At 66.7% G+C, this 86278-nt stretch carries 74 protein-coding genes and 1 riboswitch; of the genes, 49 read left to right on the top strand and 25 right to left on the bottom strand.

Features of this window, described 5'->3' with window-relative positions:
- The 6 genes from VGQ44_16655 to VGQ44_16630 form a co-directional block, all read right to left on the bottom strand.
- The coding region (locus tag VGQ44_16655) for an aminotransferase class V-fold PLP-dependent enzyme (protein HEV8448463.1) at nt 1–983 on the bottom strand (983 nt) is incomplete at its 3' end.
- Between the two features lie 7 nt (nt 984–990).
- Entirely contained in the window at nt 991–1866 is an 876-nt protein-coding gene (locus VGQ44_16650; GenBank protein HEV8448462.1) for an ABC transporter permease, read from the bottom strand.
- Entirely contained in the window at nt 1863–2789 is a 927-nt protein-coding gene (locus VGQ44_16645) for a lysophospholipid acyltransferase family protein (protein ID HEV8448461.1), read from the bottom strand. The genes VGQ44_16650 and VGQ44_16645 overlap by 4 nt, the downstream gene beginning before the upstream one ends.
- Nucleotides 2790–2803: 14 nt before the next feature.
- Nucleotides 2804–3901, bottom strand: coding sequence for a glycosyltransferase family 4 protein (locus VGQ44_16640; GenBank protein HEV8448460.1), 1098 nt, complete (start codon nt 3899–3901; stop codon nt 2804–2806).
- Between the two features lie 2 nt (nt 3902–3903).
- Entirely contained in the window at nt 3904–5781 is a 1878-nt protein-coding gene (locus tag VGQ44_16635; GenBank protein HEV8448459.1) for an ABC transporter transmembrane domain-containing protein, read from the bottom strand.
- A complete protein-coding gene (locus VGQ44_16630; protein HEV8448458.1) occupies nt 5778–7340 on the bottom strand; it encodes a response regulator in 1563 nt (520 codons plus the stop codon). Before VGQ44_16630 ends, VGQ44_16635 begins: the two co-directional genes overlap by 4 nt.
- Nucleotides 7341–7410: 70 nt before the next feature.
- Here VGQ44_16630 and VGQ44_16625 point away from each other — a divergent pair, with 70 nt between their 5' ends.
- From VGQ44_16625 to VGQ44_16540, 18 genes are all read left to right on the top strand, one after another.
- Nucleotides 7411–7800 carry a hypothetical protein gene (locus tag VGQ44_16625; GenBank protein HEV8448457.1) on the top strand — a complete coding sequence of 130 codons (390 nt, stop codon included), beginning with the start codon at nt 7411–7413 and terminating at the stop codon, nt 7798–7800.
- A gap of 54 nt (nt 7801–7854) precedes the next feature.
- Nucleotides 7855–8706: a DnaB-like helicase C-terminal domain-containing protein gene (locus tag VGQ44_16620; GenBank protein HEV8448456.1), complete on the top strand. Its 852-nt coding sequence runs from the start codon at nt 7855–7857 to the stop codon at nt 8704–8706.
- 101 nt (nt 8707–8807) lie between these two features.
- Nucleotides 8808–9557: a YebC/PmpR family DNA-binding transcriptional regulator gene (locus VGQ44_16615; protein HEV8448455.1), complete on the top strand. Its 750-nt coding sequence runs from the start codon at nt 8808–8810 to the stop codon at nt 9555–9557.
- 16 nt (nt 9558–9573) lie between these two features.
- A complete protein-coding gene (ruvC, locus tag VGQ44_16610) occupies nt 9574–10131 on the top strand; it encodes a crossover junction endodeoxyribonuclease RuvC (protein HEV8448454.1) in 558 nt (185 codons plus the stop codon).
- Nucleotides 10128–10739, top strand: a complete 612-nt coding sequence (gene ruvA, locus VGQ44_16605) for a Holliday junction branch migration protein RuvA (protein HEV8448453.1) — start codon at nt 10128–10130, stop codon at nt 10737–10739. Before ruvC ends, ruvA begins: the two co-directional genes overlap by 4 nt.
- A 20-nt stretch (nt 10740–10759) precedes the next feature.
- Nucleotides 10760–11917, top strand: a complete 1158-nt coding sequence (locus tag VGQ44_16600; protein ID HEV8448452.1) for an aminotransferase class I/II-fold pyridoxal phosphate-dependent enzyme — start codon at nt 10760–10762, stop codon at nt 11915–11917.
- Between the two features lie 399 nt (nt 11918–12316).
- Complete coding sequence (gene ruvB / locus VGQ44_16595; protein HEV8448451.1) at nt 12317–13342, top strand: Holliday junction branch migration DNA helicase RuvB; 1026 nt, start codon at nt 12317–12319, stop codon at nt 13340–13342.
- 236 nt (nt 13343–13578) lie between these two features.
- Nucleotides 13579–14616, top strand: a complete 1038-nt coding sequence (queA, locus tag VGQ44_16590) for a tRNA preQ1(34) S-adenosylmethionine ribosyltransferase-isomerase QueA (GenBank protein HEV8448450.1) — start codon at nt 13579–13581, stop codon at nt 14614–14616.
- Nucleotides 14617–14648: 32 nt separating this feature from the next.
- A complete protein-coding gene (gene tgt, locus VGQ44_16585) occupies nt 14649–15794 on the top strand; it encodes a tRNA guanosine(34) transglycosylase Tgt (protein HEV8448449.1) in 1146 nt (381 codons plus the stop codon).
- A complete protein-coding gene (yajC, locus tag VGQ44_16580; GenBank protein ID HEV8448448.1) occupies nt 15791–16186 on the top strand; it encodes a preprotein translocase subunit YajC in 396 nt (131 codons plus the stop codon). Before tgt ends, yajC begins: the two co-directional genes overlap by 4 nt.
- Nucleotides 16183–16743: a peptide deformylase gene (gene def / locus VGQ44_16575; protein HEV8448447.1), complete on the top strand. Its 561-nt coding sequence runs from the start codon at nt 16183–16185 to the stop codon at nt 16741–16743. Before yajC ends, def begins: the two co-directional genes overlap by 4 nt.
- A complete protein-coding gene (gene fmt, locus VGQ44_16570; GenBank protein ID HEV8448446.1) occupies nt 16744–17712 on the top strand; it encodes a methionyl-tRNA formyltransferase in 969 nt (322 codons plus the stop codon).
- 5 nt (nt 17713–17717) lie between these two features.
- Nucleotides 17718–19199: a 16S rRNA (cytosine(967)-C(5))-methyltransferase RsmB gene (rsmB, locus tag VGQ44_16565; GenBank protein HEV8448445.1), complete on the top strand. Its 1482-nt coding sequence runs from the start codon at nt 17718–17720 to the stop codon at nt 19197–19199.
- On the top strand, nt 19196–19861 hold the full coding sequence (gene rpe / locus VGQ44_16560; protein ID HEV8448444.1) for a ribulose-phosphate 3-epimerase: 666 nt from the start codon (nt 19196–19198) through the stop codon (nt 19859–19861). The genes rsmB and rpe overlap by 4 nt, the downstream gene beginning before the upstream one ends.
- A complete protein-coding gene (locus VGQ44_16555) occupies nt 19858–20433 on the top strand; it encodes a TlpA disulfide reductase family protein (protein HEV8448443.1) in 576 nt (191 codons plus the stop codon). Before rpe ends, VGQ44_16555 begins: the two co-directional genes overlap by 4 nt.
- A gap of 18 nt (nt 20434–20451) precedes the next feature.
- Entirely contained in the window at nt 20452–21186 is a 735-nt protein-coding gene (locus VGQ44_16550) for a hypothetical protein (protein ID HEV8448442.1), read from the top strand.
- A complete protein-coding gene (gene tsaD / locus VGQ44_16545; GenBank protein ID HEV8448441.1) occupies nt 21186–22259 on the top strand; it encodes a tRNA (adenosine(37)-N6)-threonylcarbamoyltransferase complex transferase subunit TsaD in 1074 nt (357 codons plus the stop codon). The genes VGQ44_16550 and tsaD overlap by 1 nt, the downstream gene beginning before the upstream one ends.
- Nucleotides 22256–23140: a prolipoprotein diacylglyceryl transferase family protein gene (locus VGQ44_16540; GenBank protein ID HEV8448440.1), complete on the top strand. Its 885-nt coding sequence runs from the start codon at nt 22256–22258 to the stop codon at nt 23138–23140. The genes tsaD and VGQ44_16540 overlap by 4 nt, the downstream gene beginning before the upstream one ends.
- 286 nt (nt 23141–23426) lie before the next feature.
- On the opposite strand, the gene VGQ44_16535 is transcribed toward VGQ44_16540, so the two are convergent.
- From VGQ44_16535 to VGQ44_16515, 5 genes are all read right to left on the bottom strand, one after another.
- A complete protein-coding gene (locus VGQ44_16535; GenBank protein HEV8448439.1) occupies nt 23427–25661 on the bottom strand; it encodes a cytochrome c/FTR1 family iron permease in 2235 nt (744 codons plus the stop codon).
- A 104-nt stretch (nt 25662–25765) separates the two neighbouring features.
- Nucleotides 25766–26158, bottom strand: coding sequence for a holo-ACP synthase (acpS, locus tag VGQ44_16530; protein HEV8448438.1), 393 nt, complete (start codon nt 26156–26158; stop codon nt 25766–25768).
- A complete protein-coding gene (locus VGQ44_16525) occupies nt 26155–26934 on the bottom strand; it encodes a hypothetical protein (protein HEV8448437.1) in 780 nt (259 codons plus the stop codon). Before VGQ44_16525 ends, acpS begins: the two co-directional genes overlap by 4 nt.
- 30 nt (nt 26935–26964) lie before the next feature.
- Nucleotides 26965–27657 (bottom strand): HAD family hydrolase, encoded by a 693-nt coding sequence (locus VGQ44_16520; protein HEV8448436.1) that lies wholly within the window; start codon nt 27655–27657, stop codon nt 26965–26967.
- On the bottom strand, nt 27654–28604 hold the full coding sequence (locus VGQ44_16515; GenBank protein ID HEV8448435.1) for an EamA family transporter: 951 nt from the start codon (nt 28602–28604) through the stop codon (nt 27654–27656). Before VGQ44_16515 ends, VGQ44_16520 begins: the two co-directional genes overlap by 4 nt.
- A gap of 46 nt (nt 28605–28650) precedes the next feature.
- On the opposite strand from VGQ44_16515, the gene VGQ44_16510 reads away from it, so the two are divergent.
- A complete protein-coding gene (locus tag VGQ44_16510) occupies nt 28651–29070 on the top strand; it encodes a hypothetical protein (protein HEV8448434.1) in 420 nt (139 codons plus the stop codon).
- On the opposite strand, the gene VGQ44_16505 is transcribed toward VGQ44_16510, so the two are convergent.
- The 6 genes from VGQ44_16505 to VGQ44_16480 form a co-directional block, all read right to left on the bottom strand.
- The gene (locus VGQ44_16505; GenBank protein HEV8448433.1) at nt 29067–29861 is read right to left on the bottom strand and encodes an NlpC/P60 family protein; all 795 of its coding nucleotides are present in this window, start codon (nt 29859–29861) and stop codon (nt 29067–29069) included. The two genes, VGQ44_16510 and VGQ44_16505, sit on opposite strands and share 4 nt — an antisense overlap.
- On the bottom strand, nt 29854–30849 hold the full coding sequence (locus VGQ44_16500; protein HEV8448432.1) for a P1 family peptidase: 996 nt from the start codon (nt 30847–30849) through the stop codon (nt 29854–29856). The genes VGQ44_16505 and VGQ44_16500 overlap by 8 nt, the downstream gene beginning before the upstream one ends.
- Before the next feature lie 215 nt (nt 30850–31064).
- A complete protein-coding gene (locus VGQ44_16495; protein ID HEV8448431.1) occupies nt 31065–33905 on the bottom strand; it encodes a PAS domain S-box protein in 2841 nt (946 codons plus the stop codon).
- A 4-nt stretch (nt 33906–33909) separates the two neighbouring features.
- Nucleotides 33910–34785 carry a diacylglycerol kinase family protein gene (locus tag VGQ44_16490; protein ID HEV8448430.1) on the bottom strand — a complete coding sequence of 292 codons (876 nt, stop codon included), beginning with the start codon at nt 34783–34785 and terminating at the stop codon, nt 33910–33912.
- A gap of 17 nt (nt 34786–34802) precedes the next feature.
- Nucleotides 34803–39440 (bottom strand): translocation/assembly module TamB domain-containing protein, encoded by a 4638-nt coding sequence (locus VGQ44_16485; GenBank protein HEV8448429.1) that lies wholly within the window; start codon nt 39438–39440, stop codon nt 34803–34805.
- Between the two features lie 7 nt (nt 39441–39447).
- Nucleotides 39448–41811 (bottom strand): BamA/TamA family outer membrane protein, encoded by a 2364-nt coding sequence (locus VGQ44_16480; protein ID HEV8448428.1) that lies wholly within the window; start codon nt 41809–41811, stop codon nt 39448–39450.
- A 175-nt stretch (nt 41812–41986) separates the two neighbouring features.
- On the opposite strand from VGQ44_16480, the gene VGQ44_16475 reads away from it, so the two are divergent.
- The 3 genes from VGQ44_16475 (at nt 41987) to VGQ44_16465 (ending at nt 45545) form a co-directional block, all read left to right on the top strand.
- Nucleotides 41987–43588 (top strand): ABC transporter substrate-binding protein, encoded by a 1602-nt coding sequence (locus VGQ44_16475; protein HEV8448427.1) that lies wholly within the window; start codon nt 41987–41989, stop codon nt 43586–43588.
- Nucleotides 43585–44505, top strand: a complete 921-nt coding sequence (locus VGQ44_16470; protein ID HEV8448426.1) for an ABC transporter permease — start codon at nt 43585–43587, stop codon at nt 44503–44505. Before VGQ44_16475 ends, VGQ44_16470 begins: the two co-directional genes overlap by 4 nt.
- 713 nt (nt 44506–45218) lie before the next feature.
- Nucleotides 45219–45545, top strand: coding sequence for a nucleoside triphosphate pyrophosphohydrolase family protein (locus VGQ44_16465; GenBank protein HEV8448425.1), 327 nt, complete (start codon nt 45219–45221; stop codon nt 45543–45545).
- Between the two features lie 12 nt (nt 45546–45557).
- Here the strand turns inward: VGQ44_16465 and VGQ44_16460 are convergent, their stop codons facing one another.
- The gene (locus tag VGQ44_16460; protein ID HEV8448424.1) at nt 45558–46583 is read right to left on the bottom strand and encodes an NAD(P)/FAD-dependent oxidoreductase; all 1026 of its coding nucleotides are present in this window, start codon (nt 46581–46583) and stop codon (nt 45558–45560) included.
- A gap of 80 nt (nt 46584–46663) precedes the next feature.
- Between VGQ44_16460 and VGQ44_16455 the strand changes: the two genes are divergently transcribed.
- The 9 genes from VGQ44_16455 to VGQ44_16415 all read left to right on the top strand — a co-directional run bounded on the left by VGQ44_16455 (nt 46664) and on the right by VGQ44_16415 (nt 56121).
- Entirely contained in the window at nt 46664–47212 is a 549-nt protein-coding gene (locus VGQ44_16455) for a cob(I)yrinic acid a,c-diamide adenosyltransferase (GenBank protein ID HEV8448423.1), read from the top strand.
- Nucleotides 47209–48306, top strand: a complete 1098-nt coding sequence (gene aroB, locus VGQ44_16450; GenBank protein ID HEV8448422.1) for a 3-dehydroquinate synthase — start codon at nt 47209–47211, stop codon at nt 48304–48306. Before VGQ44_16455 ends, aroB begins: the two co-directional genes overlap by 4 nt.
- A gap of 53 nt (nt 48307–48359) precedes the next feature.
- Nucleotides 48360–48743: a hypothetical protein gene (locus VGQ44_16445; protein ID HEV8448421.1), complete on the top strand. Its 384-nt coding sequence runs from the start codon at nt 48360–48362 to the stop codon at nt 48741–48743.
- Between the two features lie 355 nt (nt 48744–49098).
- Nucleotides 49099–49983, top strand: coding sequence for an RNA polymerase sigma factor RpoD/SigA (locus VGQ44_16440; protein HEV8448420.1), 885 nt, complete (start codon nt 49099–49101; stop codon nt 49981–49983).
- A 65-nt stretch (nt 49984–50048) separates the two neighbouring features.
- Nucleotides 50049–51542 carry an FAD-linked oxidase C-terminal domain-containing protein gene (locus tag VGQ44_16435; protein HEV8448419.1) on the top strand — a complete coding sequence of 498 codons (1494 nt, stop codon included), beginning with the start codon at nt 50049–50051 and terminating at the stop codon, nt 51540–51542.
- Nucleotides 51539–52693 carry an FAD-binding protein gene (locus tag VGQ44_16430; protein HEV8448418.1) on the top strand — a complete coding sequence of 385 codons (1155 nt, stop codon included), beginning with the start codon at nt 51539–51541 and terminating at the stop codon, nt 52691–52693. Before VGQ44_16435 ends, VGQ44_16430 begins: the two co-directional genes overlap by 4 nt.
- The gene (locus tag VGQ44_16425; protein HEV8448417.1) at nt 52690–54024 is read left to right on the top strand and encodes a heterodisulfide reductase-related iron-sulfur binding cluster; all 1335 of its coding nucleotides are present in this window, start codon (nt 52690–52692) and stop codon (nt 54022–54024) included. Before VGQ44_16430 ends, VGQ44_16425 begins: the two co-directional genes overlap by 4 nt.
- Complete coding sequence (locus tag VGQ44_16420) at nt 54021–55115, top strand: glycine cleavage T C-terminal barrel domain-containing protein (protein ID HEV8448416.1); 1095 nt, start codon at nt 54021–54023, stop codon at nt 55113–55115. The genes VGQ44_16425 and VGQ44_16420 overlap by 4 nt, the downstream gene beginning before the upstream one ends.
- Nucleotides 55116–55122: 7 nt before the next feature.
- Nucleotides 55123–56121, top strand: coding sequence for an NAD-dependent epimerase/dehydratase family protein (locus tag VGQ44_16415; GenBank protein HEV8448415.1), 999 nt, complete (start codon nt 55123–55125; stop codon nt 56119–56121).
- Nucleotides 56122–56189: 68 nt separating this feature from the next.
- Here VGQ44_16415 and VGQ44_16410 read toward each other — a convergent pair whose 3' ends face one another.
- Nucleotides 56190–56390 (bottom strand): hypothetical protein, encoded by a 201-nt coding sequence (locus VGQ44_16410; protein HEV8448414.1) that lies wholly within the window; start codon nt 56388–56390, stop codon nt 56190–56192.
- Nucleotides 56391–56607: 217 nt separating this feature from the next.
- Here VGQ44_16410 and VGQ44_16405 point away from each other — a divergent pair, with 217 nt between their 5' ends.
- The 4 genes from VGQ44_16405 to VGQ44_16390 all read left to right on the top strand — a co-directional run bounded on the left by VGQ44_16405 (nt 56608) and on the right by VGQ44_16390 (nt 61483).
- The gene (locus VGQ44_16405) at nt 56608–58722 is read left to right on the top strand and encodes a molybdopterin oxidoreductase family protein (GenBank protein ID HEV8448413.1); all 2115 of its coding nucleotides are present in this window, start codon (nt 56608–56610) and stop codon (nt 58720–58722) included.
- A gap of 105 nt (nt 58723–58827) precedes the next feature.
- On the top strand, nt 58828–60303 hold the full coding sequence (locus tag VGQ44_16400; GenBank protein ID HEV8448412.1) for a magnesium chelatase: 1476 nt from the start codon (nt 58828–58830) through the stop codon (nt 60301–60303).
- 19 nt (nt 60304–60322) lie between these two features.
- A complete protein-coding gene (locus tag VGQ44_16395; GenBank protein HEV8448411.1) occupies nt 60323–60838 on the top strand; it encodes a GNAT family N-acetyltransferase in 516 nt (171 codons plus the stop codon).
- Entirely contained in the window at nt 60839–61483 is a 645-nt protein-coding gene (locus VGQ44_16390) for a cytidylate kinase-like family protein (protein HEV8448410.1), read from the top strand.
- 14 nt (nt 61484–61497) lie between these two features.
- Here the strand turns inward: VGQ44_16390 and VGQ44_16385 are convergent, their stop codons facing one another.
- Nucleotides 61498–62796, bottom strand: a complete 1299-nt coding sequence (locus VGQ44_16385; GenBank protein HEV8448409.1) for an MFS transporter — start codon at nt 62794–62796, stop codon at nt 61498–61500.
- A gap of 94 nt (nt 62797–62890) precedes the next feature.
- On the opposite strand from VGQ44_16385, the gene VGQ44_16380 reads away from it, so the two are divergent.
- From VGQ44_16380 to VGQ44_16370, 3 genes are all read left to right on the top strand, one after another.
- Nucleotides 62891–64735 carry a CocE/NonD family hydrolase gene (locus VGQ44_16380; protein HEV8448408.1) on the top strand — a complete coding sequence of 615 codons (1845 nt, stop codon included), beginning with the start codon at nt 62891–62893 and terminating at the stop codon, nt 64733–64735.
- Nucleotides 64736–64839: 104 nt separating this feature from the next.
- On the top strand, nt 64840–65184 hold the full coding sequence (locus VGQ44_16375; protein ID HEV8448407.1) for a PadR family transcriptional regulator: 345 nt from the start codon (nt 64840–64842) through the stop codon (nt 65182–65184).
- 16 nt (nt 65185–65200) lie between these two features.
- A complete protein-coding gene (locus tag VGQ44_16370; GenBank protein ID HEV8448406.1) occupies nt 65201–67900 on the top strand; it encodes an ADOP family duplicated permease in 2700 nt (899 codons plus the stop codon).
- Nucleotides 67901–67903: 3 nt separating this feature from the next.
- Here VGQ44_16370 and VGQ44_16365 read toward each other — a convergent pair whose 3' ends face one another.
- Nucleotides 67904–70624 carry an ADOP family duplicated permease gene (locus VGQ44_16365; GenBank protein HEV8448405.1) on the bottom strand — a complete coding sequence of 907 codons (2721 nt, stop codon included), beginning with the start codon at nt 70622–70624 and terminating at the stop codon, nt 67904–67906.
- Nucleotides 70621–70980 (bottom strand): PadR family transcriptional regulator, encoded by a 360-nt coding sequence (locus VGQ44_16360; protein HEV8448404.1) that lies wholly within the window; start codon nt 70978–70980, stop codon nt 70621–70623. The genes VGQ44_16365 and VGQ44_16360 overlap by 4 nt, the downstream gene beginning before the upstream one ends.
- 205 nt (nt 70981–71185) lie before the next feature.
- Here VGQ44_16360 and VGQ44_16355 point away from each other — a divergent pair, with 205 nt between their 5' ends.
- Nucleotides 71186–72466 carry a VWA domain-containing protein gene (locus VGQ44_16355; GenBank protein HEV8448403.1) on the top strand — a complete coding sequence of 427 codons (1281 nt, stop codon included), beginning with the start codon at nt 71186–71188 and terminating at the stop codon, nt 72464–72466.
- A gap of 7 nt (nt 72467–72473) precedes the next feature.
- Here the strand turns inward: VGQ44_16355 and VGQ44_16350 are convergent, their stop codons facing one another.
- Both VGQ44_16350 and VGQ44_16345 read right to left on the bottom strand, forming a co-directional pair.
- Nucleotides 72474–73475 (bottom strand): threonine/serine dehydratase, encoded by a 1002-nt coding sequence (locus VGQ44_16350; protein ID HEV8448402.1) that lies wholly within the window; start codon nt 73473–73475, stop codon nt 72474–72476.
- The gene (locus VGQ44_16345; protein HEV8448401.1) at nt 73472–74821 is read right to left on the bottom strand and encodes a copper resistance protein CopC; all 1350 of its coding nucleotides are present in this window, start codon (nt 74819–74821) and stop codon (nt 73472–73474) included. The genes VGQ44_16350 and VGQ44_16345 overlap by 4 nt, the downstream gene beginning before the upstream one ends.
- A gap of 138 nt (nt 74822–74959) precedes the next feature.
- On the opposite strand from VGQ44_16345, the gene VGQ44_16340 reads away from it, so the two are divergent.
- The 4 genes from VGQ44_16340 to VGQ44_16325 all read left to right on the top strand — a co-directional run bounded on the left by VGQ44_16340 (nt 74960) and on the right by VGQ44_16325 (nt 78115).
- Nucleotides 74960–75595, top strand: a complete 636-nt coding sequence (locus VGQ44_16340) for a hypothetical protein (GenBank protein ID HEV8448400.1) — start codon at nt 74960–74962, stop codon at nt 75593–75595.
- A 110-nt stretch (nt 75596–75705) separates the two neighbouring features.
- On the top strand, nt 75706–76326 hold the full coding sequence (locus VGQ44_16335) for a hypothetical protein (GenBank protein HEV8448399.1): 621 nt from the start codon (nt 75706–75708) through the stop codon (nt 76324–76326).
- Nucleotides 76323–76640: a hypothetical protein gene (locus VGQ44_16330; GenBank protein HEV8448398.1), complete on the top strand. Its 318-nt coding sequence runs from the start codon at nt 76323–76325 to the stop codon at nt 76638–76640. The genes VGQ44_16335 and VGQ44_16330 overlap by 4 nt, the downstream gene beginning before the upstream one ends.
- A gap of 74 nt (nt 76641–76714) precedes the next feature.
- Nucleotides 76715–78115 carry a citrate synthase gene (locus VGQ44_16325; protein HEV8448397.1) on the top strand — a complete coding sequence of 467 codons (1401 nt, stop codon included), beginning with the start codon at nt 76715–76717 and terminating at the stop codon, nt 78113–78115.
- Here VGQ44_16325 and VGQ44_16320 read toward each other — a convergent pair whose 3' ends face one another.
- The gene (locus VGQ44_16320) at nt 78116–78721 is read right to left on the bottom strand and encodes an EVE domain-containing protein (GenBank protein HEV8448396.1); all 606 of its coding nucleotides are present in this window, start codon (nt 78719–78721) and stop codon (nt 78116–78118) included.
- A gap of 539 nt (nt 78722–79260) precedes the next feature.
- Between VGQ44_16320 and VGQ44_16315 the strand changes: the two genes are divergently transcribed.
- The 6 genes from VGQ44_16315 to VGQ44_16290 all read left to right on the top strand — a co-directional run.
- Nucleotides 79261–79836, top strand: a complete 576-nt coding sequence (locus VGQ44_16315; protein HEV8448395.1) for a YggT family protein — start codon at nt 79261–79263, stop codon at nt 79834–79836.
- A complete protein-coding gene (locus VGQ44_16310; GenBank protein HEV8448394.1) occupies nt 79722–80135 on the top strand; it encodes a DUF167 domain-containing protein in 414 nt (137 codons plus the stop codon). The genes VGQ44_16315 and VGQ44_16310 overlap by 115 nt, the downstream gene beginning before the upstream one ends.
- Before the next feature lie 19 nt (nt 80136–80154).
- Nucleotides 80155–80568 (top strand): hypothetical protein, encoded by a 414-nt coding sequence (locus VGQ44_16305; GenBank protein HEV8448393.1) that lies wholly within the window; start codon nt 80155–80157, stop codon nt 80566–80568.
- A 22-nt stretch (nt 80569–80590) separates the two neighbouring features.
- Nucleotides 80591–82168, top strand: a complete 1578-nt coding sequence (locus VGQ44_16300; protein ID HEV8448392.1) for a 5'-nucleotidase C-terminal domain-containing protein — start codon at nt 80591–80593, stop codon at nt 82166–82168.
- A 33-nt stretch (nt 82169–82201) separates the two neighbouring features.
- Nucleotides 82202–82276: riboswitch (SAM riboswitch) on the top strand.
- A gap of 42 nt (nt 82277–82318) precedes the next feature.
- Complete coding sequence (gene metH / locus VGQ44_16295) at nt 82319–85885, top strand: methionine synthase (protein HEV8448391.1); 3567 nt, start codon at nt 82319–82321, stop codon at nt 85883–85885.
- On the top strand, nt 85882–86278 hold a 397-nt coding region (locus VGQ44_16290; protein ID HEV8448390.1), incomplete at its 3' end, for a homocysteine S-methyltransferase family protein. The genes metH and VGQ44_16290, both read left to right, overlap by 4 nt.

Raw genomic sequence — 86278 nt, 5'->3', positions numbered from 1 at the left:
AGCTCGACGTCGTCGCGCGACACGGCCCAGTTCACGATCCGCTCACCGAGCCGCTGCGCGCAACGCGCGACGTTCGCGAACCCGACCTCGTTGAAGAGGTCCAGGCTCGCGTTCATTCCGGCGTAGTCCTGGTACGGCAGCGTCACGAACTCGAAGCGGCGCGCGTCATGGCGCCATTTGAGATCGTAGTCGGTGAGCCGCGTGAAGTCGTCGGACCCCTCGACCGCCATCCAGCTCACGTCGTGCGGCTCGAGTTTCTCGATGAGCGCCTGGCGCACGTAGACGAATGCGGCGCCCCACGGAGAGAGCAGCCACTTCTGCGCGCCGCACGAGAGGATGTCGACGTGCGTCTTCGACATGTCGAGCGTCAGCGGCCCGAGCCCCTGAATGGCGTCGACGACGAAATACACGCCGCGCTCGCGGCAGAGCGCCCCCAGCGCGGCGAGGTCGACGCGCGCGCCAGACGCGAATTGCACCCACGACACGGTCACGACGCGGACGCGCTCGTCCTCCAGCTCGCGCTCGAGACGGTCGCGATGCAACACGCCGTCGTCACACTCGAGCTGGCGAAATTCGATCCCGTGCCGCTCGGCCAGCTGCATCCACGGATACACGTTCGCGGGGAACTCGAGATCCGGCGAGAGCACGACGTCGCCGCGCTTCAGCGGCAGCGAGAACGCGGCGAGGTTGATCCCGAACGTCGTGTTCGTCGACAGCGCGATCTCCGCCGGGGCGGCGTTGATCATCGACGCGATCATCGCGCGCGACTTCGTGAGCGTGCCGAACTGCAGCTCCTGCGACACGAGCGTCGGATTCGCGCGACGCCGGCTCCAGTCGTCGAGCGCCGTGATGGCCCGCGTCGGCAACGGTCCGGTCGACGCGTGGTTGAAGAAGATCGTGTCGCCGCGCGTGACCGCCGGGAATTCCTCGCGCCGCAACGCCTCGAGGTCGAACGACACGCTGTTCTCGATCACCGAGCTCACGATGTCCTCACGGCGTCGCGGGGTTGGTAAGAGCGCCGGGCATTCTGGTGCGGAGCGTGCGCGGGTCGAGCGCGTCTCGCAATGCGTCGCCGAGAAGATTGAATCCGAGCACGGCCGCGCCGATCGCCAGCCCCGGAAACACGGACGTCCACGGCGCGTGCCGCAGCTGGTACAGATCGCGCCCGTCGGCGATCATCGCTCCCCAGCTCGGCGTGGGCGGCTGCACGCCAAGCCCAAGGAACGACAGCGACGACTCGGCGATGATCGCGCCGGCCACGCCCAGCGTCGCCGCGATGACGACGGGTGCGATGACGCTCGGCAGCACGTGCAGGAGGATCACACGGGTGTCGCGCGCACCCAGCGCGCGCTCGGCCTGCACGAATTCCAACTCGCGCACGATGAGCACCTGTCCGCGGACGATGCGCGCCATTCCCGCCCACCCGACGACGCCGATCGTGACGAAAACGACCGTGAGACTCGGTTGCAAAGCGGCGACGAGCGCGATGAGCAGGAGCAGCGTCGGGAACGCGAGCGTGACGTCGGCGAGCCGCATCACCAGCTCGTCGACCCAGCGGCCGTAGTAGCCGGCGACGAGGCCGAGGATCACGCCGAGCGAGAGCGCGATTCCCTGCGAGACGATGCCCACGGTGAGCGAGATGCGCGCGCCGTAGACGAGGCGCGCCCAGACGTCGCGGCCTTGCACGTCGGTGCCGAACCAGTGCGCGCGCGACGGCGGGAGCAGCGAATTGATGAGATCGATGCCGAACGGGTCGTGGCGAGCGACGAGAGGCGCGGCCACAGCAAGCCCGACGAGAAGTAAGACGACGCCCGCGCCGAACCAGGCGCGCCGATCGCCGAACAGACGATCGGTTGCGCGGCTCACAGCGGGTCTCCGAGCTCCGGCGGCGTTCCGGGACGTTGGTGCTTCCAACGGCGATGGTGCCAGAAGTATTGCTCCGGCGCGCCACGCACGTGCCGCTCGAGCGCGAGCGTGTAATCGGCGACGATGCGATCGACATCCGCTTCGCGGTCCCCGGTTTCGACCGGATCGATCGCCTCGAACGTGAGGACGTAGCGCCCGGACGGCCGTCGCACCGCGACGCCGAATACGATCGGCGCGCCGAGCCGCAGCGCGAACACCGCGGGTCCACGCGGCGTTTTGGCGAGACGTCCGAAGAACGGCACCCACGTCGACGCGAGACCGACCGCGCCCTGGTCGACGAGAAATGCGACCGCCCGCCCGCCGCGCAGCGAGCGCGGTACGCGCTTCACGGCCTCCTCGTCGTGAATGATCGACATGCCGATCCGCTCGCGCGTCCTGGTCAGGTACCGATCGAAGAGCGGATTCGCCATGTGTCTCGCGACCGCGTCGATCGGCACGCCGCGCGCGGCGATGTACGCGCCGCCCAGCTCCCAGTTGCCGAGGTGCCCCGTGATGACGATCAGCCCTTTGCCGCGCGCCAATCGCTCTTCGACGATGCTCCAGCCGTGCACATCCTCGAACAGCTCGATGATTTGCTGGCGCGAGCGCGATGGAAGAATCGCCGTCTCGACGCTCGTTCGTCCCAGGCTTCCGTACGCCGCGCGCGCGATACGCTCGATCTCATCACGGTCGGTGAGCCCGAGCGCCGCTTCGACTTGGCGCTCGACGACGCGCCGTCGAATCCCGAACGGAGAAAAGCCCAACCGGCCGATCGCTTCGCCGATCGAGCCGGCGCGAGTGAAGCTGAGCGTCGCGGCGGCGGCCACGGCGCTGCGCAGCGCCGCGTATTCGGCGCGGTGGGCGAGCGACGGCGGGGGGCTCATTGCGTCGGTCGCGCTCAACTGGCCTGCCTCACGCGATCGCCGGCAGCGTTGATCGCGCGCTCGAAGCCTTCGATCATCGCGCTCTCCGAGAATTCGCGCTGCACCCGTGCGCGTCCGGCGTTCCCCATCGCGGCGCAACGCGCTCGGTCGGCGATGAACTCGGCGACTTCGGACGCGGTGTCGGGCGGATCGCCCTGCGCGAGCAGGAGGCCCGTGATCCCGTCGGCGACGTATTGCTGCGTGAGCATGTTTCGCTCGGCGATGACGGGAAGGCGGCACGCCATCGCGTCGAGACACGCGTACGCGCCGGCATCTCCCTCGGCGGCAACCCAACCGATGTTCGCCGCGCGCATCACCGATGGAGCGTCATCGACTTCGCCGAGGAAAGTGACCGACGCGCCGACGGCGAGCGCGGACGCGTGCATGCGGAGCGCTTCGTCCAGCGACCCGGGCCCGAACACCATGGCGTGGAGCTCCGGGTGCCGCGGCGTGAGCAGGGCGAGCGCGCGGAGCACAGTCGCGATTCGGGCGCGTCCCGACGGCTCGTACGAGCACGCGATGAGGAGCGCGTCGTTGGCCAGACCGACTTCGCCACGCGACATCGGCTCGGCGGAATCGAATCCCGACGGGTCGACCCCGAGCGGCGCGACGCACGGAGGAACCGCCCAGCCCTTGAGGCCCGTCGCTTCAGTCGCGTCCTTTTCGCTCGAGAAGATCAATCCCGATGCGGCGAGCTTGAGCGCGATCTTTCCGCCGCGCCCGGGCTGGATTCGCTCGAGCGGCCGGACGTGTCGCAGAATCGCTCCGCGATTTCCGAGCAATCGGGCGGAGGCGACGACGAGATGGTCTCGTTCGTTCGTGACGATCGCGACCTCGATCGAGCGATGTTCCATCGCGCGCTTGAGATCCCAGGCGTCGCCGGCGGCCGAGGCCGATTTTCCCATGGTGACCGCGTCGATGCGCGCGTCGGACGTGCGCGCGGCGAGCTGGCTTCCCTCGGCACAGGCGACGGCAACCTCGTGTCCTTTCGCGGCGAGTCCTTTGGCGGCCGTTATCGCGACGCGCGCCGCCGCGGACCAGACCCGACTGCTCACGTAGAAGAGGACTCGCATCGTCAGACGCCCGCCGCGACGTGCTCGTCGCGGAACTGCAGCGCATGCAGCCGATAGTACGCACCGCGCTCGGCGAGGAGACCGGCGTGCGTGCCTCGCTCGACGATCCGTCCGTGGTCGAGCACGAGGATCATGTTCGCGTGCGTGATCGTCGAGAGGCGGTGCGCGATGACGAACACCGTGCGGCCGGCCAGCAGGCGATCCACGGCTTCCTGCACGAGGCGCTCGGACTCGGTGTCGAGGGCCGACGTCGCTTCGTCGAGAATCAGGATGGGCGGGTCGACGAGCAGCGCGCGCGCGATCGCGAGACGCTGCCGCTGGCCGCCGGAGAGCCGTGTGCCGCGCTCGCCGAGGACGGTGTCGTACTGCTGCGGCAGCGCCATGATGAAGTCGTGCGCGTTTGCCGCCCGTGCCGCGCGCTCGATCTGCTCCTGCGAGAACTTTTCGGCCGACGCGTACGCGATGTTGTTACGCACGGTGTCGTTGAAGAGCACCGTGTCCTGGCTGACGATTCCCGTGAGCGAGCGGAGCGAGGCGAGCGTGATGTCGCGTGTGTCGACGCCGTCTATCCGAATCCGACCTTCGGTCGGATCATAAAAACGTGGAATGAGATCGACGAGCGTGCTCTTCCCCGCCCCGCTCGCGCCGACGAGCGCGATGACCGATCCTTTCGGTGCGTCGAAGGTGATGTCGCTCAACACCGGCTCGGTGTCGTAGGCGAACGACACGTCCTCGAACTCCACCGATCGCTCGAACGACTCGATGGTTTGCGTGCCACGGTCGAGCTCCATCTCGGTCGGCTCGTCGAGCACGTCGAACAAACGCTCAGCGGCGGCGAGCGACTGCTGCGCGGTGGTCGGTGCCTGCGAGAGCTGTTTGAGCGGCGGAAGCAGCGTCATGACGAGCGTCATGAACACGATCAGCGACGCCGCGTCCATGCCTCGGTTCGACAAGACGGCGAGCGCCCCGATCCAGAGGATCAAGACCGCGATCGACATTCCGATCACTTCGGTGAGCGGCTGCGACAGCGCGGAGACGCGGTTGATCTTGACCATTCCTTCCGAGTACCGATGGCTGGCGTCGCCGAACCGTTGGTCCTCGTAGCGCTCGCCGCCGAACGATTTCACGAGGCGCACGCCGGTCACGACTTCCTGCAACACGCTCGTCGCTTCGCCGAAGTCGGCGCGGCTGCGGCGATAACCACGGCGCAGGCGCTTGAGCAGCGGCTGGAGCGTGAGCGTGAGGATCGGCGCGATGACCAGCGACAACAGCGTGAGCTGCACGTTCATCGCGACGAGCACGGCGATCGTGGCGATGATGTTGGCCGCGTTCTGAACGGTGCGGGTCACCAGCTCGGTGACGAGCGCCTTCGTTTGGTCCGTGTCGGACAGGATCTTCGAGATGACCTGGCCGACCTTCGTCCGCTGGAAGTAGCGCAGCGGCAGGCGCTGCATGTGCGAGAAGACGGCGTCGCGCATGTCGCGCGTGACGTACTCCTGGAGCGACGCGCCGAATTGGCCGGCGAGCCAGACGAACACGTTCTTGATGGCGACGACGATCAGGATGACGAAAATCACGGCGGCCAACGACCCTCGCGGATCGTCCGGATGGACGAAGGCCCCGATCGTCCACCGCTGCGCGTGCTCCACCCACCCGGCCGCCTTGGGCAGCGGATTGGGTTGCTTGAACAAAGTGTTCAGGAACGGCACGAGCAGCGTGTACGAAAACGCGCCGAGCGCGGCGCCGATCACGTTGCTCACGACGTTGCCCGCCATGCGCCACCAGTGCGGCCGCAAAAAGACGAGTAGCCGCCGATACTCGGCGAACCGCGCCCGGCCGAGCGTAGAGGGAAGCGTCTCCGGACCCGTGGTGATGCTCACCGTCGGGGGGTGAGAAGGGCGACCGGCAGAATGCACTCCTCGGGCGTGACGCCGCCATGGAGGAACGAGCCGCGATACCGGCTCTGATATTCACGCAGCTTTGTCGGATAGACGAAGAACGAATCGCCCGTGGCGAGCAGCGAGTTGGCGCCGAGCCCGCGGCGAGGGAGGCGCAGCGAGTCTTCATTCGTGAAGAGGAGCGCCTGCTCCGGGTTCTCGGCGCGAAGATCCTCGCCGAACTTGTAGCGGAGATTCTGCGTCGCGTCGCGCTTGGCGAAGACCGTGGCCGGCGTTCGACAGTGAATCGAGCCGTGGTCGGTCGTGATCAGGACTCTGATCCGCTTGCGCGACGCTTCCTGGAGCAACGCGAAGAGCGCCGACCGCCGGAACCACTGCTGCGTGAGTTGGCGGAGCGCGATCTCGTCTCGCGCGACCTCATAGAGGATCGCCGACTCCGACCGGCCGTGCGTGAGCAGGTCCACGAAGTTGAACACGAACGCCGAGATGCCCTCGGGCGCGATGGCGCGGGAGAGACGGCGCTCGAGGTCGTCGCCTTCGGCAGCCGTGGAGATTTTTTCGTAGCGAACGGGCAGCTTGCGATTCAGCTCGACGAGCTGCGCCTCGAGAAGCTGCCGCTCGTGCGCGTTGAGGGTCTCGTCTTCGCGCTCGCCCCACCAGTCGGGGAAACGGGCCGCGATCTCGCCGGGGAAGAGACCGCTGAACAGGGCGTTGCGCGAGAACGGCGTCGCCGTGGGCAGGATGCTGTAGTAGTACGTCGTCTCGACGTCGAACAGCGGGGCGACGAAGGGCTCGAGCGTTCGCCATTGATCGAGACGCAAGCAATCTATTACGACGAAGAGCCCCTGTTTGGCCGAGTCGAACATCGGCAGGAGGAACTCGGGCACGATGTCGATCGACATCGGCGGGCGGTCGCCCTCGAGATTCTTGAGCCATTCCGGGTAGGCGCGCTTCATGTAGCCGGCAAACTCACGGCGCATGTCGGGATAGAGCCCTTGCAGCGACTCGTACAGTCCCGTCTCGTTCGCGGCGGTGAGCTCGAGATCCCAGCGAGTCAGTTCCGCGTAACGTTCGATCCACTGTCGCCAATTGAGGCCGCGGAACGATTCCGTCTGCATCTCGCGGAAGCGCTGAACGAACTCGCGCGCGACGGCTTGTTGTCGAATGCGCGCCCCCTCGAGCAGTCGAGTGACCGCCGCGTACACTTGCCGCGGCGTCACGGGCTTGACGAGATAGCCCTCGAGCGCGGCGCCGATCGCTTCGGTCATGGTCGAGTCTTCTTCGCTCTTCGTGACCATGACGATCGCCAGATTCGGATCGACCTCGCGCAGCTCGCGGAGCGCGTCGAGGCCGCGGCGGCCGGGCATCTGCTCGTCGAGCAGGACCAGGCTGAACGGACGGCGCCGCACGAGCTCCAGCGCGTCCTCGGCGTTGGTGACCGTTTCAACCTCGAACCCTTTGTCTCGCAAGAACATGCGATGAGGTTCGAGCATCTCCGCCTCGTCGTCGATCCAGAGGACGGATTTCGCCTGATGCGCCATGGCCCAAATATATCGGCCGCGTGAGCGGCCAAGCTATCGGACTGCGTTTGCAAAACGCACATTGTCCTCGATGCCGAATCCGCCGTACGCGGTCCCAGCCACCAGCTTCCGATTCGCGGCGCTCGCGACGCTCGCCGGCAAGGCGCCGCTTGGCGGACGCCGCGAGGTAGCGCTCGCCGTGTATCTCGCGGCGCGGCTGGCGGACGACACGTTGCCCGAGCACGGGGTTTCCGCAGAAGCACGGGCCGAACGCGCGACGCACGCCAAGAGCTGGCTGGCGTCGATGGCCCTCGCGGCGCCGATCCGGTCGGCGCTGGCTCGACTGATCGACTCCACGGCGACGGGGCGCAACGCGGCCGCGGCCGCATTGCCGGCGGTGATCGCGGCGACCGGGCCTCAGCTCGACGCGGGCGCACGCGCCGAGCTCGAACGGCTGACGGCGACGCTGGCCGGTTCGTAATTCTCCCGACAACGTCCTTGCCCTCCGCTGCGCAACCGTGAGTATTGGGACCTCATGACGCGCACGACAGACATCTCGCCTCTTTCAGTCCTGCTCTCGCGCGTCGACGCCGTTGCCGACGGCGCGCCGCCGCCGTCGACCGTTCCCACCGGATTCGCGAGCCTCGACAAGATGCTCGGCGGCGGGCTGCGTCGCGGCGATCTCGTCGTGATCGGCGGCGACACGGCGAGCGGAAAGTCGGCGCTCGCGCTGGCGTTCGCCATCCGCATGTCGCTCGCGTCGGCGCGCGTGCTCTTTCTCACGGGTGAGATGTCCGCCGAGCGCGTGCTCGAGCGCGTGATCGCGATCGAGGCGCGCACGAAAATCGACGATCTGCGTCAGGGCACTCTCGACGACATGGCGCGCGCCAACGCGGGGTCCGTCGCGCTTCGGCTGCGAGAGAATCTGCCCATCGTGGATCGTCCGCCGACGGGCGGCGTCGGGGCGATCGCCTCGATGCTCGACGGATTGCCGTTCACCGAAATCGTCTTCGTCGACAGCCTGAGCGCGACGGCCTCCGGCGACGAGTTGCTCGACGAGGAGCTCGCGCGTTCGGTGCGCGACCTCAAGACGCTTGCGCTCGAACGCGGCCTCGTCGTCGTCACCACGGCCACGGTGCGCGAGCTCGGCTCACGCGCCGACCGGCGCCCGCTGCTCGACGATTTCGGCGCGCGCGGCGCGATCAAGGAACACGCCGACGTCGTGATGACGCTCTTCCGAGAGCACATGTATCAGCCCGCGCGCGACGTCGAGGGAGCGACCGAACTGCTCATCCGCAAGAACCGCAACGGACCCACCGGCTACGTCGACCTCTATTTCTACGCCCAGTGGATGCGGTTCGAGGACATGCTGGATCCGGAAAGGTGAGGAGTGCGGAGGCCTCGTCCGAGGTCTCCGTACTCCGTCCTCGCACGCGTCGCCCCCCATCGCACCTATATTTCTTCCTGAACCTTTGCCCCATTCGCGCGATGGCCGGCCACAGTAAATGGAAGCAGATCAAGCACTACAAGGCGGCGGCCGACGCCAAGCGCGGCGCGCTGTTCACCAAGCTGATCCGCGAGATCACCATGGCCGCCAAAATCGGCGGCGGCGATCCCGGCGGTAATCCGCGGCTCCGTCTCGCGATCGACACCGCGCGATCGAACTCGATGCCGAAGGAAAACATCGAGCGCGCGGTCAAGAAGGGGACAGGCGAGCTGGAAGGCGTCGACTACCACGAAGTGACGTACGAGGGCTTCGGCCCGGGCGGGGTCGCGCTCCTCATCGACGCCGTGACCGACAACCCGACGCGCACGGTCGCCGAAGTTCGCAGCAAGATGACGCGACTCGGCGGCAACCTCGGCGCGCCGAACTCGGTGGCGTGGATGTTCGAGAAGAAGGGGCAGATCTACGTCGACGCGTCGACGATCGGCGAGGACGCGCTAATGGAAGCTGCTCTCGACGCCGGCGCCGAAGACGTCGCTCGCGAAGAGGAGCGATTCCTCGTCTCGACGACGCCGCACGACTTCCATTCGGTGCAGGACAAGCTCAAGACCGCCGGCGTCAAGATCGGCGAGGCCGAGTTGGCGATGGTTCCCAAGACGACCGTGACGATCGCCGGCAAGGACGGCGACGCGCTGCTCAAGCTGCTCGAGACGATCGAAGATCTCGACGACGTGCAGAAGGTCTGGGCGAACTTCGACATGGACGTGACCGAGATGGCGCGGAGTAACGAGTGAGGCTCGCGCGAGCCCGGTGATCGTTCTCGGCATCGATCCGGGCACCGCGAACACCGGCTACGGTGTCGTACAGGGAGGAGAAGACGTGCGGGCAGTTGGGCACGTCTCGCTCATAGAATGCGGCGTCATTCGCACCCGCCCGCGCGATCCTCTGGCGATGCGTCTCCGCGACATCTATGAAGGCGTCGTCGAGCTGATCGAGCGTCACAAGCCGCATGCGCTGTGCGTCGAGGACGTGTTCTACGCCAAGAATGTGCGGACGACGGTCGTACTGGGGCACGCTCGCGGCGTCGTGCTCCTCGCCGGCAGCCGAGCGAATCTCGACATTCGGGAGATTCCACCCGCCGAGATCAAGAAGGCCGTCGTGGGAACGGGCGCGGCGACCAAAGAACAAGTGCAGTTCATGATCACCCGCATGTTGCGATTGAAGACGGCGCCGCAGCCAAGTGACGCGGCCGACGGCGTCGCGGCGGCGATCGCCGGACTGGTCGCCGCACGCCTCCCCGTAGTCGGCGCAACGGGAGCGATCGTGCCCGCGCGCCGCGCTCCGACGCGCCCTGTTCAGCTTTCATGATTTCGCACGTCAGCGGGACGCTCGTTTCGAAGGAATTGGATCGCGTCGAGATCATGACCGCCGGCGGCGTGGCGTACGAGTTGGCGATCCCGCTCAACGTCTACGAATCGCTGCCGCGCGCGGGCGAACCGGCGTCGCTGCATACGTATTTGGTGGTGAAAGAGGACGGCTGGCAGCTCTACGGCTTCGCCACCGCGCACGAGCGCCGCGTCTTTCAGCGGGTGCTCGATGCCAAGGGCGTGGGCCCTTCTCTGGCCCTCGGCCTGCTGTCGACGCTGACCGCCGACCGCGTCGTTCGAGCGTTGCGGGACAAGGACTTGGCAACGCTTCAGAGTGTGCCGCGCGTAGGGAGAAAGAAGGCCGAACAGCTCATCCTGGATCTCGCCGACAAGCTCGACGACCTGCATGTTTCCGCTCCCGGTGGGGGGGGGCCGGGCCGCCCCGGCGGCGGAATTCCCGGCGCCGAGGATGCCGTTCGCGCGCTCGTGTCGCTGGGCTATTCGATGCCTGACGCTGAGCGCGCGGTCAAGGCGGCGTTGGACGATGGTGGGAAGCCCGGCGAGACGGCCGATCTCGTTCGCCGATCGCTTGGCAAGATTCGAGGCTAACCGCAGGACGGAGAAGACACGTGCTCGCAGCTCGACGAACCTCGACGTTCACCGAATCCGTGATCCGCGAGATGACGCGGATCGCCGCCATGCACAACGCCGTGAACCTGGCGCAGGGATTTCCCGATTTCGCGATGCCCGAGGCGATGAAAGCCGCGGCGTGTACCGCGATCAACGGCGACATCAACCAGTACGCGGTCACGTGGGGCGCGCCGGTTCTGCGACAAGCGATCGCCGAGAAGTATCGCCGGTTCTACGACATGGAAGTCGATCCCGACCGCGACGTGACGGTGACGTGCGGCGCGACGGAAGCGATGGCCTCGGTGTTCATGGCGCTCATGGATTCCGGCGACGAGGTGATCATTCCCGAGCCGTTCTACGAGAATTATGGGCCGGATGCCATACTCGCCGGAGCCAAGCCGGTGTTCGTGCCGATGGAACGGCCGGACTGGACGTTCGATCCGGATCGCCTGCGAAAGGCGTTCACCTCGCGCACGAAGGCGATCATCGTCAACACCCCGCACAACCCAACGGGCCGCGTGCTGACGCGCGACGAAATGTCGCTGATCGCGAACTTGTGCGTCGAGCACGACGCGTGGGCGATCACCGACGCGCCCTACGAGCACATGATCTACAAGGGCCATCACCACGAGATCGCGACCTGGCCCGGCATGCGCGAGCGCACGATCACGATCTCGTCGCTCTCGAAGACCTACAGCTGCACCGGCTGGCGCATCGGCTGGATCATCGCGCCTCCTGAACAGACTGGTCCCATCCGCAAGGTGCACGACTTCCTCACCGTCGGCGCGCCCGCTCCACTCCAAGCCGCCGCCGCCGTCGGATTCGCGTTCGGGCCCGACTACTACAACGAGTTCTCCGCGCACTACAAGCAGCGCCGCGATTTCTTGTGCGGCGTCCTCCGCGAGCAAGGCTTCGAGTTCGCGACCCCCGAAGGCGCCTATTTCGTCCTCGCCGATTTCTCGAAGATCAGCGACCTCGACGACGTGACGTTCGCCAAGTGGATGACGGCCGAAATCGGTGTCGCCACGGTGCCCGGCTCGAGCTTCTACTCGAACAAAGAAGACGGCCGCCCCTTCACCCGCTTCGCGTTCTGTAAGAAGCAGTCGACGCTGGACGATGCGGCCGAGCGGTTGTCGCGGTTGCGGGCCACGGTTTAGTGGCTGGGTAGCGCGAATTCAATACGGGCTGCAACTGCAACTGCGACTACAAGAGCAACGGCAACTACAAGAGCAACGGCAACTACTCACCGCAGAGACGCAGAGGACGCGGAGGAACGCAGAGAAATGCCGCGCACGCGGCGTCCTTCGTCCCACGAGCTTTCCTCTCTGGTAACCGCCGCTCGGGAAGGTACTCGGCCGAGGAGACACGCTTCCTAGGAGCTTCGCGAGCGGCTCTAACAAGAAGCGCCCGGCCGCGTGACGCGAACAGCCTTTTTTCACCGAGGCAGTCCTCTGCGCCCCTCCGCGTTCTCTGCGTCTCTGCGGTGAATCAGTTCAGCAGCTCGCCCGAGCGGGGCAGACCGGGATTTCGGCAACTCTTCGGGTATATTGAATCGCATGTCGCGCGCCGAGATCACCACGCCTGAGGTTCTCGTCGACGAATCCGTCGTCGAGCTGTCGCTGCGGCCGCAGCGGCTGTCGGAGTTCATCGGGCAGGACAAGGTGAAGGACGCGCTGCGGATTTACATCGACGCGGCGATGCAGAGGCGAGAGCCGCTCGATCACACGCTCTTTTTCGGCCCGCCCGGACTCGGCAAGACGACGCTCGCCGAGCTGATCGCGCGGGAGCTGGGCGTGAACATCCATACGAGCTCCGGACCGGCGCTCGAGAAGCCCGGCGATCTCGTGTCGACGCTGACGAATCTGCGGCGCGGCGACATCCTGTTCATCGACGAGATCCATCGGCTGCGTCCGATCATCGAGGAGTTTCTCTATCCGGCGATGGAGGACTACAAGATCGAGATTCGTTTGGGCGACGGACCGAAGGCGAACACGGTGACGATGGACATCGAGCAGTTCACGCTCGTCGGCGCGACGACGCGGCTCGGGATGCTCACGGCCCCGATGCGCGCGCGGTTCGGGATCGAGCAGCGGTTGAACTTCTACCCGTCCGAGGACCTCGAGTTGATCGTGCAGCGTACGGCCGACGTGCTGAAGGTCGACGTCGATCCGGCGGGTGCGGCCGAGATCGCGCGGCGGGCCCGCGGCACGCCACGCGTCGCCAACCGTTTGCTGCGACGAGTTCGAGATTTCGCGCAGGTCCGAGGCAACGGTGTGGTGAGCAAGCCGATCGCCGACCAGGCGCTCTCCATGCTCGACGTCGACGCGTTCGGGCTCGACGACATGGACACGCGAATCCTTCGCACGATCATCGAGAAGTTCGACGGCGGCCCGGTGGGGCTGAAGACGATCGCCGTCTCGATCGGCGAAGACGAGAACACGATCGAGGAAGTGTACGAGCCCTTTCTCGTGCAACACGGCTTTCTTCAACGGACGCCGCGCGGACGCACGGCGACGCGGGCGGCGTACGAACACTTCGGGATCGTGGCGCCCGGATCGAATGGGCAGCCGACACTCTTCTGAATCAAGACGGCGCGAACTGCCTCGGGCTGGACTCTCTCGGCTCGGCAGAATCGCGGAGCGGATGCGAGCCTAGCCTCGAGCATCAGCTGACAACAGGAGCCGCGAGCAACTGCCCGCCGTTCCGGCGTCGTTTGGGCTCACAGCTCATGCTGCACGCTCGCGCTCACGGCCAGGCTCGCGCCGCCTCTCGAGATTTCTCCCTTCGATCACCGCAACCGGAACGTCCCACCGCTCTGATGCCCGCAGGCGATCTCACCTCCGATTACGACTTCGAGCTTCCGCACGATCTCATCGCCCAGCGCCCGCTCGAGCGGCGCGATGCGAGTCGGTTGATGGTCGTCGATCGCGCGTCCGGCGACATCCAGCACAAGACGTTCGCCGACGTCGCCAGCCTCATCGCGCCGATCGACGTCGTGGTCGTGAACCGCTCGCGCGTGATTCGCGCGCGCTTGCTCGGGGCGCGCGCGTCGGGTGCTCCGGCGGAGATCCTCCTTCTCAAACCGCTCGGCGACGCGCGCTACGAGGCGATGGTTTCGCCCGGCGGAAAGCTCAAGCCGGGCCGCCGCGTGACGATCGCGCCGGGGTTCGAGGCGGAGATTCTCGAAGTGACGGAACGCCGCACGCGCATCGTCCGCCTCGAGAGCGACGAGCCGCTCGATGACGCGATCGAGCGCCACGGGCACGTGCCGCTTCCACCGTACATCGAGCGGCCCGACGCGGCCGAAGACGCGGAGCGCTACCAGACGGTGTTCGCGCGAGAGAAAGGCTCCGTCGCCGCGCCGACGGCGGGATTGCATTTCACTCCCGAGCTGCTGGCGTCGCTCGAGCGTCGCGGCGTCGCGACGGCGGAGATCCTCCTTCACGTCGGCGCCGGCACGTTCAAGCCCGTCGAGGTGGAGGATCCGGCCGCGCACGTCATGCACGAAGAGTGGTATCGCGTGACGGCGGACGCGGCTCGCGCGATCAACGAGCGCCGCGCGGCGGGCGGCCGCGCGTGGGCCGTCGGCACGACCACGGTGCGCACGCTCGAGACGGTCGCGGGGGACGACGACCGGATCCGCGACGGCGCGGGCGAGACGCGGATCTTCATTCGCCCCGGACATCGCTTTCGCGCCGTCGACCGAATGGTGACCAACTTTCACCTGCCCCGCTCGACGCTGATCATGCTCGTCGCCGCGTTCGCCGGCTACGAGCTGACGATGCGGGCGTACCGGGAAGCGGTCGCGGCGCGATACCGGTTCTATTCCTACGGCGACGCGATGGCGATCATCTAGCGTCGTCGCCCTCAACTCACGAACGAGCACACTTGTCCGGCTTCGGCTTCTCGATCGATCACGAGGACGGCGCGGCGCGCGTCGGCGTCTTCCGCACGCCTCACGGGCCCGTCGATACGCCCGCCTTCATGGCGGTCGGCACGCTCGCGACGGTCAAGGCGCTCGACCCCGACGATCTCCGCGCCATGGGCGCGCAGATGATCCTCGGCAACGCCTACCATCTACACCTGCGTCCCGGCGACGAGATCGTTCGCGAGATGGGCGGGTTGCACGCGTTCATGGGCTGGGACGGGCCCATTCTCACCGATTCCGGCGGCTTTCAAGTCTTCTCATTGGAGGGACTTCGCACGGTCTCGGAAGACGGCGTCGAGTTCCGCAGCCACATCGACGGATCGCTGCGCGCCTTCACGCCGGAATCCGTCATGCGGATCGAGCGCAACCTCGGCGCTGACGTGATCATGCAGTTCGACCACGTCATACCCGGCCAGAGCGACGAGTCCGCCGCGCGCGACGCCAGCGAGCGCAGCCTCCGCTGGCTCGCGCGATGCGCCGCCGCGGTCGCGAGCTGGCCGGGGGAGCCACCGCGAGACCAGGCGCTGTTTCCGATCGTCCAGGGCGGAATCCACGAGTCGCTGCGGCGAGCCGCCGCACGATCGATTCGCGATTCGGGCGACTGGGTCGGCTACGGCATCGGCGGACTCTCCGTCGGCGAGGCGAAGCCGGACATGTACCGCATCCTCGACGTCGTCGACGGCGAGCTGCCGCGTGAACGGCCGCGCTATTTGATGGGGGTCGGCTTTCCGGAGGACCTCGTGGAGGGAGTGCGGCGCGGCGTCGACCTCTTCGATTGCGTCGCGCCGACGAGGATGGGGCGGAACGGCGCGGCCTTCACACGCGACGGCCGGCTCAACATCAAGCGGGCCGAATTCCGCGTCGACAAACGACCGCTCGACGAGGAATGCGACTGCTCGGCGTGCCGACGATTCTCACGCGCGTACATCCGCCATCTGTTTACCGCGGACGAGATCCTCGGGCTTCGCCTGCTTTCCCTGCACAATGTACATTTCCTGGTTCGTCTCATGCGCGACGCGCGCGACGCGATCCGCGGGAAGACGCTCGGCGCGTGGAGCGAGGACTGGCTCGCGCGCTATCTCTCAAGACCGGTGACCTCGGAATGACCACGCTCGATCTGCCGATGGCGTTCGCCGCCGCCCTCCAGGCCGCGCCAAGCGGCGGCGGTGGATCCTACACGCCGTTCCTGTTCGAGATCGCGGCCTTCGCCGCGATCTTCTACTTCATCATCCTGCGGCCGCAGCAGAAGCAGCGGCGCGAGCACGAGACGTCGCTCAAGTCGCTCAAGAAGGGCGACGAGATCGTCACCGCGGGCGGCATCGTCGGCGAAGTGATTCACATCCGCGAGACGTCCAAGGACGGCGGCGCGAATCGTCTGGACGACCGCGTCACCATCAAGTCGGGCGAGTCCCGAATCGTCGTCGAGCGCGGACGGATCGCGCGCATCGTCGGTGCCTCCGCCGCCACCCCCTCGAGCACCCCCTCGCAGTCGTCGTGAGCATTCTCGACATTCGGGTCCTTGGCGACCCGGTGCTGCGCGAGGAAACGAAGCCCGTCGCCGTCGTCACCGATGAGCTGCGCGAGCTGGTCAAGAACATGTTCGAGACGATGGACGTCGCCAAAGGCATCGGACTCGCCGCGCCGCAGGTCGGGCGCACCGAGCGCGTGGCCGTCATCGGCGTGGACACGGACCGCTTCACGATCATCAACCCGGAGATCGTCGAATCCGACGCGAGAAGCGCGAAGGCGGAAGAAGGCTGCCTGTCGATCCCCGACGTCTACGGCGATGTCGAGCGGCCGGCGCGGGTCAAAGTGCGCGCGATGGGACTCGACGGACAGACGTTCGAAGTGGAAGCGGGCGAGCTCCTCGCGCGCTGCCTCCAACACGAGATCGATCACCTGCACGGCAAGTTGTTCGTCGACTATTTGAGCATTCTGAAGCGGCGGTCGGCGATGGCGCGTTGGGCGAAGGAAAAGGACAAGTACCCGGGATTCGTCAGAAAACTGGAAATCGACCCGTCGCGGAACCACGAGCACCCCGACGAGGAGCTGTGAGTGCGCGTGCTCTTCTGGGGCACGCCCGATTTTTCGCTGCCGCCGCTGCGCGCGCTGCTCGGCGAGGGATTCGAGGTCGTCGGCGTCGTCACCCAACCCGACCGTCCCGTCGGCCGGTCGCGGTCGATCCTCGAGCCGCCGCCGGTAAAGCGTGTCGCGGCCGCCGAAGCGATTCCCGTTTTCCAGCCGGAGCGGCCACGGGGCGATGAATTCCTCGCGCAGTTGCGCGAGCTCTCCCCGGACATCTCCGTCGTCGTCGCATACGGACACATCCTTTCGCAAACGATCATCGATCTGCCGACGCGCGGAACGATCAACATCCACGCGTCGCTGCTGCCACTCCTCAGGGGAGCGGCTCCCATCGAGGCGACGATTCGCGAAGGGCACGCCGAAACCGGCGTCACGATCATGCGAATGGTGAAGGCGCTCGACGCCGGGCCGTCGATCCTTCAAGTCCGCACGCCGGTCGCCGACGACGAGACGGCCGGCGAGTTGCGCCTGCGACTCGCCGAGCTCGGCGCGCTGGCCTTGATCGAGGCGCTCGCGCTCATCGAATTGGGCCGAGCCGCGGAGACACCGCAGGACGAAACCAAGGCCACCTACGCGCCCAAGATCGACCGCGCGATGGCGCGCATCGACTGGACCACCGACGCCGCGACGGTTGCACGACTGATACGCGCCTTGGACCCGCGCCCGGGTGCTTACGCGGTGCGCTCATCAGGCGAGGCCAACCGGGCGGGCGGCGGGGAGGTCAAGCTGTTCGGCGCCCGTGTCTCGCCTCGAACGTCGGACCGGCAGCCCGGCGAGGTCCTCGCCATCGACGACCAGGGACTCACCGTCGCCTGCGGCGACGGCCCGGGAGGGGGAAGCGTGCAGATTGCAAGCGTGCAGCCCGCCGGTAAGCGGCCGATGTCGCCTCGGGAGTGGGCGCGCGGCAGGGGCATCGCGGTCGGCGAGAGGCTATCTTAGACACCATGCCTGACGCAGATCAGGACCGGTCGTCCGCCGGCGGTATCGGAGGAGGCAGTGTTCTCGCAGTTCACGCGGACGAAGTCGGCGCGCACGCAATGTCGCACAACGCCCTACGCAAGCCTGCGTCGCCGAGCGTGACGGACGCGCGGCGCGCCGCGGCCGAGGTGTGTACGGATCTTCGAGCCGGCGAGTTGCTCGACCTCGCCTTCGACCGCCGCACGACGCGCCTCGACGGACGCGATCGGCGCTGGGCGCGCGAACTGCTCTACGGCATGCTGCGCCGGCGCGCGTGGATCGACGCGCACCTCGACGCGCGCGTGCGCGGCGGCATCGCGCGACTCGACGCGGATCTCCTCGATCTTCTTCGACTCGGCGCGGCGCAGCTACTGTACATGGAAAGCGTCCCCGCGTACGCGGCGATCGCGCAGACCGTCGAGCTGGCGAAGCAGCGCCACGGGATCGGCGCGAGCAAGCTCGCGAATGCCGTGCTTCGTCGTCTCGATCGCGAACACGAAGCGCTGTCGCTTCCCGTTTTGACGGAGATGCCAAGCGCGCTCGCGCTGTCCGGCTCGCACCCGCGGTGGCTCGTCGCGCGGTGGCTCGAGCGCTTCGGCGCCGACGAGACCCGCCGCTTGCTCGACGCGAACAACCGCGAGGCGCCGCTCATCGCGCGGCCGTACCACGTCGTGCGCGAGCAGCTGGAAGCCATGCTCGAGACGGCCGGAATCCGCGTCGACGACGCGCCGCTCGTTCGTGACAGCATTCTTCTGTCGAGCCCGGTTTCGTCACTCACTGAACTGGGCGCGTTTCGGCAGGGACTGTTTCACATCCAGGATCCGGCCTCAACGCTCGTCGCGCAGTACGCTTGCGCGCCGACCGGCGCCGTCGTCGCCGATCTCTGCGCCGCGCCGGGCGGTAAGTCGATCGAGATGTCGCGCGCTGCTTCACGGGTCTTCGCGAGCGACTTGTCGTTCGCGCGCCTGCAGCGCGTGCTCGACAACGCGCATCGCCTCGAGATTCCGACGCTTGGCGCGTACGTCGCCGACGCGCGGAACCCGGCGATCCGGCCGGTAGACTTGGTGCTCGTCGACGTGCCGTGCACGGGCACGGGGACGTTCCGCCGGCACCCCGACGCGCGCTGGCGGCTCAAGATCTCCGACATCGCGGTCATGGCATCACTGCAGCGCTCGATTCTCCGCTCGGCGGCATCCGTCGTTCGCCCCGGAGGACTGCTCGTCTACAGCACGTGCTCGCTCGAACCCGAAGAGAACGACGAGCAGATCGACCGCTTCCTGTCCGAGCACCCCGGCTGGCGACTCGACCCTCCGCCCGAGGGCGTCGTGCCCGCTTCCGTGCTCGATCGCGGACGTCTTCGCGTGCTGCCTCAGGTGCACGGCGCGGACGGCGCGTTTGCCGCGCGATTGCGGAACGTCGGCGGCAACATCGGTGTCGAAGCTGGAGCGGGGACGGGGCAAGCCGAGTGAGCGTTCGGATCGTCCCGTCCATCCTCAGCGCGGATTTCGCGCGTCTGGGGGAACAAATTGCGACAGTGGTTGCGGGCGGCGCCGACGGGATTCATATCGACGTCATGGACGGGCGCTTCGTCCCCAACATCACGTACGGCGCGAAGGTGATCGAGACGGTACGCAAACTCACGACGCTGCCCTTGGACGTGCATCTCATGGTCGTCGAACCGGAGAAGTTTTTCGACGACTTCGCGTCGGCCGGCGCGACCGGCATGACCGTGCACACCGAGGTTTCGCCGCATTTGCACCGGCAGCTCGATCGCATTCGCGAGCTCGGATGCCGAGCCGGCGCGGCGATCAATCCGTCGACGCCGCTCAGCGCCGTGAGTGAAGTGCTCCCCGAGCTCGACCTGCTGCTCGTCATGACGGTGAACCCCGGCTATGGCGCGCAGCGCTTCATTTCGTACTCGGTGGACAAGGTGCGCCGCGCGCGCGCGATGCTCGCCGAAGCGCGCAGCAAGGCCGCGCTCGAGGTAGACGGCGGCATCGGACGCGACACGATTCACGCCGTGTGGGAAGCGGGCGCAGACACGTTCGTCGCCGGCAACGCGGTCTTCTGCGCGCCCGATCCGAAGGCGGAGATCGCCAAGCTCCGGGCGCTCTGCGGAGTGACCGTATGACCGCGCGCAAGCAGTGGACGATCGTCGGCCTCGTCGTCGTGGTGCTCGCGGCGGGGCTGGCCGTCGCGTCCAATGTTTTGCGCGAGCAGCTCTTTCCGGTCACCGAAGGCTCCGACGCTCCGAACTTCCGCGCGAAGGTGCTGGGCGAAAATCGCTACAAGACGCTCGCCGACTACAAGGGACAGGTCGTTCTGCTCAACATCTGGGCGACGTGGTGCGGTCCGTGCCAGGTGGAAATCCCAAGCCTGCAGAAGCTTTATCAAGCATACGGCGACAAGGGACTCAAGCTCGTGGCTGTCAGCATCGACGACTACGTCGGCGAAGACTCGATTCGCGCTTTCGCCAAACATTTCGGCGTGACCTTCGAGGTTCTGCACGACTCGACGCACTCGATCGAGCGCGCCTATCAGGCCACGGGCTATCCGGAGACGTTCATCATTGGACGCGAGGGATCGATCCGCCGGAAGTGGATCGGACCGGACGACTGGAACTCGACCGGCAACCGCGCGCTGATCGCGCAGCTGCTCGGCTTGCAAGAACCCAAGACCGTCGCGAACGGCGGCGATCGCTGAACGGGAGGCGCGCGCTCGATGTCCGACGTCGCGCCAGGTAACTCATCGTCGCGGACGTCCGGCTCGCTGCAACGCCGCGTCACGGCCGCGTTCACGCAGCAGCTTGGCCTCAAGGGAATGGCGGTGCTCGTCTCCGTCGTCCTCTGGTTCGTCGTGAACGCGAAAGAACCGCAGATCGCGCTCGTGGCGGTGCGATTCTCACCGCAACTCGACAGCTCGCTCGTGCTGCGTGATCCCGTGCCCAATTTGCAAGCGCTCGTCGCCGGCTCGCCCAAGGAGCTCATCAAGCTCACGTCGAACCCGCCGGCCATTCGCCGGCCGATCGGCGCGGATTCGCCGGACACCGTCGTCGTCGACCTGCGTCCCGACGACGTGACGCTGCCCGACGGCGTGGACGCTGTCGTGCGCGACGTCGAGCCGCGCAGCATCACACTCCGCTTCGAGTCCACCGCGAGCCGCAGAGTGCCGATCGTCTCGGCGCTGTCGGTGAACGCGACCGGCGTCGTGGGCCCGATCGCGACGCGATTCGATCCGGAGAGCGTGCAGGTCTCGGGGCCGCGCCAGCGGGTCGCGCAGGTGCGCGCGGTGCAGACGATCAAGGCCGTCATCACTTTCCCGGACTCGGTGCCGCACTTGGTCGACGTCGACACGACCGGTTTCGGCACTCTGCGCGTGAAGCCGTCGCAGGTGAAGGTTCTGATCGTGGGCCCGATGCCCATACCGCCCGTCGTGCCGGCGACGCCGCACAAGTGATGCGAGTCCTCGGAATCGAAACGTCGTGCGACGAGACGTCGGCGGCGGTCCTCGAGGGCGCCGGCGACGACGCGCGCATCCGTTCCCTCGTGATCCTCTCGCAAGACGTGCATCGAATATTTGGCGGCGTCGTACCGGAGATCGCGTCACGCGCGCACCTCACGGCGATCGTGCCTGTCGTCGAGCAAGCCCTTGCCGACTCGGGCATGGGCTCGAACGACGTTGACGCCGTCGCGGTGACCAACGCACCAGGCCTCGTCGGTGCGCTCTTGGTCGGCGTGGCCTTCGGCAAGGCGTTCGCGTTCGCGCGGCGCGTTCCGGTGATCGGCGTGCACCACATGGAAGGACATCTCTTCGCGACGGCGCTCGAAAACGCCGCCGCGGTTCCACCGTTTACCGCGTTGCTCGTCTCCGGCGGACACACGCTGCTCATCGACGTCGAGGCGTGGGGCCGCTACCGATTGCTCGGCCGCACGCGCGACGACGCGGCCGGCGAAGCGTTCGACAAGGTTGCCAAGCTTCTCGGGCTCCCCTATCCTGGGGGACCTCACGTCGAGCGCATCGCGGCGCTCGCCACGACTTCACGCGCCAACGATGGTGGCGGGACGGGCGGCGCGTTACGGTTCGCGAGGCCGATGTTGCGTCGCGACCAACGTCCCGGGGACGCCGAGTATTATGACGTGTCGTTCAGCGGGCTCAAGACCGCCGTGCTCAACGCCGTGAAATCGTCGCCACCCGCGTCCGAGGCGGAGCGCGCGCCGATCGCGCGGGCGTTTCAGGATGCCGTCGTCGACACGCTCGTCCAGAAGACGGCGCGCGCGGCGACGGCCTATGGACGGCGCCGCGTGGTGCTCGGCGGCGGCGTGGCGTGCAACGGCGCGCTCGTCGCCGCGATGCGGGAACGTTTCGCCCGCGACGGTGTCGATGTGTTCGCCCCGACTCCGCGTCTCGCGACGGACAACGCCGCGATGATCGCGCGCGCGGGCCTCTTCCATCTCGAGCGCGGCGAACGCTCGGGACTCGACCTCAACGCGTTCGCCGCTTCGCCCATTCCCGGACTCGTCGCCGCATGATTTCGAACTTCATGATCCGCGCCGCCGGACCGTACATCCATCATCCGTTCACGTTCAGCGTGTTCGGATTTTCGTTCACCGGCTTCGGGATCGCGGTGCTGCTCGCGTTTCTCATCGCGCAGATGGTCTCCGAGCGCGAGCTGGCGCGCCGCGGGCGCGACAAGGAATCCGCGGCGGTGAGCGACGTTCTGTTCGCCGCGCTCCTCGGCACGCTGATCGGCGCGAAGCTCTACTACGTGGTCGTCGTCACGCACAACTGGCGCGACCTGCTCGGCCGCGGGGGATTCGTCTTCTGGGGCGGCTTCATCGGCGCCGTCGCGCTCTGCGCGGCGACGATCCGCTACAAAAAGCTGTCGTTTGTCCGCTTCGCCGACGTCGCGGGGATCGCGATCGCCGCGGGTTACGCCGTCGGACGCACGGGCTGTTGGGCCGTCGGCGACGACTACGGCCGGCCGTACACCGGCCCGCTCGCCGTCGCGTTCCCCGAAGGCACGCCGCCGTCGACGGCGTTCGAGATGCAGCGCGTATTCAACACGCCGATCCAGCCCGGCACCGACCCGTCGACAGTCTTGTCGGTCTATCCGACGCAACTTCTCGAGGTCGCGCTGGGCATGATCATGTTCGGCATCCTCTGGCGCCTACGCAATCACAAGCACGCCGAGGGCTGGCTCTTCGGCGTCTACTGCGTGCTGGCCGGCCTCGAGCGATTCGTCGTCGAGTTCCTGCGCGCCAAGGACGACCGCTTCTCGTGGGCATTCGGGTTGAGCATGGCTCAGCTGATCGCTCTAGCGATCACTCTGGTCGGGGTCCTGATCATGACCGCCCGCTCTCGGACCGGGGTCGGCCGGCCGGGCATCAGCGAGGTTCCGGTGCCTGCGTGAAGTGACGCGGCGTAGGTCTCTTTTGGAGTAAGCTCCGCGCGCCGCGTGGAGCTTACTGATTGGAACGGCAACAGCTTTCTTGAACTGCAACAGGATTTCGCGGATTACCGCGGATTTGCGCGGAAACGACAGCAGCAAGGCTCTTTTATACCGCAACAAGAGCGTTTGCTCTTGCCGCGAAGTCCGGGTTAATCCGCGAAATCTGCAGTTCAGAGCGACGTACAGGCAGGACTAGCCAAAATGAACGCCCCCGGAGCGCGCGAAACCGCGCCGGCAAAACGAACAACTACTCGCGCGGCACTCCGCTACGATCGCGCTCGAGGGATGCGACGCGGGAGGTGAGGCGCTCGACTTGGGCGGTGAGTGACGCGATGTCGGCGACGACTTCGCCGGCGGGCGCGGCCTCGCGCGGCACGGTGGGGAGCGCGACGGAGCGCTTCGGCCAGAACGTCTTGGCGACGGCGAAGACGAACAAACCGAGCAGCACGAGCTGCGCGAGCACCGTCTCCCAGGTCGGATAGAAGCCGAGCCACTCGATCGTCGGAAAGCCGCGCAGCACGTTGATCGGAATGACGCCGCCTTCCTGCAGCTCGTGCACGCCCTTCCCCACGAAGACGAACGCCATGTAGTAGAGCAGAACGCTCGTCACGCTGAAGAACGGGCGCAGCGGAATCTTGACGCCGAAGCGATAGAACAGCGTGAAGATGACGACGAGCGCCGCGGCGCCGGCGAGGAGTCCGAGGCCGATGGGCAGCGCGACGTTCGAGCCTTCATTGAACAGCGCCTGGTAGAACAGCGCCGTCTCGGCGCCCTCGCGATACACGGCGAGGAACGCGACGAACGCGAGCGCGCGCCCGCCGCCGTGCTCCAGGGCGCTCGTGACCTTCTCGCGGATGAACGCCTGCCACTTGGCCGCTTCGACGCGCGAGATCAGCCAATAGCTCACCGAGAACAACACGGCCACGGCAAGCAGCAGCGTGCCCCCTTCTATGATCTCCTGGGTCGCCGGCAGCGCGCGAAGCGTGGTGCGCAGTACGATCGCCGTCAGTCCGCTCGCCAGCAGGCCAAGCACGATCCCCCACCAGATCGACCGCAGCCGCTCGCGGTGCCCCGTCTTGAGCAGGAACGCCACGACCGCGCCGATCACGAGGATCGCCTCGAACCCTTCGCGGACGATGATGAGGAAGCTCTGAAGGAACGCCTCCGACCCGCTGCCGGGCGGTTGTGTGAGCTCGACGACGCGCTCCATGTTCACGTCGATCGCGTCGCGCGCGTGCTCGGCGCCCTCGATGTCGTTCGCCTGGATCGACGCCTTGAAGTCGCCGAACAGCTTCTCCATCGACGCGACGACGCCCGGATTGCGCGCCCGCGCCGGCGTTTCGATCGGTTCGAACGCGAGGTACGCGTCGAACGCGCGATCGCCCGCGTCCACCCACCGGCCGTTGCGCGCCGCGGTCAATGACTGGTCGAGCAGCGAGATGGAGACCTTCGACGCCGCGGCCGGGCTCGAAGCGCTCGCGGCCTGCCCGCTGTCGCTCTGCGCCGCCGCGGCGATGGTTCGCTGGCGGCTGGGCAGCGTCCGGATGTACGCGACGACGCTCTGCACCTGCTTGTCGGTGAACCCTGAAGCGGGGGGCATCGGCGTGCCTGGAAGTCCGGCGCGAACGGCGGCCGCCAACTGTGAGTCGCTGCGCTCGACCTGCCACGCGAACGATCCCAACTCGCTCGGCGCTTTGCTCAAGGTCCTCGCCATCGCGCCGTCGCCGAGCCCGGCGGAGCCGTGGCACTCGACGCACCCCTGCGCGTACAGACCCTCGCCTTCGGCCACCTGCTGCGGCGATGCGTGCAGCGATCCAATGTACGCGACGATGTTCCAGCGCTGTTCGGCGGTGAGCTGCGGCGAGAACGACGGCATCGCGGTGCCGGTCACACCCACGGAGATCTTGCGGAACATCATCGCCGGCGCGACGTCGGCAACCGTGGTCGCGTTGCCAATGGCCGGCGGCTTGGGATTGATCGTCGCCGCCGCGGGTCCGTCTCCCATCCCGCGCGGCCCGTGACACGACGCGCAATTCGCGGCGAAGAGTTTCTCGCCGGCTCCGATGTCGAGCGGGCGAGCCGGAAGTTCGAGCGCGGCTTCGCTGCCGAGCGAAGACGCGAAGCGGTTGGCCAGCGCGTTCAGCTCCGAAGGCGGACGCCTCGCCGTGACGGCGAGGATGATCGAATCGAGCAGCGGTGTCGCGGTGGCGAGTCGATCGCTTGGCAGACGCGACATGGCCGCTCGCGCATCGCGCAGAAATCCGACGGTTTCGTCGTATTCGTCGCGCGACGTCAGCCGCCCCTTCTGGTCAACGCCCTTGCCGTATTCCTCGACGGCCACGCTCACGATGTTCGCGACCCGCTGGGTCGGGCGCTCCTGCTGCGCGCCGAGGGCGCGTGCGCCGAGCGCGGCGGACATCGTAAGGGCCGCCCCGGTCAACAACCCCGACGCGGCCCGGCCAAAGTTGATTCCGAGCCTCATTGCCGACTGAATATATCGGGATTCCGGAAGGGCGTGTAGACCACGAAATACAAATCGTTTAGGTGGCTTTCCGCAGTCAGGGTTTTGCCGTCACCCCACCCCGTTCACCCGTCGGCGGAACGCTCCAAGATCACCACGGCGACTGCGGTGGCCGAGCTGTGGGTGAGCGACACATGGACCCGCTCGGCCCCAAGCTCGGCGAGGCGCTCCGCCGCGCGGCCGTAGAAGCGGAGCTCGGGCGATCCGTCGTCCCGGCTCACGACCTCGACGTCGCGCCAGCCGATGCCCCGCGCCAACTCGTTTCCTGAAAGCGCCTTGTAGGCCGCCTCCTTGGCCGCCAGACGCACCGCCATGTGCTGCGCGGGCTGCGGCTTCGTCGCGAGATAGGCGCGCTCGACGTCGCCGAACAATCGCTCGAGCATTCGCTCGGGCTTGTCGGCGAACATTCGCTCGGCGCGCGAGATGTCCACGGCGTCGATGCCGAGGCCGACGATCATGAACGAGCGCGCGGAGCAGGGGGAGAAGCAACGCGGCTCGCCGACGCGTGCGCCGCGTCGAGCGCTTCGTCGAGCGCGACCCACACGCGGTCGGCCGCTTCGAAGACGTTGCGGAGCGAGAGCGCCCACGTGCGCCAGATGCGGATTTCGTCGGCATGCGCTTGCGCCTCTGACGCGCGTTCGCCGAGCGCGCGAAGCGCGGCTTGGAGGGGCTCCGTCGAATCCACCAACTCAGCTTCCAGCGCTCGCCGCGCGGGTCCGTTCTGCGCGAAACGTTCGTTGGCGAATTTCCGCAGAGCCTCATCGACGGCGCGGGTCAGCGTCGCGGTCTCGAACGCGGCGATCGTCTCGACGGCCGACGAGGTCTTCGATGCCGCGCGGCGCGCGTCGACGAGCGGCGCGAAGAACTTTTGTTGATCGGCGGCCGCGTTCGGGCGCCGTCCCCGCTGGCCGCGGCGCGAGCCGAACGTCCGCAGCGTTCGCGTCAGTTCCGGAAGCACGAAGCATCGCGCCACGATCTCCTGGTGCAGCTTCGCGGCGTCTCCACTCGTCAGCGCGACCTGACGCCCGTCGCGCACCGACACGACCACCTCGTCGCCTTCGATCGCGAGACCGTCGATTGCCGAAATCGGTATGCGGAGCAAGCGCTCGGCGCCGCTCGGCCTCGCGATGACCGTGAGCACGTCGTCGTCGACCGTGGCGGTGGCCTCGCCCAGGTCGGCGCGACCCACGCGCGCGGCATTCACCGCGATCGTTCCCCTCGGCGTCTCGGCCATGTCGGAAAATGTACTTGCCGGGTGGGTCACTCAGCCGCCGACGATGGTCCGGACGACCGCGTTCGTGTCGGAGAGGTCTTCGAACGCTTCGTCCGCGCCGAAGCCGCGGAGCTCGTCCACCGAGTAGTAGCCTGTCGCGACGCCGATGGTGAGCGCGCCTACCGCCCGCCCGCACTCGACATCGGCCGGCGTGTCGCCGATGACCACGACGTCATTGCCTTCCATGGTGAACCCGAGCTCGTCGCGCGCCCGGCGTTGAGCGACTGCCGGGAGCTCGACGCGAAGCTCGTGGTCCGAGCCATAGGCACCCACGCGAAAACGGTCCGGATCGAGGCCGCCGGCGCGAAGCTTGGCCGCCGCGCCCGCCGCGAGATTTCCCGTGACGAGTCCGAGAACGATGTCCGCCCGCTCCTCGAGCGCGTCGAGCAGATCTGCCACGCCGGGCATCAGCCGGACGGCGGTCGACGGTTGATCGAGCTCTTCGTGCAGAAAATCGACGTAGCGGTCCAGCAAGAGAGCCATGCGCGCGTCGATGTGGTCGTCGGCGTGGCCTTCCATGCGCATCAGCTCGCGGACGATCTGCGGATCGGTCTTTCCGTCGAACCGGTGCTCGAGTCGTCCGGGCGCGCCGAATACTTCGGCGAGCGCGCGGTGCACGGCGCGCTTTCCAGCGCCGCTCGTGAGCAGGATCGTTCCGTCGATGTCGAAGAGAACGAGCTTCACGTATCGACTGGGACGCGCGTGAGGAGCAAACCGCCGACGATGCAACCGGTGCCGACCCCTTGCCACCACGTCGGTTGTTCGCCGAGCAGCCACCACGCCATGAGCACCGCGACGACCGGCTGCAAGTTGGAGTACATCGCCGTTCGCGTCGGTCCGATCACGCGCACTCCGCGGTACCAGAACAGGTAGGCGACGACGAGCGCGAAGATTCCGCTGTAGAGAATCGCCGACCATCCCTTCACGGGAAGTTGCGCCCAATTCGTCGCGGCGATCCGAGTGAACGCGAGCAGAAACAACGGAACCGCGCCGCCGACCATCGTGAAGGCGGCTACGTGCAGCCCGGAGAGATGCTCGGTGTACGGCTTGAGCAACACCGTGTAGAACGCCCAGCAGAGCGATCCAAGCAGCACGAGCAAATCGCCGATGATCGTCGCGTCGCCCGCGGTGCCGTTCGTCGTGCCGAGGACGACGAACGCGATGCCGCCGATCGACATGACGATGCCCATCACTCCGCGCCTGTTGATCCGCTCGACACCGAGCATGCGGCCGACGATCGCGATGAACGCCGGCGACGCGGCGATGACGAGCCCGGCGTCGCTGGCGCGCGTCCGCGCGACGCCTTCGACGAAGAAGACCTGGTACACGCCGTTCCCCAGCACGCCGAGCGCGAGCAGGATCGCGATCTCCCGGGCGGGCGGGAGCGGCGCTCGGCTCGCCATTGCGATCGCGAAAAGCAGCATGCCGGCGAGCAGAACGCGAACGCCGTTGTAGGCGAGCGGGTCGATGAGCGACGTCCCGAACTTCACGACCGAGAAGTTCACGCCCCAGATGATCGCGACGAGCACGAGCGATGCATCCGTGAGCCACACGCCGCCGCCCGGCCGCGCCGTGTCGGCGCGTCCGGGCAATATCGATTCTGTCGCGGCGTCGCCTGCGCTAGAGCCCATGTCAAGAAAACTAGGCGTGCGGGCTTTGGCCTGTCTATGTTGTTGAATGCGCGTTGCGTTCGCCCTATTCGCCGATGCGGCGAATCTCTCGCAAGAAGGAAAGCTCAACGTCCTGGGCGTGTTCGACGCGCTGCAGGTCGCGGCGCTGCCGGCCGTCCATCCGCGGGCGAATCTCGTCGTCCACATGAAGGGGAGCGGGGCCGACGTCGGCGCGCATACGGTCTCCTTCCGCTGGCTCAGCCCCAACGGAGCGGAGCTCTGGCGAAGCCAGGGCGACCTCAACGTCGGCCCGCCGCCGCCGGGCGTCCTCGAGATGGACTTGCCTCTCATCGCCCAATTCGACCTGCCGATGGACTCCCCGGGCGGCTATACGATGGCGATCGCGGTCGACGACCAACCGACGATCGACGTCGGCGTGCAGGTTCGCTCGTCGACTCCGCTCGTGGCGAACGGCTTGGTCAGTTAGACTACGCGTCGCGCGAACAGAAAGCGCTTTCGCATCAGCACGGCGTACGCGTCTTTCCGATCGGAGAGGCGCTCGATGGAATAACCGCCGCGCCCCAGTCCGAGATGGACCATCCGTTTTTCGCCTGCCGCGATGCCGACATGGGTGACGCGCTTGTCCTCGCGATCCGAGAAGAAAAGCAGATCGGCGGTCTCGAGGGCCGTGGGATCCGTGCCCGCGTCGTCTCCGATCTGCGCCTGTTGTGAGGCGTCGCGCGGGAGTTGCTTGCCGTGCAACGCGAACACGGTTTGCACGAAACCCGAACAGTCCGCGCCCCACGGGGTGACGCCGCCCCACAGATAGCTCGTACCGGCGAAGAACGTCTGCGCGCTGGCCGCGATCGCGCTTGGCTCGAGCGGGAATCGCGCCGCGCGCCGCGTCGATTCGATCACCTCGCCAGACGTCAGCGTCTCATCTGGAGCGAGAAACGCCCGGAGCGGAAGCACACGGCTCACCCCGGAAGCGGTTTTCGTCGAACAGCCGAGTGAAACGCGCGTGATTCGACGGCTCTGCCGCGTGGTGGTGGCCGGCGCTTTGGCGAGGAACCCGCTGTGGATCCAGCCCTCGTATCCGTCGGTGCCGCGGACGCGCGCCCAGTCGGCTTCCTCCGCAAGAGCGTCGACGCGGTGGCCGGCGAGCTGCTGCGAGACCATCGCGCTCGAGATGCGCGGCTCGGCGTGCATCGGCGCGACGGGCGCGCGAATGATCGCGCCGTAGAGAACCGCGTCGCGGCGGTTGGACGACTCAGGCATGCGCGTCGGCGAGACCGGGTATTCCCTCGCGTCCGCGCGCGCAACGCACCGCTCGCTCGATCGCGTGCTCCAACGCGGCGACGGCGAGCGATTCGATGACGAGCGCCTCGACCCGTGAGACCTCGTCCTCGAACGGCGAGAGCGCGAACACGATGTCGCCGTCGAACGACGACCCGCTCGGCGTGATCCGGCGGAACATCGCGGCGCTCGCCGCGCGCGCGAGCTGGGTGAGCGTGTTCGACGAAAGCGGAACGCTCGCCGCCACGACGGCCAGCGTGGTGTTCTGCGCGCCGAGGTCATCGAACTTGCTCAACGATCGAATGTCGCCCGACGCGAGGACGCGGGGCGTGTCGGCGAATCCACCGCTCGGCCGCCGGGCGCCGGCGATGATCTGCCCTCGCTCGTCTCGCACGTCGCCGAACGCGTTTACGACGACCATCGCGCCGACGGACAGATCGTTCGACGCCGTCGATTCGATCGCGCAGCCGAAACCGCCCTTCATACACCACGCGGGGCCGGCGACCTTGCCGACCGTCGTCCCCGTCCCCGCGCCGACCGATCCCTCGGACACTCCTTCGCTGCGCGCCGTGTCGGCCGCGGCGTAGGCCATGTCCGCGGTCGGGCGCGCGTCGAACCGCCCGAGTGGCGCGAGGTCGAACACCACCGCCGCCGGGACGATCGGAACGACACCAGGCCCGACGGGATGTCCGCGGCCGCGCTCTTCCATCCATCGCATCACGCCGGAGGCCGCATCGAGACCGTACGCGGATCCGCCCGTGAGCAAAACGGCATCGACGCGTCCGTCGACATGATGATCCGCCGACGCCGCCGCGATCTCTCGGCTACCCGTCGCTCGACCCACGACGCAGACACCGGCGCGCAGCGGTTTCTTCACGCCGCGAATGACGGTCAACCCCGTGGCGCCGCGCTCGTCGCTCGCATGACCAATCGCGATGCCGAGGCGGCCGAAATCGACTGACGCGCTCACTGCACTCGCTTGGGCTGTTCCCCGCCGGTGCCGCCGGCGTCTCGCTTGGCCTGACACGCTTTGCAGCGAGTCACGCCGCGCAAGTCACACAGGATGCACAGGAAAGTGCCGCAATCCACGCACGGATAACCTTCCGACGCGCGCTCTTCGTGGCCGCACGCCCGGCAGGTCATTGCGTCGCGCTCTTTGATGCTCATGCTTTCAAGATAGCGCTGTCAACTCGGCTCGGCGGCGAGGACGACGGCCGCCAGCTCATCGAACAGGAAGGGCTTGCCGACCACCTCGCACCCCGTCGACTCCAACACTGCGCGCGCGGCGTCGCTCTGCGTATCGCCGGTCACGAACACGACTTTCGCCGGCGCACGCCCCTCCTTGTCCAACTGGCGCAGAATCGCGTCGCCGGTCGCGTCCGGGAGGCGAAGATCGAGCAGCAGCACGTCGTACGTCGCGTTGCGGGCACGGCTCAACCCTTCGGCGCCGCTCGCCGCTACGTCGACGACATGCCCCAACGAGCGAAAGAAGATGGACACGGCATGTCGTATCGCCTGCTCGTCGTCCACGACGAGCAACCGCTTCATTCCCGGCACGACGGCGACCGGCTCGCTGCCGCCGGTCGGCGTGGACGTCGGCGGTGCCGCGTAAGGCAACTCGATCTCGAACGTCGCGCCGGACCCCGGGCGGGACTCGACGCGAATCTTTCCGCCGTGCTCGCGTACGATTCCATCGGAGATCGAGAGACCCAACCCCGTTCCTTCTCCAACAGGCTTGGTCGTAAAAAACGGATTGAAGATTCGCGACAGATTCTCCGGCGGAACGCCGGGGCCCGAATCGGTCACCGACACGACGAGCTGGTCTCCGCGGCGCGACGTGCTGACCGTGATGCGCTTTTCGCCCGACCAGCTCGAGAGCGCGTGTTCCGCGTTGGTCACGAGGTTCAGCACCACTTGCTGGAGCTGAAAAGCGTCGGCCCACGTGAGCGGCAAGTCCGGATCGAGGCGCGCTTCGATCTCGACTTGCGCGGTGCGCAGCGCGTAGCGCCGAAGCTCGAGCGTGTCGTGCACGACGCGGTTCAGGTCGGCGATCGTGCGCTCGGGTTGATGTTGGCGCGCGAACGTCAGGAGGTTCGCGACGATCTTGGCGGCGCGCTTCGACTCCTGGTTGATCGCGTCGATCGCTTCTCGATCGGGCGGCGCGTCCGGCGGCGCCGCGAGCAGCAGCTGCGCGAACGCCATCACGCTCGCCAGTGGGTTGTTCAGCTCGTGCGCGACGCCGCTCACCAGCTCGCCGACCGCCGCCAGTTTTTCCTGTTGCACCAACTGTTCGGTGAGGCGCCGCTCGTCGGTGACGTCGCGGACGATGCCGAGCATGCCCGTCACGACTCCGCCCTCAGTGAGCGGCGTAACGGTCAATGAGCAGTGCCGCACTTCGCCGGACGCGTTCGCGTAACGGAGCTGGCCGCGCGGGAACTCGCCGGCGAGCGCCGCGCCAAGTGCGACCTGCGCTTCCGTCTGATCCCGCGGGTCGATCAGCGACATCACCGGCAGCCCGACCAACTCGCCGCGCCCCTTCCCCGTCGCTTCTTCGAGCGAACGGTTGACCGCGGTCAGCCGTCCCGCGGCATCCGCCGTGAAGATCGCATCCGATGCCGACTCGACCAGCTGCGTGTATCGGATTTCCGATCTCTCGAGCGCGCGGTCGCGCTCGCGCTCGTCGGTGATGTCGCGCGCGACACCGAGGATGCCGATGACCTGCGATCCGTGCCGGATCGGAGAGTTCGTCACCGACGCCAGTCGAGTGGTGCCGTCCGGTCGGACGAACAAGCACTGGTAGCCGCGCGCTTGACCGAGGAGCGCGGCCTTGAATTGCTCCTTCACCATCCCCGTGTCCGCGGACGAGACGAAAGGAAGCGGGCTGCGCGCCAACAGGTCGGCGCGGTCGCGGCCGAGAAGCTCGCACGTCGCGCCGTTCACCGACGTGAAGGCGCCGTGCGGATCGAGCGTGTAGATCGCGTCTGTCGCCGTCTCGAACAGGTTTCTGTATCGCGCCTCGGACTGCGCGACCGCTTCGCGCGCACGACGCTCGTCTTCGACCGCCTGACGGTACCGGTCGGCGGCGCCCTGAGCGTCCTCGTAGAGTCGCGCGTTCGTCACCGCGAGCGCGACCTGATCGGCGAGCCGCTCGAGAACGACGGCGTCGTCCTGAGAGAATGGACGCTCCCGGTTGATCACCGACAGAGCGCCGATTCCGCCGCTGCTCGAAAAGAGCGGAGCGATCAGGGCCCGCTCCACGTTCGCCGCGATGCGCGTCGGCGTGTACACGTCGGGAACGTCGGTACTGTTGTAGATGAGCGGCCGCCGCTCGATGATGGCTCGGCCCGTCAGGCTCGAACCGAGCGGCAGCGGCGCGCCGACGAGACACTCGCCAGCGCCGAGTCCGGCGACGACGACAAGCTGCTGGTCGCGTACGAGGCTGATCGTCGCGCCCTCGGCGTGGAGGAGCGCCATCGAATGGCGCAGCCCGAGCGTCAGCACGTCGTCCAGGCGAAGCGAGCCGCTCACCGCGCGTGCAATGTCGGAAAACGCCTCGCCGCGCACGCGCTGCCGCTCGCTTTCCGCGTAGAGCCGCGCGTTCTCGATGATCGACGCCACCTGCTGCGCGAATAGCTCGACGGTGCGGACGCGGTCCGCGGTCGGCGCGGCGCCGTCGAGCGGCTCGCCCAGTACCAGCGTACCCAGAGCCGCGCCGCCCGCGGCGCGCAACGGCACGAGAAGATCGTTCGACGCGAGGATGATCGAGTGGCTGATCCGACGGGCCACCTGATCGGCCGGCGGCATCACGAAGTCGTAGTGCGTCTCGACGCGGCCGTAGCCGATTCGCTTGATGGCGCTCTCGAGAATCGTGATGCGGTGCTCGAGCGAGCGAGCCCGTTCGACCTCGACGAGAGCTTCGTGGAGAAGAAAGAGCTGGTTGCGCTCGCGGAGCAGTCGCGCGACCGTCGCGAGCGGCGCTTGCTCCACCGCCCTCAGGCGGTGCGCGGGAGTGGGTAGGGGAGCCACCGCGTCAGCGCGGAACGAGCAGGCGAACCGCCAGCGGCTCGATGGTGGCATCGAACGGAGTCGTGCCCATCACGTCTCCGTCCGCCTGCCAAAGCCGCGGCGGATCCGTCTCGACTCGAATGTGTCTGCCCGCGACGTACAGCATGCACGGATCGTCCGCGAAGTCGCGGAAAACCATGCGGCGCACGATGCGCAGCGCGTCGCGCATCGAGTTCGGTGAAAAGAGGCAGGCGTCGAGCATCCCATCATCGGGGCGGATCTCCGGACCGAGCACCAGGCGCTCGCCGAGCACCGCGCCGACGTTGGCGATCATCACCATCGCGACGCGCCTCTCGTGAACCACACCATCGACCGTGATTCGGGCGGTAAAGAAGTCACCCCGACCCACGGTACGCAGCGCGGCGCGCGCGCCCATGATCGTATAGGCGAGTACACCCAATCGACGCTTGAGCCAGCCCGGCGTTTCAGCGATCATGGCCGCGTCGATCCCGACCCCCGCGGCCACTGAAAAGCCGCCGCCGGAGCTCAGCCGGCCGAGATCGACCCGCCGCTCCGTTCCGTCGAGGAGCGCGGGGACCGCCCGCGATACCGAAAGCGGTATTCCAAAGGCGCGCGCCACGAGATTCCCCGTGCCTCCCGCCAGCACGCCGACCGGGGTGTCGCTGGTGTGGGACGCGAGCGCGGCGGCGACTTCCATGACTGTCCCGTCTCCACCGACCACGAAAACGGCGTCATAGGCGTGGGCGTGGCTCGCCGCGAGCTCCGCCGCATGGCCCGGCCGTTCGGTGAAGACGAGGTCGCAGTCGATCGAACGTTGGATCAGCTCGCGCTGGGCGTGGCCGGCGAGCCGTCTTCCGCGTCGCGACGCCGGATTCGCGATGACAATCGCGCTCTTGATCAGAAGCGGAAGGTGTGGTGCAACGAGAAGCTGAAGTTCTGCGGCTGGGGCACGATGCCGATGATGCTCTGCCCGCCCGAGCAGGTTCGCGCGGTCGTCGACGGATCGACCGCGATCTGGGTCGAGAATTCCGGCTTGAAGCGGTACTCGACCTTGGCGCCGACGCCCGACAGCAGGTTCGATTGGGTGAACTGCGGATCGAACTGGCAGAGACCCGTGTTCAGGCTGAGGAACATCTTGTCGGCGAACTGCTTCTCGACGCCGACCGTGGCGCCGTAGAGGTACTGCTGGAAGCTGCTCGACGTCTGCCCCTGCAGTTGCTGCGTTCCGCTGCCGAGCTCGAATCGGAAGTCGACCCACGGCCCGACGAGCTGTCGCAGGTTGTTGGCCGCGTAAGCGCTGAGCGTAGGCCCGAAGAACTGCGCGAGGGCCTCGCTCTTTTGCGCGTTGAGCTCGAAGCCCGGTTGGCCGGTCACGAGGTAGCTCACGAGGTCCGATTGCGAGATCGCGTAGTCGGCGTTGCTGGTGAAGGTGATCTCCGGATACGGGATCAACGGTCCGCGTAAATGGACGATCACGCCGAGGTCTCGATCGCGATACTGCTTCACGTTGTACTGGCCGGCGATGTCCAGCGTCGGATTCTCCGCGTCACCCGTGAAGTTCACGGTGCCGTCGGACAGAACGTCGAATTGACGCTGGGCCAGACCGAGGTCGAGCGTGTAGCTGCCGCCGATCGTTCGCAGCGTGCCCTCGAGTCCGAACTTCGGAATCAGCTGATTGGTCGAAGCGAGCATCCGGCTCGCGCGCGCCGTCGATTTCACGACATTCAACGATCCGGCCAGACGGACGTCCGCTTCTTTCGATTTGAGGCGGACGTCGCTGCCGAGTGCAACCGTTAAGTTGGGGTCCAGATTCTGGGCCAGTATCGATAGCCCGGCGCGTCCGCCGACCACGGTTTCGGGATTGAAGTCCGTGATCAGCTCCTCGTTAGTCTGGACCTTGCGCGCGAGGTCCCGGTCGGCGAGGAAGATCGCGCTCCGGTCGACCTGAAGCGCCCCAGTGAGCCTGGCCGAATTCAAACTCCCGGCGATTCGAATCGAGTCGAGGCCCAGACCAGTGTCAGTGAGGTACACGTCGGCGACGCTGCGCTTGTTGAATGCATGGAACTGCTTCAATCCGACCGCGATCCGGAACGACGGCGACGGGGCCGGCTTGAGCGGATCGGGCTTCGTGAGAAGGAAACGCGCGACGTTTTTGGCCCAGCCGTCCACCACGATCTGGCCACGCTCCATTCCCCGTTGCACCGCCGGAGAGAAGGCGCTGCACTTGGAAAGCGACAGACTGTCCCCTGCCGTGAGGTCGCCCGCGCCCGACAACGAGCACTGTATGTCCGTGAGTTGAACGCCGAGCTGCTGTAGCGTCGCGGATCCGTTTTGGATGGCCACGCCTCTCACGCAACCCAAGACGGCGGACCCGCACATGACGGTGTCTCTGAAAACCGGCACGCTCGGCGTTCCGCCGATGATGATCGCTCCGCGCAACGTCCCGGTGACCTGATTGAACGACCGTGACGCGAGCTGCACGATCGACAGATCCGTCGCCGGAACCTGGATCAGGCCGCTCATCGGAGCGTTTCGCATCTTGAGGCTGAACAGCTTGAAGTCGATCGGCAGCTTGAGGCCTAGCGTCAGCGTCGTTGCGCCCTTGCTCACGACCGCGAGGCTCACGTCTGCGTCTTGGTCGTGCAGTTGGCTGTTCAGCGTCAGTCGGTCCAGCGTCACACCGTTATGCCGCAAGCCGCTGATTTGCGCTTCGCCCGTGAGAGTCGGATGCTCGCGCGTCCCGCCCAGCGTCGCGTCCACCCGGCCCAGGCCGCCGACACTGTCCGCGAACTGTTCGATGACGCCAATGTCGTCCAGCGGAAGATTCACCGCACGCACGCGTCCGTTGACGTTCCCCGCGTTCGGCACGTCGCCGCTCAGTGCGACCGACGCGGTGTCCCGATTGCGCAGGATCAGTGAGTCTAACCGCGTGCCGACGCTATCACGTTGCAGCAGAGCGGGACCGGCGAGTCGCCACTCGTCCTTGCCGACAACCATGTCCAGCGAAGTGAGTCCCAGCGACCACGCGTTCTTGAGCAACGTCCAGGTTCCGCCCGCCACGCCGAGCGGCCCGTTGTGGCTCTGCGCGCCGACCGTGAAGCGCGCGTGCGAGGCATCTTCGGCGATCAGAGTTCCGCCGAGCGTGTCGAGCGCGACGCCGGCGAGCGTGAGCGAATCCGCGCTCAGCGTCAGCCGGCCGGAGGGCGCGTCTGGAAGGTTCGCGAGGTCGAAGCCCAACGTGACCGAACGGCTCCGGTCCTTGTTTCGGTACAACTGATTTCCGGTCAACGTGCCGGCGAGGCGAAGCGAGTCCATGCGGCCCTGCAAGAAGCCTCGAACCCTCAGGTCACCGGACAACGAATCCGGTGGGGCGGTCGAATCGGCAATCGAGACGTAGCGCCGCAGCCCGCCGAGCGAGTCGGCAGTGAACTGGAACGCGAGCGAATCCGCGCGTCCCTTCGGCAGACCGATCGATCCGCTCGCTTCCAACGTCCCGGCGCTCGTTTCGACCAGCAGGCTGTCGATGCGCATGCGCCCGTCACCGAACGTTGCGCGCGCGCGGGACGGATAGATCGTGATGCTGTCGAACGTCGTGCGCTCGATCGCGAGCCCCGCCGTGCCGGTGAGCAGCGTCGCGTTCTTACCGTTCACGTCCACCTCGTAATGCCCGCTGAACGCCCCCTTCGGGCCCTCGGCTTTCGCCAGCAGCCTTGACGGATTCAACGCGCTGAACTGTCCGTGTCCGCGCGCGCCGAGGCCGCCCACGGAATCGAGGTCGACGCGACCGTCGTAGCTGAACGTGCCCGCGTCGCCGGCGAGCGTCGTCGCGAGCGCCAGGTCGGGAGATTGCCCCTGAGCCTTGATCGGTCCGCTCATCAATCCGCGCAGGGAGTTCGGATACGAGCGCGCGAGCATCGTCAGCGACAACGGCCGCGCGTCGAGCGTCACGTCGTACGTCATGAACGGATCGCCGTACGTGATGCGGCCGTTCCCGGTCAAATGCGACGGTTCACCCGGCCCGTCCTGATGGTAGACGTCGGCGCCGGAGAAGCGGACGTCGAGCCACGACGAGTCGAGCGTCGCCGTGCCGTTCACGGTGCCGCCGAGTCGCGGAAACGCTGGGTAGAGATATTCGATCGAGCGCAGGTCCACCGACGTTGCGTTCACGTCGAAGTGATGAAACGCGGTGAACGCCGGGAAGAGGATGTCGAGCTCGCCCTTGCCGGTCGCATGCGAAGTCGCGCCCGGAACGTGAGCGTCGTGGAAAGTGACGTCCGACTGGTCGACGACGAAATGCGTAAGCGGGCCGCCGCGCCCCTTCACCGTTCCATAGAGTTGGCCGCGCCAATCCACCGGGAACGGCTTCTGGTTGATGTAGCGCACGAAATCGAAGTCGACCGGATCGCCTTTCAGATCGACGTTCCGCACGAGCAGGACCGGTGCACCGATGCCGAACCACATCGAGCCCGTGACGTGCGACCCCGTCGTCTTGACGTCCATGTTGCTCAACCGGAAATCCAGAATCTGCATGTTCTGCGGATCGTTCCGGATCGCGAGGTCGACGGATCCGCCGCCCGTCGTCGGCAGCGGAGGATAGACCCAATTCACGTCCTCGAGCGCGACCTGATTGCCGTGGATGATGATGTCGTAGCGCACCGGCAGGTCGCTTCCCCACCACACTTTGCCCGCGCCGCGCCCGCTCGACGCCGGTAGCTCGAAGTGCGGCGACTGAAACCAGACGGAGTCGCCTTGCAGCCGTACGTCGCCGACGACGTTGCGGTATTTGAAGGTCGGCTCGAGCTCGTCGGCCGAGAGCGTCGCGATCTTGAACTCCCGCCCGTACTTCACGTCGCTGTCCGGATCGGAGAGGCGGGCGTGAGAGATGAGACCATTGATGTTGCGCCACTCGTACAGCCGCCCATAGCCGTCGTACGTCTGGGTCACGGCTCTCGCGGGATTGGCGAGTGTGACGCGGATCACGCTGTCGCGGCGCGCCCCCTTCAACGAATCGTCGGGCTGCCAACGCATCGTCAGCAGAAAGGTCGCGTCGCGGAGCCTCACCGAGTCGGCGACGATGTAGTTGCCCCAGCCGCGCGTGGTCTCGTCTTTCTTCGCCGGCGCCGGCGACGGGGCGCTGGCGAAGATCTTCTTGAAGTTCCAGCTGTAGTCGTTGTGCTGGACGATGTGGACGTACGGATGCTCGATCGTCGCGCGGCGAATGAGCGCCCGCGCGTCGAAGATGTCGCGCGGATTGTAGTCGAGCGTGATCCGACCGGTGCTGAGGAACAGCTCCCCGCGCTCGTCGCGGATCGCGACGCTGTCGATCGTCAGCTGGTTGAGGAAGCTGCCGCTGAGGTGTCCGAGATAGACCTTTCCGCCCTTGATCCCCCGCTCGATCAACGGCTGGGCGAACGACCGCACGTACTCGCGCCCGCGGTACGTGCGCGTGAAGAAGAGCACCCCGGACACCGCGAGGAGCCCGAGGAAGACCAGGACGCCAGCCGCCACGAGGGCGACGAGACTGCGGCGCTTCATGCCTGAGTCAGAAGCTCGTTACGATCGAGAAGGTTTTCGTCAGCCGTTGAAAGAAGCTTGCTGGACGCGGCGGCGCGAATATCCCAGGGCACTTCGCCTGAGTCGCCTCACTGCCGCTTATCGTCACTGGGACGGGTGGCGCCCCGGGTGGCGTCACACATATGAGCGGCGCCGCCCCTGTGAGGGGATCGACCGGCGATGCGAAGTACACAGGCCCCTGCTGATTCGGGTAGGGATTGTACCCCAGATTGATCTGAATGGGGCCGATCGGCGACGAGATCCGGAACCCCAGCCCAGGCGTCACGAAGATGGGGCGCGCCAGGTGAAAATTGTTGACGTTGGGCACCTCGGTCCACACTTGGCCGCCGTCCACGAACGGAACGTATTGGAGTAGATCCGGGAAGAATGGATCGCGTATCCGCATTTCGACGTTGAAGACAAACATCGCGTTGCCGCCCAGCGGCTGGGGGCGGCTGACGCTCGCATTGGGATTCTTGAGCACGTACGCCAGCGTCTTCGAAGACCGGTCTGGTGCAACCGCGATCGTATCGATGTTGAACTGGTCCGAACCCACCAGATAGACGACCGGACCGAGGAGGTTCTGCCCGAAGCCGCGCACGCTGTTCGGTCCGCCGGCGAACAGGCGCTCCTGATAGGGCGGTAGTTTCGAGCCCGTCGTATCGTTCGTCGCCGAGATCAGTCCGCCGCTGATTCGCCCCGCCAACACCACGCGCTTCGAGAGCGATTTGTAGGCGGACATGTCGAGAGTGCCCTTGGCGAACTGCTGCGACGGATCCGACCCGATCACCGGCGCCGCGCCGCGCAGCTCGCCTCCGATGATGTAGCCGCTCTTCGGTTCTACCCGGTCGTCGACCCGAGTTCGTTGCAGCGAGACGCTCGCGATCGCGAGCCGCAACGTTCGCTCGAACTGGTCCTGCTCCTCCGTCGTGCATGCGAAGAATTCAGCGCAGAGCACCGCCGGCTGCGCTTGCGTCTTTCCATACTCCAGCGTGTAGCCGACGCGCAGGGGCATCCCTTCGCCGATGAGGCGGGTTGCCGATACGGCGCCGCCGACGTAGGTCGTCCGGAGATAGGCGAGATACTCGCCTCGCCGTTCGGTATACGCCGTGTAGGACGGAACCCAGTGCGTACCAAACAGCGTCGGCTGACTGACCGTCGCGCCGAGATAGTAGTTGACCTTCTTGCTCGCGAGACTGTCCTGGTCGAGATAAGGGCGATAGCAGAGGTTGCGGGTCGCCGGCGAGGCGAGCGGGCTGCCGTAACCGATTTTCGAGAGGCGCCCCGAGAGCTCCAGACGCCGCGCATCGTCCAGAAAATTCTTGTTGGTGTACTGCGCGTTGAACCGGAAGCAATCCAGCGTCGCCCACGCCTCGTCCTGGTCGTACTGGCGCATCAAGTCCTCGCGCAGGTTGACCTGGACGTCGGTGAGGGTGTCCGAGAGGCTGTCCTTCGCGGTGCGAGCGGCGGCCGGCGCGCTGCCGTCCGCGACCGCGGCGGTTTGACTCGTCGTGTCGATGCCGACGTGCTTGAACGTGCCGAGGTTGTAGAGGTTGCGCTGCGCGTTCACGAGCGCATCGTCGCTGTACCGGTCGCCAGACGAGAAGCCGAGCAGGTGACGCACGACGGCCGTGTCGATCTCGGGCGGTCCGCCGGACTGCGACGTGCTCTCGATCCGAATGGTGCCGAAGCGAGTGCGCACACCGGGCGCGACCTCGAGTCGGACCTCGGCCCGATGATCGTCCAAATGCGTGGTGAACTGCGGAAAGACCTGCGCGTTCGGATAGCCGGAGTTGTGGAGTCGCGAAACGATCGTCGTCATGTCCGACACCATGTTCAGCCGTCCGACCCGTTCACCGACCTTGAGCTGAAGGTCTTTGGTGAGCTTCGACGAATCGGGAATCGCGGAAAGTCCGGCGATCTCGAGCGAGTCGAGCAGCAGGGGCCGACCCTCGTTGATCCGAAAGGTCACGTCGACGACGCCGCGTCCGACGATCGTGACCGCGGTATCGACCTTCGTGTCGTAGAAACCGTTCGCTTTGTAGAAAAGCTTGATGGCGTCGGTGTCCGGTCCCAGTCCGTTGACGGGGTAGCAGCGCGCCGTGCCGATGATTCGAAAATGGCGCTTGGCGAACGACGACGCGGTGGTCACGACATAGGCCGACAGCGCGTCGGCGCTAAATGTCTTATTGCCGACGAAGTGCAGCGACCGCACCTGACGGTCGCCCTCCTCGCACTCCTGCGCGCGGGCGCGAGTCGGCCAAAGCATCGCGAGGGACACGAGAGCGACGGCGACGCAAACGCGGGTCGCCGAAACGACTTTGGGATCGCCCTGTGTATGAATGCCGTTCACTGCCCCTCGTGAGGTCCGGCCGTGGCCGGCCGGGGAAGCGATCATCATGGACACCACCCGACGCTTCGGCGGTGCTGACGCACGACGCGCCCGCGCGGACTGCCTCCGGCGGGCGCACATGATTGACGCTTGACGGCGGGATGGCGTAAGTTCTCGCGCCTCTCAGCCAGTGTCAATGGAAGACGCACGACCGCGCGTTGCCGCGGCCGCCCTCGCGCTCCTCTCGGCGTTCGTGCTCGCGACATGCGGAGCGCCCGGAGCGCCGTCGCGAGACGAGATCGTCGACTCGCGCGACATCTACGACCCCAGATCACTCGACCCCGCACTCTCGACCGACGTTCCCACCGGACGCGCCGTCGGCTATCTGTTCGACGGCCTCACGCGCTTCACGCCGGACGCACGCGTCGAGCCGTCGCTCGCCACGCGTTGGGAGATTTCCCCCGACGGACGGCGTTACACCTTTCATCTCCGGACCGACGTTTCGTTCCACGACGGCGCTCACTTCACGGCGAAGAACGTTGTGGCCAGCTGGGAGCGTGCGCTCGCGCCGGCCACGAAGAGCGGTGCGGCCCAGTTCCTCTTCCCGATCGCCGGGGCGAAAGCCTTCAACGGCGGGACGGCCAAATCGATTGCCGGCCTCGCCGCGCCCAACGATTCCACTCTCATCGTCGCGCTCGACGAGCCGCTCGCGATTTTCACCAAGATGCTGGCGATGCCCGTGGCCTCGGTCGTCCCACTGAACACGCCGCCGAATTTCGGCGAGCACCCGATCGGCACGGGTCCGTGGAAGCTCGTCACCTGGAAGCACGACGACTTCCTCCTTTTCTCCAAGAATCCCGGATACTTCGGCGGCGCCCCGAAGACCGACACCCTCCGCGCCCGCATCATCGCGGAGCCGAGCACGGCGGTGGCCGAGTACGAAAGCGGTAACGTCGATGTCCTGCAGATCCCGGCCTCCGAAGCGAGCGAATGGGTGAACGACGAGAGCCGCTCGCCGATGCTGATGTCGACGCCCGCGCTCGAGCTCGTGTACATAGGTATCAACACGACACGCGGACCGTTGGCGGACCCGCGTGTCCGCCGGGCGATCAATTACGCCGTCGATGTAAACCGCATCATTGAGCGCCTGGTTGGGGGCCGCGGCATTCGGGCGAACGGCGTGATCCCCCCCACGCTTCCCGGACACGACAGCTCGCGAGCCCCCTACGCCTACGATCCGGCGAAGGCGCGCCAGCTGCTCGCCGCCTCGGGCCACGCCAACGGGATCGACGTCGAGCTCTGGGTCTCCACAAACCCCATCTACCAGCGAATCGCCGAAACGGTCCAGGCATACCTCAACGTCGTCGGCATCCGCACGAAGATCGTGCTCCGCGAGGCCGCCGCGTCGCGCGCGGCCGCCCGCAAAGGCGAGACGGACATGATCCTCAAGGACTGGTACGCCGACTATCCCGACGCCGAAGACTTCCTCTATCCGCTCCTCGGCACCGCGAATCGCGGCGCCGGAGGAAACGTCTCGTTCTACTCGAATGCGCGCTTCGATTCGCTGATGACCGTGGCCCGCCGCGAGGAAAACGAAGCCAGGCGAAACGCGCTCTATCGCCAAGCCGACTCCATCGCGTTTGCCGACGCGCCGATGGTCTTCCTCCATTTCTACGATGAGCTCTACGCGGTTCAACCGTGGATCAGGCATTTCGTGCCGCCGGTCATCTTCAACGGCCAGCGCTGGCTCGATGTGACGATCGACCGCTCGCCCCCTTCGCCGCGTCCGTCGAAATGAGCTCGTTCATCGCGCGGCGGCTCCTCCTCGCGATTCCGACGCTCTTCGGCGTCCTCGTCGTCGCGTTCCTGCTGCTCTACGTCGCGCCGGGTGATCCCGTCGAGGCGATGATCGGCGAACGCGCCGACAGCGCGACGATCGCGCGTCTCCGCGCCGAGCTCCACGTCGACGACCCGCTGCCGCAGCGATTCGCCCACTACGTGAGCCGCGTCGCCGTCGGAGACCTGGGCCGTTCGTACATCACCGACCGCCCGATCTCGCAGGACATTCGCGAGCGTTTTCCGAAGACGCTGCAACTCGCTTTCGCCGCGATGCTCCTCGCGGCGACGGTCGGAATCACGCTCGGCGTGCTCAGCGCGCGCAACCCCGGCGGGGTGATCGATCGGTTTGCGCTCGGCTTGGCCTACCTCGGAGTGTCGTTTCCAGTGTTTTGGGTCGGCCTGCTGTTGATCCTGTTGTTCGCCGTCACGCTCAAGTGGCTGCCGCCGTCGGGTTACGGCAGTCTGCGCTTTTTGATCCTGCCGGCTCTGACGCTCGGCATGCGGTCGATCGCGTTTCTCGCGCGCATGACGCGATCCGCGATGCTCGACTCGCTCAACGCCGATTTCGTCCGCACCGCGCGCGCGAAAGGACTCGGTGAGTGGGTCGTCACGACGCGCCACGCGCTGCGCAATGCGTTGATCCCGGTGATCACGGTGCTCGGCCTCGACTTCGGGGCCTACCTCACCGGAAGCATTCTCACCGAGACGATTTTCTCGTGGCCGGGCATCGGCCGTTACGTGGTCAACGCCATCTCACGCCGCGACCTGCCGGCGATCCAAGGCTCCGTCCTCTTTCTCAGCACCGTGTTCGTCGTCGTGAACCTGTTGACCGATCTCGCGTACGCCAAAGCCGACCCGCGTGTTCGATTCCAATAGAGGCCGCAACAGCCACGACAACGACAACGACAACGACCGGAACAACAATTTTCGCGGATGAACCACGGATTTCGCGGATTACTTCTAAGAAAAATCCTCTTAGAAGGGGTTTGACGTTCCCCGGGTTTTGTGGACACCTCAATCGCTTCGGTGGCGCTGCAGAAGCCAGGCCCTGGACGCGTGCTCTCGCTGGAAGAGCAAGTGCGGAGCTCAAGCGGGAGAATGAGCGGCTGCGTGAAGAGCGCGAAATCCTAAAAAAAGCGACGGCCTTCTTCGCCAAGGACAGGCGATGAGATTCGCCTTTGTCCAAGCGCATGCCCGCATCTGGCGCGTGACCACGATGTGCCGGGTGCTGGAGGTGTCGAGGGCCGGTTACTACGCCTGGCGTGCGCGGCCGTTGTGCGATCGCGTGAAAGCCGATCGCGTCCTGACCGAGAAGATCCGCGAGATTCAGCGGCAGGTGAAGCGGCGCTACGGCAGTCCGCGGGTCCGGATGGAGTTGCGCTCCCTCGGCTTCGCCTGTGGGAAGCATCGGATCGCGCGGTTGATGCGCGAGGCCGGCGTGCTGGCGAAGGCCCGGCCGCGCTATCGCGTCACGACCGAGTCGGGGCACGCGGAGCCCGATCGCCCGTTCATGGCAGTTGTTGTTGTAGTCTTTTTCTTGGGCGAGCAGCTCCCGTCCACCGTCCACCCGTCAACCCGTCCACGAGCCGATGAACCTCGACGATTATCAGCGCGCCGCGCTCCGCACGATCAATCCGGACCTGAGCGACCGCGATCGCCTGCTCGACGCGAGTGCGGGGCTGGCTGAGGAATCCGCGGAGCTGCTCGGCCTCATTCGAAAGCGAATCTTTCAGCGGCGCGAGGTGGACGAGGCACGCCTCGTCGAAGAGCTGGGCGACACGTTGTGGTGTCTCGCCGTGGCGGCGCACGCGCTCGGGATCTCGCTCTCCGACGTCGCGGCGGCCAACCTCTCGAAGCTCGCCGACCGTCACCCGGGCGGATTCGGTCCGGCCAAGCCGGGACCGCGACTCGTCTAAACGAAAGGACGCCTAGTCGTCCTTCTGGCCGAACAGCTCCATGTTCGACGAGTGTCCGGGCGCCACCTTCCGATCGGGATAGATCCAGTGCACGGCCTGGTTGACCGCTGTCGCCGCTTCGGCGAAGCCCGTCGCGATCAGCTTCAACTTGCCAGGATAGGTCGTCACGTCGCCGGCCGCGTAGATGCCCGGGCGCCCCGTTTCCATCATGCTGTTCACGACGATCTCGCGCTTTTTCTCGAGCGTGAGTCCCCACGACGCGAGCGCGCCGAGGTCGCTCACGAACCCGAGCATCGGGATGATCGCGTCCGCGTGCACCATCCGCGTCGCCTTCGACTTGACGTCGCGAATCTCCACGTGAGTGAAGACGTCGGCGATCTCGACGCACTTGATGTCGTGCAGCTCGTGGAACGTGAACAGATCCGCGCGGCCCGATTCGACCGCCGCCATGAATTGCGCGACCGTCGCGGCGTGCGCGCGGAACTGGTCGCTGCGATGCACGAGCGTCACACGGGTGGCGCGATCGAGGAGCTGCGTTGCCCAGTCGAACGCCGAGTCGCCGCCGCCGATGACCACGACACGCTTCCCGCGAAACGTCTCCGGATCCGTCACGACTTCATGAATCCCTCGGCCGTACCACGGCTTCGCGCATTCCTGCGGCAGCCGGCGCGGCGAGAACGCGCCGATCCCCGCGGCGACGACGATCGCGCGCGATGGGAAACGGGCCTTGTCGGTGACCAGCTCGAAGTGTCCGTTTACTTCCTCGAGACCGTCGACGCGGTGGCCCAGATGGACCGGTTCGTTGAACCGCGCCGCCTGCTCGGCCAGCGACTTCACGAGCTGCTTCGCCGGCACCACCGGGTAGCCGCCGACGTCGAAGATCAGCTTCTCCGGGTAGAGCGCGGTGAGCTGGCCGCCCAAATCCGGCAGCGCGTCGACGATCTGCGCCGACGCGCGCCGCATTCCGGCGTAAAACAGAGCGAACAGCCCTGTCGGGCCGCCGCCGATGATCGTGAGGTCGCGAATTTCGTGAACCATGCCGTTACAAAGGATAGCGGGCCTGGCATGCAGCGGGCGATCGTAGAGCGGGGGGGAAGGCGGCCATACATTAGAGCGCGATGAAGATCTACACGAAAACGGGTGACGCCGGCGACACGGGACTCTTTGGCGGAGGTCGAGTGCCAAAGAGTCATCCGCGCGTCGAGGCGTACGGCGACGTCGACGAGTTGAACGCGACGATTGGCGTCGCGCGCACCGCCGGTCCCGCCGACGCCCAGATCGACGCGCTGCTCGTTCGGGTGCAGCAGGACCTGTTCGCCATCGGCGCGCTCCTCGCGACGCCCGATCGCGAACGCATGCGCATGCACCTCGACAAAGCGAAGGTCGATCAGGAGCGCATCATCGAATTGGAGCGCGCCATCGATGCCACCGACGCCGAGCTCGAGCCCCTTCGCGCGTTCATTCTGCCTGGAGGCTCTCCGAAAGCCGCGGCCCTGCACGTCGCCCGCACGGTCTGCCGGCGCGCCGAGCGTCGCATCGTGGAAATCGCGGAAGAGATGGAGCTTCCCCCGCTCGTCATCGTCTATCTCAACCGGCTGTCCGATGTGCTCTTCACACTGGCGCGGCTCGCCAACAAGCGCGCCGCGACCGAGGAGACGACGTGGTGACGGCCGCAGCGAGCGGCACTCGCCGGATCACGCTGCCGACGTACGAGGTCACCGTCGGCGCCGGAATCCTCGAACGCCTCGGCGACGTCGTGCGCGAAGTCGCGCCGGCGCATCGCTACGCGATCGTCACTGATACGAACGTCGGTCCCACGTACGCGTCGCGGGTGCAGAGCGCGCTCGGCGCCGAACGCACCACCGTGTTCACGGTGCCCGCGGGCGAAGCGCACAAGAATCGCGAGAGCTGGTCGCGCATGACCGACGAGCTTTTTTCCGCGCGCTTCGGACGCGATTCCGCGATCGTCGCCCTGGGCGGCGGCGTGGTCGGCGATCTCGCCGGATTCGTGGCCGCGACGTTCATGCGAGGCGTTCCCTTCATCCAGGTGCCGACGACGCTGCTCTCGATGATCGACGCGTCCGTCGGAGGAAAGACGGGCGTGGACACGCCCGCCGGAAAGAACCTCGTCGGCGCGTTTCACCAGCCGGCCGCGGTCGTCGCCGACCTGCGAGCACTCGGCACGCTGCCGTTCGCGCAGCTCATCTCCGGGATGGCCGAAGCCATCAAGCACGGAGTGATCGCCGACGCATCGTATTTCGACAGCGTCGCCGCCGTCTCCGACCGGATCGACGAGATCGACGTGGCCGGCCCACAGATGCTCGACCTCGTCGCGCGAAGCATCGAGATCAAAGCCGACGTCGTCGCGCGCGACGAGCGCGAGACGGGCCTCCGCAAGATTCTCAACTTCGGCCATACGCTCGGCCACGCGATCGAGCACATGAGCGGCTACTCGATCCTGCACGGCGAGGCGGTCGCGGTCGGCATGGTGCTCGAAAGCCGAATCGCCGAGCGGCTCGGTGTCGCGGAGCCTGGTACCGCGTTGCGCGTGGAATCGGTCGTCCGTGCGTTCGGACTTCCGGCCTCCATTCCGGAACGAATGTCGCCGGACGACGTCATCGAAGCGACGCATGGCGACAAGAAAGCACGCGGCGGCAAGGCTCAGTACGCGCTTCCGGCCGCCGTCGGCATGATGGCCGCGGAAAACGACGGTTGGTCGGTTGCGGTTCCCGACGCGGCCGTTCGAGAAGCGCTCGCCTGAGCACGGCTCGCCGTTTGCTTTGTTAGTGATGTAGTCGCTCTTCCCAGTGCTCTATGTCACCGTTCGCGGGTTATCTCGTCGGGCTACTCATTCTCGTCGCGAGTTTGGCGGTCGCGGCGTATCTCCTCAACGTGCCGACGGCCGCGGTCATCGTCGCGGTCGTTGTCGCCTTCGGTTTGATTGGGGCGTGGGCGACGCGCCGGCCGCGCTCGCGACCCTCGAAGTTCACGGGCGCGACACCGAACGCGCCGTCGCTCGACCGAACGGTGCTCATGGAGCTCAAGACCACGCTGATGGAGAAGTCGGACGCCGAGAGGAATCAGCCGACGACGCGAATGCCGCGCGCGGACGATCCGAAATCGCCACCGACGACGCGAATGCAGCAGCCGACCGTCGTCTCGAAGCGTAAGCCAGGACCGCCGCCCGACGACGACTGAGGGTCGAGGCGCGGCGAGCGCGGGACGACTGGGCCCAATCGGTTGGCCTGGTCCCGTCTGCTAGGGACTGCGTACAATCGCGGCCCTCAGGCGCTCACCTTCGGTCACGCTGACCGAAGTAACGAGCTCATGTTGAGAGACCTGAGTAACCCCCAAATTCGTGACAGGCCAACGAGATACCATCGTTCGGCCGCATATGCCGCTCTAGGCCCGGAATATCTCTGTTGACGCCCCTATAACCCAACATTATCCTGCCGTCCCCTGCTACGGATCTCCAGGCTCTACATCGCGCGTACGCCGTCGTGCTCGCGATCCCCTCACCGGCGCCAATCGGGAAGGAGTGTGTATGGAGCAAGTGACCGAGACCAGATCGTCGAAGGGTTATTTCCGATCGTCTCCGTCTACCGCGTTCGATCAGTACCTCCAAGACATTCAAAAGCTCCCGTTGATCAGCGAGCCCGAGGAAGAGCGGCGATTGGCGCGCCGGGCGCAGAAAGGGGACGAGAAAGCCGCCGAGCGGCTCGTCACGGCGAATCTCCGGTTCGTCATCTCCTACGTCAAGAAATACCAGGGCCACGGCCTCGACCTCAGTGAGCTCGTCGCCATCGGCAATGAAGGTTTGCTAAAAGCGGTGCGGAAGTTCGACCCGGACCAGGGCGTCAAGTTCATCTCGTACGCCGTCTGGTGGGTCCGACAAGCGGTGCTGAAAGCGCTCGCCGAACAAACTCGCTCCGTCCGCATCCCGCTCAATCAGAATTCGCAGCTCATCCGTCTCGCCCGCGCCGAGACGATCCTCGCCCAAGTCCTCAAGCGCGACCCCACCGAAGGCGAAGTCAGCCAGCTGCTCGACGAGACGCCCGAGAACGTCCGCTCGGCCCGTCAGATGTCGGCGACCGAAGTCAGCCTCGACGCCCCCATCGACAGGTCGGATCGCGAAGCCTCCACGCTTGGCGAGCGCTTTGCCGGCGTCGACGGCACCGAGATCGAGGAAGTCACCGACTACAAGCTGATGCGCGAGTTCATCGATCGCGTATTCAAGAAGTATCTCACGCCGCGCGAGCGAAAGATCCTCTACTTGTACTACGGACTCGAGGAAGGCTCCGAGGCAATGACGCTCGAGAAGATCGGCGCCCTCATGGGCGTGACCCGCGAGCGCATCCGCCAGATCCGCGAGCGCGCGTTCGAGAAGCTCCGAGAGTCGCCCGACGGCCGGGCCCTCTCCGGTTTCTGGGCCGCGTAGCGTCCGCTCGTCGACGACGCCCCGGCGCGCTACTCCCGCGGCGCGCCGGGGCGTAGTTTTTTCGAGTGACCTCGTCCCGCGGCGCGCTCGCGCCGGCATCGCCTCCTCCCGCCATCGACCGCTCTCTCGCCGACCGCCTCGCCGCGATCGTCGGCGACAAGCGCGTGCTGTTCCGGCCGAGCGAGCTGCTGACCTACGCGTCCGACGCGCTGCCGTCGTACCACAAGCAACCGGGACTCGCCGTTTTCCCCGGCACACGCGACGAAGTCGTGGCCGTCGTCCGCGAGCTCGCGCGCTCGAACGTGCCGTTCGTGCCGCGCGGCGCCGGCACCGGCCTCTCCGGAGGCGCGCTCGCCGACGGCGCCGTGCTGGTTGGACTCAACCGATTGACGCGCGTCATCGCCGTCGATCCGGAGAACCTGACGGCGACCGTCGAGCCGGGCGTCGTGAACGCCGCGCTGAGCCGCGCCGTCGCGCCGCACGGCCTCCACTACGCGCCCGATCCGTCGAGCCAAGCCGCGTGCACGATCGGCGGCAACGTCGCCGAGAACGCGGGCGGCCCGCACTGCCTCAAGTACGGCGTCACGACGAACCACATCCTCGCCATCACCGCGCTCCTCCCCAACGGCGAGATCGTGTCGCTCGGCAGTGCTTCAGGCGAAACTGACGGCTACGACATGGTCGGTTGCTTCGTCGGATCCGAGGGCTGCTTCGGCATCGCGCTCGACATCACGGTTCGCCTCACGCGAAATCCCGAGGCGGTGCGGACGATCCTCGCCGATTTCCTGTCGCTCGACGCCGCCGCCCGCGCCGTCACCTCCATCGTCGCGACCGGAATCATTCCGGCCGCGCTCGAGATGATCGACCAAGCGACAATCCGGGCCGTTGAAGCGTCGATCTACGCCGCCGGATATCCGACTGACGCCGCCGCCGCGCTCCTCATTGAAGTGGACGGCGCCGACGCTGGACTCGAGCGCGACGTCGCCACGATCGAATCGATCTGCAACTCGAGCGGCGCGCGCACCGTGCGCGTCGCGCGCGACGAAGCCGAGCGGGCGCGCTTGTGGCAGGGACGCAAGAAGGCGTTCGGCGCGATGGGCCGGATCTCGTCGCACCTCGTGGTGCAGGACGCCGTCGTGCCGCGCACCAAGCTGCCCGAAGTGCTCGATAAGGTTCGCCGCATCGGCGAAGACCTCCGTCTGCGCGTCGCGAACGTCTTTCACGCCGGCGACGGAAACCTTCACCCGAACATCGCCTACGACGCCAACGACCCGGACGAGTCGGCGCGCGTGCAGACCGCGATGCACGCCATCATGCGAGCGTGCGTCGACGCCGGCGGCACCATCACCGGCGAGCACGGCATCGGCATCGACAAGCTGCAGTACATGGATTTGATCTTCTCCCCGGATTCGCTCGCCGCGATGTGCAGCCTCCGCGACGTGTTCGATCCCGATCGGCGCTCGAACCCGGGCAAGGTCGTTCCCATGCACTCGTGCCGCGAATGGCACGGCGCGCGCTCGGCGCGGCAGGACGCGGCGAAGGGACCACCTGTCGCATGACCACCGCGGTCTCGCTCTCAGCCGAGGCGATTGCCGATCGCGTGCGCGACGCCCAAACGCGCGGCGCGCGTCTGCGAATCGCCGGCGCGGGCACGTGGCTCGACGCCGGCCGGCCGGTCGGATCCTCGGAGGAACTTTCGCTCGCCGCGCACACCGGGATCACCGAGTACACGCCGGGCGATCTCACGCTGACGGCAAGAGCGGGTACGACGCTTCGCGAGATTCGGGACGCCGTTTCGCCGCACGGCCAGTGGCTCGCGCTCGACCCGTTCGGCTCCGACGAGGGAACGCTCGGCGCGACGATCGCGACCGCGTCCGCGGGCCCGCTCGCGACCCGTTTCGGCACGCCGCGCGATCTCGCGCTTGGACTCGAGTTCGTGAGCGGACGGGGCGCGACGGTGCGTGGCGGCGGGCGCGTGGTGAAAAACGTCGCGGGATTCGATCTCACGCGCTTGCTCACGGGGTCGTGGGGAACGCTCGGAGTCATCACCGAGGCGACGGTGCGCCTCCACGCGCGTCCCGAGGCGGATGTCACGTTGGCCGTATCGCCCAGCGACGACCGAATCGACGTCGGTGGAGTGCGCGCGGCGCTCAAGCGCTGGCCCTTCGTTCCGCTGGCGTGTGAAGTCGTGAACGACTCGCTCGGCCGTGAGCTCGGGCTGGGCGGCGAGGCGGTCGTCTTCCGGCTCGGCGGCAACAGCGAGTCGGTCGCCGAGCAACGGCGCGCGATCGCCGAATTGGCGGGAGGGCCCGCGCGCGAGGTCGACCCGAGCGTCTGGCGCTCGCTTCGCGCGGCGGACGACGACGCGACACTCGTGCTTCGCGTGTCGCGCGCTCCGGCCGAGGTGAGCGCTGCGTGGGCCGACGCGACGGCGCTCACCGCACCGTTCGCGAGCGCGCGCGTGAGCGCGTCACCGGCGCGCGGCATCGTGCGCTGCGCGACGCAGGCAGTCGGCGCGTCGATCGAACAATATGCGTCGACGCTCGCCGGCCTTCGCTCGCGTATCGTTGCCGAACGCGCCCCCGTGCATCTGTGGAATGCGCCGCCACTCGCGCGCGCGGCCGATCCGCTCCAGTCGCGCATTCGCGACGCGTTCGATCCGCAACGCATCTTGAACCCCGGCATCCTCGGGGAGAGGGCCGTGTCATGACGCGGTCCGTTTCTTCGGGCGTTGCCGAATGCGCCATTCCCGGGACGCCGCTCGCGGGACAGCGGGTCGGACTCGACGCGTGTGTGCACTGCGGCTTCTGTCTTCAGGCGTGCCCAACGTACGTCACGCTCGAGGACGAGAACGACAGTCCGCGCGGCAGAATCGTGTTGATGCGGTCCGTCTACGATGGAACGCTCGACACGTCCAACGAAAGCGTGCAAACGCACATCGATCGCTGCCTCGGCTGCCGCGCGTGCGAAACCGCGTGTCCGTCCGGCGTTCCGTACGGTTTTCTGCTCGAGGCGACGCGCGAGACCATCGGCGAGCATCGGCCGTTGCCGCGGGTCGCTCGCCTCATCTTGTCGACCTTCGAACAACCGGCGCTGCTCGGGCTCGCGATGTTCGGCGGGCGAGTTCTGCGAGCGACCGGAATCGCACGGCTGATGTCGCGGCTTCCGGGGCGAATCGGCTTCTCGATGGCGATGCTGAGCTCGACGAGCCGCCGCGTCGACCGCCGCCGGCGCGACCGCGACGGCGTGAACGGGCGAGCCGGTGATCGAGGCCGCGTCGCACCGCTCACCGGGTGCGTCATGGAAGGACTGTTCGCCGAGACGAATCGCGCGACGGAACGCGTTCTGGCGTCGAACGGGTACGCGGTCACGTCCGCGGCGGGACAGGGCTGTTGCGGGGCGCTGCACGCGCACGCCGGTGATGCCGAAGGCGCGCGCCGACTCGCTCGGCGCAACATCGCGGCCTTCGAGCGAGCGGCCGTGGACTTCGTGTGCGTCAATGCCGCCGGCTGCGGCGCCGCGATGAAGGAATACGCCCAGCTATTGGCCGACGACCCCGTGTGGCGCGAGCGAGCCGATCGGTTCGCGGCAAAGGTGAGAGACGTGTCCGAGCTGGTCGCCGTCGCGGGTCCGCGCCCTGGCGGCACCGTGCAAATGAAGGTCGCGTATGACGCGCCCTGCCACTTGCTCCACGCCCAGCGCGTCGCGAATCCGCCGCTCGCCGCACTTCGCGCCATACCGGGCCTTCAACTCGTGCCGTTGGTCGAGAGCGAGATGTGCTGTGGGAGCGCCGGGATTTACAATCTTGTCGAACCGGAAACGTCGGATCTGGTATTGCAACGCAAGCTGAAGAACATTGAAGCAGCCGGAGCGGACATCGTCGCGACCGGGAACCCTGGTTGCATGATGCAAATCGGCGCGGGGCTGTTGCGGGCCGGCTCGCGGGTGACAGTCGCGCACCCCATGGACTTGCTCGACGAGAGCTATGCGGCGGCGGCGACGGCGGCGGCGGAACGGAACGAGACGAGGGCGACGACATGAGCAGTCCGCACTTCAACCCTGAAGCGACTCCACGCGCCGCGGCGACTCTGCCGGCGACGATGGAGCTCGGCGGACACGAGGTGGTGGTCGCCTACTCCGATGTGGCCGTGGAGTTCGCCGCGCTTCGCACGGGAGCGATCGTCATCGATCGCAGCTTTCGCGGGCGGATGCGTTTTTTCGGCGAGAAGTCGGGCGAAGCGCTCACCGGGCTCGTCACGAGTGACGTCATCGGCACCCTTCCGGGACACGGCCATTACGCCGCCGCGCTTTCGGCGAAGGGACGCATCGTCGCGGATCTGCGGATCTTCGCGACACCCGTCGCCTCGTCGTACCTGGTGGATACTCCGCCTCGCGCATGGCCCGGCTTCCTGGCGATGGTGAAGAAGTACGTGAATCCGCGGGTCTCCGGATATCGCGACGATTCGCACGCGATCCGGGACATCGGGATCTTCGGCGCGGACGCGCGGCGCATCGTCTCGCGACTCACCGGCGTCGCGGCCGACACGCTGGGCGGGTTGGCGCCGTTCGACAACGTGACGGCGACGGTGCACGGAGCCGAAGTGCTGATCGCGCGCGTCCCCGATCTCGGCCTCGAGGGCTACGACCTGTTCGTGCCGTTCGAGATTTTCGATAGCGCGTGGCGCGATGCGGTCGCGGCGGGCGCGGTGCCGGCCGGACTCGCGGCGTGGGAGATCGCGCGTGTCGAAGCCGGTCGCCCCGAGTGGGGGATCGACATGGATGAGAGCACGATCCCGCAGGAGGCCAACTTCGACGAGCTCGACGCGATCTCGTACACGAAGGGCTGCTACATCGGGCAAGAGGTCGTGGCCCGTGTGCATTTCCGCGGCCACGTGAATCGCCATCTGCGCGGTTTGCGATCGGCCGGTTCGCCCCCGCCGACGGGCGCGCAACTGATCGACGACACCGGCAATCACGTGGGCGACGTGCGCAGCGCGGTGTCGTCGCCGCGGTTGGGCGGTATCGCGATCGGAATGGTTCGGCGGGAGGTGAGCCCGGGAGCGTCGTTGACAGCGCGCTCGGAGCATGGCGAGCAGCAAGTCGACGTAGCGGCGCTTCCCTTCTCGGCGTAACGCGAGCGTGCCGCGCGCGCTCGTGACGGGCGGCACGGGGTTGGTCGGGTCGCACGTCGTCGAACGTCTCGTGCGCGACGGATGGATCGTGCGCGTGCTCGTCCGATCGCACTCGCGCATGATCGAGACGCTCGGCGGCGAATGCGTGATCGGCGACGTCCTCGACGCCGACGGTTTTGCGCGAGGCGCCGCCGGCTGCGAGGCAATTTTTCATACGGCGGCGGCGATCACGCCGCGCGGCGGCTGGGAATCATTTCGGCGTGTCAATCTCGACGGCACTTCGCACGCGATCGGCGCAGCCAAGGCCGCCGGCGCGCGACTCGTTCACTTGAGCAGCGTCGCGGTGTACGGGCCCAGCGGGCGATATCGAAACGACGGTTCGAAGACCGACGAGACCACGCCGCTGGCGCCGTTGCCGGACGGAGCGCATTACGCGCGCTCCAAACGCGAGTCCGAGGAGCTCGTGATGCGAGCGCACTCGACGGGTGAGATCTGGGCGACCGCGCTCCGCCCGACGGTCATCTATGGAAAACGAGATCGTCAATTCGTGCCGCGCATGGGGCGGATGTTGTCGCGCGGCTTCGCGCCGCTCATCGGCGGAGGCGGCGCGATTTTCTCGCTGGTGCATGCGGAGAACGTCGCCGATGGCGTCGTGCGCGCCGCGACGAGCGAGGTGGCGGGCGGGCGCGCCTACAACCTCGCCAACGATTTCGAGGTCACGGTGCGGCGCTTCTACGAGCTGGCCGCCGAAGGACTCGGCAAGCGCGTTCGCTTGGTGAAGCTGCCGTTGCCGGTCGCGCGCGGCGCGCTGCGGGCCGTGAAGGCGGTCTCGCGCGCGCTGACCGGCGGCGCGTTGAGCATCGTCTCGAGCGCGTCGTTGTCGCTGCTCACGCGAGACAACCCGTTTACGTCGGAGCGCGCGCGCGACGATTTCGGTTGGGCGCCGACCGTACATCCCGAAGTCGGCGTGCCTGAGGCCTTTCGGTGGTGGCGCGAGCACCGCTGAACCGGCATTAGAAAAACAAAAGGCGCGACCGGTGGCGGTCGCGCCCATGTGACACCGAACGAGGAAGCTTACGGCTTCTTCTTCGTCGTGTCCTTCTTCGTCGTGTCCATGTTCATCTTGCTGCTGTCCATCTTCATGCCGGTATCGGCGGGCGCGGCCGACGGAGCGGGCGCCATCGCGGGCGGCGTCGTGTCTTTGGCGGCGCTTTCGGACTTCGAGCATGCGGCAACAATCGCGAGCACAGCGGCAACGACAGCCAGGCGCTTCATGACAATCTCCTGAAGAGTAGGACGAGAGTTCCGCGTGGTTCGTGCACGCGACGGGCTCGGGTTAGCGGCGTGAAACTTATGGGCCCCGGGGGGCGTGTCAAGAGTGGTTCGCCGTGAGTCAAGTTGGCTCAAATCAACGAGTTCCTCGCATCGACGCAGGGTCGTCTCGGCCCATTGGGGCTGGTTCGGTCTGCCGAGATCTCCTAGCTTGACGAACATGACTCCCACCGTCGCGTCGGCCGCGCTCGATCCGAACGCGTCTCAGATGCGCGTCGTGCGAGGCGCGTGCCCGCACGATTGCCCGGACACGTGCGCGATGCTCGTCACCGTGGAGGCCGGCCGCGCCGTTCGCGTCACCGGCGATCCGGAGCATCCGTTCACCCGCGGCTTCCTCTGCGCGAAGGTCAATCGATACATCGAGCGAACTTATCACGAGGACCGGCTGCTCCATCCGATGCGCCGGGTCGACCCCAAAGGTTCAGGAAAATTTGCGCGCATCTCGTGGGACGACGCCCTCGACGAGATCGCTGAGCGGCTGAACGCGATTCGGAATTCGCGCGATGGCCCGCAATCCATCCTGCCGTATTCGTACGCCGGCACGATGGGCGTCGTCCAAGGGCAATCGATCGACCGGCGCTTCTTCCATTTGATCGGCGCGTCGATGCTCGACCGCACGATCTGCTCGACGCCCGGCAAGATCGGAATGCAGATGACCGTCGGCGCGAACGTCGGCGCCGACCCGGAAGGAATTCCCCAGAGCGACATGGTGCTGCTCTGGGGAACGAATACGCTGACGTCGAATCCGCACATGTGGCCCTTCGTCCTCGAGGCGAAGGCGCGCGGCGCGCCGATCATCGCGATCGATCCGATCCGCACACGCACCGCTGCGCAGTGCGACGAATGGATCGGACTTCGTCCGGGAACCGACGCGGCGCTCGCGCTCGGGATGATGCACGTCGTGCTCGAGCGCGGGCTACAGGACGACGACTACATCGCGCGCTACACCACCGGCATCGACGCGCTGCGCGAGCGCGCTCGCGAGTACACGCCGGAGCACACCGCGCGAATCACCGGCGTCGCCCCCGAGGTGATCGTTTCGCTCGGCGAGCGATACGGACGCGCGAAGGCCGCGTTCATCCGCGTCAATTACGGGCTGCAGCGGCACGGCGGCGGCGGCATGGCCGTGCGCACCATCGCCTGTCTCCCCGCGCTGACCGGCCATTGGCGGCGGGCCGGCGGCGGCGTGCAACTGTCGTCGAGCCAGAACTACAAGTTCAACACCGCGCTCGTCGAGCGTCCCGATTTCTCGCCGCCGGTTCGCACGATCAACATGATCCGCCTCGGCGAGGCGCTCACGACCAAGGATGGCGGCGTCGGCGGACCGCCGGTGCGCGCGCTGATCGTCTACAACTCGAACCCGGCCGCCGTCGCGCCGGACCGTAACGCGGTGCTCGAAGGCATGCGACGGGAGGATCTGTTCACCGTCGTGCTCGAGCATTTTCAGACCGACACCGCCGACTACGCGGATATCGTTCTGCCGGCGACGACGCAGCTCGAGCACTGGGATTTGCACCTGTCGTACGGCCACCACTACGTCACGCTCAACCAACCCTCGATCGAGCCGCTCGGCGAGTCGCTCCCCAACAGCGAGATCTTCCGCCGCATCGCGGCCCGCATGGGGCTCGACCATCCGTCGCTGCGCGACGACGACCTGACCCTCATTCGGCAGGCGCTCGACTCGACGCACGAGAAGATGCAGGGCGTGTCGCTGGAGACCTTGATGGAGCGAGGGTGGACGCGCCTCAACGTGCCGACGCCGTACATGCCCTATGAGAAGGGCGGTTTCGCTACGCCCTCGGGCAAATGCGAGTTCCACTCGCCGCGCTTGGAGCAGATGGGAATCGATCCGGTGCCGACATTCACCGCGCCGTACGAGTTCCCCGAATCCGTGCCCGAGCTCGCCGAACGGTACCCGCTGACGCTGATCTCCTCGCCGGCCCACCAGTTCCTGAATTCCACCTTCGTGAACATCGGGGCGCTGCGTCGTGGCGCACGCGAGCCCGAGTGCCTGCTCCATCCCGTCGACGCCGAGGAGCGCGGCATCGGCGTCGGAGCCCGCGTGGTCGTGCACAACGACCGTGGCGCGTTCACCGCGGTGGCGCGCGTCGAGGACTCGATCCGCCCCGGCGTGGTATGGGCGCCGTCGATCTGGTGGGGCAAATTTGCCGCCGACGGCGCCAACGCGAACCAGACCACGTCGCAGCGCGAGACCGACCTCGGGCGCGGACCCGTGTTCTACGACAACCTCGTGGAAGTCGGGCTGGCCGACTAGAAGCCTCGGGTTTCTCTCGGTCTTGCGCCCGCAGAGGCTTGTCGCCTCATTGCACTGAGGGGCCGCGATGGTCGCGGTCCGTCTTGCTGCAAATCGGAGATTGTCGTGCAGGCGCACCCAGAGACCTTCGGCGCCCTCAAGCGCTCACCGTACGGCGTCCCGGATCGAGCGTTCCGTTCGGTCAAGGACGAAATGCGTTACAACCTGCTCGAGCGGCTCTGTCAGCGCGGCGCGGGCCCCTTGTTCGCCGGCGTGATCGGCTACGAGGACACCGTCATGCCGCAGCTCATCAACGCGGTGCTCTCGCGCCACAACTTCATCCTCCTCGGCCTGCGCGGCCAGGCGAAGTCGCGCATTCTGCGCGCGCTCGTCAGCCTGCTCGACGACGCAATGCCGATCGTGGCGGGCAGCGAAGTCAACGACAATCCGTTCGCGCCGATCTCGAAACACGCGCGAAACGTCCTCGCCGAGGCGGGCGACGACACCCCGATCGCATGGGTGGGGCGTGAGAACCGCTACGTCGAGAAGCTGGCGACGCCCGACGTCACGATCGCCGACCTGATCGGCGACCTCGATCCGATCCGCGCGGCGCGCGGCGGTCATCTGCTCTCGGACGAGTTGACCATCCACTACGGAATGCTGCCGCGCGCGAACCGCGGCATCTTCGCGCTCAACGAGCTGCCCGACCTCGCCGGCAAGGTGCAGGTCGGCCTCTTCAACGTGATGCAGGAAGGCGACGTCCAGATCAAAGGCTACCCAATCCGCCTTCCGCTCGACGTGCAACTTTGCTTTACCGCGAACCCCGAAGATTACACGGCTCGCGGCAAGATCATCACGCCGCTCAAGGATCGCATCGGCAGCGAGATCGTCACGCACTACCCGGCAACCGTCGAACTCGGGATGGACATCACGCGACAGGAGGCGTGGACCAAGCGCGACAGCCGCACCGTGCGAGTCCCGGACTTCATCGCCGAGCTGATCGAGCGTATCGCGTTCGAAGCGCGCAACGACCGTCGCATCGACAAGCGGTCGGGCGTGTCGCAACGCATGCCGATCACCGTCACCGAGAACGTGGTCTCCAACGCCGAGCGTCGCGCGATCGTGTCCGGCGACGCCGAGATCGTGCCGCGTGTGTCCGACATCTACGCCGCGCTTCCGGCGATCACCGGCAAGATCGAGCTGGAGTACGAAGGCGAGTTGGTCGGCGGTCCCACCATCGCGCGCGAGCTGATTCGCCGCGCCGCCGACGCGACGTTCCACGACCGCGCGGGCGGCGTCAACGTCGACGACATCATCATGTGGTTCGACGAAGGCGGCGCGCTTCAGGTCGCGGACGACGCACGCGCGGAAATCGCCCTCGGGGGATTCGAGATCGTCCCCGACCTCACCCGCATCGTGCGGCACGTCGGGCTTGCCGCGGACGACGACGCCGGCACCGCGGTCGCCGCGTGCGAGCTCGTGCTGGAAGCGCTCGTCGCGCGCAAGAAGATCTCGCGCAGCGACGGTGGGCAATACGGACGTGCCGCGCCGGAACCGCGACGGCGGCCGAACCAGGATCTCTTCGGTGGCGGCCCGACCTGAGTCACCGCGCCGTGTCACGGTGCGGCGCGCGCAACCGAGCGATCTGGGCACGGTCGTCTCGCTGCGGCTCGCGCTGCTCCGTGAGTACGGTGATCACCCGCTCTACGCCAACCTTCATCAGGACGTCGTCGACCGCGCATTCGACCTCTACCACGCGCAGATCGTCGCGAACGACGAGCGCCTGTTTCTCGCCGAACTCGGCGAAGAGGCCGTCGGCATCCTGCGAGCCGTGGACGTCCGCGGCTCGCCGCTCGTACTGCCGGAGCGCTACTGCTATGTGTCGTCCGTCTACGTCGTGCCGTCGGCGCGGCGCCGCGGCGTGATGCGAGCCCTCGTGCGCGCCGCCGAGGCGTGGTGCGAGGAGCGTGGCCTCGGCGAGATGCGCTTGCACAACGCCGCCTCGTCACGAGTCGCCGTCGACGCCTGGACCGCGCTCGGGTTCGAGGTGGTCGAGCAGGTGCGGCGGCGAACGGTCGAGGCGGACGCCCCGCATGACGAACGCGAGATCACTTCGCAGGCTGCCGCGGCGCGCTGAATGCCCGTCATCACGATCTCGCGGATGTACGGCTCCGGCGGATCGGAGGTGGCGCAACGAGTCGCCGCCGCGCTGGGCTGGTCGCTCCTCGACAACGACATCGTCGACGCGATCGCCGAACGCTCGGGCCTCACGCGGGCCGAAGTGACCGCGCAGGACGAGCGCGTTCCTTCGCTCGTCGAACGCCTGGCGTCGGCGCTGTCGCTCGGCTCTCCGGAGATGTTGCCGCCGGTGCCGACGGGCCCCGTGGAAACGACCGAGGAGCGCATCGTCGCCGTGACGCAGCGCGTCATCGAAGAGGCGGTGCAAGCGGGGCCCGCGGTGTTCGTCGGACGCGGCGCGCAGTGTCTGCTCGCCGAGCGAGAGGACGCGCTTCACGTCTTCTGCTACGCGCCGAAGGCCGCCCTGCGCCGGTACGCGATGGACACGTTTCGGGTCGGGCAGGACGAAGCCGACAAGATGGTCGCCGAGCAGAACAAGCAGCGCGAGCAGTACGTGCGCCGCCACTGGAGCCGCAACTGGCTCGCGCACGAGAACTATCATCTCTGCGTGAATACCGCGTGGCTGGGAATCGACGGCGCGGCGGGGCTCGTCGTGGACGCGGCGCGAAAACAGTTCGGCGAGTCGCCCGGCCCACGCGACTGAGGCGGACGCGCGGCTCAGGCCTCTCGCAACGCCGTGCCGCGCTCGAACGCGATATAGGTATAGAGCAGCAGGATCGCGGCGCCGCCGCCGATCGCCCACGGAGTACCGATGACGTGCGCGACGCTACCGGCGACGAACGAGCCGATGACCGACGACAATCCGACGACGACGAACGAGTAGGCGGCCATCAATCGTCCGCGCAGCTCATTCGGCACGACGTGTTGGAGCGTCGAATTGCAGACCGCGCTGGTCACGATCATCGTGAAGCCGACGCCGAGCAGAATCGGGTACGAGGCGGCCGCGGTGCGCACGAGCGCGAAAAGGATGAGGAGACCGGAGTAGACGTATGCCGTGACCGCCAACAGCCGCATCCGATTGAACCGGTCGCCGATCGCGGCGAGCCAGAGCGCGCCGGATACGCCGCCGACGCCGACGCACGCGAGCATCGCTCCGTACCCACCCGCGCCGAGCCCGAGATGGTCGCGGGCGACGACCGGCATGAGCGTGAGATACTGGACGCCGAGGATCGAGTAGACCGTCACGAACTTCATGAGCGCGGCGATCGACGGCGTGTCGCGCATGAACAAGACGCCTTCGCGAATCCCCTCGAACGGCGAGACGACGTGCTCGGGCGGCGCCCACGCTGGAAGGCGAATGAGCATCAGCCCGCCCATCACCGCGATGTAGCTCAAGGCGTTCACGCCGAAGCACCACGCCAAACCAAGGCTCGCGATGATCGCGCCGCCGATGCTCGGACCGACGACGCGCGCGATGTTGAATCCGCTCGAGTTGAGCGCGATCGCTCCCGGAAGATCCTCGCGTCCGACGAGCTCGACGACGAACGACTGCCGCGCCGGGATCTCGAACGCGTTGATCACTCCGTTGACCGTGGCGAGGATGAGCAGCCACGCGATCGTGATGTGGTGACTCCAGGTGAACCACCAGAGCGCGACCGCCTGAAGGCAGAAGGCGATCTGTCCGATCTTGACGAGGCGGAGCTTTTCCATCCGGTCGGCGAGGACGCCGGCGTGGAGCGACAGCACGAGCACGGGCAGGGACCCGGCCGACGCCACGAGCCCGACGAGGAAGGCGCTATTGGAGAGCTCTAACGCGAGCCATCCCTGCGCCATGGTCTGCATCCACGTGCCGATCAGCGAAACGGTCTGACCGATCCAGAAGAGACGGAAGTTTCGGTGACGCTGAAGCGTCTGGAACGGATTGAGCGACGAAACCACGGCACTCGCCGCCGGGGTGAGCACCGCGGCGGAGCGCGGTGCGGGGCGGCGGGGTGGAGCGGTCGTCGGTTCGGGCACGATTGAAAAATACAGCCGCCGGTCCGCAGATTGGCGTCATCTATCGGCCGGCGTTCACGAATGCCGCGTCGCCTACTTCGCAATGAGGTCGTCAATGACGAGTCGGAAGCACGTGGGCTTGTTCGTTTTCGCGTCCGTGGCCGCCGGCGCCGGTGCCGGCCCGATCGAAGTCGGCGCGCAGCCGGTGTCGCCGCCGAACTTCGCCTGCCACTTCGTGATGGTACCCGTGCGCGACGGCGTGCATCTCAACACGAGCATCTGCGAACCGCGCGGGTCGCACCCGGCGTTGCCGATCATGATGTCGCGCACGCCGTACGGCATCGCCGGCGACACCGTCGTGTCACCGTCGAGTCGGTTCCTCGCCGCCGACGGCTACATCTTCGTCACGCAGGACATCCGCGGGCGGTACAAGAGCGAAGGACAGTTCTTCATGAACCGACCGCTGCACGACCCGCGCGACGCGAAGGGCACCGACGAGAGCACGGACACGTACGACACGGTCGATTGGCTCATCAAGAACGTGCCCAACAACAACGGCCGCGTCGGCGTGTTCGGTGTGTCATACCCGGGATTCCTGGCGACCATGGCCGGCATCAATCCGCATCCCGCGGTCAAGGCCATATCTCCCCAAGCCCCGATGACGGATACATGGATGGGCGACGACTTCTTCCACCAGGGCGCGTTTCGATTGTCGTACGGGTTCGAGTACGCGAGCGATCTGGAGTTGAGCAAGAATCAGTCGATCCCGTCGCCGATCTCGCACTGGGACGCGTACGACTGGTACCTGGAGCTCGGACCGCTGGCGAACGCGGACGCGAAATACTTTCACGGCCGCGTCCCGACGTGGACGGCGTTCACGAAGCATCCGAGCTACGACGCCTACTGGCAGGCGCGCGCCGTCGAGCGAGATCTCACATCGCCTGCCGTGCCGACGCTCACGGTTGGCGGCTGGTGGGACCAGGAGGATCGCTGGGGCCCGCTCGCGACCTACAAGGCGCTCGAGCCGGGCGACACGAAGCATTGGAACTTCCTCGTCATGGGGCCGTGGAATCACGGCGGTTGGCGCAACCAGGCGCGGGCGATGCAGGTCGTCGACCCGGGAACGGCTGACGCGTTCCTGCGAGACGTCGAGGCGCCGTGGTTCGCGTACTGGCTGCGCGACAAAGGAAGAATGAGCGAGCCGACGGCCTACCTCTACGACGCCGGTGCCAAAAAATGGCGCTCGTTCGCCGCTTGGCCGCCAAAGACCGGAGCGTCGGAGCGCAAGGTCTATTTGCACTCGGGCGGGCTCCTGTCGTTCGACGCGCCGAAATCGGAACCGGCGCAGTACGACCAATTCGTCTCCGATCCGGCGCACCCCGTGCCGTACCGTCCGCGCCCCGTCGAGCAGACGTACGATCCGCGCGGATCGCGCTGGCGCACGTGGGAGACGCAGGACCAGCGCTTCGTGCAAGGGCGCCCTGACGTGCTCACCTGGGAGTCGACGCCGCTGCCGGCGGACGTGACGATCGCCGGTGACGTGATCGCGCACATCGTGGCGTCGACCACGGGTCAGGACGCGGACTGGGTCGTGAAATTGATCGACGTGTTCCCCGACAGCGTTCCGAGTCATTGGGACTGGGGCGGCTACCAGTTGATGGTCGCGCACGAAATCATGCGCGGGCGCTATCGCGCGGGATTCACGACGCCGAAGCCCATTCAGCCCAACACGCCCCTCCCCTTCACCGTCGACCTGCACCAGCAGACGTACACGTTCGAGAAGGGCCACCGGATGATGGTGCAGGTGCAGAGCACCTGGTTCCCGCTCTACGACCGGAATCCGCAGACGTGGGTGCCGAACATCTTCGAGGCGAAGGCGAGCGACTTCAGAGCCGAGACGCACCGTGTCTGGCATACGCCCGAGCAGGCGTCGTACGTCGCGGTGACCGTGTTGCGCTGAACCGGACGCCAATGGCGGAGGCCGCCGGACTCTTGACGGCGCGTCGGGACGGCCGTATGTGTAGACAGACTGCACGTGTGGCTCGTCCACCTATTTCGCCGCTCATGCCTCGACCTGACGTCGCCAGCCGCAGCGATCTGCCGCCCGGCACGCTCGAGATGTTGATTCTGAGAACGCTCACGCTCGGATCGCTGCACGGCTACGCCATCGCGCAGCACATCGCCAAGCTGTCCGACGGCGTGTTCAAGGTCGAGCAGGGATCCCTCTATCCGGCGCTCGAGCGGCTGCTCAATAAAGGGTGGGCGACGGTGCGTTGGGACGAGACGCCGACCAAGCGGCATGCGCGCTACTACTCGATCACGGCGTCGGGGCGAAAGCAGCTCAAGGAAAAACAGTCGCACTACCAGCGCGTCAGCGCCGCCATCGCGCGGGTGATGCGCGCGAGCTGAGGCAACGGAGAAGCCAATGTCACTTATCGACGGATTGCTTCACCGGCTGCGCGTGTTGCATCGTGGCGAGCGCTACTCCGAAGAAATCGCCAGCGAACTGCGATTCCACGCCGACCTCGAGGCTCTCGCGCAGCGTTCCGAGAACCGCGACCGGGTGGCCGCGGAGATCTCCGTGCGGCGCGCGGTCGGCAATGTTACGTACTACCGCGAGGAGGTTCGGCGCATGACACCGCTCGCCTGGTTCGACGGCCTTCGCCAGGACCTGAACTACGCCTGGCGCGGATCGGCTCGCGCCCCCGGCTTCACGGCAGCCGCCGTCATCACGCTCGGACTCGGCATCGGCGTGAACGCGTCGGTCTTCTCGTTCTTGGACCGCTTGTTCGTCCACGCGCCGGACGGGGTCGTCGCGCCGTCGGCCGTGCGGCGACTGTACATCGAGTACTCACGTCCGGAGGAACCAAGCGGACGCCTCGCGTTCGACTCGTTCTCCTATCCGTACATCAGAGCGCTGACGCTTGCCGAAGACTCGAGCGTCAAACTGGCCGCGTTCACGTCCGCCGACTCCACGGCGATCGTGGACGGCGAGGCGCGCGTTCCGGTTCGATTGAGCCGAGTCACGGGCGGCTATTTCTCGGTGCTTGGAGTAGTCGCGGAGCGCGGGCGCCTGTTCACCGGCGAAGAAACTCGAATCGAGTCTCCAACGCCGGTCGCGGTCATCAGCGACGCGCTGTGGCGCTCGTCGTTCGGCGCCGACGAACATATTCTCGGGCGGGCGATCGCGATCGGGACACGTCGCTTCACGGTCATCGGCATTGCCGCGCGGTCGTTCTCCGGAATCGATGTCGACGCGGTCGACGTGTGGGCGCCGGCCAACACATACGAGGGCTCCGGGTTCAACGGTCTCGCGTGGTACGACACGTTTCAAAGCGCATTTCGGTTGATCGCACGCGTCCCGCCCGCCTTGCCCGAGACGAAGGTTCTCACCGCGGCGACGGCGGCGATTCGCTCGGTTCATCTCACGGGATGGTTCTACGATTCGACGGCCGTCGCGCGAGCCGGTTCGATTCTGCGTGCGGCGGGGCCATCGAAGGCCGAGAAGGAAGTGTCGATCTCAACGCGGATCGCCGGCGTCGCCCTCATCGTATTTCTGATCGCGGTCGCGAACGTCACGAACCTGCTGCTCGTTCGGGCGGCACGACGTCGCCGCGAGATGGCGGTGCGACGAGCGCTGGGCGTCTCAGGAAAGCGCCTCTACCAACAACTGCTCACTGAGAGCGTATTCCTCGGCCTGTTGGGAGGCGCAGCCGCGGCGCTCTTCGCGGTCTGGGGTGCTACGGCGCTGCGGCGCTTGCTCCTGCCCGGAACTCACTGGGCGACGAGCGCTGTCGACGGCGCGACGCTCGTCTTCGTCGCACTCGCGGCACTCGCGGCCGGCGTGGTCGCCGGGCTGGCGCCCGGTTTTCAATCGACGCGGCCGGAGCTGGTGAATTCGTTGCGTGCGGGCGCGCGTGAGGGATCGTATCGCCACTCTCGATTACGGTCCACGCTGCTCGTGGTGCAGACCGCGCTGTCCCTTGTGCTGATGGTCGGAGCGGGGTTGTTCGTCAAAAGCCTCGATTTGGTGCGATCGATCGACACCGGATACGACGTCGAGCACTTGGCGTTCGTTGGCCCGCGGTTCCCCGGCGCGAGACCACCGGCGGGCGAGGTTGTCGCCAGGCTCGAGCTCGCCGTCTCGAGGTTGCGGGACGTGCCGGCAATCGAGGGCGTCGGAATGACGTCGATCGCACCGATGCGCGGTGCGTCTTACACGACGATCACCCTCCCCGACCGAGACTCGCTTCCCGAGTTCGAGGGCGAGCGCGGCGCGTCGGTTTCGGCCGTCTCGCCAGGCTATTTTGGCGCCGTGGGAATTCCGGTGCTCGCGGGGCGGGATTTTGGAGACGAAGATCGTCACGGCGGTCAGAACACCTTGATCGTGAGTCGAGCCATGGCTCGGACCTACTGGCCGGGAAAGACTGCGATTGGCCAGTGTCTAAAACTCGGCAAGCGTAGCTCCTCCGCCCCTTGCGCCACCGTCGTAGGAATCGTCGGCGACGTTCATCGCTACGACGTCGTAGAGAAACCGAGGCTGCAGTTCTACCTTCCCGCGACGCAGGCGGACACGTTTTTCACTCCGACCGTGCTGGTCATTCGCGCGCGCGGCGCAAACCTGATGGCCGCCGGAGCGATCGCCGCGGCTGAGTTGCGGCGTGCGTTTCCCACTTCCTCGCCGGCCGTGATCCGAACCATGGCGCAGTCGCTCGAGCCGCAGTTCAGGCCCTGGCGGCTCGGCGCCAGGCTCTTCTTGGCGCTCGGCATCCTCGCGCTAGTGGTCGCGGCGATCGGCGTCTACAGCGTGGTTGCGTACTCGGTCAGCCAGCGTACGCGCGAAATGGGGATTCGAATCGCGCTCGGCGCGCGGACGGCCGATGTTCTTTCCCTTGTCGTCGGTGAGGGCGCGCGGACCGTTGCGATCGGCGTACTCGTCGGTGTCCTGGTCTCGCTTGCGGCCGGCCGCCTCGTCGCGACGCTGCTTTACGGAATTACCGCGCACGATCCTGCGGTGCTTGCGGGCGCGGCTGTCGTGCTGATGCTCGTCGGCATGACGGCCAGCATGGTTCCGAGCGTTCGCGCCGCGAAAGTCGATCCCGTCGTCGCGCTCCGATCCGACTGAACGTCACTCGGAACGCAACGCGATGTTCGGATCGACGCCCGCGGCGCGCGCCGCGGGCACGACGCTCGCCACCAACGCCACGACGATCATGACGCCGGCGACGAGCGCATATGCCGCCGGGTCTGTGGCCGACTCGCCGTAGAGCAGCGGCTGCACCCAGCGTGAGGCGCCGAGGGCCACGAGCACGCCGAGACAGACGGCCACCGCGACGAACGCGAATCCCTGGCGAGCCACGATCGAAACGACGTCGCGCGCGCGTGCGCCGAGCGCGATGCGAACGCCGATCTCGTGGCGCCGTTGCGCGACGTCGTACGCGATGACGCCATAAAGACCGACCGCGGCGACGATTAGGGCGAGCAGCCCGAACGTCGTGAACAGCACCGCGCCCAGTTTCCACGAACGCCGCGAAATGTCCACCAACTCGGCGAGCGGACGCACGACGACAAAGCCCTCGCCGGGCATCGCCGCCTGCAGCCCGCGTCGAACGCGTTCGGGACCGTCGGTCACGGCCGGCGAGAGGCGCACGAGAATCGTGCTCGCCCACGCCGGATTCGCCTGTTCCACCGGGATGTAATACATGAAGCGCTGCTCGTCGGTCGCGGTCTGCATCGCCGCATCTTCGGCGACGCCGACGACCGTGCTGCATGGCGGCCGCGGATCCGGATGCAGCGCGTCCCACGCGACGTGGATGCACTGACCGATCGGATCCTTGTTTGGCCAGAGCGCTCGCCCCATCGCCTGGCTCACGACGGTCACGAGCGGCATGCCGGCGCGGTCCAGCGCGTCGAACGCGCGTCCGCGCACGATACGCGTCCGCATCACGTCGAAGTACTCGGGCGTCGTCATTTGGAAATTGAAGCGGCCCAGCCGCGCGACCGAGTCGATTCCCGGCACCGAGAGGTACGCGGTGTTGGTGCTGAACAGCAGGCTGTTTACGCGCGTCGCCGATTCCGCGCCTGGAATGGACTTCGCCGCGGCGAGCAGTCGCCGGCGCATGGCCACGGCGGCCGTGCTGTCCATTTGGTAGCCGCGAAAATCGAGAATCGCTTCGATCACGTTGGTCGCGTCGTATCCCAGCCGGATCGATACGACGTGTGTGAGGCTGCGAACGAAGAGCGCCGCGCCGATGAGGAGAACGACCGACAGCCCGCCCTGTGCGACGAGCAATGTCGACCGCAGGCGCGAGTGCTGCGTGACGCCGGCGCGCGCGCCCGGCTTGAGCGAGCCGGTCAGATCGGATCGCGTCGCGAGAACCGCGGGGCCGACGGCGACGAGAAGCGCTGAGGCAACCGCGCACGCGGCCGCCGCGCCGACCGTCCGCCAATCAGCGATCAATCCTCCTCCCGAAACGGCGACCTGCAGGAAGATCAATCGCTGAACGGCCGCGCCCGCCCACTCCGCGGCGACGAGTCCGGCCGCGCAGCCAAGGAAAGCGAGCAACAACCCCTCGACGACGAACTGCCCTATGAGGCGCCGGCGGCTCACGCCGAGCGCGAGTCGTACGGCGATTTCACGGCGCCGCCGAAGTACGCGAGCGAACATGAGGTTCGCGACGTTGGCGCAGGCGATCAACAACACGATGGCGGCGACGCCGGCGACCCAGAGCAGCACGCGCGCCTCGAGGCCCGCATCGGGAGCGGCCCACGATCGCAGCGACCCCTCGAGGGCGCGGGGTTTGGCGATCGAGTCCGGCGTCATGCCGGGATTGAGCGCGCGTTGCGCCGTCCGACTCTGAATGAACGCATTCGTGAGGTCCGCGTCCGACGCGGCGTCCGACACGCCGGCGCGCCGCCTGACGATGATCTCCGTCCAGTCCCACGAGTACGTCTTCAGGTATTTGCCGGCATCCCAATTCGGGCTGACGTTCGCCGGGATCGTCGTGATCGGAACGAAGAGATCGGGCTCGGCGCCGTTGTTCGCGGTGCCGACGAATCCCTCCGGCGCGACGCCGATGATCGTGTACTTCGCGAGCCCGACCGCCAGCTGCTGTCCGATGACATTTTGTCCGCCGAATTCCGACTGCCAGAACGCGTGCGTCAGCACCGCGACGCGCGTTCCGTTGGGCGCCGCGTCTTCGGCAGCGACGAAATACCGACCGCGAAGCGCCGGAGCGTCGAAGAGATCGAAGAAGGCTGCGCTCACCCCGTCGACGTGCTTGACGCGCGTCGCCTGTCCGGTGCCCACCGCCAGACGCCACTCCGAGACGGCGGCGATCTGCGAGTACGAGTGCGTCCCCTTCGCGATGTCGAGATACCGCGTGTAGGGCATCGTCGCGTACGTGAGCGTTCGCCCCCGCAACGTCGTACTGAGATAGACGCGGTGCACTTCGCCCGGCGCCCGCATGTACGGGTACGGCCTGAACATCAGCCGGTCGATGATGGCGAACATCGTCGTGTTGGCGCCGATGCCGAGCGCGAGCGTCACGATCACGGTCGCCGTGAAGCCGGGCGACCGTCGCAGTCCGCGAGCCGCGTAGCGCAGGTCGTGCAGGAATGCGTCGGCGGCGGGAAAACCCCACGCATCCCGACTGGCCTCTCGCGCGCGCAGTGAACTTCCCACTTGGCGTCCCGCCTGGGCTCGCGCGTCCGCGGGCGTCAGGCCTTCGCGCTCCAGATCGCGCGCGAGAAGCTCGACATGTTCGTCGATCTCGCCGCTCAACCGGCGCTCGAGCTCGCGCCGCCGGCCCCATGTCACGGCACGTCGCCAGAGTTCGCCGAGCGTCATGACTCCGCCCCGCGCAACACGCGCATCGTCGCCGCGACTGCGCGCTGGAATTCGCTCTCCTCCTCCCCGAGCTGCCGACGCCCCGCCGCCGTGAGGCGATAGTAGCGCGCGGTTCTCCCGGTCGGAGTCTTCTTCAATTCCGACGTGATCCACCCTTTCGCTTGCATCCGCTGAAGCGCCGGATAAAGCGATCCTTCCTCGACCCGCAGCGCATCGCGCGACAGCCGCTTGATGTGCTGCGCGAGCCCATAACCGTGGAACGGGCCCGCGGACAGTGTCTTCAGAATCAGCAAGTCGAGCGTTCCGGCGAGGATCTGCGAGCGGTCGTCCATAATGGTCAGGTCTATGGTTGTCACGTCTGGGTATACGTTGGACACCGCGATTGGAGCAATGGTTTGGTGGCCGAGTGGACGGGTGGACGGAAAGGCGCTCCGCAAAGCGCCGAAGACGAGTCCGGCACGATGTTCAGCCCCGTTCACCCGTCCACCTGTCCACCTGTCCACCTGTCCACCTGTCCACCATCAAGTGGCAACCCGGCGCTGCCTGGGGTATTGTCAAATCATGCGGTTCCACACGTACACGAAGTTCAGCCCCGAGCTGGCCGACGCGATCGATCTGCAGTCGCTGCTCGACAAGCTCGCCGACTTTCTGCTCCAGTCGGGGTTTGCGGGCGGCGACAATCAGTCGTACTACGGCTGGGATACGGGCGACGAGCAGAATCGATCGCTCGAAGCGCTCAAGCAGGCGATCCTCGATGCGCTCATGGAGAGCGGGCAGTTCACGCCCGAGATGCTCGAGGCGCTCCGCGGCGGCGAGGATTCCGAGGGTCAGGCCAAGCTCGCGCAACTTCTCGACCAACTGGTCCAGCGGCTGATCGACGAGGGCTACCTCAACATCGAGAATGCGCCGCAGATGCCCGCGGGACACCAGGCGGTCACCGGACCCGGCGGACTCGCCAAGGCCGCCGCCCGCGACGTGAACTTCAATCTCACCGACAAGGGCATCGACTTCCTGGGCTATAAGACTTTACGAAACCTGCTCGGCTCCCTCGGAAAGTCGAGCTTCGGCAGCCACGACACGGCATATCTGGCGACGGGCATCGAAGCCGACGGATGGAGCAAGCCGTATGAGTTCGGCGACGTGCTCAACCTCGACGTCAACGAGACGCTCAAGAATTCCCTGGCTCGCACGGGCAAGATCGAAGTGCCGATGGACCTCGACTACTCGGACCTCATGGTGCGGCAGGCCGAGTACCGATCGTCGTGCGCGACGGTGCTCATGCTCGACTGCTCGCACTCGATGATCCTCTACGGCGAAGATCGGTTCACGCCGGCGAAGAAGGTCGCGCTCGCGCTCACGCATCTCATTCGCACGCAGTTCCCCGGCGACACGCTCAAAGTCGTGCTCTTCCACGACTCGGCGGAGGAGATTCCGCTGGCGACGCTCGCCACGGCACAGGTGGGACCGTATCACACGAACACGGCGGAAGGGCTCAAGCTCGCGCGCCGTCTGCTGCTGGCCCAGAAGAAGGACATGCGGCAGATCATCATGATCACCGACGGCAAGCCGAGCGCGCTCACGCTGCCCAATGGGCAGATCTACAAGAACTCGTTCGGGCTCGACACGACCGTCATCGCGCAGACGATCCGCGAAGTGGCGAACTGCCGGCGCTCGGGGATCATGATCAACACGTTCATGCTCGCCCGCGACCGCATGCTGGTCGAGTTCGTGAAGCGCGTGTCCGAGATCAGCAAGGGCAAAGCCTACTTCACGTCGACGATGACGCTCGGGCAGTTCATTCTCATGGACTTCCTCAAGCGTAAGACGCGAAAAGTCAGCTAGGACGTCGTCAGATCTCGCGGGCGAGAACGCGGCGCAGCAACCCGACGTCGATGTTGCCGCCGCAGAAGACGATCCCCACGCGCTTTCCCGCGAGACGGTCGGCCAACTTCGGCACCGCGGCGAACCCCATCGCCGCCGCGCCCTCGACCAGGTTGTGCGTCTCGGCGACGATCGTGCGGAGCGCTTCGGCAATCTCGCCGTCGGTGACGGTCACGAACCCGGCGAGCCCCTCCTGCAGCGCGGGAAACGTGAGATCGTACGTCGTCCGCGTCGCCACGCCTTCGGCGAACGTGTCGGCGCGCGGCGTCGTGAGACGGGTGTGCGCGTGCCACGAATCATGGATCGCGCTTGCTCCGGCGGCCTGGACGCCGTAGACCTCGAGCGCGGGCGACAGCACGCGCGCGACCGTCATCGCGCCGACGGCCTGGGAGCCGCCTCCCGTCGCAATGACCAACGCATCGAGGTCGGGCTCCTGCGAGAGAATCTCGAGCGTCATCGTACCGGCGCCGGCGACGACGCGCGGGTCGTTGGTGGAGTGGGCGACGAGGCGTCCTTCCGTGGCGGCGATGCGCTGCATCACGCCGACCGCTTCATCGTAGTCGCGTCCTTCTTCGACGACGGTCGCGCCGAGCGCCCGCATCGCCGCGTTCTTGTCGGGGTTGTTCCCCGCCGGCACGCAAACGGTGACGCTCACGCCGGCCAACTGTCCGCCGAACGCAATTCCCTGTCCGTGGTTGCCCGTGGACGCGGCGACGACCCCGCGACGTCGCTCGTCGGCGTCGAGCGCGGTCATGAACGACAGCCCGTTGCGGATCTTGAACGAATTGGTCGGCTGATGGTTCTCGTGCTTCACGAACAACTCGATGTCGTTGCCGACGATTGCCGAGAGCCGCGGGTACGGGCGAAATGGCGTCGGAGACAGGTGGCGTGCGATGCGGTCGCGCGCGGCTTCGACGTCGTGAAAGGTGATCGGCCAGACGGCCTTCTCAGTGGATTGTATGGCAGTCATTGAGGAACCGATGTAGAAACCAACATTGAAGTGAGCGCGATGATCACGACGCCGACCGCGAGCTCGCCGAGAGCGCTGCGGCCAAAGCGTCGTCGCGTGTCGTCCGTCCATTCCGGAGTGACGACCCGGCGCCAGTGATAGGCGCCGAACGCGAGCGCGATCAGCACGAACACGAGTTTTCGGAACAGCCAGCTGCCGTAGTCCGTCGTCCAAAGCGCGTTGAAGGCCGGCAACCGAAGAAACGCGGCAATCACCCCGCTCAGGACAACCAGGACCACGCCGTCCACGGCGGCTGTATGGTAAGCGCGCGTCAACGACGACCCGGCGCGAGGTGCGTCCGCCGGACTCATTCGCCCGAGCGCCGGCAGTCCGATGCCTACCATGATGAAGAGGGCGCCGACCCAAGAGCCGGCGCCGAGCACGTGGGTCACGTCCGCCGCGATCGCGAGCGCAGTGTGTCGCATCGCGGCGGCGTGGCCGGTCAGCGCCTCGCTCACGCAGATGAGGACAGCACCAAGCGCAACGACGAACCATGGGCGCGTCGATTCCGACGCGGCGAGCAGGCCGACGAGCGTGATGATCACTCCGACCGCGCCAGTCAGCCAACCATGTCCCCAGCGTGTGTCGCTCACCACTGTCATCACGGCGGCGATGGGTGAGGCCGCACCGGAAACCAGCTGCGATTGCAGCGCGAGGCGCGCGATCGTCGTCACGGCGAACAACGCGACCGCCGCGAACCCCGCGCGTCTCGTTCGCGTGGCGATATCGCGCGCGGCTTCGTCGGGAAGCGCCGCCTCGTGGAGAACGGCGAGCCTGAAGACCGCGGCGCCGATCAAGAGCAGCAGCGCGAGGAGTTCCGCCCAGCGGATCGCCGGCGGCGTTGCGGTTTGAGAAGCGCCGGACGGCTTGGGTGGAACAACCGGCGCCACCGTCACGCCGGGAGTCTGCGCCTTCGCGGCGCCCGGAGCCGCTGCGACGCGGAACGAGAAGTTCCCATTCGTCGGGTGACCGTCGGACGCGGCCGTTCGCCATACTACGGAGTAGGGGCCGGCCGTCAGCGCTCGGGTGATCGCGAGCGACAGCCCGTTCGGTTCGATACCAGCCGGCGCGCCGAGCGGGACGGCCGCTCCAGTCGAATCGAGCAGTTGAATCGCGGTGAAGCGCGGCTCGGGTCGCTCGGAAAACCACAGCTTGAGGGTCGTCGGCGCCGTGTCCAACACTGCGTTGGCGGCCGGAGCGCTCTTGACCAGTCGGGCGTGGGCGAAGAGAATCGCCGGCGTCGCCAAAACAATGAACGCCGCGAGCGTGGCGGCGATGGGATGGCGAAGGGATCTCGGGAATCGCACGCCCAAAGATCGAGGCCGAGAGTGTCGGGCGCAAACGGGCGACACAGTCGCCCTTTCGCCAGGGCGAACGACGGTTCACGGCTTTCGCCGGGTGGACGTACATTTCGCGACCACCCGCCAGGCCCCACACGCCTCTCGATGCTCTCGCTCGCTTCGATCCTGCTGCTCGGATTCGTGCTCGGCATGCGTCACGCGACCGATCCGGATCATGTCGTCGCCGTCACGACGATCGTGAGCGACGAGCGTTCGCTGTGGCGCGCCAGCTCGATCGGCGCGGTTTGGGGCGTGGGGCACAGCATCACGATCCTCGCAGTCGGCGGAGCGATCGTGATTTTCCGGCTCGTCATTCCGCCCCGTCTGGGACTCGTGCTCGAGTTCTGCGTCGCCGTGATGCTGATCCTGCTCGGTATGTTGACGCTCAGCGGCCGTCGCGTCGGCTCGGCGAGCAACCTGGCGCGCCCGCTCGTCGTCGGGATCGTACACGGGCTGGCGGGGTCGGCGTTCGTGGCGCTGCTGGTGCTCGCGGCGGTGCCGGGAGCGATGCTCCAGTTGCTCTATCTGGCGCTCTTCGCGACCGGAACGATCGCCGGAATGGCCCTGATCACGATCGTGGTCGCGCTTCCATCGGCGGTCACGGCGCGGCGGTTCGTCAGCACGCAGCGCTACCTGCGGCTCGCGAGCGGTTTGGCGAGTCTCGTTTTCGGCGTCGTACTCGTCCAGCGGGGTGTATCGCAGGGACTGTTCGACGCGGTGCCGCACTGGACGCCGCAGTGACGGCTGGCGCGTCGGCGCGCCGCGAATTCAGCCGTCGCTTGCGACGGTGGTATGCTCGCAACGCACGTGATCTTCCGTGGCGGCGGACGCGCGACCCTTACGAAGTGCTCGTGTCCGAGCTGATGCTTCAGCAGACGCAGGTCTCCCGGGTCGTGACGCGGTACGGCGAATTCCTCGAGCGGTTTCCCACGCTCCACGACGTCGCGCGGGCGACTCCCGGCCGGGTGATGGAGGCGTGGGAGGGTCTCGGCTACTACGCGCGAGCGCGCAACCTGCACCGGCTGGCCCGCGAGGTAACCGATCGAGGCCGCGACGCCGATGCGCGTCTGCCGGCCGACGCGGCCGAACTGCGCGGGCTGCCGGGAATCGGCGCATATACGGCGGGGGCGGTGTCGTCGTTCGCCTACGAGCGCCGCGCTGCGCTGGTGGACACGAACGTGGCGCGGGTTCTCAAGCGCGCCTTCGCTCCGGCGATCGATCCGAAATCTTCGCGGGGCCAGCGGACGACGTGGACGATCGCCGAGTCGTTGTTGCCGCGCACCGGACGCGCCACGTGGACGCACAACCAGGCGCTGATGGAGCTGGGCGCCCTCGTCTGCACGGCGCGCGTTGCGCACTGCGGGCGGTGCCCCGTACGTTCGCTCTGCGCTTCGGCGGCGAAACCCGCACGGGTCCGCCGGCGTAATAAACTCATGGCGAAGTTGAATTCTTCCTTGGAGGCTGCCCCGTGAATCACGACGCCGAAGTTCTGACCGTGATTTTCATATTCGTGGGCAGCATTGTGAGCATCGGGTGCTTGACGGGGATCCTCACGACGTGGATCAAGTACCGGGCTAAGCGCGTGGTCAGCACGGACCTCACGGCCCGTCTGGGGGAGATCTCGGATCGCATGGCGAAGCTCGACAATGCCGTGGACGCGATGGCCGTCGAGGTCGAGCGAATCTCCGAGGGACAGCGCTTCGTGACGAAGGTGCTGGCCGAGCGCGGTTCGACGCCCGCCATTGGCGATCCCGCGCGCGCGGGCGGGTCCGCGCAGCGGCACTAGGCCCTAGATTTTAGCTCACGGATGACGGAGCCAGCGTGCTCCGTCGTGGGTCACTCTTGGAGATTCGTGAGCACATGAGCACCACATTGGCCGCCCCGGCGGGGGCCTCCGCTCAGGCCGGGGGCGAGTTGCGGGCGACGGGCACGCTCGACATCAAGGATTCGCGCACCAGCAAATCCTACTCCGTTCAAATTCTCGAAGGCGGCGTCGAAGGCGATACCGCCTCGCGCGCGATGGACCTGCGGCAGATCAAGACGTCGCCCGAAGAATTCGGGCTCATGACGTACGATCCCGCCTTCATGAACACCGCAGCGTGCAAGAGCGCGATCACGTTTATCGACGGCGACAAGGGGATTCTGCGCTACCGCGGCTATCCAATCGAACAGCTCGCCGAGAAATCGACCTTCCTCGAGGTCGCGTGGCTGCTGCGCAACGGCGAATTACCGACGCAGAGCGAGTACGACTCGTGGGTGCACGACATCACGTACCACACGTACGTGCACGAGAACATCAAGACGTTCCTGCAGGGCTTCCGCTACGACGCGCACCCGATGTCGATGCTCTGCTCGGCGGTGGCGGCGCTGTCGTCGTTCTACCCGGAAGCGAAGAACATCCACGACCCCACGCAGCGGAACATCTCGATCATCCGTCTGCTGGCGAAGCTTCCGACGCTCGCCGCCTTCTGCTACCGGCACATCAAGGGTCTGCCGTTCATTTATCCCGACAACGACCTCAGCTACGTCGAGAATTTCCTCTCGATGGTGGCCCGAATGTCGGAGCCGAAGTACGAGGCGAACCCGGCGTTCGTGAACGCGCTCGAGATTCTATTCATCCTCCACGCCGACCACGAGCAGAACTGCTCCACCAGCGCGGTTCGCGCCGTGGGTTCGTCGCACGTCGACCCCTTCTCGGCCATCACGGCCGGGGTGGCGGCGCTCTACGGCCCGTTGCACGGCGGCGCGAACGAGCAGGTGCTGAGGATGATCAATGAAATTGGCCATCCGAAGAACGTCCCCGCTTTTATCGACGAGGTAAAAGGCGGAAAAGGCAGTCGATTGATGGGCTTCGGGCACCGCGTCTACAAGAGCTACGATCCGCGGGCGAAGATCGTGAAGAAGCTCGCCGACGACGTGTTCAAGCAGGTCGGTGTGGACAAGGACCTCGAGATCGCGCTCAAGCTCGAGGAAGTCGCGCTGCACGATGACTACTTCGTGTCGCGCAAACTCTATCCGAACGTCGACTTCTACACGGGGCTGATCTATCGGTCGATGGCCTTCCCGACCGATTTCTTCACCGTGCTCTTTGCCGTCGCGCGCACCGCCGGCTGGCTCGCGCAGTGGGAAGAAATGCTGAACGACAAAGAGCAGAAGATCGCGCGTCCCCGGCAGATCTACACGGGCTACGGCGAGCGACCGTTCACGTCGCGGTTGTCGAACCGGTTCCCGCCGGCAAAGCAGGACGCGATGAAGAAGTGATCAAACCGGCTTGGCGCGCGCCAGCTTCAGGACGGTCTCCCATTCCTTTGGAGTGACCGGCTGAACCGAGAGTCGGCCAAGCCGGACGAGCGCCATCGACGCGAGGGCGTCGACCTTCTTGATCTCGTCCAGCGAGACGGGGCGCGGTAATCGCTCGATGCCGCGCACGTCGACCATGAACCAGGTGGGCGCCTCGGGGTTGCTCTTGGGATCGTAGTGCGGATCGTTCGCGTCGAACGCGGTGCTGTCCGGGTACGCCTCGCGCGCGACCTCCGCGATCCCGACGATCGCCGACGGGTTGGCGTTCGAATGATAGAAGAAGACCCGGTCGCCCTTCTTCATCGCCCGCATATGTCCGCGCGCCGCGAAGTTCCGGACGCCGTCCCAGAAGGTCGTCTGATCCGGACGTGCCATCAGGTCGTCGAACGAGAACGTTTCGGGCTCCGACTTCACGAGCCAATAGCTCGGCCCCTCAGCGCGCGGCGCCGCCCCGCCTGCGGCCGTCGGACTCTTCGCGGCCGCTCCGCGTGAGCGCGACTTGGCCGGCTTTTGCTTTTTCGCTGCAGGCTTGCGCGTCTTGGCTTTTTTCGCGGTCGCTTTTGGCATGGATGGGCGGTATGGGCGATTGGTCGCACTCAGTCTAAGAGCCTCCGGTTTCCGCCGACAATGCTTTACCGCACTCTCCGGGCGGAACTGCCATCCGTTAACGACGTTCGGGGTGGGACTGTTCTCCGCGGACCAGTGCAGTATTGCCGACACTGCCCGACACTGCCCGGCGATACTGCCTCGGCTCCGCTCCGAACAGTCCCACCCGTCACTCATCAATGATTGCGTCCTGATGGATCCGCCAAGCCAACTGGGCGCGCGCATGATCGATCGGCACCGAGTCGGCACAATCGCGAATGTGACCACGCCCCCGCGAGCGCGACCACACAGAGAGGCAGCGTCGAGACGTCCCGGGGTCTGGAGCGCGAGCCGAGGCAATGCTGCCGGGCAGTGTCGGCAGCATTGGACTGGTCGCGCGGAAGACCCCGGGCGGCTCGGCGCGTGACCGGTTCATGCGCAGTCCATCGGATGGAGCGCGCTGAGCGCGCGGGTTGCGGCTTGCTGCGCTCACCAGGGTCGTCCAGTTTTCGCGCGTGAACATGGCAGCCGGTTTCGACGCATTCGTCGTTGGCGTGAAAATGGTGTTGCTCGCCATCGGCGGCCTCGTCGCCGTCGCCTGCGTTCTCGACTGGGCGGTTCGGACCCGCCGGGTCAGTCCCTTCAGTCGGAGCGCGCGATTCGCGCGCGCCCGGATCGACCCGCTCATGTCGCCCGTCGAGCGGGTGATCCTTCGGGCCGGTGGCGTTCCGTCGGCGGCGCCGCTCTGGATGATCGTCGGCTACGCGGTGTTCGGCATTTTGCTCGTGAGCGCGTTGAATCTTTTCGGCGGTCTCCTCGCTCAGGTGGTTTATGTCGCCAGGGTTCCGCGCGCGCTGCCAATGCTGCTGGCCTCATGGGCGTTTTCGGTGCTCAAGGTCGCCCTTCTGGTACGAGTCATTTCGTCGTGGCTGCCGATTTCGCCATATTCGCGCTGGGTCCGCTGGTCGTACATCTTGACCGAATGGATGATCGCACCGCTGCGCAGGCTGATTCCGAGCCTCGGGCCAATCGACATCACGCCGATCATCGCATGGCTCTTGCTCAGTTTGTTGCAGAGCATCCTAGGCATTCCGTGAGTCCGTTGCGGGTGGACGTATCGAAGGGTCGAGCTCGGTTGGCGATTCACGTGCAGCCGCGCGCACCACGGAGCGAAATCGTCGGAGTTCACGGCGAAGCCTTGAAGGTGCGGCTTAGTGCGCCGCCGGTCGACGGCGCGGCGAACGAGGAGCTCGTGAAATTGCTTGCCCACACCTTCGCAGTCGCACGGCGCTCGATTAGAATTCTCGCGGGCGAACACTCGCGATCGAAGATCGTCGAGATCGAAGGAGTCACAGACGTCGCGATCCGCGCCGTCGTCGAAGGCGGGGCTCGATGACGGTCCTGCCGCCGGAACAATGACGCAAATTCTCTTGGTCGGTACAGAGACCCCGCTGCTGGAAGGTCTGGCGCAATCATTCGCGGCGCTTGGGCTCACGACATCGGTGGTGCACACGCTTCACGAGGCGCGCGAGATGGCGACGCAGCAGGCGCCCCTCATCGCGATCGTGAGTCATGGGCTGGCGTCGGAGTCGACCGGAGAGACGCTGAACGTTCCGTTGGCTCCGGGCGGCGCTCTCGTGCTGTATAGAGCCGGGACATCGGGGTCCGCGGCGCTGTCGCCGACGTTGCAGCGCGCGGTGCTCGCCGACCTCACACTCCCGCTCGAGCGAAATCGTCTCATCGCGCTCGTGCAGCACGTGGGCGAGCGCGCCAAGACGACCGGTCGCGGCTTCGACGATTCGAGCCGCGAGCGCCTTCCGCGCGCGTAGTCCCTTTTCCGAGCACCCACACATGCGCGACCTGGCGACGACGCTGCGGACGGGTTTGCTCGCGCTAGCGCTGGGTCCGCTCGGAGTGGCAGGGCGGCACGTTTCGTTACAGCGCCCCGCCCGCCCCGAGGCGCGCCTTCGAGTCATCGGAACGAACGACTTTCACGGTGCGCTCGAACCGCGTCGCGACACGCGCGGCGTGCTGCGCGGCGGCGCCGCCGCGCTGGCCGCGACGATCGAACGCGCCGAAGGCGAATGCGCGGCGCCCGACTGCCAGTGGGTCCTCGTGGACGGCGGCGACGAGTTCCAGGGAACGCTGGCGTCGAACCTCGCGTACGGCCGCCCCGTTTCGGGCATCTACAATCACCTGGGCTACACGGCGGCGGCGCTCGGGAACCACGAGTTCGACTGGGGAACGGATACGCTACGTGCGCGCATGCGCGACGAACACTACGACGTTCTCGCCGCAAACGTGCGCTTCACCGACGGTCGCGACGTGCCGTGGATCCGCGACGACACCATCGTCACGCGCGGTCCGTTCACGATCGGCATCATCGGCATCATCACGCGATCGACAGAGACCGCGGCGAAGGCCAGCAACATCGCGGGGCTGCGCTTCGACGATCCGGCGCCGATCGTCGACAGTCTCACGGCCGACCTTCGCCGACGCGGCGCGAACACCGTCATCGTCCTCGCGCACGCCGGCGGGTTCTGCGACGCCAACGGATCGGGCGCTTGCAACGGCGAGATCTTCGACATGGTGCGATCGCTCAAGCAACACGTCGACGCGGTCGTCGCCGGCCACTCGCATTCGCTCGTCAATACGGTGATCAACGGCGTGCCGATCGTGCAGGCGTACTCGCACGGCTCGGCGATCGACGTCGTCGACATTCCGCTCGACCGGTCGAACGCGACGCGCCACGAAGTCCGCAATGTCTTCCCCGACTCGATCCAGGCCGACGCCGCCGTCGCTGGTGACGTGAGCGCCGCGGTTTCCGCCGTCGCCGAGCGCGCCGGCGAGCGCGTCGCGACGATCGCCGAGGACATGCCGGGAACGGACGAATCGCCGTTGGGCGACCTCGTCGCCGACGCGATGCGCGCCGCCGGACACGCCGACTTCGCGATGATGAACCACGGCGGCGTTCGCGCGGCGCTCAAGAAAGGCCTCGCGAACTACTCGCACGTCTTCGAGGTGCAGCCGTTCGGCAACGTTCTTTACAAGCTCACGGCCAAAGGCGCCGACATGCGCCGCTACTTCGAGCGCTCGGTGAGCGGCAGAAAGCCCAGTGCATGGCTCGGCGGGGTGCATCTGATGTTCGATCCAGCCCGGCCGGCGGGGTCGCGAATCACGTCCCTCACGCTGGCCGACGGGAGCCCGTTCGACGACGCCGCCACGTACACGATCGTCATCAACGATTTCATGCTCACGGGCGGGAGTGGACTGGGATTCCCCGGCCAGCCGATTTCGTCGCAATCGGTGGACATCACCGATTTGGACGCGCTGATCGCGTATCTCCGCGCCGCGCCGCAACCTGTGCAGCCTCCCCGCGACGTTCGAATCCACGCCCTCGCGGCGAACGGCGCAACGAAATCGGGCTAGCCATCGTCCTTTCAAGGGCGTTAGACTACAAGGACAACTGTCCGTGGCGATTTTCGGCAACTTGCGGCCACGTTAAACATTCCGCTAAAGCGCCAGCCCGAGCGCTAGCGTTGCGGGCATTTTTCTTTGTTTCCCCAAAGGGCACTTCCGATGGCTGAGACGTCCTCCCGTACCGAGCAGCCGACCGCCGGCGTGACCCAGTCCGCGTATCTCGCGGCGGTCGCGCGCGGCGTGGTCGTGTTCGACGGCGCGATGGGGACCAACATCCAGCGCCATCACCCGACCGAACAAGACTTCGGCGGCAAGTCGCTCGAGGGGTGCAACGACCACCTGGTCCTCACCCGCCCGGACATCATCCAGTCGATTCATGAGTCGTTCCTCGAGGTCGGCTGCGACGTCGTCGAGACTTGCACGTTCCAATCGACGCCGCACCGGCTGCGCGAATGGGGGATCGAGGAAAAGACCCGCGAGCTGAACGTCACCGCCGCGAAGCTCGCGCGCGCCGCGTGCGACAAGTATGCGACTCCGGAACGCCCGCGCTTCGTCGCCGGTTCGATCGGGCCGACGGGGCTGCTCCTGTCGAGCAGCGACCCGGTTCTCTCCAACACGACATTCGCGGAGCTGGAAGAGAACTACTACGCGCAAGCGAAGTATCTCGTAGAAGGCGGCGTAGACGTCCTGCTGATCGAGACCGCGCAGGACATCCTCGAAGTAAAGGCGGCGATCGCCGGCTTTCAGCGGTTGTTCGACGAGATCGGACGCCGCGTGCCCGTTCAAGCGCAGGTGACGCTCGACACGAGCGGCCGCATGCTGCTCGGCACGGACATCGCCAGCGCCATGACGACCCTCGAAGCCCTGCCCATCGACATCATCGGGCTCAATTGTTCGACTGGCCCTGAGCACATGCGCGAGCCCATCCGCTATCTGGCGGGGAACGCGTCGCGCCCCGTCTCGTGCATTCCGAACGCCGGCCTGCCGCTCAACACCGGTACCGGCGACGCGATCTACCCGCTCGAGCCCGCGCCGATGGCCGACATGCTCGGCGAGTTCGTCGAGCAGTTCGGCGTGCGAATCGTCGGCGGCTGCTGCGGCACGAGGCCGGAGCATCTCGCGGCGATCGTCGATCGCGTGCGAGCGGCAACGCGCGCAAAGCCACCGGAGGCAAAGACTGCCCCGGCGACCGGCGGCGTCCGCGGCTCGCGGGTTCCGCGCGCGTCGTCGGCGATGCGCGCGATCGACTTCGACCAGAACCCGAAGCCGCTCCTCATCGGCGAGCGAGTGAACTCGCAGGGCTCGCGCAAGGTGAAACGACTCCTCCTCGCCGACGACTACGAGGGGATCGGCGACGTCGCGCGCGAGCAGGTCGAGTCCGGCGCGCACGTCCTCGACGTCTGCGTCGCCCTCACCGAGCGCGCCGACGAAGCCGAGCAGATGGCGAAGGTCGTGAAGCTGCTGTCGATGACCGTCGAGACGCCCATCATGGTCGACTCGACGGAAGCGTCAGTCGTGCAGCGAGCGCTCGAAGCGATTCCGGGCCGCGGCATCATCAACTCCATCAACATGGAGAACGGCCGCAAGCGCATCGATACGGTCGTTCCGCTCGCCAAGCGCTATGGCGCGGCACTCGTCGCCCTCACGATCGACGAGATCGGCATGGCCAAGACGCGCGAACGAAAGCTCGAGGTCGCGAAAAAGATTTACGACATCGTCGTCGGCGAGTACGGACTGGCCGCGCAGGACCTCATCTACGACGACCTCACGTTCACGCTCGCGACGGGCGACCAGGAGTGGGTCGAATCGGCCGTCGAGACGATCGAGGGCATTCGGCTCATCAAGCGCGAATTGCCCGGGGTCTTCACGAGCCTCGGCGTTTCGAACGTAAGCTTCGGCCTCACCCCCGAAGCACGCGCGGTGTTGAACTCCGTGTTCCTGCATCACTGTGTCGAGGCCGGGCTCGACATGGCGATCGTGAACCCGGCGCACGTCCAGCCATACGCCGAGATTCCAGCCGAGGAACGCTCGCTCGCCGACGATCTCGTGTTCAATCGGCGCCCGGACGCGCTCCAGCGCTTCATCGAGCACTTCGAATCGCGGACGGGCGGCGGCACCGCGCGCGCGGCCGAGGCCGAAGATCCGACCGCATCGATGTCGACGGATCAGCGCGTTCACTACATGGTCGTGCACCGCAAGAAGGACGGCATCGAGGCGGCTCTCGACGCGGCGGGCGTGCGCGAACAGCCGGTGCGCGTGCTCAACGACGTCCTGCTTCCCGCGATGAAGGAAGTCGGCGACAAGTTCGGCGCCGGCGAGCTGATTCTGCCGTTCGTGTTGCAGTCGGCCGAGGTGATGAAGAGAGCGGTGAAACACCTCGAGCAGTTCTTGGAGCGCGCCGAGGGCTACACCAAGGGCCGCGTGGTGCTGGCGACGGTCTATGGCGATGTGCACGACATCGGCAAGTCGCTCGTCAGCACGATTCTCTCCAACAACGGCTACACGGTCTTCGACCTCGGCAAGCAGGTGCCGGTCAACACGATCATCGAGAAGGCGCTCGAGGTAGACGCGGACGCGATCGGCCTCTCGGCGCTGCTGGTCTCGACGTCGAAGCAGATGCCGCTCTGCGTGCAGGAGCTCGACCGCCGCGGACTCAAGATTCCCGTGCTCATCGGCGGGGCGGCGATCAACCGGCGCTTCGGAAGGCGCGCGTTGTTCGTGGAGGGCGAGCGGGCGTACGATTCGGGCGTCTTCTATTGTAAGGACGCGTTCGAAGGGCTGGAGACGATGGACCGACTCCAGGACAGCGAAACGCGCACGCAGTTCCTGGCGCGCCTCCTCGACGACGCGCGCACCGACAAGTTTCTCTCGACGACAGTCGGCAAGGACGTCGCCGCCGGCTCGGCCGCCGGCCAACGGAGCGACGTCAACGCCGACAACCCGATTCCAACCGCGCCGTTCTACGGCGTGCGAACGATCGAAGACATTCCGCTCGACGAGGTCTTTTCGCTGCTCGATCTCGACGAGCTGTATCGCTTGCAGTGGGGGGCGCGCGGCTCCGGCGAAGCGTACGAAGCCGCGGTCCGCGAATTCGAGCCGACGCGCGCCCGTCTCCAGGAATCCGCGAAGTGCGACGGCTGGTTGCGGCCGCGGGCGGTCTACGGTCTCTTCCCGGCCCAATCGAGCGGCAATGACGTCATCATCTACGACCCGGACGCCTTTTCCCGAGACGGCACGACGCGCGAGATCGCGCGCTTCCACTTCCCCCGGCAGGAAGGGCGCGACCGTCTGTGCATCGCGGACTACTTTCGATCGGTCGACTCGAGCGACGTGGACGTCGTCGGATTTCAGGTGGTGACTGTCGGCGACGCGGCGACCGAGCGGTTCCAATCGCTTCAGACCTCCGGCGAATACACGGAAGCGTTCTACGGCCACGGCCTCGCCGTCGAAACGGCGGAGGCGGTCGCCGAGTGGATGCACCGGAAGCTTCGACACGATCTGGGCGTGCCCGGGGGCCAGGGAAAACGATACTCGTGGGGCTACGGCGCCTGTCCGGATCTCGAGGACCACGCGCAGCTCTTCAAGATTCTGCCCGCCGAGCAGTCGCTCGGCATGCAACTCACGAGCGCGTTTCAGCTGATCCCGGAACAGAGCACCGCGGCGATCATCGTCCATCACCCGCAAGCGAAGTACTACGCCGTCCGCGGTGAGGGAAGCGCCCGATGAACGCGACGATCGAACGGCTGCTCGACCCGGACTCCATCGTCGTGTTCGACGGCGCGATGGGCACGATGCTCTACAGCAAGGGCGTGTTCATCAACCAGTGCTACGACGAGCTGAACGTCAGGGCGCCCGACCTCGTGCGCGATATTCACGCGCAGTACGTGAAGGCGGGCGCCGACGTGATCGAGACGAACAGTTTCGGCGCGAATCGCGTGAAGCTCGTGCAGCACGGCTTGCAGGATCAGGTGAAAGAGTTGAATCGCGCCGCCGCGAAAGTCGCGCGCGACGCGGCCGACGGGCGCGCGCTCGTCGCTGGAGCCGTCGGACCATTGGGCATTCGCCTCGAGCCGTACGGTCCGACGAGCAAGGACGAAGCGCGCGCGATCTTCAAGGAGC

This window comes from Gemmatimonadaceae bacterium, assembly GCA_036003045.1.
Taxonomy (GTDB): domain Bacteria; phylum Gemmatimonadota; class Gemmatimonadetes; order Gemmatimonadales; family Gemmatimonadaceae; genus JAQBQB01.
The sequence above is the reverse complement of the archived record's forward strand: the minus strand, read 5'-3'. Positions and strand labels throughout refer to the sequence as shown.

What these genes read in the sequence shown, in the direction of transcription:
- VGQ44_16535 (HEV8448439.1), bottom strand. Translation starts at nt 25,661, where the DNA reads ATGAGGCTCGGAATCAACTTTGGCCGGGCCGCGTCGGGGTTGTTGACC.
- VGQ44_16410 (HEV8448414.1), bottom strand. Translation starts at nt 56,390, where the DNA reads ATGAAGCGCCTGGCTGTCGTTGCCGCTGTGCTCGCGATTGTTGCCGCA.
- yajC (HEV8448448.1), top strand. Translation starts at nt 15,791, where the DNA reads ATGACCACGCTCGATCTGCCGATGGCGTTCGCCGCCGCCCTCCAGGCC.
- VGQ44_16620 (HEV8448456.1), top strand. Translation starts at nt 7,855, where the DNA reads ATGACGCGCACGACAGACATCTCGCCTCTTTCAGTCCTGCTCTCGCGC.
- VGQ44_16320 (HEV8448396.1), bottom strand. Translation starts at nt 78,721, where the DNA reads ATGCCAAAAGCGACCGCGAAAAAAGCCAAGACGCGCAAGCCTGCAGCG.
- VGQ44_16365 (HEV8448405.1), bottom strand. Translation starts at nt 70,624, where the DNA reads ATGACGCTCGGCGAACTCTGGCGACGTGCCGTGACATGGGGCCGGCGG.
- VGQ44_16340 (HEV8448400.1), top strand. Translation starts at nt 74,960, where the DNA reads ATGCTCTCGCTCGCTTCGATCCTGCTGCTCGGATTCGTGCTCGGCATG.
- VGQ44_16425 (HEV8448417.1), top strand. Translation starts at nt 52,690, where the DNA reads ATGACGCGGTCCGTTTCTTCGGGCGTTGCCGAATGCGCCATTCCCGGG.
- VGQ44_16455 (HEV8448423.1), top strand. Translation starts at nt 46,664, where the DNA reads ATGAAGATCTACACGAAAACGGGTGACGCCGGCGACACGGGACTCTTT.
- ruvA (HEV8448453.1), top strand. Translation starts at nt 10,128, where the DNA reads ATGATTTCGCACGTCAGCGGGACGCTCGTTTCGAAGGAATTGGATCGC.
- VGQ44_16420 (HEV8448416.1), top strand. Translation starts at nt 54,021, where the DNA reads ATGAGCAGTCCGCACTTCAACCCTGAAGCGACTCCACGCGCCGCGGCG.
- VGQ44_16370 (HEV8448406.1), top strand. Translation starts at nt 65,201, where the DNA reads ATGTCACTTATCGACGGATTGCTTCACCGGCTGCGCGTGTTGCATCGT.
- VGQ44_16540 (HEV8448440.1), top strand. Translation starts at nt 22,256, where the DNA reads ATGATTTCGAACTTCATGATCCGCGCCGCCGGACCGTACATCCATCAT.
- VGQ44_16380 (HEV8448408.1), top strand. Translation starts at nt 62,891, where the DNA reads ATGACGAGTCGGAAGCACGTGGGCTTGTTCGTTTTCGCGTCCGTGGCC.
- VGQ44_16390 (HEV8448410.1), top strand. Translation starts at nt 60,839, where the DNA reads ATGCCCGTCATCACGATCTCGCGGATGTACGGCTCCGGCGGATCGGAG.
- VGQ44_16445 (HEV8448421.1), top strand. Translation starts at nt 48,360, where the DNA reads ATGTCACCGTTCGCGGGTTATCTCGTCGGGCTACTCATTCTCGTCGCG.
- VGQ44_16350 (HEV8448402.1), bottom strand. Translation starts at nt 73,475, where the DNA reads ATGACTGCCATACAATCCACTGAGAAGGCCGTCTGGCCGATCACCTTT.
- VGQ44_16550 (HEV8448442.1), top strand. Translation starts at nt 20,452, where the DNA reads ATGTCCGACGTCGCGCCAGGTAACTCATCGTCGCGGACGTCCGGCTCG.
- VGQ44_16645 (HEV8448461.1), bottom strand. Translation starts at nt 2,789, where the DNA reads ATGAGCCCCCCGCCGTCGCTCGCCCACCGCGCCGAATACGCGGCGCTG.
- VGQ44_16470 (HEV8448426.1), top strand. Translation starts at nt 43,585, where the DNA reads ATGAGCTCGTTCATCGCGCGGCGGCTCCTCCTCGCGATTCCGACGCTC.
- VGQ44_16505 (HEV8448433.1), bottom strand. Translation starts at nt 29,861, where the DNA reads ATGCCTGAGTCGTCCAACCGCCGCGACGCGGTTCTCTACGGCGCGATC.
- acpS (HEV8448438.1), bottom strand. Translation starts at nt 26,158, where the DNA reads ATGATCGTCGGCCTCGGCATCGACGCCGTGGACATCTCGCGCGCCGAG.
- VGQ44_16315 (HEV8448395.1), top strand. Translation starts at nt 79,261, where the DNA reads ATGGCAGCCGGTTTCGACGCATTCGTCGTTGGCGTGAAAATGGTGTTG.
- tsaD (HEV8448441.1), top strand. Translation starts at nt 21,186, where the DNA reads ATGCGAGTCCTCGGAATCGAAACGTCGTGCGACGAGACGTCGGCGGCG.
- VGQ44_16555 (HEV8448443.1), top strand. Translation starts at nt 19,858, where the DNA reads ATGACCGCGCGCAAGCAGTGGACGATCGTCGGCCTCGTCGTCGTGGTG.
- VGQ44_16515 (HEV8448435.1), bottom strand. Translation starts at nt 28,604, where the DNA reads ATGGGCTCTAGCGCAGGCGACGCCGCGACAGAATCGATATTGCCCGGA.
- ruvB (HEV8448451.1), top strand. Translation starts at nt 12,317, where the DNA reads ATGTCGCGCGCCGAGATCACCACGCCTGAGGTTCTCGTCGACGAATCC.
- VGQ44_16355 (HEV8448403.1), top strand. Translation starts at nt 71,186, where the DNA reads ATGCGGTTCCACACGTACACGAAGTTCAGCCCCGAGCTGGCCGACGCG.
- queA (HEV8448450.1), top strand. Translation starts at nt 13,579, where the DNA reads ATGCCCGCAGGCGATCTCACCTCCGATTACGACTTCGAGCTTCCGCAC.
- VGQ44_16430 (HEV8448418.1), top strand. Translation starts at nt 51,539, where the DNA reads ATGACCACCGCGGTCTCGCTCTCAGCCGAGGCGATTGCCGATCGCGTG.
- VGQ44_16640 (HEV8448460.1), bottom strand. Translation starts at nt 3,901, where the DNA reads ATGCGAGTCCTCTTCTACGTGAGCAGTCGGGTCTGGTCCGCGGCGGCG.
- VGQ44_16510 (HEV8448434.1), top strand. Translation starts at nt 28,651, where the DNA reads ATGCGCGTTGCGTTCGCCCTATTCGCCGATGCGGCGAATCTCTCGCAA.
- VGQ44_16465 (HEV8448425.1), top strand. Translation starts at nt 45,219, where the DNA reads ATGAACCTCGACGATTATCAGCGCGCCGCGCTCCGCACGATCAATCCG.
- VGQ44_16305 (HEV8448393.1), top strand. Translation starts at nt 80,155, where the DNA reads ATGACGCAAATTCTCTTGGTCGGTACAGAGACCCCGCTGCTGGAAGGT.
- VGQ44_16310 (HEV8448394.1), top strand. Translation starts at nt 79,722, where the DNA reads ATGGATGATCGCACCGCTGCGCAGGCTGATTCCGAGCCTCGGGCCAAT.
- rsmB (HEV8448445.1), top strand. Translation starts at nt 17,718, where the DNA reads ATGCCTGACGCAGATCAGGACCGGTCGTCCGCCGGCGGTATCGGAGGA.
- VGQ44_16615 (HEV8448455.1), top strand. Translation starts at nt 8,808, where the DNA reads ATGGCCGGCCACAGTAAATGGAAGCAGATCAAGCACTACAAGGCGGCG.
- VGQ44_16300 (HEV8448392.1), top strand. Translation starts at nt 80,591, where the DNA reads ATGCGCGACCTGGCGACGACGCTGCGGACGGGTTTGCTCGCGCTAGCG.
- VGQ44_16485 (HEV8448429.1), bottom strand. Translation starts at nt 39,440, where the DNA reads ATGAAGCGCCGCAGTCTCGTCGCCCTCGTGGCGGCTGGCGTCCTGGTC.
- VGQ44_16405 (HEV8448413.1), top strand. Translation starts at nt 56,608, where the DNA reads ATGACTCCCACCGTCGCGTCGGCCGCGCTCGATCCGAACGCGTCTCAG.
- VGQ44_16375 (HEV8448407.1), top strand. Translation starts at nt 64,840, where the DNA reads ATGCCTCGACCTGACGTCGCCAGCCGCAGCGATCTGCCGCCCGGCACG.
- metH (HEV8448391.1), top strand. Translation starts at nt 82,319, where the DNA reads ATGGCTGAGACGTCCTCCCGTACCGAGCAGCCGACCGCCGGCGTGACC.
- VGQ44_16475 (HEV8448427.1), top strand. Translation starts at nt 41,987, where the DNA reads ATGGAAGACGCACGACCGCGCGTTGCCGCGGCCGCCCTCGCGCTCCTC.
- VGQ44_16460 (HEV8448424.1), bottom strand. Translation starts at nt 46,583, where the DNA reads ATGGTTCACGAAATTCGCGACCTCACGATCATCGGCGGCGGCCCGACA.
- VGQ44_16625 (HEV8448457.1), top strand. Translation starts at nt 7,411, where the DNA reads ATGCCGAATCCGCCGTACGCGGTCCCAGCCACCAGCTTCCGATTCGCG.
- VGQ44_16525 (HEV8448437.1), bottom strand. Translation starts at nt 26,934, where the DNA reads ATGGCCGAGACGCCGAGGGGAACGATCGCGGTGAATGCCGCGCGCGTG.
- VGQ44_16630 (HEV8448458.1), bottom strand. Translation starts at nt 7,340, where the DNA reads ATGGCGCATCAGGCGAAATCCGTCCTCTGGATCGACGACGAGGCGGAG.
- VGQ44_16325 (HEV8448397.1), top strand. Translation starts at nt 76,715, where the DNA reads ATGAGCACCACATTGGCCGCCCCGGCGGGGGCCTCCGCTCAGGCCGGG.